This window comes from Billgrantia hypersalina, assembly GCF_052584175.1.
On record NZ_JBMIQI010000019.1, the window covers coordinates 1 to 114,790 of the forward strand.

Annotated in this window: 97 protein-coding genes, 1 pseudogene and 2 CRISPR repeat arrays (1 of these 100 cut by a window edge); of the genes and pseudogenes, 48 read left to right on the plus strand and 50 right to left on the minus strand. The window is 64.4% G+C overall.

From position 1 onward, the window contains the following. Positions 1 to 121 precede the first annotated feature (121 nt). On the minus strand, positions 122 to 1,327 hold the full coding sequence (locus ACOJCM_RS18265; protein ID WP_445213507.1) for an ABC transporter substrate-binding protein: 1,206 nt from the start codon (positions 1,325 to 1,327) through the stop codon (positions 122 to 124). A gap of 183 nt (positions 1,328 to 1,510) precedes the next feature. Between ACOJCM_RS18265 and ACOJCM_RS18270 the strand changes: the two genes are divergently transcribed. Then, on the plus strand, positions 1,511 to 2,272 hold the full coding sequence (locus ACOJCM_RS18270) for a dienelactone hydrolase family protein (RefSeq protein WP_445213508.1): 762 nt from the start codon (positions 1,511 to 1,513) through the stop codon (positions 2,270 to 2,272). Next, a complete protein-coding gene (locus tag ACOJCM_RS18275) occupies positions 2,269 to 3,351 on the plus strand; it encodes a C45 family autoproteolytic acyltransferase/hydolase (RefSeq protein ID WP_445213509.1) in 1,083 nt (360 codons plus the stop codon). Before ACOJCM_RS18270 ends, ACOJCM_RS18275 begins: the two co-directional genes overlap by 4 nt. A gap of 14 nt (positions 3,352 to 3,365) precedes the next feature. Here the strand turns inward: ACOJCM_RS18275 and ACOJCM_RS18280 are convergent, their stop codons facing one another. Further along, complete coding sequence (locus ACOJCM_RS18280; protein WP_445213510.1) at positions 3,366 to 3,611, minus strand: hypothetical protein; 246 nt, start codon at positions 3,609 to 3,611, stop codon at positions 3,366 to 3,368. Between the two features lie 183 nt (positions 3,612 to 3,794). Here ACOJCM_RS18280 and ACOJCM_RS18285 point away from each other — a divergent pair, with 183 nt between their 5' ends. Continuing rightward, positions 3,795 to 4,166 carry a DUF6746 family protein gene (locus ACOJCM_RS18285; RefSeq protein ID WP_445213511.1) on the plus strand — a complete coding sequence of 124 codons (372 nt, stop codon included), beginning with the start codon at positions 3,795 to 3,797 and terminating at the stop codon, positions 4,164 to 4,166. 54 nt (positions 4,167 to 4,220) lie between these two features. Here the strand turns inward: ACOJCM_RS18285 and ACOJCM_RS18290 are convergent, their stop codons facing one another. After that, positions 4,221 to 4,811, minus strand: a complete 591-nt coding sequence (locus ACOJCM_RS18290) for a DUF4202 domain-containing protein (RefSeq protein WP_445213512.1) — start codon at positions 4,809 to 4,811, stop codon at positions 4,221 to 4,223. Between the two features lie 159 nt (positions 4,812 to 4,970). Between ACOJCM_RS18290 and ACOJCM_RS18295 the strand changes: the two genes are divergently transcribed. Beyond that, on the plus strand, positions 4,971 to 5,393 hold the full coding sequence (locus ACOJCM_RS18295) for a DUF6746 family protein (protein ID WP_445213513.1): 423 nt from the start codon (positions 4,971 to 4,973) through the stop codon (positions 5,391 to 5,393). A 60-nt stretch (positions 5,394 to 5,453) separates the two neighbouring features. Here the strand turns inward: ACOJCM_RS18295 and ACOJCM_RS18300 are convergent, their stop codons facing one another. Continuing rightward, entirely contained in the window at positions 5,454 to 6,674 is a 1,221-nt protein-coding gene (locus ACOJCM_RS18300; protein WP_445213514.1) for a YbfB/YjiJ family MFS transporter, read from the minus strand. 92 nt (positions 6,675 to 6,766) lie between these two features. Between ACOJCM_RS18300 and ACOJCM_RS18305 the strand changes: the two genes are divergently transcribed. Further along, complete coding sequence (locus tag ACOJCM_RS18305; RefSeq protein ID WP_445213515.1) at positions 6,767 to 7,768, plus strand: aldo/keto reductase; 1,002 nt, start codon at positions 6,767 to 6,769, stop codon at positions 7,766 to 7,768. Between the two features lie 63 nt (positions 7,769 to 7,831). Then, positions 7,832 to 12,374: a CRISPR direct-repeat array (repeat unit 29 nt; unit sequence CGGTTAATCCCCGCTCCCGCGGGGATCGG). A gap of 81 nt (positions 12,375 to 12,455) precedes the next feature. Then, a CRISPR array of direct repeats spans positions 12,456 to 18,098; the repeat unit is 29 nt; unit sequence CGGTTAATCCCCGCTCCCGCGGGGATCGG. 110 nt (positions 18,099 to 18,208) lie between these two features. On the opposite strand, the gene cas2e is transcribed toward ACOJCM_RS18305, so the two are convergent. The 8 genes from cas2e to cas3 all read right to left on the minus strand — a co-directional run bounded on the left by cas2e (position 18,209) and on the right by cas3 (position 27,395). Next, positions 18,209 to 18,502 carry a type I-E CRISPR-associated endoribonuclease Cas2e gene (gene cas2e, locus ACOJCM_RS18310; RefSeq protein WP_445213516.1) on the minus strand — a complete coding sequence of 98 codons (294 nt, stop codon included), beginning with the start codon at positions 18,500 to 18,502 and terminating at the stop codon, positions 18,209 to 18,211. A 2-nt stretch (positions 18,503 to 18,504) separates the two neighbouring features. Continuing rightward, positions 18,505 to 19,425, minus strand: a complete 921-nt coding sequence (gene cas1e / locus ACOJCM_RS18315; protein WP_445213517.1) for a type I-E CRISPR-associated endonuclease Cas1e — start codon at positions 19,423 to 19,425, stop codon at positions 18,505 to 18,507. A gap of 9 nt (positions 19,426 to 19,434) precedes the next feature. After that, entirely contained in the window at positions 19,435 to 20,133 is a 699-nt protein-coding gene (gene cas6e / locus ACOJCM_RS18320; RefSeq protein WP_445213518.1) for a type I-E CRISPR-associated protein Cas6/Cse3/CasE, read from the minus strand. Beyond that, positions 20,133 to 20,876, minus strand: a complete 744-nt coding sequence (gene cas5e / locus ACOJCM_RS18325) for a type I-E CRISPR-associated protein Cas5/CasD (RefSeq protein WP_445213519.1) — start codon at positions 20,874 to 20,876, stop codon at positions 20,133 to 20,135. Before cas5e ends, cas6e begins: the two co-directional genes overlap by 1 nt. 8 nt (positions 20,877 to 20,884) lie before the next feature. Continuing rightward, complete coding sequence (gene cas7e / locus ACOJCM_RS18330; RefSeq protein ID WP_445213520.1) at positions 20,885 to 21,958, minus strand: type I-E CRISPR-associated protein Cas7/Cse4/CasC; 1,074 nt, start codon at positions 21,956 to 21,958, stop codon at positions 20,885 to 20,887. A gap of 34 nt (positions 21,959 to 21,992) precedes the next feature. Next, on the minus strand, positions 21,993 to 22,664 hold the full coding sequence (casB, locus tag ACOJCM_RS18335; RefSeq protein ID WP_445213521.1) for a type I-E CRISPR-associated protein Cse2/CasB: 672 nt from the start codon (positions 22,662 to 22,664) through the stop codon (positions 21,993 to 21,995). Then, on the minus strand, positions 22,661 to 24,343 hold the full coding sequence (gene casA / locus ACOJCM_RS18340; RefSeq protein WP_445213522.1) for a type I-E CRISPR-associated protein Cse1/CasA: 1,683 nt from the start codon (positions 24,341 to 24,343) through the stop codon (positions 22,661 to 22,663). Before casA ends, casB begins: the two co-directional genes overlap by 4 nt. A gap of 373 nt (positions 24,344 to 24,716) precedes the next feature. Continuing rightward, positions 24,717 to 27,395 carry a CRISPR-associated helicase Cas3' gene (gene cas3 / locus ACOJCM_RS18345; RefSeq protein ID WP_445213523.1) on the minus strand — a complete coding sequence of 893 codons (2,679 nt, stop codon included), beginning with the start codon at positions 27,393 to 27,395 and terminating at the stop codon, positions 24,717 to 24,719. 150 nt (positions 27,396 to 27,545) lie between these two features. On the opposite strand from cas3, the gene ACOJCM_RS18350 reads away from it, so the two are divergent. Beyond that, positions 27,546 to 28,412, plus strand: coding sequence for a WYL domain-containing protein (locus ACOJCM_RS18350; RefSeq protein WP_445213524.1), 867 nt, complete (start codon positions 27,546 to 27,548; stop codon positions 28,410 to 28,412). Between the two features lie 252 nt (positions 28,413 to 28,664). Here the strand turns inward: ACOJCM_RS18350 and ACOJCM_RS18355 are convergent, their stop codons facing one another. After that, a complete protein-coding gene (locus tag ACOJCM_RS18355) occupies positions 28,665 to 29,699 on the minus strand; it encodes a LacI family DNA-binding transcriptional regulator (RefSeq protein WP_445213602.1) in 1,035 nt (344 codons plus the stop codon). Between the two features lie 109 nt (positions 29,700 to 29,808). Here ACOJCM_RS18355 and ACOJCM_RS18360 point away from each other — a divergent pair, with 109 nt between their 5' ends. Genes ACOJCM_RS18360 through ACOJCM_RS18385 form a run of 6 tightly spaced genes read left to right on the plus strand, consistent with a single transcriptional unit; the run spans position 29,809 to position 35,599 of the window. Beyond that, positions 29,809 to 30,813 (plus strand): TRAP transporter substrate-binding protein, encoded by a 1,005-nt coding sequence (locus ACOJCM_RS18360; protein ID WP_445213525.1) that lies wholly within the window; start codon positions 29,809 to 29,811, stop codon positions 30,811 to 30,813. A 3-nt stretch (positions 30,814 to 30,816) separates the two neighbouring features. Further along, a complete protein-coding gene (locus ACOJCM_RS18365) occupies positions 30,817 to 31,314 on the plus strand; it encodes a TRAP transporter small permease (RefSeq protein ID WP_445213526.1) in 498 nt (165 codons plus the stop codon). Next, a complete protein-coding gene (locus ACOJCM_RS18370; RefSeq protein ID WP_445213527.1) occupies positions 31,311 to 32,588 on the plus strand; it encodes a TRAP transporter large permease in 1,278 nt (425 codons plus the stop codon). The genes ACOJCM_RS18365 and ACOJCM_RS18370 overlap by 4 nt, the downstream gene beginning before the upstream one ends. Positions 32,589 to 32,594: 6 nt before the next feature. After that, positions 32,595 to 33,140 (plus strand): VOC family protein, encoded by a 546-nt coding sequence (locus tag ACOJCM_RS18375; protein ID WP_445213528.1) that lies wholly within the window; start codon positions 32,595 to 32,597, stop codon positions 33,138 to 33,140. Then, positions 33,137 to 34,384: a RuBisCO large subunit C-terminal-like domain-containing protein gene (locus ACOJCM_RS18380; protein ID WP_445213529.1), complete on the plus strand. Its 1,248-nt coding sequence runs from the start codon at positions 33,137 to 33,139 to the stop codon at positions 34,382 to 34,384. Before ACOJCM_RS18375 ends, ACOJCM_RS18380 begins: the two co-directional genes overlap by 4 nt. A gap of 3 nt (positions 34,385 to 34,387) precedes the next feature. Then, on the plus strand, positions 34,388 to 35,599 hold the full coding sequence (locus ACOJCM_RS18385; protein WP_445213530.1) for a four-carbon acid sugar kinase family protein: 1,212 nt from the start codon (positions 34,388 to 34,390) through the stop codon (positions 35,597 to 35,599). A gap of 46 nt (positions 35,600 to 35,645) precedes the next feature. Here the strand turns inward: ACOJCM_RS18385 and ACOJCM_RS18390 are convergent, their stop codons facing one another. Both ACOJCM_RS18390 and ACOJCM_RS18395 read right to left on the minus strand, forming a co-directional pair. Continuing rightward, positions 35,646 to 36,242: a malonic semialdehyde reductase gene (locus tag ACOJCM_RS18390; RefSeq protein ID WP_445213531.1), complete on the minus strand. Its 597-nt coding sequence runs from the start codon at positions 36,240 to 36,242 to the stop codon at positions 35,646 to 35,648. Positions 36,243 to 36,320: 78 nt separating this feature from the next. Then, positions 36,321 to 36,806, minus strand: a complete 486-nt coding sequence (locus ACOJCM_RS18395) for a TspO/MBR family protein (protein WP_445213532.1) — start codon at positions 36,804 to 36,806, stop codon at positions 36,321 to 36,323. Between the two features lie 100 nt (positions 36,807 to 36,906). Between ACOJCM_RS18395 and ACOJCM_RS18400 the strand changes: the two genes are divergently transcribed. The 12 genes from ACOJCM_RS18400 (at position 36,907) to ACOJCM_RS18455 (ending at position 50,203) form a co-directional block, all read left to right on the plus strand. Then, a complete protein-coding gene (locus tag ACOJCM_RS18400) occupies positions 36,907 to 37,572 on the plus strand; it encodes a hypothetical protein (RefSeq protein WP_445213533.1) in 666 nt (221 codons plus the stop codon). A 98-nt stretch (positions 37,573 to 37,670) separates the two neighbouring features. Continuing rightward, a complete protein-coding gene (locus ACOJCM_RS18405; protein WP_445213534.1) occupies positions 37,671 to 38,570 on the plus strand; it encodes a metal ABC transporter permease in 900 nt (299 codons plus the stop codon). 139 nt (positions 38,571 to 38,709) lie between these two features. Beyond that, complete coding sequence (locus ACOJCM_RS18410) at positions 38,710 to 38,859, plus strand: hypothetical protein (protein WP_445213535.1); 150 nt, start codon at positions 38,710 to 38,712, stop codon at positions 38,857 to 38,859. Then, on the plus strand, positions 38,859 to 39,593 hold the full coding sequence (locus ACOJCM_RS18415) for a metal ABC transporter ATP-binding protein (RefSeq protein WP_445213536.1): 735 nt from the start codon (positions 38,859 to 38,861) through the stop codon (positions 39,591 to 39,593). Before ACOJCM_RS18410 ends, ACOJCM_RS18415 begins: the two co-directional genes overlap by 1 nt. Next, positions 39,590 to 40,480, plus strand: a complete 891-nt coding sequence (locus ACOJCM_RS18420) for a metal ABC transporter permease (protein ID WP_445213537.1) — start codon at positions 39,590 to 39,592, stop codon at positions 40,478 to 40,480. The genes ACOJCM_RS18415 and ACOJCM_RS18420 overlap by 4 nt, the downstream gene beginning before the upstream one ends. 38 nt (positions 40,481 to 40,518) lie before the next feature. Then, positions 40,519 to 41,583 carry a metal ABC transporter solute-binding protein, Zn/Mn family gene (locus tag ACOJCM_RS18425; RefSeq protein WP_445213538.1) on the plus strand — a complete coding sequence of 355 codons (1,065 nt, stop codon included), beginning with the start codon at positions 40,519 to 40,521 and terminating at the stop codon, positions 41,581 to 41,583. Positions 41,584 to 41,795: 212 nt separating this feature from the next. Beyond that, positions 41,796 to 42,908 (plus strand): SMP-30/gluconolactonase/LRE family protein, encoded by a 1,113-nt coding sequence (locus tag ACOJCM_RS18430; protein WP_445213539.1) that lies wholly within the window; start codon positions 41,796 to 41,798, stop codon positions 42,906 to 42,908. A gap of 344 nt (positions 42,909 to 43,252) precedes the next feature. Then, the gene (locus ACOJCM_RS18435; RefSeq protein ID WP_445213540.1) at positions 43,253 to 44,473 is read left to right on the plus strand and encodes an ABC transporter substrate-binding protein; all 1,221 of its coding nucleotides are present in this window, start codon (positions 43,253 to 43,255) and stop codon (positions 44,471 to 44,473) included. Positions 44,474 to 44,518: 45 nt separating this feature from the next. Next, positions 44,519 to 46,066, plus strand: coding sequence for a fatty acyl-CoA synthetase (locus tag ACOJCM_RS18440; RefSeq protein ID WP_445213541.1), 1,548 nt, complete (start codon positions 44,519 to 44,521; stop codon positions 46,064 to 46,066). A gap of 3 nt (positions 46,067 to 46,069) precedes the next feature. Continuing rightward, positions 46,070 to 47,227: an acyl-CoA dehydrogenase family protein gene (locus ACOJCM_RS18445; protein ID WP_445213542.1), complete on the plus strand. Its 1,158-nt coding sequence runs from the start codon at positions 46,070 to 46,072 to the stop codon at positions 47,225 to 47,227. A 35-nt stretch (positions 47,228 to 47,262) separates the two neighbouring features. Next, entirely contained in the window at positions 47,263 to 48,453 is a 1,191-nt protein-coding gene (gene bktB, locus ACOJCM_RS18450; protein WP_445213543.1) for a beta-ketothiolase BktB, read from the plus strand. Between the two features lie 97 nt (positions 48,454 to 48,550). Next, positions 48,551 to 50,203 (plus strand): fatty acid--CoA ligase, encoded by a 1,653-nt coding sequence (locus ACOJCM_RS18455; RefSeq protein WP_445213544.1) that lies wholly within the window; start codon positions 48,551 to 48,553, stop codon positions 50,201 to 50,203. A gap of 1 nt (position 50,204) precedes the next feature. Here the strand turns inward: ACOJCM_RS18455 and ACOJCM_RS18460 are convergent, their stop codons facing one another. Beyond that, entirely contained in the window at positions 50,205 to 51,221 is a 1,017-nt protein-coding gene (locus tag ACOJCM_RS18460; RefSeq protein ID WP_445213603.1) for an AraC family transcriptional regulator ligand-binding domain-containing protein, read from the minus strand. Between the two features lie 125 nt (positions 51,222 to 51,346). Here ACOJCM_RS18460 and ACOJCM_RS18465 point away from each other — a divergent pair, with 125 nt between their 5' ends. The 6 genes from ACOJCM_RS18465 to ACOJCM_RS18490 all read left to right on the plus strand — a co-directional run bounded on the left by ACOJCM_RS18465 (position 51,347) and on the right by ACOJCM_RS18490 (position 57,969). Next, entirely contained in the window at positions 51,347 to 52,030 is a 684-nt protein-coding gene (locus tag ACOJCM_RS18465) for an ABC transporter ATP-binding protein (protein ID WP_445213545.1), read from the plus strand. Then, entirely contained in the window at positions 52,030 to 54,525 is a 2,496-nt protein-coding gene (locus tag ACOJCM_RS18470) for an FtsX-like permease family protein (protein ID WP_445213546.1), read from the plus strand. Before ACOJCM_RS18465 ends, ACOJCM_RS18470 begins: the two co-directional genes overlap by 1 nt. After that, entirely contained in the window at positions 54,522 to 55,703 is a 1,182-nt protein-coding gene (locus ACOJCM_RS18475; protein WP_445213547.1) for a lipocalin-like domain-containing protein, read from the plus strand. The genes ACOJCM_RS18470 and ACOJCM_RS18475 overlap by 4 nt, the downstream gene beginning before the upstream one ends. Before the next feature lie 18 nt (positions 55,704 to 55,721). Next, positions 55,722 to 56,636 carry a LysR family transcriptional regulator gene (locus ACOJCM_RS18480; protein WP_445213548.1) on the plus strand — a complete coding sequence of 305 codons (915 nt, stop codon included), beginning with the start codon at positions 55,722 to 55,724 and terminating at the stop codon, positions 56,634 to 56,636. Positions 56,637 to 56,718: 82 nt separating this feature from the next. Further along, positions 56,719 to 57,177: a DoxX family protein gene (locus tag ACOJCM_RS18485; RefSeq protein WP_445213549.1), complete on the plus strand. Its 459-nt coding sequence runs from the start codon at positions 56,719 to 56,721 to the stop codon at positions 57,175 to 57,177. Positions 57,178 to 57,228: 51 nt separating this feature from the next. Further along, on the plus strand, positions 57,229 to 57,969 hold the full coding sequence (locus ACOJCM_RS18490; RefSeq protein WP_445213550.1) for a DODA-type extradiol aromatic ring-opening family dioxygenase: 741 nt from the start codon (positions 57,229 to 57,231) through the stop codon (positions 57,967 to 57,969). 19 nt (positions 57,970 to 57,988) lie between these two features. Here the strand turns inward: ACOJCM_RS18490 and gloA are convergent, their stop codons facing one another. Next, positions 57,989 to 58,522 carry a lactoylglutathione lyase gene (gene gloA / locus ACOJCM_RS18495; RefSeq protein ID WP_445213551.1) on the minus strand — a complete coding sequence of 178 codons (534 nt, stop codon included), beginning with the start codon at positions 58,520 to 58,522 and terminating at the stop codon, positions 57,989 to 57,991. Between the two features lie 136 nt (positions 58,523 to 58,658). Here gloA and ACOJCM_RS18500 point away from each other — a divergent pair, with 136 nt between their 5' ends. Beyond that, complete coding sequence (locus tag ACOJCM_RS18500; protein ID WP_445213552.1) at positions 58,659 to 59,189, plus strand: C40 family peptidase; 531 nt, start codon at positions 58,659 to 58,661, stop codon at positions 59,187 to 59,189. 58 nt (positions 59,190 to 59,247) lie between these two features. Then, positions 59,248 to 59,862, plus strand: a complete 615-nt coding sequence (thiE, locus tag ACOJCM_RS18505; RefSeq protein WP_445213553.1) for a thiamine phosphate synthase — start codon at positions 59,248 to 59,250, stop codon at positions 59,860 to 59,862. A 68-nt stretch (positions 59,863 to 59,930) separates the two neighbouring features. On the opposite strand, the gene mntR is transcribed toward thiE, so the two are convergent. Continuing rightward, a complete protein-coding gene (mntR, locus tag ACOJCM_RS18510) occupies positions 59,931 to 60,413 on the minus strand; it encodes a manganese-binding transcriptional regulator MntR (protein ID WP_445213554.1) in 483 nt (160 codons plus the stop codon). Between the two features lie 165 nt (positions 60,414 to 60,578). Between mntR and ACOJCM_RS18515 the strand changes: the two genes are divergently transcribed. From ACOJCM_RS18515 to ACOJCM_RS18525, 3 genes are read left to right on the plus strand one after another with little or no spacing between them, the layout of a single operon-like run. Then, positions 60,579 to 61,484: a metal ABC transporter solute-binding protein, Zn/Mn family gene (locus ACOJCM_RS18515; RefSeq protein WP_445213555.1), complete on the plus strand. Its 906-nt coding sequence runs from the start codon at positions 60,579 to 60,581 to the stop codon at positions 61,482 to 61,484. Further along, positions 61,477 to 62,265 (plus strand): metal ABC transporter ATP-binding protein, encoded by a 789-nt coding sequence (locus ACOJCM_RS18520; RefSeq protein ID WP_445213556.1) that lies wholly within the window; start codon positions 61,477 to 61,479, stop codon positions 62,263 to 62,265. The genes ACOJCM_RS18515 and ACOJCM_RS18520 overlap by 8 nt, the downstream gene beginning before the upstream one ends. A 43-nt stretch (positions 62,266 to 62,308) precedes the next feature. Beyond that, positions 62,309 to 63,187, plus strand: a complete 879-nt coding sequence (locus ACOJCM_RS18525; RefSeq protein ID WP_445213604.1) for a metal ABC transporter permease — start codon at positions 62,309 to 62,311, stop codon at positions 63,185 to 63,187. Positions 63,188 to 63,194: 7 nt separating this feature from the next. On the opposite strand, the gene ACOJCM_RS18530 is transcribed toward ACOJCM_RS18525, so the two are convergent. After that, complete coding sequence (locus tag ACOJCM_RS18530; protein ID WP_445213557.1) at positions 63,195 to 64,070, minus strand: DMT family transporter; 876 nt, start codon at positions 64,068 to 64,070, stop codon at positions 63,195 to 63,197. A 240-nt stretch (positions 64,071 to 64,310) separates the two neighbouring features. Here ACOJCM_RS18530 and ACOJCM_RS18535 point away from each other — a divergent pair, with 240 nt between their 5' ends. The 4 genes from ACOJCM_RS18535 to ACOJCM_RS18550 are packed head-to-tail and all read left to right on the plus strand — an operon-like array spanning position 64,311 to position 69,077. Further along, the gene (locus ACOJCM_RS18535; protein WP_445213558.1) at positions 64,311 to 65,837 is read left to right on the plus strand and encodes an ABC transporter substrate-binding protein; all 1,527 of its coding nucleotides are present in this window, start codon (positions 64,311 to 64,313) and stop codon (positions 65,835 to 65,837) included. Continuing rightward, positions 65,834 to 66,817, plus strand: coding sequence for an ABC transporter permease (locus tag ACOJCM_RS18540; RefSeq protein WP_445213559.1), 984 nt, complete (start codon positions 65,834 to 65,836; stop codon positions 66,815 to 66,817). Before ACOJCM_RS18535 ends, ACOJCM_RS18540 begins: the two co-directional genes overlap by 4 nt. Next, positions 66,814 to 67,641, plus strand: coding sequence for an ABC transporter permease (locus ACOJCM_RS18545; protein WP_445213560.1), 828 nt, complete (start codon positions 66,814 to 66,816; stop codon positions 67,639 to 67,641). The genes ACOJCM_RS18540 and ACOJCM_RS18545 overlap by 4 nt, the downstream gene beginning before the upstream one ends. Beyond that, positions 67,638 to 69,077: an ABC transporter ATP-binding protein gene (locus tag ACOJCM_RS18550; RefSeq protein WP_445213561.1), complete on the plus strand. Its 1,440-nt coding sequence runs from the start codon at positions 67,638 to 67,640 to the stop codon at positions 69,075 to 69,077. Before ACOJCM_RS18545 ends, ACOJCM_RS18550 begins: the two co-directional genes overlap by 4 nt. A 76-nt stretch (positions 69,078 to 69,153) precedes the next feature. Here the strand turns inward: ACOJCM_RS18550 and ACOJCM_RS18555 are convergent, their stop codons facing one another. The 3 genes from ACOJCM_RS18555 to dksA form a co-directional block, all read right to left on the minus strand. Beyond that, positions 69,154 to 70,455 (minus strand): D-alanyl-D-alanine carboxypeptidase, encoded by a 1,302-nt coding sequence (locus ACOJCM_RS18555; protein WP_445213562.1) that lies wholly within the window; start codon positions 70,453 to 70,455, stop codon positions 69,154 to 69,156. Between the two features lie 180 nt (positions 70,456 to 70,635). Next, entirely contained in the window at positions 70,636 to 71,865 is a 1,230-nt protein-coding gene (zigA, locus tag ACOJCM_RS18560; RefSeq protein ID WP_445213563.1) for a zinc metallochaperone GTPase ZigA, read from the minus strand. Beyond that, a complete protein-coding gene (gene dksA, locus ACOJCM_RS18565) occupies positions 71,865 to 72,293 on the minus strand; it encodes an RNA polymerase-binding protein DksA (RefSeq protein WP_445213564.1) in 429 nt (142 codons plus the stop codon). The genes zigA and dksA overlap by 1 nt, the downstream gene beginning before the upstream one ends. 284 nt (positions 72,294 to 72,577) lie before the next feature. Here dksA and ACOJCM_RS18570 point away from each other — a divergent pair, with 284 nt between their 5' ends. Next, complete coding sequence (locus ACOJCM_RS18570; protein WP_445213565.1) at positions 72,578 to 73,096, plus strand: Hcp family type VI secretion system effector; 519 nt, start codon at positions 72,578 to 72,580, stop codon at positions 73,094 to 73,096. Between the two features lie 110 nt (positions 73,097 to 73,206). Here the strand turns inward: ACOJCM_RS18570 and ACOJCM_RS18575 are convergent, their stop codons facing one another. The 5 genes from ACOJCM_RS18575 to ACOJCM_RS18595 form a co-directional block, all read right to left on the minus strand. After that, entirely contained in the window at positions 73,207 to 74,010 is an 804-nt protein-coding gene (locus ACOJCM_RS18575; RefSeq protein WP_445213566.1) for an ABC transporter ATP-binding protein, read from the minus strand. Beyond that, positions 74,007 to 75,161 carry a FecCD family ABC transporter permease gene (locus tag ACOJCM_RS18580; protein WP_445213567.1) on the minus strand — a complete coding sequence of 385 codons (1,155 nt, stop codon included), beginning with the start codon at positions 75,159 to 75,161 and terminating at the stop codon, positions 74,007 to 74,009. The genes ACOJCM_RS18575 and ACOJCM_RS18580 overlap by 4 nt, the downstream gene beginning before the upstream one ends. A 12-nt stretch (positions 75,162 to 75,173) precedes the next feature. Beyond that, positions 75,174 to 76,187 (minus strand): FecCD family ABC transporter permease, encoded by a 1,014-nt coding sequence (locus ACOJCM_RS18585; protein ID WP_445213568.1) that lies wholly within the window; start codon positions 76,185 to 76,187, stop codon positions 75,174 to 75,176. Between the two features lie 8 nt (positions 76,188 to 76,195). Next, the gene (locus ACOJCM_RS18590; RefSeq protein ID WP_445213569.1) at positions 76,196 to 77,128 is read right to left on the minus strand and encodes an ABC transporter substrate-binding protein; all 933 of its coding nucleotides are present in this window, start codon (positions 77,126 to 77,128) and stop codon (positions 76,196 to 76,198) included. 173 nt (positions 77,129 to 77,301) lie between these two features. Then, positions 77,302 to 78,186: an ABC transporter substrate-binding protein gene (locus tag ACOJCM_RS18595; RefSeq protein WP_445213570.1), complete on the minus strand. Its 885-nt coding sequence runs from the start codon at positions 78,184 to 78,186 to the stop codon at positions 77,302 to 77,304. A 338-nt stretch (positions 78,187 to 78,524) separates the two neighbouring features. Between ACOJCM_RS18595 and ACOJCM_RS18600 the strand changes: the two genes are divergently transcribed. The 3 genes from ACOJCM_RS18600 (at position 78,525) to ACOJCM_RS18610 (ending at position 82,078) form a co-directional block, all read left to right on the plus strand. Then, positions 78,525 to 80,591: a TonB-dependent receptor domain-containing protein gene (locus ACOJCM_RS18600; RefSeq protein ID WP_445213571.1), complete on the plus strand. Its 2,067-nt coding sequence runs from the start codon at positions 78,525 to 78,527 to the stop codon at positions 80,589 to 80,591. Positions 80,592 to 80,738: 147 nt separating this feature from the next. Then, positions 80,739 to 81,698 carry a LysR family transcriptional regulator gene (locus ACOJCM_RS18605; protein WP_445213572.1) on the plus strand — a complete coding sequence of 320 codons (960 nt, stop codon included), beginning with the start codon at positions 80,739 to 80,741 and terminating at the stop codon, positions 81,696 to 81,698. A 188-nt stretch (positions 81,699 to 81,886) separates the two neighbouring features. Beyond that, the gene (locus tag ACOJCM_RS18610) at positions 81,887 to 82,078 is read left to right on the plus strand and encodes a DUF2061 domain-containing protein (RefSeq protein ID WP_445213573.1); all 192 of its coding nucleotides are present in this window, start codon (positions 81,887 to 81,889) and stop codon (positions 82,076 to 82,078) included. 3 nt (positions 82,079 to 82,081) lie between these two features. Here ACOJCM_RS18610 and ACOJCM_RS18615 read toward each other — a convergent pair whose 3' ends face one another. From ACOJCM_RS18615 to ACOJCM_RS18645, 7 genes are all read right to left on the minus strand, one after another. Further along, a complete protein-coding gene (locus tag ACOJCM_RS18615; protein WP_445213574.1) occupies positions 82,082 to 82,513 on the minus strand; it encodes a hypothetical protein in 432 nt (143 codons plus the stop codon). Positions 82,514 to 82,544: 31 nt separating this feature from the next. Beyond that, the gene (locus ACOJCM_RS18620) at positions 82,545 to 83,348 is read right to left on the minus strand and encodes a TSUP family transporter (protein ID WP_445213575.1); all 804 of its coding nucleotides are present in this window, start codon (positions 83,346 to 83,348) and stop codon (positions 82,545 to 82,547) included. After that, positions 83,320 to 84,375 (minus strand): ABC transporter ATP-binding protein, encoded by a 1,056-nt coding sequence (locus ACOJCM_RS18625; RefSeq protein WP_445213576.1) that lies wholly within the window; start codon positions 84,373 to 84,375, stop codon positions 83,320 to 83,322. Before ACOJCM_RS18625 ends, ACOJCM_RS18620 begins: the two co-directional genes overlap by 29 nt. Then, positions 84,365 to 85,459, minus strand: coding sequence for an ABC transporter ATP-binding protein (locus tag ACOJCM_RS18630; protein WP_445213577.1), 1,095 nt, complete (start codon positions 85,457 to 85,459; stop codon positions 84,365 to 84,367). The genes ACOJCM_RS18625 and ACOJCM_RS18630 overlap by 11 nt, the downstream gene beginning before the upstream one ends. Then, positions 85,434 to 86,402, minus strand: a complete 969-nt coding sequence (locus ACOJCM_RS18635) for an ABC transporter permease (RefSeq protein WP_445213578.1) — start codon at positions 86,400 to 86,402, stop codon at positions 85,434 to 85,436. The genes ACOJCM_RS18630 and ACOJCM_RS18635 overlap by 26 nt, the downstream gene beginning before the upstream one ends. Then, a complete protein-coding gene (locus ACOJCM_RS18640) occupies positions 86,399 to 87,379 on the minus strand; it encodes an ABC transporter permease (RefSeq protein WP_445213579.1) in 981 nt (326 codons plus the stop codon). Before ACOJCM_RS18640 ends, ACOJCM_RS18635 begins: the two co-directional genes overlap by 4 nt. Positions 87,380 to 87,444: 65 nt before the next feature. Beyond that, complete coding sequence (locus ACOJCM_RS18645; RefSeq protein ID WP_445213580.1) at positions 87,445 to 89,028, minus strand: ABC transporter substrate-binding protein; 1,584 nt, start codon at positions 89,026 to 89,028, stop codon at positions 87,445 to 87,447. 222 nt (positions 89,029 to 89,250) lie between these two features. Between ACOJCM_RS18645 and ACOJCM_RS18650 the strand changes: the two genes are divergently transcribed. The 3 genes from ACOJCM_RS18650 to ACOJCM_RS18660 all read left to right on the plus strand — a co-directional run bounded on the left by ACOJCM_RS18650 (position 89,251) and on the right by ACOJCM_RS18660 (position 92,514). Beyond that, on the plus strand, positions 89,251 to 89,709 hold the full coding sequence (locus tag ACOJCM_RS18650) for a thioesterase family protein (RefSeq protein WP_445213581.1): 459 nt from the start codon (positions 89,251 to 89,253) through the stop codon (positions 89,707 to 89,709). Between the two features lie 127 nt (positions 89,710 to 89,836). Beyond that, complete coding sequence (locus ACOJCM_RS18655; RefSeq protein WP_445213582.1) at positions 89,837 to 91,873, plus strand: oxidoreductase; 2,037 nt, start codon at positions 89,837 to 89,839, stop codon at positions 91,871 to 91,873. Further along, positions 91,873 to 92,514 (plus strand): TetR/AcrR family transcriptional regulator, encoded by a 642-nt coding sequence (locus ACOJCM_RS18660; protein ID WP_445213583.1) that lies wholly within the window; start codon positions 91,873 to 91,875, stop codon positions 92,512 to 92,514. The genes ACOJCM_RS18655 and ACOJCM_RS18660 overlap by 1 nt, the downstream gene beginning before the upstream one ends. A gap of 3 nt (positions 92,515 to 92,517) precedes the next feature. Here the strand turns inward: ACOJCM_RS18660 and ACOJCM_RS18665 are convergent, their stop codons facing one another. The 9 genes and pseudogenes from ACOJCM_RS18665 to ACOJCM_RS18705 form a co-directional block, all read right to left on the minus strand. Beyond that, positions 92,518 to 93,171 (minus strand): prolyl oligopeptidase family serine peptidase, encoded by a 654-nt coding sequence (locus tag ACOJCM_RS18665; protein ID WP_445213605.1) that lies wholly within the window; start codon positions 93,169 to 93,171, stop codon positions 92,518 to 92,520. A gap of 210 nt (positions 93,172 to 93,381) precedes the next feature. Next, positions 93,382 to 94,572 (minus strand): annotated as a pseudogene (locus ACOJCM_RS18670) (prolyl oligopeptidase family protein); the annotation flags it as partial. A 74-nt stretch (positions 94,573 to 94,646) separates the two neighbouring features. Next, entirely contained in the window at positions 94,647 to 95,513 is an 867-nt protein-coding gene (gene purU, locus ACOJCM_RS18675; RefSeq protein ID WP_445213584.1) for a formyltetrahydrofolate deformylase, read from the minus strand. Between the two features lie 164 nt (positions 95,514 to 95,677). Continuing rightward, positions 95,678 to 96,328, minus strand: coding sequence for a sarcosine oxidase subunit gamma (locus ACOJCM_RS18680; protein WP_445213585.1), 651 nt, complete (start codon positions 96,326 to 96,328; stop codon positions 95,678 to 95,680). Then, positions 96,321 to 99,371: a sarcosine oxidase subunit alpha gene (locus ACOJCM_RS18685; protein WP_445213586.1), complete on the minus strand. Its 3,051-nt coding sequence runs from the start codon at positions 99,369 to 99,371 to the stop codon at positions 96,321 to 96,323. The genes ACOJCM_RS18680 and ACOJCM_RS18685 overlap by 8 nt, the downstream gene beginning before the upstream one ends. Continuing rightward, on the minus strand, positions 99,368 to 99,760 hold the full coding sequence (locus ACOJCM_RS18690) for a sarcosine oxidase subunit delta (RefSeq protein WP_445213587.1): 393 nt from the start codon (positions 99,758 to 99,760) through the stop codon (positions 99,368 to 99,370). Before ACOJCM_RS18690 ends, ACOJCM_RS18685 begins: the two co-directional genes overlap by 4 nt. Positions 99,761 to 99,772: 12 nt before the next feature. Then, positions 99,773 to 101,023, minus strand: a complete 1,251-nt coding sequence (locus tag ACOJCM_RS18695) for a sarcosine oxidase subunit beta family protein (protein ID WP_445213588.1) — start codon at positions 101,021 to 101,023, stop codon at positions 99,773 to 99,775. Between the two features lie 49 nt (positions 101,024 to 101,072). After that, positions 101,073 to 102,371 (minus strand): serine hydroxymethyltransferase, encoded by a 1,299-nt coding sequence (gene glyA / locus ACOJCM_RS18700; RefSeq protein ID WP_445213589.1) that lies wholly within the window; start codon positions 102,369 to 102,371, stop codon positions 101,073 to 101,075. A 275-nt stretch (positions 102,372 to 102,646) separates the two neighbouring features. Further along, positions 102,647 to 103,684 carry a GlxA family transcriptional regulator gene (locus tag ACOJCM_RS18705; protein ID WP_445213590.1) on the minus strand — a complete coding sequence of 346 codons (1,038 nt, stop codon included), beginning with the start codon at positions 103,682 to 103,684 and terminating at the stop codon, positions 102,647 to 102,649. A 191-nt stretch (positions 103,685 to 103,875) separates the two neighbouring features. Here ACOJCM_RS18705 and ACOJCM_RS18710 point away from each other — a divergent pair, with 191 nt between their 5' ends. Continuing rightward, positions 103,876 to 104,715, plus strand: a complete 840-nt coding sequence (locus ACOJCM_RS18710) for a LysR family transcriptional regulator (protein WP_445213591.1) — start codon at positions 103,876 to 103,878, stop codon at positions 104,713 to 104,715. 67 nt (positions 104,716 to 104,782) lie between these two features. On the opposite strand, the gene ACOJCM_RS18715 is transcribed toward ACOJCM_RS18710, so the two are convergent. From ACOJCM_RS18715 to amaB, 7 genes are all read right to left on the minus strand, one after another. Next, complete coding sequence (locus ACOJCM_RS18715) at positions 104,783 to 106,513, minus strand: BCCT family transporter (protein ID WP_445213592.1); 1,731 nt, start codon at positions 106,511 to 106,513, stop codon at positions 104,783 to 104,785. 60 nt (positions 106,514 to 106,573) lie between these two features. Beyond that, positions 106,574 to 107,332 (minus strand): creatininase, encoded by a 759-nt coding sequence (locus ACOJCM_RS18720; protein WP_445213593.1) that lies wholly within the window; start codon positions 107,330 to 107,332, stop codon positions 106,574 to 106,576. Between the two features lie 111 nt (positions 107,333 to 107,443). Continuing rightward, positions 107,444 to 108,652 carry a M24 family metallopeptidase gene (locus tag ACOJCM_RS18725; RefSeq protein WP_445213594.1) on the minus strand — a complete coding sequence of 403 codons (1,209 nt, stop codon included), beginning with the start codon at positions 108,650 to 108,652 and terminating at the stop codon, positions 107,444 to 107,446. Positions 108,653 to 108,673: 21 nt separating this feature from the next. Further along, a complete protein-coding gene (locus ACOJCM_RS18730; protein WP_445213595.1) occupies positions 108,674 to 108,985 on the minus strand; it encodes a hypothetical protein in 312 nt (103 codons plus the stop codon). 266 nt (positions 108,986 to 109,251) lie between these two features. After that, positions 109,252 to 110,808 (minus strand): Na+/H+ antiporter NhaC, encoded by a 1,557-nt coding sequence (gene nhaC, locus ACOJCM_RS18735; RefSeq protein WP_445213596.1) that lies wholly within the window; start codon positions 110,806 to 110,808, stop codon positions 109,252 to 109,254. Positions 110,809 to 110,882: 74 nt separating this feature from the next. After that, positions 110,883 to 112,163, minus strand: a complete 1,281-nt coding sequence (amaA, locus tag ACOJCM_RS18740) for an L-pipecolate oxidase (protein WP_445213597.1) — start codon at positions 112,161 to 112,163, stop codon at positions 110,883 to 110,885. Positions 112,164 to 112,304: 141 nt separating this feature from the next. Then, on the minus strand, positions 112,305 to 113,798 hold the full coding sequence (gene amaB, locus ACOJCM_RS18745) for an L-piperidine-6-carboxylate dehydrogenase (protein ID WP_445213598.1): 1,494 nt from the start codon (positions 113,796 to 113,798) through the stop codon (positions 112,305 to 112,307). 120 nt (positions 113,799 to 113,918) lie between these two features. Here amaB and ACOJCM_RS18750 point away from each other — a divergent pair, with 120 nt between their 5' ends. After that, on the plus strand, positions 113,919 to 114,790 hold the 5' portion of the coding sequence (locus ACOJCM_RS18750; protein ID WP_445213599.1) for a LysR substrate-binding domain-containing protein. The gene runs 97 nt beyond the window's last position; 872 of the gene's 969 nt are visible here — the first part of the coding sequence; it begins with the start codon at positions 113,919 to 113,921; the stop codon falls past the right edge of the window.

Genomic DNA, 114,790 nt, shown 5'->3' on the forward strand with positions numbered 1-114,790 from the left:
CCTGAGCCCCGTACAATACAGGACTCAGGCCTTGGGCACCGGCTGAATGAACCGTCCAACTATTGGGGGTCAGTTCAAGTGCCGAGGCCCTCTTGTGTGCCAGGCTAGGTCTGAGCGGGGTTTAGTCCTGGATCAGGCCCTTGCCGACGAAAGAGCCACCTTCGACGGCCATCTCGACCACCACGCCCGGCACATCGCCGTTGTCGTCGAACTCGTGGCTGCCGGAAGCACCTTCGTAGTTGATCTCCTCACCGGCTGCGATCAGCTCCAGGGCCTTCTCCCACTCGCCGGGTAGGATCGTTTCGCCCGGGGCGGAGGCGACGTTGCGCAGCGCCTCGGAGAGACCCTCGCGCTCGGCGCTGCCGTTCTGCTCGATGGCCAACGCCAGCAGGAAGGCGGCGTCGTAGGCCTGGGCGGCAAATACCGCGCTGGGGTCGAAGCCGTCTTGCTCGGCCGCCTCGTTGAAGATATCGGTGCCGGGAAGCTCGGGGCTGCCCGGACGCGTCGCGATCATGCCTTCGAGGGCGTCGGCGCCCACGGCGTCGACCAGCGACGAGCCGACCATGCCGTCGGCGCCGGCGTACTGGTTGAACATGCCGCTCTCATAGGCCTGGCGCAGGATGGTCTGGCCCGAGCCGTCGGCGTAGGCGAGCACTACCAGGGTGTCGGTACCGCTGGCAGAAAGCGAGCCCAGCTCGGAACGGTAATCGGCACGCCCGTCCTCGTGCGCCAGGTTCTCGGCCACGGTGCCGCCGCCCGCCTCGAAGGCCGCAGTGAAGGCATCGGCCAGGCCCTGGCCGTAGTCGTTGTTCACGTAGGTGACGGCCACCTCGTCGAAGCCCTTCTCGAGCATCAGCTTGGCCAGGATCTCGCCCTGGTAGGCATCCGACGGCACGGTGCGGAACACCAGGTCGTTGTCGTCCAGCTCGGTGACCGCTGGCGCGGTGGAAGCCGGCGAAACCATCACCACGCCCCCGGGGATGGCGGCACTGTTGGCCGCCGCCACGGTCGCGCCGGTACACAGCGCGCCGACGATAGCAGTGACTTCCTCGGAATTGACCATGCGGTCCGCCGCGTTGGATGCCGCCGAGGCGTCGCTACAGGTGGTGTCGGCGTTGGGCATGGTCAACTCCTGCCCGCCCAGGATGCCGCCCTGCTCATTGATCTGTTTCACCGCCAGCCGCGCCCCGTCGAAGATAGGGGGTGTCAAACTCTCGATCGGGCCGGTGAAGCCGCCGATGAAGCCGATCTTGACCTCCGCCTGCGCCGCGCCGACGAATGCGATGCTGGAAGCAGCGATTGCCATCGCCAATACGCTCTTTTTCATGATTGTTCTTCTCGCTCTGGTAACTAATGAAGGAAAGACACCCCCATAAATCTGGAAGCCTACGCGGCAAAACACAAGCCCCCCATACTAACGTTTGCTCCATTGCAGGATGCCGCATTCGGGTGCACCTCGCCGACCATTGCCTATACTGAAAAACCTGCCATGTCACCGACAGGAGCCAACATGCCCCCCGCCATCGTTTCTTTCTTACTGCTGGCAGCGCTGGGCACGGCCAGCGCTGCCCATGCCTACACCCCCTCCGGTAGCGATGTGACCTACGAAGTGGGGGAGGACACCTTTGAAGGCTATTACGTCTCCGCCGACGGCGAAGAAACCAGCGGCACGGTACTGATCGTGCATGACTGGGATGGCCTGGGCGACTATGAACGCCAGCGTGCCGATATGCTGGCCGAGCTGGGCTTCGACGCCTTCGCCGTCGACCTGTTCGGCCAGGGCAACCGGCCCGAGAGCATCGAGGATCGCCAGGAGGCAACCCGAGCCCTCTACTCCGACCGCGAACGCATGCGCGAACTGACCCTCGCCGGCCTGGCCGAGGCCCGCGAACAGGGCGCCGCGGAGAGTGTCGTCATCATGGGTTACTGCTTCGGCGGGGCCGTGGCGTTGGAGATCGCCCGCTCCGGCGAAGCCGAGGACGTGGCCGGCTATGCCAGCTTCCACGGCGGCGTGGCCACGCCGGAAGGCCAGGAGTGGCCCGAGGAGGTACCTCCACTACTGATCGCCCATGGCGGGGCCGATGAGAACGTCACCATGGAGGACGTCGCCGCCGTCGTCGAAGAGCTGGAAGCCATCGAGGCCACTTACGAGGTCGAGATCTACTCCGGCGCCCCGCACGGCTTCACCGTCTTCGGTGACGAGCGTTACCAGGAGCGCGCCGACGAAAAGTCCTGGGAAGCCTTCAGGAGCCTTCTCGAGGAAGTGCTATGAGCCGGGAGGTCCGCCCCCTGGCCGTGACCGAACTCGCTGGAAACCGCCACGAGATAGGCGCAGAGCATGGGCGCATCCACCGGGACCTGATCCACAGCGGTATCGAGACCTACGGGCAGCTGTTCCGGGATTTCGTGGGCATCGGATGGCAAGAGGCCCGCGAAGGGGCCTGTCACTTCGAGGCCCAGGTTGCCCGGGGCTTCCCCGAGATTCTCGAAGAAATGCACGGCATCGCGCGAGGCGCCGGGGTCGACTTCATCGACATTCTCACGCTCAACTGCCGCAGCGAGATCGCGCTGACCCAGGCCAGCGGAGGCTGCTCGGCCTTCTCGCTCAAGCGCCGCGGGCAGCAGTGGCTGGCCCAGAACTGGGATTGGCGCAGCGCCCAGCTCGACAATGTGGTGGCGCTGCACATCCGATGCGATGGGTGCCCTGAGCTGGTCAGCATCGGCGAGGCCGGCATGGTCGGCAAGGTGGGCCTGAACGCCTACGGCATCGGCGTTTGCCTCAACGCCATCCGCTCGCAGACCTGCGGTGCGGGGCTGCCCATACACGTTGCCCTGCGCAAGATTCTCGAAAGGCCCGACATGGAGAGCGCGCTCGCCGTGGCCACACACGATAGGGTCTGCTCGCCCGCGCATTTCCTGCTCGCCAGCGCTCGGGTCGGCAAAGAGGGAGGCCAGGCCGTGGGACTCGAGGTCCAGCCCGGCGAGCCGGGGCGCATCGAACCTCGCGACGGCATCGTCACGCATACCAACCACCTCTATGCCGACTCCTCCTGCCCCGTGCGGGATTTCCCGCGCGTCGACTCTCACCCGCGGCTGTGCCGCCTCGACACCCTTCTCCATGACGAACTGCCGGCGGATGCCGACCCTGACGAGGCCAGTCTGTTCGACCTCCTCAGCGACCACCATGGCGCGCCGCTGTCGATCTGCCGACACTTCAACCCCGACCAGCCCGCCGAAGAGCGCATGGAAACCCTGTTCTCGGTCGTAATGAACCTGAGCGAACGGCGCCTGACCCTGCGCCACGGCAAGCCCTGCGAAACCGCGGACAGCCTGGCGATCAGCCTCGCATAAGTCACGCCGCGTCTTCAGAGCAAGCCGGAATCGGGCAGCTCCCCCTTCAAGTAGCGCTCGGAGGTTCGCAGGAACAACCGGCGGAACAGATCGTGAGCGACCTCCTCGCGGCGCAACTGCAGCAGCTCCCGCTCCTCCTCGGAGAGGCTGGGGTTCGGGTTCAGCGACTGGCAGGCCAGGCGCACCGAGCTTGCGGTGGCGTCGCAGACCTGCAGCGTAGGGTTAGCGCCCCGGCGGGGAGAAGGGATGCGGTACGGCATTGGCAACCTCCGTCTATGCACAATGATAACAATTATCATTTAATGCAAAGAACCTAGCCGTCGCCCTGACTTCTGTCAATTTTGCGTGAAGAAAAATCGTTCTCGTTCTCTTCTTGCTTGCTCGTCGATCGCGAGGGTGGTAAACAGCTAATGCATACCATTCTCATTGAAGGAACACGCATCATGAAGAAGCTGCTGCTTCCCGCCCTGATCTCAGGCCTGATGTTCGCCGCCACCGCACAGGTCAACGCTTCCACCGAGCATTTCAAGGGCGAGCCCGCCGAGACACTGAGCCAGGCGGTGACCAACTTCTCCCAATACAACCAGCAGCTGGCCGAGCTGCTTGCCCAGGACGAGCTGAGCCTCGAGGACCTCGGCACCATTCACGAACTGACCTACACCCTGGAAAACGCGCTACAGAAGATCAACGAGGAAGTGGAGAGCATGGCGGTCGACCTGGAAGAGGTTCACCTGGGCTCAGAAACCGGCGACTTCGAGCGCGTTCAGAACCACGGCACAGACTACCTGGACGCCGCCCAGACGCTGGTACCCTGAGGCCAGGCACCCAACGGCACCGGCCGGCCACACCCGGCCGGTGCGGGGCTTCGCTTAACCGGCCAGCGCCTCCTCCACCACGGCCCGCGCCTCGTCGCTCATGGGCAGCTCCAGCGCCAGCTCGCGGGCGCGCGGCGACATCTTCTTCCAGGTCATCTGCACGATGCGCACCAGGTGGTCGTGCTCCACTTGCCGGGAGAAATCGGCGAAGTAGTTCTCGAGGAACACCAGGCAAGCGCAATCCTCCACCGCCTGGGTGCCCGGGTCGCGCCCCAGGCCCTGCTTGCGGATCATCCTCGCCACTTCGGCGGCCTCCTCGGCCGAATAGCCTTGCGCCTCCATCACCCGCGCCGTGGTTTCGCCGGCCCGCTTGCCCTGGTCGCGACGCCAGGTGAGATAGCCCACGCGCCCCTCCGGATATTCGCTGCGCGGTACCAGCCAGCGCTGCAGATGCTGAGAGCGAACGGCAATCTGCACCAGTTCGCTGGGCTTATCGACCACCCGCTCCAACCAGGCGCTCATGCGCCCCGCATGCCACAGCTCCAAGGGGTGGGACTGCCCTTCCACCTCCACCTGGCGGGGGTCCTCGGCATGCAAGGCATCGAGCGCAGCGATAGTGCGCTGAAACGGCATTTGATCTGACATAAGAAATTTCCTGCAAGTCGCTATTGCTACAGCATACCGCATACCGAGTTGGCGCCGATAAACTATCCCTTCTTTAGAAGGCTCGGAAAAGATATTTGTAAGCCTCTGAATTTCAACTAAATTAAGAGAAGCCTATCGAAACGCCAAAGAGGTATCACCATGAAACGTACCGCCCTGGTCGCCTTTCTCGCCATGCTCACGCTCGGTACCGCCCACGCCACGGAACAAGACCTCAGCGTCGACCCCGAGGACGATCTCATCGAAGAGGAGCTCCAGCAAGAACTCGAACAGAGCCAAGGCCAGCCCATCGAAACCCTCAAACAAGCCATGGACGCCCTGGAGCTGCGCAACGACCTGCTCGACGTACTGCTCGACAAGGAAGAGCTGACCGAGGGCGATATCGCCATCATCCAGCAGCTTACCGAAACCATCGAGAGTGCGTTGGCGAAGATCGACGAAGAGCTCGACACCATGCGTGACCACGTACAGGAAGTGAGCGCAGGTGCCGACAACCAGGAGCCGGAGCGCATTCGCGAGAACGGCGAAGCTTACCTGGAGCGGATCAGAACGCTGATGGAGTAATTCAACGGAGCATGCTGGGGGGCAGATTCGGACGGCAACCAGGCCGTAGCAAGGACGCCCTCATTTTGCCGCGGCCACTTTCGCCTCCGCATCCAGCCGTTGCGCGGTCCGATCCACTCGGCGCAACCAGGCAAGCAGCACCGCGCCCAGCGCCACGAAGCCGCCGGCCAGCCACAGCCCAAGGCTGTAGTGCCCCGTCGTCTCGGCGAGCATGCCTGTCAGCGCCGGGGCAATGATCTGCGCCGTGCCGTAGGCCAGGGTCATGCGCCCCATCAGGCGCGCCGGGCTTTGAGGATAGAGCCTGCCGGCCATGGTCAACACCAGGCTCACACAGCCCAGGAAGGTGCCACCGTAGAGCACCGCGCTGAGCAGCACGACGGCCAGGCTCGCAGTCAACGCCGGCAACAGGATGCCCACCACCTGCAGCGCCATGGCGGCGATCAGCGCTCCCAGGTAGCCGATACGACGAGCGACCAGATCCCACAGCATTACCGTCGGCGCGGCCGCCAGCCCCACCAGCGCGAAAGTCCAGTTCCCCGCCCCGGCCAGCAGCGGCTCGCGCTCCACGATGGCGACTATGAACGTGGCACTGATGACATAGCCGTAACCGGCACAGAAGTAGGCGGCCAGCATCAGCCGCATGAATGTACGGGTGGGGGGCGTGGCCTCGCGCGTACTGTTCGCGGTGCCCGCCACCGGTTTCTCCGGCCGCGGCAGCCAGCGCCAGGCCGGCACCAGCACCACGGCGGCCAGGGCGGCGAAACCCCACCACTGGGCCTGCCAATCCAGGGCGAGATGAAGCATCAGCTCTACCGCCAGGGCTGCCACCAGGATGCCAATGCCCAGTCCCGCGAAGTGGATGCCCAGTTCGCCACGTTGCCGGTGGTTGATCAGCCAGTGCAGAATCAGCCCGGAAGCCAACAGCATCGCGCCGCTGCTGGCGAACCCGGCGATGAAACGCATTGCCGCCCAGAGCCAGAAGCTCTCGGCCAAGGCCATGCCGGCGGTGGAGAGCACGGCCAGCAGCAGCGTGAGGCGATAGAGCGTATCCTTGAGCCGGATGCTGTGGATCGACGCGGCCACCAGGGCACCCAGCATATAGCCGGCGTAATTAAGAGCGGCGAGCCATCCGCCCTGGGCATCGCTCAGCCAGGTCTGCTGCTGCATCACCGGCAGCAGCGGGGTATAGGCAAAGCGCGCCACACCGATGCAGAGGATCTGGCTGAACACGCCGGCCAGCAGCACCCGGTAGCGGGGGGAAAGGACGAACGACGTGGCCATGCCTGGCTCCCTAAGCGGCATTGATTCTCTCGGCTCGTACTATAACCTTTAGCCACCTAACCGCCGACCCAGACAGACTAGTGAGGTACCGGATGTCGATCTTTGCCCGCTTGAAGGAAGTGGCCTCGCCGATCATCGGCCTGGGCTGCATGAACCTCTCCCACGGCTACGGCAGCCCCGTGCCCGAACCCGAGGCGCTGCGTGCCCTCGCGGAAGCCTTCGAGATGGGCTACCGGCACTTCGACACCGCTACCCTCTACGGCGCCACCACCAACGAGCAGGTGGTGGGCAAGGCGCTTGCCGGCAAGCGCAACGAGATCCTGCTGGCCAGCAAGTGCGGCATGGCCATCGACCCCGCGCTTGGCAAAAAGGTGATCGACGGGCGCCCCGAGACGATCCGCCGGCAGTGCGAGGCAAGCCTCGAGCGCCTGCGTACCGATCATCTGGATCTTTACTACCTGCATCGCCTGGATCGCCAGGTTCCGATCGAGGAGAGCGTCGGCGCCCTGGGAAGACTGGTGGAAGACGGCAAGGTTCGCGCCATCGGCCTTTCGGAGATTTCCGCCGCCACCTTGCGCCGGGCGCGCACCGAGCACCCCATTGCCGCGGTTCAATCCGAATACTCGCTGTGGACGCGCAACCCCGAGATCGTCCTGCTCGACGCCTGCCGAGAAGCCGACACCGCGCTGGTGGCCTTCAGCCCCCTGGGCCGCGGCTTCCTGGCCGGTGCCGTCACCGACCCGGCAACGCTCGAAGAAGGTGACGTGCGCCGCGGCATGCCGCGCTTCAGCGCCGAGAACCTGCCGCATAACCTGCGCCAGCTGGAAAAGCTCCAGGCCATCGCCCGCGAACTGGGTGCAACCACCGGCCAACTCGCCCTCGCCTGGCTCAAGGCCCAGGGCGACGACGTGATCCCCATCCCCGGCACCCGCTCCGTCGCCCACATGCGCGAGAACCTCACCGCGGACAGCCTGCGCCTGGATGCCGCCACCCTCGAGCGCCTGAACGCTCTGTTGACACCGGACCAAGTGGCCGGCGCCCGCTACGGCGAAGCGCTGCAGGCGGAGATCGATACGGAGGAGTTTGGAGAATAGAGGGCAGCGATGAGAGCTGGGTATAGCTCTACTATTGCGCTGCACCCCTTCTGCTCTTCCCTGCGGTTTATCCCCGCTCCCGCGGGGATCAGCGTCGTATGATCGGGCTGTTGACTGCAACAACGGTGTATCCCCGCTCCCGCGGGGATCGGAGGTCCGCGCACTCGCGGAACATATCCATGAACGGTTTATCCCCGCTCCCGCGGGGATCGGCGCATGTGCTCCAACCACACGCGGGCGCCGTACGGTTTATCCCCGCTCCCGCGGGGATCGGCTCCTCGGGGACAGATGAAGGCCCGCCGTCATCGGTTTATCCCCGCTCCCGCGGGGATCGGTCTCGCCAAAGTTGGTGCCGCTGCAACTGGCGCGGTTTATCCCCGCTCCCGCGGGGATCGGGAAGGGGCAATGATCGGCCTGATGACGCTGGCCGGTTTATCCCCGCTCCCGCGGGGATCGGATATTACGCGTCCCCCTTTATCATCGGTTGCACGGTTTATCCCCGCTCCCGCGGGGATCGGGGCATGTTCAAGGAAGAGATCGCCCCTGGCGCCGGTTTATCCCCGCTCCCGCGGGGATCGGCGTACAGTTATTGACACGAGTCCAAGCGCCGCCGGTTTATCCCCGCTCCCGCGGGGATCGGGCCGCCATGGCGCAGCAGCGCCAGGGGCAGATCGGTTTATCCCCGCTCCCGCGGGGATCGGTCGTCAGGGATGGCGTGAACGCCTGCTTCCCACGGTTTATCCCCGCTCCCGCGGGGATCGGGCAAGACGAACCATGCAAGGACGCTGATAGAGCGGTTAATCCCCGCTCCCGCGGGGATCGGCTCGGCCGGTTCCCCTCCGCTCGCTGCGCTAGCGGTTAATCCCCGCTCCCGCGGGGATCGGCCGCGAGACGAGGCGCTGGCCTACAGCAAGATCGGTTAATCCCCGCTCCCGCGGGGATCGGCTTGTACCAGCCAACCGCCGCCGAGACGCCGCCGGTTAATCCCCGCTCCCGCGGGGATCGGGCTTCTTCACCGCCGTAGGCAATCACAGTGCGCGGTTAATCCCCGCTCCCGCGGGGATCGGGCCGGCGACGAGCCGATCAGCCAGGCCTGGACCGGTTAATCCCCGCTCCCGCGGGGATCGGATGTCGGCGTCGGCGGCACGGTTGACCGCCGCCGGTTAATCCCCGCTCCCGCGGGGATCGGGCATCAGGAACGTGGTAGCGAACGCCATCAATCGGTTAATCCCCGCTCCCGCGGGGATCGGGCCGACGGAGAGCAGGTGCTGGTGGCCTACTCCGGTTAATCCCCGCTCCCGCGGGGATCGGCCATCGGAGCCTTATCGAACCCGTAACAGTTGCGGTTAATCCCCGCTCCCGCGGGGATCGGGCGAGCGTACCGTGCAACTCCAATATCGTGCCCGGTTAATCCCCGCTCCCGCGGGGATCGGGCCATCGTGGCCGACTTGGCCCAGCGCCGCAGCGGTTAATCCCCGCTCCCGCGGGGATCGGCCGCGCTGGTGGATGAGCAGTATATCGAAGGCCGGTTAATCCCCGCTCCCGCGGGGATCGGACCCGTGCGGGATAGCATGGTTAGGCAATCCCCGGTTAATCCCCGCTCCCGCGGGGATCGGTGCGTGGGCATTTCGGCGATGGTCAGGGTGTGCGGTTAATCCCCGCTCCCGCGGGGATCGGTTCGGCTCGGGCACTGGCTCGGGCGGAACGAACGGTTAATCCCCGCTCCCGCGGGGATCGGTTCGGCTCGGGCACTGGCTCGGGCGGAACGAACGGTTAATCCCCGCTCTCGCGGGGATCGGCGGGGCAGTTTGGGGAGGCTTACTTATTTAATCGGTTAATCCCCGCTCCCGCGGGGATCGGTGCTCGCGCCGGGCCTCCTCGGCGGCAATCTGCGGTTAATCCCCGCTCCCGCGGGGATCGGGGCGGCACTGGTCAAGACAGCACCCCCGCCGCCGGTTAATCCCCGCTCCCGCGGGGATCGGTAGCCCGCATCGAACGCGACCGATAACAACGGCGGTTAATCCCCGCTCCCGCGGGGATCGGCCCTGGGGGCGCAGGTGCTTGGCCTGGCGGATCGGTTAATCCCCGCTCCCGCGGGGATCGGTTACCGCCCAATCCTCGACGCGGACAGCAAGCCGGTTAATCCCCGCTCCCGCGGGGATCGGGCGCAGCGAGTGGGAACCGGAGATTAGGGGCCGGTTAATCCCCGCTCCCGCGGGGATCGGTCGACTACTCGAATGCCGTAGACGCCCAGGTGCGGTTAATCCCCGCTCCCGCGGGGATCGGCGTCAAGGCCCCTTTTCATCATATTTCAATGACGGTTAATCCCCGCTCCCGCGGGGATCGGCTCCCTCCTATTTCTTGGCGAGATTCTGACTGCGGTTAATCCCCGCTCCCGCGGGGATCGGCGTCATTTGCCGAGAAAAACCGCTGGATCGAGCGGTTAATCCCCGCTCCCGCGGGGATCGGGGACGGCATCACAGTCAGATAGCGATGGCGGATCGGTTAATCCCCGCTCCCGCGGGGATCGGCTACCAGGACGGCACGATTGCCGGCTCTACGGCGGTTAATCCCCGCTCCCGCGGGGATCGGTACGCCGAAGAGGAGGCAGGTCAATGTGAACTCGGTTAATCCCCGCTCCCGCGGGGATCGGACCATCTCCTGGTTGAACGGCAGGGCCTCCCCCGGTTAATCCCCGCTCCCGCGGGGATCGGCAACTGATGAGGTCGAGGCCTGGCTCAGGTGCCGGTTAATCCCCGCTCCCGCGGGGATCGGTTCCCTGGTTTCTCTATGGATTCCGCCGATCGCGGTTAATCCCCGCTCCCGCGGGGATCGGATAGTAGAGCCCTGTCCATTGACGAATCGACGCGGTTAATCCCCGCTCCCGCGGGGATCGGTCGGAGAAGTCCAATCGGGAGAAGTCTACGTGCGGTTAATCCCCGCTCCCGCGGGGATCGGTGCGGGCTGCCGGCCAGACTGATCTCCTGCACCGGTTAATCCCCGCTCCCGCGGGGATCGGATGTGGACCTGCTGTGGGTCGAAATGCCGAACCGGTTAATCCCCGCTCCCGCGGGGATCGGGGGAAGTCCAGGGGCTCCTGCATCAGCTCCAGCGGTTAATCCCCGCTCCCGCGGGGATCGGACGGCGCCAAGGGAAAGAGCCTGGGCGTACACCGGTTAATCCCCGCTCCCGCGGGGATCGGACGGCAAAGGTCGCGCAAATCGCGCCACACACCGGTTAATCCCCGCTCCCGCGGGGATCGGGTCGGATTGGGGGAGGTGCCCACGAATATCGACGGTTAATCCCCGCTCCCGCGGGGATCGGCGGCGGGCCTTTTTAGTTACACCCCCGGCCCTCGGTTAATCCCCGCTCCCGCGGGGATCGGCTGGTCGGTCTGCTCAGCCAGCCATTCCGCCTCGGTTAATCCCCGCTCCCGCGGGGATCGGTGGAACAGCAGGCCACGCGCCTCATCATCGCTCGGTTAATCCCCGCTCCCGCGGGGATCGGAACGTCAAGCTGCATAAGCGTCAGGGTGAGGCCGGTTAATCCCCGCTCCCGCGGGGATCGGTCACGGCAGAAGTGCCGATGGCTGTTGACTCCCGGTTAATCCCCGCTCCCGCGGGGATCGGCCGACGGCTAAGACGGTGGGGATCGTCAAGCACGGTTAATCCCCGCTCCCGCGGGGATCGGGATCGAGTTCATGGCAGCTCCCTGGCGAAGGCCGGTTAATCCCCGCTCCCGCGGGGATCGGGTCACCCGGATCGAGATCCCCGGCGGCGGTGCCGGTTAATCCCCGCTCCCGCGGGGATCGGCAGAGGTCAGCAAGATTTTCCGGCGTGAGGCGCGGTTAATCCCCGCTCCCGCGGGGATCGGGGTGACATCGTGCGCTCGCTGGAGCATGAGGCCGGTTAATCCCCGCTCCCGCGGGGATCGGTATCTGACAATCTCGGGTCTATATCGCTTTCTCGGTTAATCCCCGCTCCCGCGGGGATCGGGGTAACCCACCGCCATCCCACTCAGGCTCTGGCGGTTAATCCCCGCTCCCGCGGGGATCGGGGTTTCGGCGGCTGTGAGGAAATGGCGGATCACGGTTAATCCCCGCTCCCGCGGGGATCGGGGTCGGCATCTGCTCGAAAACGGCGGCATGGACGGTTAATCCCCGCTCCCGCGGGGATCGGCAGGCCGGATGATCTGCATTACACGACCTCCTCGGTTAATCCCCGCTCCCGCGGGGATCGGGTCTTGCAGCGACAGGACAGAGCCGTTGATGGCGGTTAATCCCCGCTCCCGCGGGGATCGGGCCGGCATCCCCAACCCCGACAACCGTGACAGCGGTTAATCCCCGCTCCCGCGGGGATCGGAAAAATTGGGGGCTTTTGGTTTGCGCCCTTCGCGGTTAATCCCCGCTCCCGCGGGGATCGGGAGCGATATGCACCGAACACCTGGAGAACAGCCGGTTAATCCCCGCTCCCGCGGGGATCGGGGGCGTAGATGACGGCTTTCACGGTCGGCTTCCGGTTAATCCCCGCTCCCGCGGGGATCGGGTCACGGCCTGGCGCTATCGTGTGCATGTTGCCGGTTAATCCCCGCTCCCGCGGGGATCGGTTTTTCTATGTAATTCAGGGTCTATGTAGAGCCGGTTAATCCCCGCTCGGGATGCCGTGGATGACGAGTTCGTGCCAGAACTCGGTTAATCCCCGCTCCCGCGGGGATCGGCCGATAAATCGCCTCGACGTAGGCATCAATCTCGGTTAATCCCCGCTCCCGCGGGGATCGGCACCGAAGCCGGAGGACGTATGAGCTGGATCACGGTTAATCCCCGCTCCCGCGGGGATCGGGGCGGCCTCGGTGGCCGCCATGTTCCTCGAGGCGGTTAATCCCCGCTCCCGCGGGGATCGGCTGTCGAACCCGTCACAGACGGCGCAGGCAGCCGGTTAATCCCCGCTCCCGCGGGGATCGGCGGCAGGGCGTGTTCGAGGTGGAGTAGGTTGCCGGTTAATCCCCGCTCCCGCGGGGATCGGTGCCACGCGAGCAATGGGCCAGGACAAGTCCACGGTTAATCCCCGCTCCCGCGGGGATCGGGCTACGAGGACGGCGTTCTCGATGTCGATAGGCGGTTAATCCCCGCTCCCGCGGGGATCGGCGGCGTCACCTATACCGCCGTAGAGGCGGGCACGGTTAATCCCCGCTCCCGCGGGGATCGGATGATGGTACTAAGAAGTCTGCGAAAGGTCTGCGGTTAATCCCCGCTCCCGCGGGGATCGGATTCTGCCCCCACTTTCCCACAGCATCAGCCACGGTTAATCCCCGCTCCCGCGGGGATCGGGCATCAAGCCAGCGGGCGAACACCACAGCTAGCGGTTAATCCCCGCTCCCGCGGGGATCGGTCGAGAAAGAGCTGAAGCAGATCCGCCAGTTGCGGTTAATCCCCGCTCCCGCGGGGATCGGTTCTACCGAGACTTCGACATCACGATTTCAAACGGTTAATCCCCGCTCCCGCGGGGATCGGCCTTGACTCCATTCCGCCGTGCGATGTACTCGCGGTTAATCCCCGCTCCCGCGGGGATCGGTCTATTTCTTCGATATGTCGCTCTGTGTACTCCGGTTAATCCCCGCTCCCGCGGGGATCGGGTCTTTTCCCGGTTAGCGATAACAACCAGATCCGGTTAATCCCCGCTCCCGCGGGGATCGGGTGATCCAGCAGCCCGTGGTTGCCTGGAACGCCGGTTAATCCCCGCTCCCGCGGGGATCGGATGCATTGGCCCGCTCCCTTGAGGAGCTGGGCCGGTTAATCCCCGCTCCCGCGGGGATCGGCGCTCGCCGCAAGCCAAATACCTCGCCGTGGACGGTTAATCCCCGCTCCCGCGGGGATCGGGCCGCACTGGACCATCCCGACGCCAACGTCTACGGTTAATCCCCGCTCCCGCGGGGATCGGGAGGTATCAGGCTGGTGTGCCATCGGCGCCCCCGGTTAATCCCCGCTCCCGCGGGGATCGGTCTGATAACCCCCGCATCATCGACGGCGATACCGGTTAATCCCCGCTCCCGCGGGGATCGGCGGTTCCGATGGAAGCCATCCACCACCGTCAGCGGTTAATCCCCGCTCCCGCGGGGATCGGGCGTCCAACCAGGTGAACGCCGATACCTGGGTCGGTTAATCCCCGCTCCCGCGGGGATCGGAAGCGCCCCGAGCAGCTGCGCGCCGAGCCGAGCGGTTAATCCCCGCTCCCGCGGGGATCGGATCAGCTACTACGCGCGCACCTCGATGGGCGGCGGTTAATCCCCGCTCCCGCGGGGATCGGTACATCAAGAGCAACGGTGATGAAGGATTCCGCGGTTAATCCCCGCTCCCGCGGGGATCGGCGTCGATGTGCCCGCACCAATCTACTCTCTGGCGGTTAATCCCCGCTCCCGCGGGGATCGGGTTTACCAGTATCGCCGCGCCCGCAGTGGCGCCGGTTAATCCCCGCTCCCGCGGGGATCGGGATAGAGCACAAAAAAACAGAATCAACGTTTGCGGTTAATCCCCGCTCCCGCGGGGATCGGGCGCTCGAAGTGCGGGAAGGCCTGGTCCAGCTCCGGTTAATCCCCGCTCCCGCGGGGATCGGATCCGGATGTACAAGGTGCGCTGCTGGTCGGCCGGTTAATCCCCGCTCCCGCGGGGATCGGCATTGCGCGGCCTCCTCAAGCGGCTTGAGATACGGTTAATCCCCGCTCCCGCGGGGATCGGTGGTAGCGGTGCGAACGCAGGTAGCGGCCCCGCGGTTAATCCCCGCTCCCGCGGGGATCGGGGGCCGAACTCTACCGACGTGCCGACTGCGGACGGTTAATCCCCGCTCCCGCGGGGATCGGGTGTGTTTGTCGGCATCCGCACTGACGAGAGCCGGTTAATCCCCGCTCCCGCGGGGATCGGGCATCTCCGCCCAGGATCGCCAGCAGGCCATCCGGTTAATCCCCGCTCCCGCGGGGATCGGTACGACGACATCGTTCCTGCCTGGCGCAAGGCCGGTTAATCCCCGCTCCCGCGGGGATCGGGGCGCCAAGGCTGCCGCCACTAGCCAGGAGGCCGGTTAATCCCCGCTCCCGCGGGGATCGGGCATGATCAATGGCGGCTGGGATGACTCACAGCGGTTAATCCCCGCTCCCGCGGGGATCGGGCCATGGGCGTGCCGGTGCGCTTCGTCGGCGACGGTTAATCCCCGCTCCCGCGGGGATCGGCGCGCAATACATCGACGGGGTGTGATCATGGCCGGTTAATCCCCGCTCCCGCGGGGATCGGCACAGGAAGGCCTGGGGCATGTGCGTAGCCTCCGGTTAATCCCCGCTCCCGCGGGGATCGGATGGTGGGTTCCTTGGCCTCCTGCTCCAGGGTCGGTTAATCCCCGCTCCCGCGGGGATCGGTAGCCGATCAGCTGGGCCAGCTGTTCCTGATACGGTTAATCCCCGCTCCCGCGGGGATCGGATCAGGCGGCTGGGCAAGGAGCGAGACGAAGCCGGTTAATCCCCGCTCCCGCGGGGATCGGGCCTCGAGTTCCTCGATGCGATCCTGGGCTGTCGGTTAATCCCCGCTCCCGCGGGGATCGGTACATCATGCCGTAGTGGATTGCATATTATACCGGTTAATCCCCGCTCCCGCGGGGATCGGGGCCTCGCTGTCATTGCGCAACGGTGTAATGCCGGTTAATCCCCGCTCCCGCGGGGATCGGGAGCCACACCATAGAGCCGCAGTTCGGGCAATCGGTTAATCCCCGCTCCCGCGGGGATCGGTGGATTGAATACGAATACGACCATCTCGAGCGCGGTTAATCCCCGCTCCCGCGGGGATCGGGGCGTTGCCCTCGGCCATCATCGACATGATGCCGGTTAATCCCCGCTCCCGCGGGGATCGGAGCCAGGATCGCTATGACCCGCTCGCGATGTGCGGTTAATCCCCGCTCCCGCGGGGATCGGGATGGTCCCTGTACGCCAAGGACCAGCGTTTTCGGTTAATCCCCGCTCCCGCGGGGATCGGTTCAGCTCAACGGCGGTGAAGAACACGACATTCGGTTAATCCCCGCTCCCGCGGGGATCGGTCAATAGCGAAGCGTATGCAGGTGTCGTAGACGGGTTAATCCCCGCTCCCGCGGGGATCGGTGGCGGAACGTGGCGGTAGCATCGACGCCGGACGGTTAATCCCCGCTCCCGCGGGGATCGGTATGCGCTCAAAGACGTGATCGGCTACGTGGCCGGTTAATCCCCGCTCCCGCGGGGATCGGGCACCGCGAACGAGGCCGACTCACTGGCGATGCGGTTAATCCCCGCTCCCGCGGGGATCGGGCTGGCCTACCGCGCCAATGCTCAGAAGTGGCGCGGTTAATCCCCGCTCCCGCGGGGATCGGTCCGCTGGCATCCGCTGCGCAAATTCTGCCGCCGGTTAATCCCCGCTCCCGCGGGGATCGGATCGCACTGCCGTTTCAAGGCTGGCGAAGCGGCGGTTAATCCCCGCTCCCGCGGGGATCGGGCCTCTGCCGTTCGGCCCGTCTCGACCATCTCCGGTTAATCCCCGCTCCCGCGGGGATCGGGGGGGAGCTGTGAGGGATACTCGATCATCGGCCGGTTAATCCCCGCTCCCGCGGGGATCGGTCGAGCGCCATACAGGTAAACGAGCCCGTCACCGGTTAATCCCCGCTCCCGCGGGGATCGGGAAGAGCAGGGCAAGCCTGAGACCGAGCTGGACGGTTAATCCCCGCTCCCGCGGGGATCGGTAGAGCGGGGGCTGCCGGCCAGCATCCCGTTCCGGTTAATCCCTGCTCCCGCGGGGATCGGGTTACGCTTGACGGTCTGAGGGAGTGGGTCCACGGTTAATCCCCGCTCCCGCGGGGATCGGGGCATTTTCACGCCGAGCACTGGAAAACATGTCGGTTAATCCCCGCTCCCGCGGGGATCGGTGTAACTGAAAAGGCCCGCCGATGTGGCAGGCCGGTTAATCCCCGCTCCCGCGGGGATCGGCTGCCCGTCATCCTGCCGCACTGTTCGCGTGTCGGTTAATCCCCGCTCCCGCGGGGATCGGCAGAGCTAGCGTCAGACAGCCGCAAAGTATGGCGGTTAATCCCCGCTCCCGCGGGGATCGGGCCGCACAATACATCGACGGAGTGTAACATGGCGGTTAATCCCCGCTCCCGCGGGGATCGGGGCGCTCCTGGCAATCCGACATGGCTCGAGAACGGTTAATCCCCGCTCCCGCGGGGATCGGGTCAGTCGCCGCCTGCTGCCCGACCTGACCGACGGTTAATCCCCGCTCCCGCGGGGATCGGCACTAGACCACTGGACAACCAGAAATCAAATACGGTTAATCCCCGCTCCCGCGGGGATCGGGTCGAACGCAGCTCCAGTTCATAGCGCACCCACGGTTAATCCCCGCTCCCGCGGGGATCGGATTACCACGTTCGGTGTTGTCATTGTTTACCCCGGTTAATCCCCGCTCCCGCGGGGATCGGCCGTAGTTATTCGCATAGCGAATCATTGTAGGCGGTTAATCCCCGCTCCCGCGGGGATCGGGCGCTGGTACTGGATGACGATATGACGACAGCCGGTTAATCCCCGCTCCCGCGGGGATCGGCGGTGCCATGGATTGGAATTCCGTTGAATACACGGTTAATCCCCGCTCCCGCGGGGATCGGCTACAGAAAAACTCTGACCAGGATAGGGATTCCGGTTAATCCCCGCTCCCGCGGGGATCGGGACATGGACGACCACACACTCCAAATCGACATCGGTTAATCCCCGCTCCCGCGGGGATCGGGGCGCCTATATGGCAAATGTAAATGGTAATATCGGTTAATCCCCGCTCCCGCGGGGATCGGAGCTGGGCGTCGCTCTCGTCGGGGAACGCCTGCGGTTAATCCCCGCTCCCGCGGGGATCGGATTGCAAACCCCATCGACCAAATCGACGCAGGCGGTTAATCCCCGCTCCCGCGGGGATCGGAGCGTCAGTTCGTGCCGAACAACCCCCTGATCCGGTTAATCCCCGCTCCCGCGGGGATCGGCATAGGCATTAAAAAACCGCCCTAGAGGCGGCCGGTTAATCCCCGCTCCCGCGGGGATCGGGCTCTCGCCCTGGTCTGGCCGTTCGTGCAGTACGGTTAATCCCCGCTCCCGCGGGGATCGGCAGGCGGTCCGTCGTCGCGCCGAGACCGCTAGCGGTTAATCCCCGCTCCCGCGGGGATCGGAGACTCACAGGCTGACAGGAAGTCGTTAATGCCGGTTAATCCCCGCTCCCGCGGGGATCGGGTCAATGAGGTTCAGGATGCTGCCGGCAAGCACGGTTAATCCCCGCTCCCGCGGGGATCGGACTAATCGTAGACGATTGATCTACAAAAGGAAAATCGCCGGAAGTTTTTCTACCAGCGATTTTGCCTATTTTTTGTACAGCTCAAATTATTAAAGAGCCAGGAAAATCAATTAATTAGTTTCTAGCGGAAGAAAGCGTACCAAGCGCAGTCCGTCATGGTCCCAGGGCTCACGGCGATTCGAGCCGTACGTTTGGAACTCAAAACCTGATTCATGATTACTGGCCCAGGCCATCACGACATTGCCTTCCTCCGCCAGCGCATTGATCTGCTCCCAGATCATCTCGCGGATACGCCTGCTGACATCGCCGACATAGACACCAGCACGGATCTCGAGCAACCACACGGCAAGCCTCCCACGTAGACGGGGCGGTACGGCTTCGGTCACTACGACTAGCATGGCCATATTTAGCCGCTCCTGTGCCCGGCATCGCCCACGGATGCCGGCTCCGGTATAGCCGGTGGCACGGCTTCAGGAGCTGGCGGTGGTGGTTCGATTTCACCTGCAGAGAGCACTTCCTCGATCAACGGGATCAGGTTCTGGAGCAGCTTCGTTTGCCGGAAGGCATCGCGGCAGGCAATACGTACCTCTCGCTCCGGCATAGGCGGGTTTCGTGCCGCAACGCGGAAGGCAGCAGGAACCACGGTTTCGAACTTGACGATATCGGCGATATCGTAGACGAAGCTCTTTGGCTTCCCGGTGTGAAGAAAGCCAATGGCTGGCGCATAACCCGCCGCCAGAATCGCTGCCTCGGTAACCCCGTAGAGACAAGCGGTGGCAGCGGAGAGGCATTGATTGACGGTATCGGAAGCATCCCACTGGCTCGGGTCGTAACGGCGCCCTGTCCATTTGATGCCGTACTGCTTGGCCAAATGTTGGTACGTCTTGCGTACACGGGCGCCTTCGATCCCCCGCAACTGTTCGATACTGCGCCGCTCAGGCGCCGGCTCACCGAAGCGCAGCTCGAACATCTTGCGCACCACCTTGAGCCGCAGTTTCTCCTCCAGGACCAATCTGGCCTGGTAAAGAAGCTTGTCGGATCGGGCACCACCCGGCTGCCCTGCGCTGTAGAGCCGTACGCCAGCGTCCCCAACCCAGATCAGCAGGATGCCTACCGCCGCGGCAAGCTTGATGGCCGCGTGGGAGACTCTGGTGCCAGGCTCGAGTAGCAGGCAGGCAACCGACCCGACCGGTATGTGCATGCGCTCGCCGTTGACATCGTCGATCACCACGAAGGCACCATCGCGCACGTCGATCTGCCCCATGCCGATGAAGATCATCGACATGCGATCCTTCATCGGGATCGGCTTAAGGGGGATAAAGCTCATATCACCCCCTCAAGGTCGACGCAGCATCAGCAATCCACAGCCAAACGCCTTGGCACGGCCAATACCATGGGCCAGTGTTTCGACCAGGCGCTTCGGATCGGTTACCTCCAGAAGCCCTTCATAATCGACGCTGGAAAACCGAATGGCATCGCGCCGACCGGGTTTGTGGAGAGCATGCTGGCGATAGGCGCCCACATTGGGCTTGACCGGTAGCCGAAATCCCCAGGACTCGGCCCGTGAGGCCAACCAGTCGTGAGCGGCATTGTCCATGGCCTCTACGCAGGCTTGACTGGTGCGGGCATCACCCGACTCGAAAGGAAACTTGGCAGCCATCAAGACATCGGCACGCTGTCCCCGTTTGCCCTCTACCGCCTTGGCCACCGTCGGATTGGCACGCAGCCGAAACGCCAACTGCTCGCCTACCTCCAGCGCTGGGGTGAATGGCTTGCTCTGCACGTCGAGCAACCCCGCTACTGCCACAGGTTCACGGTCAGAAAGCATGTAGAACAATGGTAGCCCTTTGGGAGCTTGATCCGGCCCTGAGGGCTCCTCCATTTCCTGGCGGAACAGGAAAGGACGAGCCTCCGAGTGGTCGGGGAAAAGTTGCCAAAGAAGCTGGTGGGCACCGTAAGCACCACCGCCCATGATTTCGAATAGTAATACACGGGAAAGGCCGTTGAGGTCCACACGTACGCGAGAAAGAAACATTAGCTACCCTCCTCGAGACGCACGAATCGGCGATATTCAATACGCGGACCAAACTGCCACCGCCTACGGTTGAGCGGGCTGTCCCAGATATCATTGGATTCCACTCCCTCCTCTTTACCATCAAGCATGGCCGCTTCGCCCTCCCAGCAATAAAGCGACTCACTGGGCAGACGAAGCGCTTGCTGCTCATCGCGAACCAACTTGGGAAATTCGGTATCGAGCGCTTCTTTCAGCCGCTCAACGGTTACACGACGTGGATCCAGCGGGGCTGCCGGCGGACACGCCTTGCGGCCAAGATACAACGGGAAATGCGGCGTCTTGAGGGCTTGCTCCAGCCTCTCCAGTGTCAAGATGGCACCCGGGGCCAGCCAAACGGCAACGGTCCAGAGCCCATCACAGCGGTAGTCACGGCTGGAGAGAATGGTGTTGATGACTTTGCGCGGTGCGTTCAGCTCATCACGGCGTGTGCGGTAGGCAATACCCTTGCGCTCTCCCGGCACCTGAGCCGTGTGGTAATCACGCAGCAGGATACCCGGCGAGCGCTGCTTGACCGCCATCCGCACACTTTCGCGAAGCTCGCTCTGCCTCTCGTCGTCATCACGCCGAATGCCGAGCGCTGCACCAAGCAGGCCCAGGATAGCGCCACGCCCCGGGTGGGTAGCGCTGGGGCGAGTTTCGCCTACTGCGGGTTCGCCCCAGCTGGCTAGCGGCGCGTAGAGCCGGAAAACGAGATATTCCGTCATTACGCACCTCACTGGTCGGCTTTGAGGAAATCAACCAGCACTGCCAGGCTCCCCTGCGCTACCTCACCCTCAAGCAGTGGACCACGATAGTCCGGCTCGGCAGCTACGACAAAGCGTCGATCGGCACCGGCACCATAGGCGGTATCGAAAGCTTTGGCCTGCTTTTCGAGCCGCTCGATGGCTTCTACGGCTTGATCCTGACCGCTAACCGGTCGCAAGAATGCCACCGACAGCGAGCGGGGCTGTTGCTCGCCTTTTTCGGCGAGCAGGTAGCTAGCATGAGCCCGGGAGCCAAAGCTGTTCTGCTTACCCTTGGGCGAGGTTCTTGCCGCAGCTTCGACCAGAGCGGCAATCGCCCTGTCGGCAAGCTCGGTGTCACCCTTCAGGTTTTCCACGAGCTGGTTGCGGTCGAGGCAGACGTAGCTGTAAAACAACCCCGCCCCATAACCGGCCTCGCCGACGTGAGCGGCACCGCGATGCTCATTGCCCGTATTGAGATCGTCCACGGCAGTGAAATAGTCATCCTCGACTTCAGCAGCGTGCACGGTGATGGCATGCGCCACCTGGCAGGCTGCTTCCACATTGAACTCAGGAACCGCTGCCAGCATGCGACCGAATAAAGCAATATCGGCGGCTGTAGGCTTATGGCGCAACAAGTCGAGGTCTTCCTTTTCCGGCGGCCGGTTTTCACTGGAAAGAGTGTCGACCAACGCATCGACTGCGGCCTGTTCTTCGGGGCCGATGTGTACGAGCTGGCTGGTTTCTAGCTCGCCCTTGGCCACTTCACCGAAGACCTTGGCGATGTCAGTTGCCCACTCCTGAGCCTCCTTCTCCTTTACTCCTTTCTCGATCAGCCGCTGTTTAGCCTCGATCCCGATACGCTTGGTGCGGTAGCCACGATGCTGGCCGATGGCTTCTTCAAACAGCGCCGAAGTGCGCCATGCGCGCTTGAGGCTCTGAGAAGAAACGCGAAGGCGCTTGGCGCCACCCATGATGGCAGTCTTGGGACGGCCCAGATCATCACGATTGAGGTTGGCTGGCGGATAGGAGGTCAGCAGGTGCAGTTGGATGAAGTGGCTCATGTGTCAGCTCCCTGTCTCTTGATAGAAAGTTCGGTTAGTCGTTATCGCGCTGGTATTGGAGTTGAGCGCCGAAGTAGTCATTGGCCCACTGAAAGGCCAAGCGTTTCGAAGGTCGGCTAGCAGCCCAACCTTGTGACTCTCGCCACCTTTCAACCCACCAGAGGGCAACGTTATCGGCCAGATAGACCGTACTGACGCCTCTCTTGTCGATCAGCGCCAATGCGCGACGAAGGTGAGTGATCAGTTCCTCCGGCGAGCGACAGGCCAACAGGCGCTGGAAACGCAGTTCGCTCATATGAGGCTTGCCGGTTTCTTTCTTCTGTTTGCCAAGCTGGCTACCCAAAGTGGCCTCGGGGCTTTCGGCCCTTACCTCGGCCAGCACTAGAGCGATGCATGCCCAGGTTTGCAGCCGATGATTGCGTTGCTTCTCACTTTCCTCTGTAAGCGCTGGCAACCGGTGCCACAGAAGCCGAAAACCTTCGGTCAGCATGGCGGCCTCCGCGGTATCGCAACGCCTGAGCGTGGCCCGCACGCCCTTTGGCCACGGTGGTGCATCGCTGAAGGCCTTCAGTTCTGCTGCCGGCAGGGTCAAACGCTGCCACCAGCAACGCACCTGAAAAGCCTCGTCCGCACTAATCGCGAGCAGCCGCTCTTCCGGTACCGGTCGGGCTTCACTTACCGCCTCAGCGGTCGTCGCCTCACTCATGACATCCCCTCCGTTACTTTATTTTTTTGGCCAGCCGTTAGACTGAAGCCTCCCTCTTTTGCAAATTGCTGGATGAACTTGCTCCCCTTGCTTCGCCCAGATAGCCAGGCCAAGAGATTTCGCCGTGCCTGAATAATACGGCGCATATCCAACTCTTCATGGGGGCCGCTGAGAGACAGAAGCTCGAACAGACGAAGCGCTTCTCGCCTCAACTCTCCATACCAACTTTCAGCGACGTGAGAAGGCATGTGGATGTCTTGTCCGTTCTGAAGTGCTTGACGCAGTGCGAATAGATTTCGAAAGAAAGCAGCCTCAGTCGCATCGTACAATTGATCATCGATGCTGCTCATATCGCCCTTGGCATCGGCAGGACGAGAAAACCAGGCACCTTTTATCTGGTTACGCAGCATCCAGGCGACTTGGCGCGCAAGCTCGGTAAAGGCCTGTACCCAGCTCCTGAAGACTTCCTCGTGCTTGGGTGGTATGGCTATCAGTGGCATCTCGACGCCATACCAGCAACGTGGCTTCATATTGTCCATGTCGTAGCCGAAGGCCCAAAGACGTACCTGTTTCAATAGCCGCTCGCCTACGTCACCTTCGCGCTGAGCTTCTTCGCTCGCCGGAGCCTTGCCATGCAAATAATCGTGCACGACTGCGGCTGGCAGTGCTCCGCTCGACTCCGCATCCTGCAGCACCAGATGCGACCAGTGGCGATAGCCTAGCCCACCTGGCTGACCTTTCTGTGAGAGAGGCGGCTCGTTCGGTTTCTTGGGATCCTGCCGGTAGGGTGTCAAAGGGTGCAGCCAAGGACCGTCATAGTTGGCACCATAATTCTTGGCCCGGATCTCCCGAACGAAGCGCGTCGTCTCTCTTCCGCACAAATCACACTGACACGCACCATCCTCGAAGAGCAGGCGGAACCGGCGTGGCATGGCCCAATAGGGATGCAAAGGATGCACTTCGTCCGGCGTCACAACGGCGCCCTTCTTATCGCTCACACGTGTTGGCCCCATCCAGGGAAAGAGCGTGTCGTCCTCGGGCTTGGCTTCGAGGTTGCGCCCACTTGCTCTAGAAATCGAAGCCGTGGGCATGACATTCAGCCAAAGCCGCTGCCAGAGCGTGGCATCCGCCCGCTCGGGCAACACCAGAGTCGTTAGCGGCCCACCACCCCGTAAACCCACGCGGTATCCCGCCCCGCCTGACGGTGCATTGATCTGCAGAGTGAAGAGAGCAAGCGCTGCGCAGTCGGAGCAGACGACTTCTACACGCCCACGCTTAGTGAAATGATCGGTATTGAGCTTGATACCGTTGGCACCGGGGGAGTCGATCAGCAGCCCTGCGACCGGTGAGGGATTGGCCTCCTCAAGTGGATCAAGATCCTGCATGAAGCGCGGCCCATCACCATCCAACTCGAAAGCGGCTACCAGAGGAGAAAAAGCGCTTACCAGCTCCTCGACTGTCGGGGGCTCCAGGTATCGATTCAACCAGTCGTCGTGATTCTTGGGCGGAAGCGCCGTCTGCAATAGTCCGATCAGGAACTGATAGGCCGCGCCTTGAAAGTCGGCTCGAGGCAGCGCCAGATCGAGAATGTCCGGATCAGCGATAGAGGATGGGGATCGATAGGTACCCCTCCCATCGTTGGCTCGCACAAGCAACCAATCTCTTTCGGTTAGGTTCACGCTACCTCCTTCTTGCTGCTAGCCAAATCCAGAGTCTGATAGCGAGCCAGGTCGCCACACGCAGAGTGATACGAACCCAGTCCCACTCCCCCACTTTCCAAAGCCACTCTTCAAGAAATCGACGCATAACCCCACCTCCTGACCCTACCTCTGAGGCCAAGCATATTCCTCACAAGGCAACCGGTCAATGGAATGGAAGTGAGTCGATCCTCAAAACAGATTCTGACCGTGTATTTCAATCTATGGTGATGAGATACTCCGCAACGCTCCCTAGCTTCCTAGGGCTCAACCGTGAGTCGACCCACAAAAAGCTCGGCTCTTAGTGAGTTCCCCGCAGTAGCGGGGCATGGCCACCCTCCACCGAGGGTGGCCTCTACACTTCCGCCGACCGCCCAAACAGGCATCCAAGCACTTGGTCATAGGCCACCTCGGCGTCCTCTTCAGCCAACCAGGGCTGCACGAACCGCAGCGCCTTGTAGCGTTCCTGCAAGGCTTCCCATTGCGCCTGGTATCTGGCCGGCAGCTCCGCCAGTTTCTTGGCTTGGCTCTGGCGCAGCTTGAGCTGGCTGAGCATATCGGCATGGCGCTCGCCCTCGGCCCATAACGTCAGGGCACCCGCGGCATCACACTTGAGCAGCGCCACATTGACAGTAGGCTCATCGATCAACCGAGTGCCGAACTCTTGCTCCTCCTGCCATTTGTGGCGATCCCAGACATATCCCGCCTCCAGTTCCAGCGCGTTGGCGAAGGCCATAGATCCAGCGATTTTCTGGAGTCCCCGCTGCTCAAATCGAGCCTCATGCAAAGCATCCGGCAGTTGGTCGATCAGCGCGCCATAAACGGACTCAATGAGTTCACGCGCCTCTTCCGGCATGCGGATGGCTTTAAGCTGCCGAAGGGCCCGCTGGGTCAGCCATAGCAGAGAGGTGTCTCGATAGACGGCTTGGGTGCCGGGCAGTGCGCGTTTCAACCACTGTTCGTCCGGCTCTTCCGCCCATTCCGGCGCCAGCACTCGCAGCACAGGCGGACGACGCGGGCCTCGCTGGTGACGCTGCAGTCTCCCCGCGCGCTGAATCAGTAGATCAACAGGGGCAAGGTCGCTGACCATCAGATCGACGTCACAGTCGAGCGACTCTTGAAAAACCTGAGAAGTTACAATGATTTGCCCTTCACGAACATCAGATGTAGACACCTTGCCCAAGCGGCCTAGAACATCGGACTCAATGCGCTGACGGTCCAGCATGGCAAAGCGGCTATGGAATAGCAGGCAACGATCTGGCTGTGGGTGGCGTTCCCGAATTGCTTCGTAAGCACGGATGGCGTCATCCACCGTGTTACGCACCCAGGCAATGCACTCCCCTGCCTCAACGGCTTCCATGACGATATCGATCGCCTGCTGCTCCTCGGTCAACCATTCCACGCCGACCTCACGCGCTACCTCGGGACGAGAATCGAGGGAAATTTCACGAACGGCGGAGCCGGAAACTTGGGTCAACAGAGGGAAATCACGGCATGCAAGCGAGCCAGGGGGCAGATTCAACCCCTCCTGCCAAGCCGCTACCAGTGCCTGCCGCATCGCTTGCGGTAGGGTCGCGGTCAGCAAAATCGCGCTACCGCCCTGGCGGGCATGATGACTCAACAGTCGATTGAGCAGCGTCTGCATGTATTGGTCATAGGCATGCACTTCATCGACGACCAGTACCTTGCGTGCCAGCCCGAAGAGCCTCAGTGACTGGTGACGAAACGGCAAGACTCCCATCAATGCCTGATCGATGGTTCCAACCCCAACCTCCGCCAGCAGCGCCTTCTTGCGGGAATCGGCAAGCCAGCGGTTGCATTGAGCAGTGGCAGAAGCTTCGCCAGGACCATAGTCGAGATCCAGCGGCTGCGAGTTGTCGATGGCAGCCGTGAACGACTCGTTCAAACGACTGGCACCATGGGCCAGTACGAACGAAGGATTTGAGTCAGCCGTATAGAAGCGTCGGTGTAAAAGGCCAAGCCGTTCGTACATGGCATTCGAGGTTGCCATGGTGGGCAAGGCAAAATAGAGCCCCTCGGCATGACCGGCAGCCAACAGGCGTTGAGCTAGGATACAGGCAGCTTCCGTCTTTCCGGCCCCTGTGACGTCCTCGAGTATGAAAAGCTGGGGTCCAGACGGCACTGATAGCGACTCAGCCTCTTTCTGCAACGGCGTGGGTATAACTTCGCGACCGTCGAACCAAGCTCCAAGACCGGAGTACGGCAAGGGTATGAGCGGCTGGGTGAATCCCGTCTCTATCAGCGCCGCCTCTGCCTTGGGCAACGCGCAGCGCTCCCAATACTCGGCCAAGGACATCCGATCTTGGCAGTATTCGAAGTGCTCCTGGTTCGAGCCCAGCCAATCGCTAAGTGTCGCCCACCCTGAGATGGTCCAGCTCAACGACAGGAAAGATGTTAGCCACTCTTCCGATAGCAACTGCTCAACGGGCCACTCGACACCCATCAAGTGAGCCCACTCAGCTACGAAGAGTCTTGCGGATTCAACATCACTGGCGTGCTCATCTGAGCCAAAGAAAACCTCCAGACCAAGCTGGTCCGCCTCGACCGGCTGGCCATGATGGCCAAAGAAGGGATTCACCAATGCTTTGATTGCGTTACGACGCTGCTGCCTTTCCCCACGATCAAGAGCGACTTCCGGCCATTGCAACACTCCTTCATCCAGCCAATCGAGCCAGCACTCACGCCAAATCAAGAGACCCAGCCGATCATGGCGTACGGTGTATTCGTACCGCTCAAGGGGCACAACAAGCGCTACCCCCTCGGGTCGCGCCAACATTTGGAAAGTACGGGAAAATTTGCCTAGATCGTGCAAACCGAGGAGAAAAACGAAAAAACGTCGTAACTGCTCAGGCGGCATATCGAGACGAGCAGCCAACAGTTGTGTCAGCGGTCTCTCTGGAGCAAGCAGATGCCAGCCGACGGCAGCCACGTCGAGGCTGTGGTAGGGAAGGAGATGGCAGCTTGCGCCTTGCGAGCCTGGTTTCGCTTTTCCCCAATAGTACCAATAGGTCACCGGCGAACTCCCTTTCGTTTGTTGTTCTCACTGCCCCTCATGTAATCACTTGTTAGGATGAGTAACTAGTGATGTATATCAAACCAGCGTACTAAGCAGCCCGGTCAGTCATTTTCGCTTGAGTGCGCTGAGATCATGGAGAAGCCAACGATGGAAGCGACCTCACTACCCTGGGACACTCAAGCCCGCTATCGCCTGATTGAGATCCTGGCGTTCTGGGAAGGGCGTGTGGCGGCTTCACAGGTCGGGGCAGTATTTGATATCGGCAGGCAGCAATCTCAAAAAATCATTCGGAAATACAGGGAGCTGGCGCCGAACAATCTCATCTATGACGAGTCGAAAAAAGGCTTTATACCCACGGAAGATTTCAGCCCTCTCTTTACCCTGGGTCGGGTCGAAGAGTACCTACATCTTCAAGGAGCGCACCATGAACTGGAGTCGCCATTCGCCGGCTTAAGCCTGGGTGCAGCGAACACCGAATCCCTACCGATGCCCAACCGAAAGATTTCACCTCAAGTAGTAAGGGAAATCGTAAAAGCCGCACGCCAGGGCGCGAGACTCGAGGTGAACTACGCTTCGTTTTCGAACCCCGAGGGCGAGGATCGGGTACTTGTACCGCATACTCTCGTGTTTGCCGCCGGGCGATGGCACGTACGAGCGTTTTGTGAAAAACATCAGCAGTACCGTGATTTCGTGCTGAGTCGATTTCGTGATGTGCCGGAGCCCTGCGGCAGCATGTTGGGAGAGCACGATGGCAAACATGATGCCGAGTGGCATACGCAAGTGGATGTGCGGCTGATTCCTGACCGCCGACTGCCGGAAATCGAGCGCTCTCTGATTGCCAGGGATTACGGGATGGAAAACGGGGAGCTGGCACTGACTTGTCGTGGCCCGCTCGTGCTATACGCCTTGAGGGAGATGGGGCTCAACCCCCAGCACAGCGAAGTCAATCCGCGCGCTCAGCAGGTCGAAATAGCCAACCGTGAGGAACTAACCAGCTGGATACGCTGGGATTGATCTACTCCTTCCCCCTTCTCAGCAAAACGTCACACCCTCAACAAAGCCTCACACCACCTCCGCCACCTCTTCAAACGCCAGCCTCAGTGCTCGTGGGCGCCGGCTATCGGGGTCGCCCACGCCGAGGTTGACCAGTAAGTTGCTCTTGTAGCGGCCGTCGGGGAAGATTCCTCGTCGTCAAGGGCATTCTCGAAGCCGCTCATAGCGGCTGGCATCCAGCTCCAGCATGCGGCCCAAAGCGGCGACTCGGTTTCACTTTAAATGATGTTCAGCAGGCAGGTTCTCAGAGAAGTAAATCTCCATGGCCACCGGGGCCACGTCGGTCTGTTCCTCTGTCGCCGCGGCAATGGCTCGCGAATAGATCAGATCCGGGCTTTGTGTGATGACAGCGTCCATCGTTCCATCGAGCAGCATACTGCGGGTGTCGGGCGTCAAACCATGCCCTATAAAGCAAATATCTGTGTCACGCTGCGATTCGCGTAGTGCCCGCCCGATACCATCCGACGCGCCACCCACATTGTAAATACCCACTATGTCGGGATGTTCTTCCAAAAGTCGGCAAGTATTTTGGTAGTTTTCGTCACGATTATCATGCCCTTCGTGTGGGCCTATTACCGTCAGGTAGGGAAAACTCGCCTCGGTGAGGGCCAGAAACCCCATTTCGCGCTCCATATGCGCACGATAGGCTCGGCTCGCCGCAATAAGCGCCAACTTGCCTGAGGTAACGTGACAGAATCGTCCCATGATCTGGGCGGCGGTGCGTCCCGCGGCGAAATTGTCGATACCGAGATAGAGATGCCGGTTCGAGCTTGGCAGGTCCGAAATGATAGTGATGATGCGTTTTCCCGCCATCACAAGCTCATCGATGGCCTGCCTCACCCGTGGATGATCGATGGCCATGAACACCACTGTATCCGCGCTCCTGCCGTAGCGCCTCAATGCCTGCGCCAACGCATCGGGATTGAAGCTCTCGATGAAGTGGCTCCTGACCTTGACCGGCCCCGGCGAGAGATCCGCCAGTTCGCGCACGCGTGTATTGAGCCCCGTGAGGTAGGGGTTCGTTCCCCTGGGAAGGAGAAAGACTACCTTGGCAAAGCGCGGGCCAAGCCGTTTGCTCAACTCCTCCTCGTCCATGTAGCCGATGTGCACAGCCGCCTCGAGCACTCGGCGAAGCGTCGCTTCCCGCACGCCTGGGCGACGGTTCAGGACCCGATCCACCGTTGCCGTCGAGACTCCTGCCATGGCGGCAATATCCGGTATCAGCGGCCGCTTTCCATCAAAAACCATCAAGAAGTCCTCATTGCCCCTTCGAGGGATCCTGCCCTAGCCTTGAGAATCGTAGGGCACGGACATCATTACCTACAAATAAATAAAAAAACATCATCCGGAGAACGTCATGTTTAACAAGATCTACAAGCTCGGCCGCCTGACGGCTGTAGCGGGTGCGCTGGCCATGAGCGTTGGCACGGCGGCGGCCCAGGAAGTCACCCTGCGCTATGGCCACATGCACACGCCAAACTCGATCGCCGGCATGCAGGCCGAGTGGCTGGCCGAAGCCATCGCGGAGAAGACCAACGGCGAGGTCGCGGTGGATATCTTCCCCAATTCTCAGCTTGGCAAGCTCCAGGAACTGGCCGAAGCGGTGTCGACCGGATCGATCGCCATCTCTCATAACACGGCTGGCGCGATCGGCTCGCTCTACCCTCCCTTCGCGGCATTTGATACCCCCTACCTGTACCGTGACATCGACCACCTGATGGCAGTCATGGATGTAGATTCGCCCGTGATGGAGGAGCTCAACGAGGGCTTGGTGGATGCTTCCGGGGTGCGCTTGCTCTATGCCTTCTACTTCGGCACCCGCCACTTGACGGCCAACCAGGAGGTCAAGACGCCAAGCGATCTCGAAGGCGTCAAGATTCGCTCCATTCCCTTCCCGATCTACATGGCTACCGTCGAAGGGATGGGCGCGGTTCCCGTTCCCGTGGATTGGGCCGAAGTGCCCACGGCACTGGCCACCGGTGTGGTGGAAGGACAGGAGAACCCCGTCAATGTTGTCGTCACGTCGAAGCTGAATGAAGTGCAGAGCCACATGATGATGACCGGCCACATCAGTGCCGCCCAGGTCATCGTCATGAACGACGACACCTGGCAATCGCTGTCGCCCGCACACCAGGAAGCCATCACCGAAGCCGCCGCGGAGGTGCGCGAACGCGCCACGGCCGCCATGCTGGAGGCGGAAGCCGAGGACTTCGCCTCCCTGCGCGAGGCGGGCATGCACATCGTCGGCCCCGAGGATGGTCTGGACATCGAGGCATTCCGCACCCGTGTTCGCGAGCGTATTGCCGAAGAGTTCACCGAGCAGTACGGCGAGCTGTACGAGCAGATCGCAGCCGTTGACTGAACCATGAACGAGCACAATCCCATTGTCGGGCGCACGGTCACTTGGCTGACGCAAGCGTGCCTTTGGGTCGCGATGGCACTGCTGGTTCTCATTGCCGTACTCATCGTGACCCAGGTCGTGGCGCGCAACCTGTTCAGTACTGGCCTGCCCAGGGTTGACGAGGCCGCCCGCTTCGCCGGCATCGCCATGGTGTATCTCGCGGCCCCGTTTCTGCTGCTGCGCGGCCAGCATGTGGCGGTCTCGCTAGTGGTGGAGCTACTGCCAAGGCTTGGGCAGCGGCTGTGCCTGGTAGTGGGCGAACTGGCGACCCTGGGGTTCTGCGTCCTGACCCTTTACGGCTTCTATCGCTTCCTGTTGCGTGCGGGGCGTTTCGCGACACCGGCAATGGGCATGCCGAACCTGTGGTTCTACATGCCCGCGCTAGTGGGGCTGGCCATTCTCGCCGTGGTTTCCGCTTATCGCCTCGGCATCTTGGCGACGGGCCGGGAGGTTCCGGAATGACCCTTACCCTGCTCACGCTCTTCGCCCTGGGCCTGCTCATCGGTGCGCCGGTAGCCGTCAGCCTTGGCTTGTCGGCGGGGCTCGTCATCCTGATTCATGACTTGCCGGTGACGGTACTCGCCCAACGTGCCGTGAACACGCTCGACAGCTCACCGCTGCTGGCGGTACCGCTCTTCATTCTGGCCGCCTCGCTGCTGGGTGCGACGGGAGTGACAACCCACCTGTTCGACCTCATGCGAATGCTGGTGGGGCGAGTGCGCGGTGGCATGGCACACGTCAATGTCCTGGTCAGCCTGATATTTTCCGGCATGTCAGGCGCAGCGTTGGCGGATATCGGCGCGCTCGGCGGCATCCAGATACGCCAGATGGAGCATCAGGGCTACAGCCAACGCTTCGCCTCGGGCGTAACCATTGCCGCGGCTACAATCGGCCCGATCTTTCCTCCCTCCATTCCGCTGATCATCTTTGCCACCGCCGCCGAGGTGTCGACCATTCGCGCCCTGCTGGCAGGCGTGGTGCCCGCTCTGGTGGTGGCCCTGGCACTGATGATCCAGATCGCGGTCATGGCGCGTCGTCACGACATGCCACGCGACGACATACGGCCCACCCTGCCAGCCATTCGGCACAAGGCGTGGATCTCGTTGCCTGCACTGCTCGCGCCCGTGCTGCTGGTTGGCGGCATGATCAGCGGTTTCTTCGGCCCCACCGAAGCGGCCGGGGTGACGGTGGCCTATGCCGTGCTGATCGGGCTGCTGATTTATCGCTCGCTCAGCCTGGAGGGGTTCATCGGCTGCACGCGGGAAACGGTACTGGCCACGGCCAATGTGCTGTTCGTCGTCGCGGCGGCGGCGCTCTTCGCCTGGGTATTGACGATGGATCGTGTGCCGGCACGGGCCGGAGCATGGCTGCTGGAGGTATCGGAAAATCCGCTGGTCCTGCTGCTGATCCTGAACCTGCTGCTGCTGGTGGTCGGCATGTTCCTGGAAGCTATCGTGGCCATCCTGATCATCGCGCCCATCGTCACCCCGGCGCTATTGCAGGCAGGCGTCCCGCCCGAGCAGCTGGGTGTGGTCTTTGTACTCAACCTGATGCTCGGGCTGCTGACACCCCCGGTGGGAATGAGCCTCTACATGGTGTCGATCATTACCAAGATGCCGTTGCAGTCGGTCATTCGCGGCGTCGCTCCTTTCTACCTTTCCCTTTTCGCAGCTCTTGCGCTGGTAACGCTGGTTCCCGGCCTTTCCACCTGGCTGCCCAACCTTGTCTTGAAGTGAGATTCCATGAGCAGACATCTCGGCGCGATTCGCCAATTGGGATACGTGGTAACGGATATCGAGGAAGCGATGGACCATTGGTCCCGGGTCATGGGCGTCGGCCCGTTCTTCTACAATCCGCGCGTTCCGATAGAGAACTATACCTACGAGGGGCAGCGGTACGATGTTCACAACTCGGTCGCCCTGGCCAACTCGGGATTCATCCAGGTCGAGCTGATCCAGACGCGTAACGACGCGCCCTCGATGTACCGCGACTTCCTCCAGGCAGGCCGCACAGGGCTCCAGCATGTGGCCTTCTGGACCGAAGACTACGACACCGACCTGGCCGCCATGGAGAACCAGGGGTTCCGCGTGAAGATGAGTGGCGAAGTCGGCGAGAACGGTCGCTTTGCCTACTTCGATCGTGAATACCACCCCGGCACGGTGATCGAGCTCTCCGAAGTGCGCGGCCCCAAGGGCGATATGTTCCGCCTGATACGCGAGGCCTCGCAGGGCTGGGACGGCAGCGACCCGGTCCGCCCCTTCCCTTCGCTCGGCAGGAGCAGCACATGATTCGTGCCTCCTATCTGGTAGAAACCCCGCTCGACCCTCGTGCGGTAGCGGAAATGATGGCCGGGGAGCAGAGTTCGGGGACGTTCGTGCGCGTCGAAGGCGAGACCGACGCGCTGCGAGCCCGGTTCGGCGCCCGTGTGGTCAATGTCGAGGTGATCGACGAGCAGGACCGGCCCAGCCTGCGCAGCGCCTACCTGGAGCGCAAAGGCACTTCGGGCCCCTGGCGCCGCGTTGCGGTGGAGATCGACTACCCCGAGGAAAACGTCGGTTTCAACTTACCCAACCTGGCGGCGACGGTGGCCGGCAATCTCTTCGATCTGGGGGAGGTGACGGGGCTGCGGCTCACCGGGCTGACCCTGCGTCCCGAGTACCGGGACCGCTATCCCCTCCCCCGCCTGGGCGTGGCCGGCACGCGCGCGGCACTGGGGGTTCAGCAGCGGCCACTGTTCGGCACCATTCTCAAGCCCAATATCGGCCTTTCCCCCGAGGAAACCGCCGATCTGGTCGAGCGACTGTGCGAGGCGGGGGTCGATTTCATCAAGGATGACGAGATCGCCGGCAACCATCCCCACGCCCCCGTTCGCGAGCGAATCAGTGCGGTGATGGCCCGGGTGCGTCGTTGGCGACAGCGCAGCGGACGCGACGTGATGGTGGCTTTCAACATCACCGATGAAGTGGATGCCATGCGTGGCCACGCCGAGCACGTCGAGACGGAAGGCGGCAACTGCGTGATGGCCAGCCTTAACTGGTGCGGCCTTTCAGCGATGCAGAGCCTGCGCGCTTCGACCCCACTGGCCATTCACGGCCACCGCAACGGCTTCGGCGCCTTCGCCCGCCATCCCGCGCTGGGCATCGATTTTTCCGCCTATCAGGTTCTGTACCGGCTGACGGGAATCGACCATATGCACGTCCACGGCATGGGCGGCAAGTTCGCCGACCTGAGCGAGGAAGTGGCCCACGCAGCAAAGCTCTCTCTGCAGCCGCTCGGGCATGCGGACGACCGGGTGATGCCGGTGTTCTCTTCCGGCCAGTGGGCGGGCACCTTGCCAACAACACTGGCGGAAACCGGCAGCGCCGATTTCATGTTCCTGGCCGGTGGCGGCATCCTGGCGCATCCCGATGGCGCCGCCGCAGGGGTCAGGAGCCTGCGCGAAGCCTGGGAGGCCATACAGGCCGGCGAGCCGCTGGAAACCCCGGGGCGCCCAGCGCTGGCTGCCGCACTCGACTTCTTCGGAGCCCGCTAGGCCATGCGCTACGTATTCGTTGCGGATGACTTTACCGGGGCCTCAGATACGCTCGCCACGCTGAGCCGGGCGGGCCTGAAGACACGGCTCTATCTGGCCCCGCCCACCCTGGCAGAAGTGCGCGACCTCGACGCCTTCGGCATCGCGACGGCGGCTCGCAGCATGGAACGGGGCGCCTTGACCGCCACCATGCAGCACATTGCTGAATCGCTGAAGCCGCATGCACCGGAGGTCGTTCATCTCAAGGTCTGCTCAACCTTCGACAGCAGCGTCGAGATCGGCAACATTGCCACTGCCATGAACGTGCTGAGCGAAAGCCTCGCCCCTGCAACTACCGTCGTCCTGGGCGGCCAGCCAAGCCTTGGCCGCTACTGTCTGTTCGGCAATCTGTTTGCCCGGGGGGGCGATGGTAACGTTCACCGAATCGACCGCCACCCCGTCATGCAGGATCATCCCGTAACGCCAATGCATGAAGCGGACTTGCGCCGACATTTTGCCGGCCTTGGGCTGCCGAACCTGGCGCTGCTCGATCTTCTGGCGCTACGCAACGGCGGGTCACTCCCCGGCAACCCGATGCTGTGTGACGTATTGGACGAAAGCGATCAGCGAGCGCTCAAGGATAAACTGGCGGACTCACCGTTTCCCCAGCTCTGGGTCGGGCCCAGCAGCGTGGCCGAGACTTGCTTTCCCGCTGTTTCCCAACCACGGGTACCGGACACCCTGCCCGGTCCCCTGCTGGTGTTCGTCGGTAGCCGTTCGCCCATGACCGCTGCCCAGGTGGCAGCGGCCACCGGGTTTGCCAAGGTCGTCATTCCCGCCGGCTCCCTCGCGCACCGATCCGATGGGCCCTATTGTCAGCTTCGCGAACTCCTGGCCTCGGGCCATCACGTGTTGGCGGTGCTCGATGAGGAATTGGGCCATGGCCTGTCGCCGGCGGGCATGGCACAGCGCTCCGCCGAGTTGCTGGCGCAACTGATGGCCGAGCGCGTAGCCGGCACAATGCTGATCGCTGGCGGCGATACCTCCAGCCTGGCCATCCACGCCCTCGCCCCACGCAGCATCGACTACACGGCCCAGCTGTCGCCGGGGGTCGCCATCTGCACCGCGCACTCAACTGACGGGAAAGGGCTACCCATCATTCTCAAGGGCGGCCAGATGGGCGAAGTAGATTTGTTCGATAAAGTTCGAACCAAGATCCGAAAAGACCCCTCATGATGCAATAATCAACCGGGCCATTAACGAGTAGCGCTCGTTACATCCTTCAAACCACCTCCGCCACCTCTTCAAACGCCAGCCTCGGTGATCGTGGTCGCCGGCTATCGGGGTCGCCCACGCCGAGATTAACCAGGAAGTTGCTCTTGTAGCGGCCGTCGGGAAAGAATTCCTCGTCGACCAGGGCGTTGTCGAAGCCGCTCATGGGGCCGGCATCGAGTCCCAGCATGCGGGCGGCGATGATCAGATAGGCGCCCTGCAGGGTGCCGTTGCGCCAGGCGGTATCGCTGGCCTTCTCGGGGTTTTCGGCGAAGCGCTCGCGGGCGTTGGGGGAGCTGGGGAACACTTTGGGCATGTGCTCGTGGAAGCGGGTGTCGACGGCGACGATCACTGTCACCGGGGCTTCGTGGGCCTTGTCGCGGTTGCCTTCGGAAAGCGCCGGCAGCAGGCGCGACTTGCCTTCTTCGCTGGCGACGAAGACGTAGCGCGCCGGCTGGCAGTTCATCGAGGTGGGGCCCCACTTGAGCAGGTCGTAGAGCTGGCGCAGGGTCTCTTCCCCGATGGGCTCCGGCCGGAAGCTGTAGTGGGTGCGCGCTTCGCGAAAGACGGTATCGAGCGCGAGGTCGTCGAGCGGCTGGGGTGGCATGAAACTCTCCAGGTCGCGGTATTCTTAGACTCTACGCCTTTGCCAGTGGCGCGTCACGGCGGCCGGGCAGGCCCAGCGTTATCCGTTCAGCCATACCAGGGCGGCATTGAGATAACCCGCGAAGCTGACCCAGGCCAGGTAGGGCACGAGCAGCCCGGCAGCGAGCGATGAAACCCGGGCGAAGCGGCGTATCGTCAGCAGGATGAGACCCCATAGCAGGATCAGGTCCACCAGGGCGACGAAGCCCCAATGCAAGCCGAAGAACAGGATCGACCACAGCCCGTTGGCCGCGAGCTGGGCGACGAATGGCCACAGCAACGCGACACGTTCGGCGGCAGGCGCCCGTAGCGTGACCCGCCAGGCGGCAATGGCCATCATCAGGTAGAGCGTCGTCCAGGCTACCGGGAACAGCCAGTCGGGCGGGGTGAGCGGGGGCTTCTCCAGCTCGGCGTACCAGGCGCCGGGCGGCGTCAGCACTCCCGTAATGGCGACAAGGGCGACCAGCAGCAGCCAGCCGAGCAGGATCGCCAGCGATTGGCGGGAGGCGACGGGAACGCCAGGCATGATGTACTCCATTACGACGCGGTACCGCCAGTGTGGGACGCCGCCTCGGTGAATGCTACTTTCATAAGGTCGATCTTGATCACCCGCGAAGGAACTCCTCATGCCCCGTTACCGCTTCCTGCCTTTCATGTGCGCTGCCTTGATGCTCCTTCTCTCTTCGCTGGCCCTGGCGCAATCCCCCGGGAGCGAATACCAGGCCTACGAGGACGCCCTGGCCCGCGGCGAGCGCCAGGCCAACGTGTGGCAGTACGGCTGGGCCGGGGTTTACGCCACCACGCTGGCGGTGAATGCCTATCAGGCCAGCGAAGCGAGCGACCGCGACGACCGTTACGACGCCCGCGTAGGTGTGGTGAAGTCAGCGCTGGCGCTGGGCGGCACCCTGATGGACCGCCAACCGCACCCGGCTGCCTACCGTCGGCTGCGCGAGGGCGATGGCGATATTGAAAGCGCCCGCCGGCTACTCCAGGCGGTAGCCGAAGAGGAGCGCCAGCGTCGCAGCCTCCAGGCACGCCTGGGCTCGCTGGCGGTCAATGCCGCTTCGGGGCTGTTGATCGGCGTAGGCGATGGCCGCGGCCGAGACGGGGCGATCAACTTCGCCACCGGCATGCTGGTCAGCGAACTGCAACTACAGACCCAGCCACGCCAGGCCTCGATGGCCATCAACCGCTTCCAGCCGGCGCGGGTGTCGTTCGGCGATATGCATCTCGAGGGCGAATATGCCTTTCTGGTGACCCCGAACCAAGTCGGCGTGGCACTGCGCTACTGAGCCCGCCACGGCACGTTCTCTTGGGGTTAAACGTCGATCGGCTTGGCCGCCCTGTTTTTGTTATGATATAACATATAAAAATCATATGGCGGCATCCCATGCTCGACACACTGCTCTGGTGGTTCACCTCGCCTTTCGATTACGCCTTCATGCGCCGCGCCCTGGTCGCCTCCGTGGCGCTGTCTTTCTCGGCGCCGATTCTGGGCGTACTGTTGACGCTGCGCGGCATGAGCTTGATGGGTGAGGCGCTGTCGCACGCCATCATGCCGGGCGTGGCCGTCGCCTTCATGCTGGCCGGCTTCTCCCTGCCGTTGATGATGCTTGGCGGCGTGCTGGCGGGGCTGGTGACCGTGGCAATGGCAGGCGGCGTGACCCAGTTCAGTGGGCTCAAGGAAGATGCCGCCATGGCCAGCCTGTTCCTGATCGCCATGGCGGCAGGCGTGACCATCGTCAGCCTGTCCGGCAACGCACTGGATCTTGGGCATGTCTTGTTTGGCACTATTCTGGCGGTCGACAACCGCACGCTGCTGCTCGTGGCCCTGTCCAGCAGTACCATCCTGCTGGGCTTGGCCATTTCCTTTCGCGCCGTGGTGGTGGAGTGCCTCGACCCGCAGTTCCTGACGCTGCAGGGGCGTCATGCCGGCTGGACCCATGCGCTGTTCATGGTCATGGTGGTGATCAGCCTGGTGGCCGGTTTCCAGACGCTGGGCACGCTAATGGCAGCTGGGCTGATGCTGCTGCCTGCCGCCGCGGCACGCTACTGGAGCCAGCGGCTCGAAGGCATGATCGCCATCGCCATTGGTATCGCTCTGGCTGCCAGCGTGACGGGGCTGCTGGCCTCCTATCACGCGGGCTTGCCCTCAGGCCCTGCCATTATCCTGCTGGCGGGGCTGGGGTATGTCGCTTCGGTCGTGCTGGGCCCCTACCGGGGGCTGAGAACGGGGTTTCATGGCACGAAGCGTGTCATGGCGCCTCGCCGTCTCGGCGGGACGCACTGAGCGGTTCCCTTTTGCACCGAATTCTGGATACTGCCGCCCTTGGGTCAGCCGGTTTTCATCCTCACAATGAGGCCAAGGCGACTCCCATTTCGTCGCTCGTTTTGTTATGTTATATCTTAATTGATCGCGAGGGCTTCCCATGGCACACCGCACGCACCGTCATCGCCCCGAAGGGCCGTGCCATTTTTCCTTGATGTCGCTTTCCGCCAAGCGGCGTCTGTTGCTGGTTGCCGCTCCGCTGGGCGTGCTCTGGCTCGCCGTCTCCTGGGCGGCAGGATGGTGGGGCTGATGGCCGCGCAACCCACCTCACGCCTCGAGCTCGTAGACCTGCAGCTGGCCCAGGCCAACCGCACCGTGCTCGAGAACGTCAACGGACGCTTTCGCGACGGTGCGATCACCGCTCTGGTCGGCGCCAACGGTGCCGGCAAGAGCACCCTGATCCAGGGCATCATGGGCATGCTGCGCCCGGTCAAGGGCAAGGTGCGCTGCGCCGTTCCCAAGGAGCGCCGCGCCTGGCTACCCCAGCAGTTGGCCCTTGATCTCACCTTTCCCATGAGCGTCGAGGAGCTGGTGATGACCGGCAGTTGGCCGAGCCACGGCGCACTCACCGGCTATTGTGCCCGCCACTACCGCCGTGGCCGCGAGGTGATGGCCCGCCTGGGCATCTCGCACCTGGCCCACCGCCCATTGGGCGAGCTCTCCGGCGGCCAGCGTCAGCGCGCGCTGATCGGCCGCACGCTGATGCAGGAAGCCGAGTTGCTGCTGCTCGACGAGCCGTTTGCCAACGTCGATGCAGAAACCGTCGAAGTGCTGATGACGGTGCTGCGCGACATGGCGGCGGACGGTGTCACCCTCATCGTGGTACTGCATGACATGGAACAGCTCGCCCGCCTGGCCGAAGAGGTCGTGGTCCTGACGGGAGGACACGCCCGCTGGACCACGGCCCAAGCCGTGCTCCAGAGCCAGCCCAGTGCCGCCGATTCGGCTCGCCTGGCGCTGGGGATACCGGGGGTCAACGCATGATGGAGCTGCTTCACGAGTGGCTGATCGCCCCCTTCGACTACGGTTTCATGCGCCGCGCGGCAGTGGCCGGCCTGGCCCTGTCGCTGGCGGCCCCGCCCATGGGCGTGTTCCTGATGCTGCGCGGCATGAGCCTGATCGGCGACGCCATGGCTCATGCCATCCTGCCCGGCGTGGCGCTGGGCTTCCTGCTCGCCGGCTTCTCGTTGCCGATCATGAGCCTGGGCGGCGTACTCTCGGGGCTGCTGATCGCGGTACTGGCGGGCAGCGTCTCGCAGATGACCGGCCACCGGGAGGATTCGGCCATGGCCAGCTTCTTCCTCATCTCGCTGGCCGCGGGTGTCATGCTGGTTTCGCTGGGTGGTAGCAGCGTCGACCTGACCCACGTGCTGTTCGGCTCGATCCTGGCGGTGAACTCGACCGCCCTGCTGCTGATCGCCGCCATCAGCAGCGTGATCGTGATTACCCTGGCGCTGATCTTCCGGGCGCTGGTGGTGGAATGCCTGGACCCGCTGTTCCTGCGTGGCCAGGGCATGCAGGGCAGCCTGGTACACGGCATCTTTCTCGGCCTGGTGGTGCTCAACCTCACCGCCGGCTTCCAGACCCTCGGCACGCTGATGGCGGTGGGCCTGATGATGCTGCCGGCCACCACCGCGCGCTTCTGGAGCAAGCGCCTTGAGGGCTTGATCAGCATCGCCATCGTGCTGGCCATGGTCGCCAGCCTCGGCGGCCTGCTGCTCTCCTATCACCTCAGCATTCCTTCGGGGCCGGCCATCATCCTGCTGGCGGGCGTGGGCTACGTTCTTTCCGCCCTGTTCGGCCGCCACCATAGCCTGATCGCGAAGATGCGGCGGCACGCCGAGCCGCTCGGCGCCCCCGAACCTCACTGAACATGCATGAAACCACCCGCCTCATGAGGAGACTTGCCATGCGTCATGCCACACCCACCGCGCTGCTGCTGGGCGCTTCGGCCATGCTGGCACTGCCGGCTGCCATTGCCGCCGAGCGCGTTCAGGTCGTTACCAGCTTCAGCATCCTCGCCGACATGGTGCGGAACGTGGGCGGCGAACACGCCGCGGTCACCTCGCTGGTGGGTCCCGACAGCGACACCCACGTCTTCTCGCCGAGCCCACGCGATGCGCGCTCACTGGCCGATGCCGACCTGGTGGTGTTCAACGGCTTGCTGTTCGAAGGCTGGATGGAGCGGTTGATCGATTCCAGCGACTACGACGGACCATTGGTCACCGCCGCTGACGGTATCGACAAGCTCGAGTATCACGGTCACGAGCACGATCATGCCCACGGTCATGACGACGCCCACGGCCATGATGCGCATGGCCACGCTCACGACGAACATGAGCACGACAGTCACGGCCAGGACGACCACGACGAGCATGAGCATGGCGACGACGACCCGCACGGCTGGCAGGATCTGGCCATGGGCAAGGTCTACGTGGGCAATATCCGCGACGGCCTGATCGAGGCGGACCCCGACAATGAAGCCGCCTATCGCGAGAATGCCGAGCGCTATATCAACGAGCTGGAAGCCACCGATGCCGAGATTCGCGAGCTGCTGGGCGAGATCCCCGCTTCCACCAGCGTGATCACCGGCCACGACTCCTTCGGCTACTTCTCGAACGCCTACGGCATCCGCTTTCTCTCGCCGGTCGGCCTCTCCACCGAAGCCGAGCCCAGCGCCGCTGACATGGCACAGCTGATCGACGTGATCCGCGAGCAGAACGTACGCGCCCTGTTCCACGAGAACATGACCAGCCCGGCGGTAATCAACCAGCTCGCCGAGGAGACCGGACTGCCGATCGCCGGCACGCTCTATGCCGACGCCCTCTCCACGGAAGGCGAAGCCAGTACCTACCTCGGCATGATGCGTCACAACGCCCAAGTGCTGCACGACGCCCTGGCCGACGCGGACCATGACGAGCATGAGCACGATGACCACGGGCATGGTCATGACGACCATGGCCACGACCACTAGACGCGTGCCGGCATGACGAAAGGCGCCACCCGCCAGGGGGCGCCTTTTTTCGTTCTTGCCCGCTTGCCGACTTCCCGAGCAAACGCCTCGCAGCGCGACTATGCTGGTTAGCCTCTCATCGCGATCCATGGTCCGAAGCCTCTTCCTTCGGCCACTCTCGGCCCGTAGGGAGCCCTGAACCCTCAAGAACAAGTCCAAGGGGAGGATGAAGCATGCATGACGAAACCCGGCTCGAACCTGTGGCCACGCCGCCCACCCAACTGTCCCGGCGCACCTTCCTGGGGGCAGCGGCTGCCGCAGGTACAGCGGCAATTCTCAAGCCTGAAAACCTGTTCGCCCAGGAGCGTCCCTGGGACGGCTCGCTCGTTTCCTATCCCGACCCAGCCATCGAAATCATCGACGAACGCTTCGGCGCCTACCGCCTCGCCAATGCCGCGGTCGAGCGCCTGGCCACCGGTTTCCGCTGGGCGGAGGGGCCGGTCTATTTCGGTGACGGCGGCTATCTCGTCTGGAGCGATATTCCCAACAATCGGCAGATGCGCTGGCTGGAGGAAACCGGCAAGGTGAGCGTCTTCCGCGAGCCCTCCCACTTTACCAATGGCAATACGCGAGATCGGGAAGGCCGCCTGCTCTCCTGCGAGCACGACACGCGCCGCGTGACGCGCACCGAGCATGACGGCACCATCACTGTGCTGGCCGACACATTCGACGGCAAGCCGTTCAATGCCCCCAACGACATCATCGTCCATCCCGACGGCGGCATCTGGTTCACCGACCCGGGCTACGGCATCCTGATGCACTACGAAGGGCATATCGCCGACTTCGAACTGCCCGAAGCCGTCTATCGCATCGATCCCGCGAGCGGCCGCGTTGAGAAGATGGCCGAAGTCAGGAAACCTAACGGCATCGCCTTCTCGCCCGACTACTCCCGCCTCTACGTATCCGATACGGGTGGCACCCATACGCCGGGGCACCCTCATCAGATCCTGGTATGGGACGTTGAAGACGACGGCACACGGCTGGCCAACGAACGCCAGTTCGCCGAGGTCGGGCCGGGCTTCATCGATGGCATGGCCGCGGATAGGGATGGCAACCTGTGGTGCGGCGCCGTCTTCGGCGGCCTGTTCGATGCCGACGATCATGATGGCGTCCATATCTACGCCGACGACGGCACCCTCATCGGCACGATCCACCTGCCGGAGCCCTGCGCCAACGTCTGTTTCGGCGGCCCCCGACGAAACCGCCTGTTCATGACCGCCAGCCAGTCGCTCTACGCCGTCTATGTCGAGACCCAGGGCGTCGCCGTCTGGGCCGGCAACCCCTGACCCGGCCCTGACGACAATGCCCCATCAGCGGAGGCGGCAACGCCTCCGCACTTGATTGCTTCGCGCTCCCTCGCCTCCCTTTCGCTACGCCTGCCCTTGGCATGGGCCGGAACCCTTGCGTTGCCCGGCCGCCTCAGGCCTGGCACGAAATGCAAAAAAAATGGCGCGATGGGTAAACCTGTCGAACCGCTTTGTTCCTACCATGAACGGGCATGTCAGGGCAGTGAGCGGCTGCACAGGTAGCCCACACCCTCTGCACAAAAGTTCACCTAACCATACACAGACTTATCCACAGACCAACCAAACAACGCCAGTCGCCAACAACAACGAACAAAGGCCACACAATGACAACGACACGCCGTTTCGCTCTGGGTACGCTTGCCGCTTCCGTCCTGCTCGCCGGCCAGGCCGCGCATGCCGAGATCACCGACAACGAGATCCGCATCGGCTACCTCGCCGACATGTCGGGCCCATACCGCGACCCCATCGGACCGAACGGCCTGGAGGCGGTCCGGATGGCCATCGAGGACGTCGGCGGCAGTGTGGCCGGGGCCACCATCGAAGTTTTCAGCGCCGACGACCGCAATAGCCCCGATGTGGGCTCCAGCGTGGTACGTGAGTGGATCGACGAGCGCAACGTCGACATGGTCACCGGCCTGGTGGCCTCATCGGTCACCCTGGCCGCGGTGCGACTGCTGGAAGAGGAGAATCGCCTGGGCCTGGTCAATGGTGCCGTCTCTTCAGGTGTGACCAACGAGAGCTGCTCGCCCAATCACATCCATTGGGTCTACGACACCTGGGCGATGTCCAACGGTACCGCCAAGGCGATCACTCAGGAGGGGCACAAGAACTGGTACCTGCTGAGTGCCGATTACGCCTTCGGTCATGCGCTTGAAGGCGACGTGGAGCGGGTGGTTAACGAGAACGGCGGCAGCGTGGTGGGCAAGGCGCGCCACCCCTTCCCCAGCAGCGACTTCTCCTCCTTCCTGCTGCAGGCCCAGGCCTCCGGCGCCGACGTGATCGCGCTCAACAACGCCGGGTCCGACACCATTAACGCCATTACCACCGCCGGCGAATTCGGCATCACCCAGGCGGGGCAGGTGCTGGCCGGCATGGTGCTGTTCAGCACCGACGTACGCAGCATCGGCCTCGAGGCCGCCCAGGGGCTGCAGTTCACCAAGGCGTGGTACTACGACCTCAACGACGAGACTCGCGCCTGGGCCGAGCGCTTCCGCGAGCGTACCGGCAGCATGCCGACCATGGTTCACGCCGGGCTCTACTCCAGCACGCTGCACTATCTGCACGCCGTCGATGCCGTCGGCACCGACGAGGCCCAGTCCGTACGCCGGCAAATGGCGGATACGCCGATCAATGACATCTTCGCCACCAATGGCTACATCCGTGAGGACGGCCGCATGGTGCATGACATGTACCTGGTTGAGGTGAAGACCCCCGAGGAATCGCAGAACGAGGACGACCTGTTCCGCGTGGTGCGCACCATTCCCGCCGAGGAGGCCTTCCGCCCGCTGTCGGAGAGCCAGTGCCGCTTGGTCCACGACGCCTGACCGTTCAACCGATAGCCGCCCGACAACGACAACAAGAGGATCGTCATGAGCCTTCAGCACAAGATCCAGCAGAACACCATCGGCGCCGCACTCAGTCGCAGCGCACGCAAGCACGGCGACAAGCTGGCACTGGCCTTCGAGGGACGTCGCTGGAATTACACGGAACTGAACCGGGCGGTGAACCGGGTCGCCAACCGCCTGCTCGCAGCAGGCCTGGCCCCGGGAGACCGCCTGGCCGCCTATGGCAAGAACTCCGACGCCTACGTGATTGCCTGGCTGGCCGCCACCCGGGCCGGCCTGGTCCATGTGCCGATCAACTTCGCCCTGGGTGCCGACGAGCTGCGCTACATCCTCGAGCAGTCCGGCGCGAGTGGCCTGCTCAGCGACCTGAGCCTGGCCGACAACGTCGCGAACGCGAGCGACGGGCTTGGCCTTACGCTCGCCGGCACGCTGCATGCAGAAGCACCCAGCGACTTCGACGTGCTCCAGGTAGCGCTCGATGAAGACACCGGCGACGCTAGCGAGCCAGAGGTCGAAATCGAGGGTGCCAGCCTGGCCCAGCTGCTCTACACCTCGGGCACCACGGCAGCGCCCAAGGCGGCGATGATGACCCACCAGGCGCTACTCGCCGAGTACATGGCCTGCATGGTGGAGCTCGACATCAAGGGCGACGAGCCGATGCTCGCCGCCCTGCCCCTCTACCATTCGGCCCAGATGCACGTGTTCCTCATGCCCGGCCTGCTGCTCGGCGCCCCGGTGCACCTGCGCATGGCGCCGCTGCCTGACGATTGCCTGGCGCAGATCGCCGCCGAGGGCATCGTCTCGTTTTTCGCCCCGCCCACGGTGTGGATCAGCCTGCTGCGTCATCCCGACTTCGACGGCTTCGATCTTACGACGCTGAAAAAGGCCTACTACGGCGCCTCGATCATGCCGGTACCAGTGCTCGAGGAGCTGCAGCAGCGCCTTCCCGGCGTGGGGCTCTACAACTGCTACGGCCAGAGCGAGATCGCCCCGCTGGCCACGGTGCTGCGTCCCGAGGAGCATGCCGCTCGCCCGGCCTCGGCGGGCCGCCCCATCCTTACGGTGGAAACGCGCATCGCCGATCTGGAGATGAACGACGTGCCGCCCGGCGAGCACGGCGAGATCGTACATCGCTCGCCGCAGTTGCTCACCGGCTACTGGGACAAGCCCGACATGACCGAGGAGGCCTTTAACGGCGGCTGGTTCCACTCCGGCGACGTGGGCTATTTCGATGAGGCGGGCTACCTCTACGTGGTCGACCGCATCAAGGACGTGATCAACACCGGCGGCGTGGTGGTGGCCAGCCGCGAAGTGGAAGAGGGCCTGTTCAAGCACCCTGCCGTTTCAGAAGTGGCCGTGATCGGCTTGCCCGACGCGAAGTGGATCGAGGCAATCACCGCCGTGGTAGTGCCCAAGGCGGGCATGGAGGTGAGCGAAGCGGAGTTGATCGAGCACGCCAAGGGCTGCATGGCACCTTATAAGGTGCCCAAGCGGATCCTGTTCGCCGAGACCCTGCCCAAGAGCACCGCCGGCAAGATACTCAAGCGCCACCTGCGCAAGGAGCTGGGCTGACCCATGAGCACGCCGCAAGACGACCTGACGCCGCTGTTCCACGACACCATCCGGCGCTTTCTCGAGCAGGAGGTAGTGCCCCACTATGAAGCCTGGGAGGCCGCCGGGGAGATGCCGCGCTCGCTGTGGCAGAAGCTCGGCGAGGCCGGCCTGCTGGGCATCGACCTGCCAGAGGAGATGGGCGGCAGCGGCGCCGACTTCGCCATCGTCCAACTGGCGCTGGAGGAAATCTCGCGGCAGGGCTTCGGTGGCCTGGCCAGCGCCTACAACATCCACGCCAATATCGTCATGCCCTACCTGCTGCACATCGGCACGCCGGCCCAGCGCGAGCGCTGGCTGCCGGCCATGGCGAGCGGCGAGGCGATCGGCGCTATCGCCATGACCGAACCGGGGGCAGGCAGCGACCTGGCGGCGATGAAGACCCGCGCCAGCCGCAGCGTAGGCGGCTGGCGACTCGACGGCAGCAAACTCTTCATCACCAACGGCCAGGTGGCCGATCTGGTGATCGTATGCGCCAAGACCGACCCCGCCGCCGGCGCTCGCGGCGTGTCGTTGTTCCTGGTCGATACCTCGCTTGCCGGCTTTTCACGCGGCCAACCGATCAAGAAGATCGGCCAGCACGCCAGCGATACCGCCGAGCTGTTCTTCGATGACCTGCATCTGCCGGAGGAGGCCCTGCTCGGCGAGGCCGGCAGCGGTTTCGCCTACCTGATGCAGGAACTGCCCCGCGAGCGCCTCGGCGTGGCGGCCCAGGCGCTGGGCGCCATGGAGGGTGCGCTGGCGCTGACCCTCGACTACGTGCGCGAGCGCCGCGCCTTCGGCCGCGCCGTGGGTGATTTTCAGAACACCCGCTTCACCCTGGCCGAGGTGCGCGCGCAGATCGACATGGGCCGCGCCTACTTCGAGCAGTGCGTGGCGAAGTATCGCCGCGGCGAGATGAGCGGCACCGACGCCGCCATCCTCAAGCTGCAGCTCAGCGAGATGCAGTGCCGCACCATCGACGCCTGCCTGCAGCTGTTCGGCGGCTATGGTTATACCCGGGAATACCCGATTTCGCGTTTTTACCTGGATGCCCGCGTGCAGACCCTCTACGCCGGCACCTCGGAAATCATGAAGGAAGTGATCGCCCGCTCGCTGCTCGGCAAGAGCGCGGTGGCCTGAGCGCTTCCCAAGGCAACAGGAAACAGGAGAATCTCATGCGGCTCGATTCCGTGGTCATCCTCGGCAGTGCCCGCACTGCCATCGGCAGCTTCGGCGGCAGCCTGGCCGGGCTCGCCCCGCATGAGCTGGGCACCGTGACCGCCCGCGAGGCGCTGGTACGCGCCGGTGTCGAGGCCGACGAGATCGACCACGCCGTCTACGGCCATATCATCACCACCGGACCGCAGGACGCCTACCTGGCCCGCCACATCGCGCTGGAGGCCGGCGTGCCCGAAGGTGCCGCGGCCTTCAACGTCAATCGCCTGTGCGGCTCAGGCGTGCAAGCCGTGCTCTCCGCCGCCCAGCAGATCGTGCTCGGTGACAGTCGCCTGGCGCTGGCCGGCGGCGCCGAGTCGATGAGCCGCGGCGCCTACCTGCTGCCGCCCCAGGCGCGCAACGGGCTGCGCATGGGTCACGCCAGCGTCACCGACCTGACCCTGGGCGTACTCAGCGACCCCTTCGGCAGCGGCCATATGGGCGTGACCGCCGAGAACATCGCCAAGCGCTGTGGGCTCGGCCGCGAGGCGATCGACCGCTTCGCCCTGGAGAGCCACCAAAAGGCCGCCCGCGCCATCGCCGAGGGCCGCTTCGACGAACAGATCGTGCCGGTCACGGTGCGCGAGGGCAAAGGTGAGCGCCAGTTCGACCGCGACGAGCACGTGCGCGACGGCGTCACCCTGGCGGACCTCGCCCGGCTCAAACCCGCCTTCGCCAAGGAGGGCGTGGTCACCGCCGGCAACGCCTCGGGCATCAACGACGGCGCCGCGACGCTGGTGCTGGCCCACGCCGACGAGGCCAGCCGCCGCGGGCTGACGCCCCGCGCCCGGCTGATTTGCGCCAGCACCGCCGGTGTCGAGCCCAGCCTGATGGGCTTGGGGCCGATTCCCGCCGTGCGACGTTGCCTCGACGAGGCCGGGCTCTCCATCGCCGACATCGACGTGATCGAATCCAACGAGGCCTTCGCCGCACAGGCCATGGCGGTGGCCCGCGAGCTCGATTTTTCTGCCGAGCGGCTCAACCCCAACGGCGGCGCCGTGGCGCTGGGTCATCCCGTCGGCGCCACCGGCGCGATACTGATCATCAAGGCGCTGGCCGAGCTGGAGCGCACCGGCGGCCGCTATGGGCTGATCACGCTCTGTATCGGCGGGGGGCAAGGCATCGCCCTGCTCATGGAGCGTCCCATCTAAGCGACCACACGAAGCACCAGGCTCTGTCCACAGCCTCGACGAGTGCAAGCGGTTCTCGGACAGAGCCCAGGACGGCTACAACGACAAGGAGCCGCACATGAAAACCGTCACGCCGAAGATTTTGCCTGCCACGCCCTCCGCAACCAATCCGCCGTTACTGATCGGCGAGCTGCTCGACTCCGGCGTGCGCATGGCCGGCAGCAACCAGATCGTCTACCGAGACCTGGGCCGCCATGACTACCAGCGCTTTCGTGAGCGTGTCCATCAGCTCGCCCACGTTCTCAGCGCTCAAGGCGTCGAGGCCGGTGACGTGGTGGCGGTGCTCGATTGGGACAGCCATCGCTACCTGGAAGCGTTCTTTGCCATCCCCATGCTCGGCGCGATACTGCATACCGTAAACGTGCGCCTGTCACCGGAGCAGATTCACTACACCATGGATCACGCCGAGGACGACTTCGTACTAGTGCATGAGGACTTCTTGCCTCTGCTCGAGCCGCTTTCCGAACGCCTGCCCCGCATTCGCGGCTACCTGCTGTGCCAGGACGCTCCCGCCGAGGTTCAGAGTTCGCTGAGCCTGGTCGGGGAATACGAGGCGCTATTGGCCGAGCAGCCGGCCCACTATGACTTTCCCACCTTCGACGAGAATGCGGTGGCCACGCTGTTCTATACCACCGGCACCACCGGCAATCCCAAGGGCGTGTTCTTCACCCACCGCCAGCTGGTACTGCACACCCTGGGCGAGGCTAGCACCTTCCAGTCCCCGGGCTTCGAGCTGCTCAACCGCGACAAGGTGTACATGCCCATTACGCCGATGTTTCACGTGCACGCGTGGGGCGTGCCCTACACCGCCACGCTGATGGGCGCCACCCAGGTCTACCCCGGGCGCTACGAACCGGAAATGCTGGTCCGGTTGCTGGTAAGTGAGAAGGTCGACTTCTCTCACTGCGTACCCACGCTGCTCAACATGGTGGTGAGCGCCGAGGCGATCGCTTCGGGCAAGGTCGATCTCACGGGCTGGAAGGTCCTGGTGGGCGGCAGTGCCCTGACCCAGCCGCTGGCGCAGAAGGCCTGGGAGCTCGGTATCGACACGCGCAGTGCCTACGGCATGTCCGAGACCTGCCCGCTGCTCACCGCCGATATCCTGCCACGGGACATCGACGAAGCCGATTTCGCCACTCAACTGCCGTGGCGTTGCAAGGCGGGCTTGCCCGTACCGCTGGTGCGTCTGGAAGTGGTCGACGAGAGCGGCAACGCCCTACCCCGAGATGGCGAGAGCGTCGGCGAGGTGCGTGTGCGCGCTCCCTGGCTCACCCAGGGCTACTACAAGGAGGAGGCCCGCAGCGAGGAGCTGTGGCGCGACGGCTGGCTGCACACCGGCGACGTGGCGGTGTTGGACGAGCGCGGCTTCCTGCACATCCGCGACCGCATCAAGGATGTAATCAAGACCGGCGGCGAGTGGATCTCCTCGCTGGAGCTGGAGAACCTGATCGGCCAATGCCCGGGCATCTCGGAGGTAGCGGTGATCGGTGTGCCCGACGAAAAGTGGGGCGAGCGCCCCGCAGCCCTGGCGGTACCCAGTGACCTCAACGCACCGCCCCAGGCCGAGGAGGTCCAGGCGTTTCTCGAACGCTTCGTCGAAGAGGGCCGCATCAACCGCTGGGCGATTCCTTCCTTCGTGCGCTTCGTCGATGAGATCCCCAAGACCAGCGTGGGCAAACTCGACAAAAAACGCATTCGGCACGAGGTCTGATTCAGGATGCTCGTGTAAGGGGCACGCGCGCCCGCCGGTAGGCGGCGGGCGAGTTGCCGGTCCAGGCCTTGAAGGCGCGGCTGAAGCATGCCAGGTCGCGAAAGCCCAGCTCGTCGGCAATGACCGGCAGCGGCCGTTCGGAGCGGGTCAGTGCCTGAACGGCGAAGTCGCGCCGGAACTCGTCCTTTACCGCCTGGAAGTGCGTGCCCTCGGCCGCCAGCCGCCGCGCCAGGGTGCGCACCGACATGTGCAGTGCCCGGGCCACATCCTCCACCGAGCCCGACGTGGCCAGGTGGCGCGCGAGGTGCTCGCGCACCCGATGCGACACCAGCCGTTCCTCGAAGGAGACGTAGAACCAGTCGGCCGGCGCCCGGCGCAGGAAGGCGCCCAGGTGCTTCTTGGTCTGGCGAATCGGCTGCTCGAGCAGGGCGGCATCGAAGTAGATGGCGGTCTGCGGCCGCTCGAAGCTCCCCTTGCCCGGGTAGAAGTAGAGATAGTCGGCACTGTGGGCCGGCTGCGCATAGGCGCACTCCATCATCAGCGGCGGGATCTTACGCGCGATCATCCACGAGGCGATGCCATGGAAGAGCTTCAGCATCAGCTCGTGAACGAGAATGCGGCTACCCGCCGGCGGCCGATGCTCCACCAGCGCCACCCGCACCAGGCCGTCATGAACGTCGTATTCATAGCCGAAATCGTCCAGCACGATGCGAAAGAACAGCGTAAAGCGGTGCAGCGCCACCTTGAGCGTGGGCGCCTCCAGCACGCTGAGGCACAGCAGTTTCAGCGTGCCTCCGCGTAGGGGACGGGTGAAGAAGCCCGGCGTCTCGTCGTCGCGGTCGTTGACCAGCAGCCGGTAGAGCGTGGCGAACTGCTCCACCGTGACCCGCCCATGGGGTGCCGTGAGCAGGAACGGCGAGATGCCCGCGCGCGCCAGGTAGCCGGGACGCGCCGCATCGGCTTCAGGCACGCCGCGGAACAGCTCGTTGACGAAATGCATGGATACCGTGACGGTCACTTGCCACTCTCTCCCCGATTCCGGCCTGACGACATCGGGCCGTGTGGTCATGGTAAGTTACTCGCTGCCTTGGTTGGATACTCTGCGACCATGGCATGATCGCTGCGCCGTCGACGGGAGCCGCCATGCTCGAATTCCGCCAGGTTCACAAGACCTATGCCACCCCCCAAGGGCCGCTTGCGGTGCTGGCGGGCGTCGACCTGCGCCTGGAGGCTGGTGAGAGCCTGGCGCTGATGGGCGAGTCCGGCAGCGGCAAGTCGACCCTGCTGCACCTGGCCGCGGGGCTCGACCTGCCGGATGCGGGTGGGGTGTTTGTTGCCGGCCGCTCGATTTCCACGCTGGACGAGCCCGACCGCGCCCGCCTGCGCCGCGACACCCTGGGGCTGGTGTTTCAGCAGTTCCACTTGGTGCCGAGCCTGAACGTGCGCGACAACCTGCGCCTGCAGGCACGGCTGGCCGGGCGCGAACGCCCCGAGTGGTCGGCGCACCTCATCGAGCGGCTGGGTCTGGCCGGGCTGGAACGACGCTACCCCGAGCAGCTCTCCGGCGGCCAGCAGCAGCGCCTGGCCATCGGTCGCGCCCTGGCCCCGCGCCCTGCCCTGCTGCTTGCCGACGAGCCCACCGGCAACCTCGACGAGGCGACTGCCGGCGAAGTGCTCGAACTTCTGCTGGACCTGGTGCGCGAGGCCGGCAGCGCCTTGCTGATGGTGACCCATAGCCCGCGAGTCGCGGCGCCGCTGAACCGACGCCTGCGCCTGACCCACGGCCGGCTCGATCCGCCTCCTGAGAGGGAGGCGAGCCACCGCTGATGTTGACCGCGCTGACAACGCTTCTCTCCCACTACAAACGCCACCCTGGCCAGCTCGCCATGCTGCTGCTGGGCCTGTGGGTGGCCGGCGCCCTGTGGAGCGGCGTGCAGGCGATCAACACCTCGGCACGCGACAGCTACGCCCGCGCCGAGGCACTATTCACCACCGGGCTCGACCGCCTGGAGCGCCGCGACGGCGAGCCGTTGTCTCGCGACGACTTCCTGCGCCTGCGCCGCGCCGGGCTACCCGTCTCGCCGCTGCTGCAGGGCGAGATGGAAGCCCCTGACGGCACGACATTGACGGTGATCGGCATCGAGCCTTTCACCCTGCCGGGCGATAACGCCTTTGCCAGCGCCGGCAGCAGTGGGGAGCTCACCGATTTCCTCGCCCCACCGTGGCAGACCCGGGTGGCTCCGGATACCCTGCCTGCCCTGGGCCTGAGCCAACGCGAGGCTGCCGGCGCCGAGCCGCCGCTGGGCGAAGGCAGGCTGCCACCGCTGACCTTGGTACCCTCCCTGCCGCCCGACACCCTGGTGATGGACATCGCCGCCGCGGCGATACTACTCGACGCCGGTCCGCGCCTTTCGCGCCTGGTCACCGACCCCGGTGCGCTGGAAAGTGCCCCGCAGGGGCTCGTGTTGACCCGTTCGACCACGCTGGTCTCGCCCGGCCAGCTCACCGAGAGTTTCCACCTCAACCTTACCGCCATGGCATTGCTGGCGCTGGTGGTGGGGCTGTTCATCGTCCAGGCGGCACTGGGCCTGGCGCTGGAGCAGCGGCTGGGGCTGCTGCGCACGCTGCGCGCACTGGGCGTGTCGGGTCGCGCCCTGGTCGGCCTGCTCGCCCTGGAGCTTGTGCTGCTGGGACTCATCGGCGCCCTGGCCGGCATCGTCAGCGGCGTGTGGCTCGCCCGCCTGCTGCTGCCCGACGTGGCGGCCACCCTGGGCAGCCTCTACGGCGCCGATGTGGCGGTCACGCTCAACCTTCCCTGGCACTACTGGCTCGGCGGGCTCGGCGTCACCCTGGGTGGATTGCTGCTGGCCGGCAGCGGTGTGCTATGGCGCGCGGCACGGCTAAGCGTGCTGGGGTTGGGCCAGGCCCAGGCCTGGCGCCACGGCTTCTACCGACAGCTGCGCGGCATGGTACTGACGGGAGGCATTGTCGCCCTGGCCGGGCTGGCGCTGTGGGCGTGGCTGACGCGCCAGCCCGCGGGTGAGGGGCTCATGGCCGGCTTCGGCCTGATGGCCGCCCTGCTGCTGGCCAGCGCTCTGCTGCTGTCGCCGCTGCTGGCGCTGCTCCTGGCCGGCCTTGGCCGGATGGTGCGGCGGCAGCCACTGGCACAGTGGGCCCTGGCCGACCTTCAACTCCAGCTACCGCGACTGGCGCTGGCCATGATGGCGCTGCTGATTGCGCTGTCCGCCAACCTGGGCGTGAGCAGCATGGTCGGCGGCTTTCGCCTCACCTTTCTCGACTGGCTCGACCAGCGCCTGGTGGCGGATTTCTACCTGCGCCCGCCGCCCGAACAATTCGAGGAAGTGCAGGCCTGGCTGGCCGGGCTCGGCGAGGTCGAAGAGCTGCTGCCCACCCGCCATGCCGAGGCCACACTGGTTGCGATAGAGGACAGCGACGATTCGCGCCCGCTATTTCTGCCGGTCGGCCTTTATGGCATCACTCCCGGCGCGGCGCTGATACCCCGCTGGCCACTGCTCGAGACACAGGCCGGGCGTGACGCCGCCTGGCGTGATTTCGCCGCGGGCGAGGCGTTCGTCAACGAGCAGCTGGCTATCGACCAGGGGCTTGCCCCGGGTGATCGCCTGACGCTGTCGGCCCCGGGCGGTCAGGAGACGCTGACGGTGGCGGCGGTGTACCCCGACTACGGCAACACTCGCGGCGAGGTGCTGCTGGCCACGCCGCAGCTGGCCCAGCGCTTCGCCGCCGCTCCCAGCTCCATCGGCATCCTGCTCGCCCCGGGGGCGGGGGGAGAGACGCTCGCCGAGGCCCTGCAGCGCCGCTTCGATTTCGGCAGCGACGCGTTGATCGACCAGCGCGAGGTGAAGCGCATGTCCATCGACATTTTCGAGCGCACCTTCACCATCACCCGGGCACTCTCCGCACTGACCCTGGCGGTAGCCGCCCTGGCGCTGCTCGCCAGCCTGCTGGCCCAGGCCCGGGACCGCCGCCGTCGGCTGGCGCCGCTGTGGGCGCTGGGTGTGCCCCGAGCGCGGCTGGTCGCGGTGCAGCTGGCCCAGCTCGGCGGCACGGCCTTGTTTGTCGGCGCTCTGGCACTGCCGCTGGGCACCCTGCTGGCGCTGGGGCTGGTGGCGGTGATCAATGTGGCCGCCTTCGGCTGGCGCCTGCCGCTGCACGTCTTCCCCGGCGACATGATGCTGACGCTGGCTACCGCGGTGGGCGTGGCACTGGCCGCTGCCGCTCTGCCGGCCATCCGCCTGTGGCGTACGCCACCCCGCGCCCTGCTGGTGGAGGAGTCGGCATGACACGCATCATTTTCGTCTCGATCCTGCTGCTGGCCGCCGTCTGGCTGGCGGGCTGCGAAGAGCAGTCGCCGCCCGACGAGACGGCCGGTTTCGCCGGGCTGGGAGAAGAAGCCGGTGACTTCGCCCAGGCGCATGACGACATCGCATTGCGCTTCCCCGAGGATCACGCCGCCCACCCGGACTACCGCATCGAGTGGTGGTACCTCACCGCCAATCTGGAAGACGAGCGCGGCGCGCCGCTGGGCCTGCAGTGGACGCTGTTTCGCCAGGCGCTCGTTCCTCCCGAGGAGCGCCCCAAGCCTACCCCCTGGGCTGCCGATCAGCTGTGGATGGCCCACATGGCGGTATCGCAGGGCGACACGCATCGTGTGGCGGAGCGCTTCGCCCGCAGCCATTTACAGGAGGAAAGCGGCCAGGCGGGTACGCGTGCCGAGCCCTTTCGCGCCTGGATCGACCACTGGCAGCTGATCAGCCCCATCGAGACGACAGGCGAAACGACAGGTAAAACGCCGGACGAAACGCAGAAAGACGACACCTTCACCGAGCTCGCCCTGACGGCCCATCAGGATGACGAGCACGGCGGCTTCGGCTTCGACCTGACCCTCAGCGCCGAGGGGCCGCTGGTGCGGCATGGGAGCGCCGGCTTCAGCCAGAAGGCCGCCGACGGCCAGGGCTCGATGTACTACAGCCAGCCGTTCTGGCGCATCGAAGGGGAAGTGACGCTGGATGGCGAAACCCGCACGGTGAGCGGGCGCGGCTGGCTCGATCGCGAATGGAGCAGCCAACTGCTGGGGCCCGACCAGCAGGGCTGGGACTGGTTCTCGCTGCATCTGGAGAGCGGCCACCGGCTGATGGCATTCCAACTGCGCGGCGGCGGCGAGGACGGTGGCGACTACCGCTCGGGCACCTGGATTTCGCCTGACGGCGAACCCTTGGCGCTGGCCCCCGACGAAATTGTCATGGCACCGCTCGAGACACGAGAGGTCGCGGGGCGCCAGGTACCACTGCGCTGGCGTCTGGATGTGCCTCGTGCCGGAGTCGAGTTGATTGTCGAGGCGCCGAATGCCGAGCGCTGGATGACCACTAGCGTACCCTATTGGGAGGGCGAGGTGATCGCCAGGGACGCGGATAGCGGTGACGATAGGGGCATCGGCTATCTGGAGATGACCGGCTACTGAGCGGCGCGAGGAGAGACCATGAACCTGCTGGATGCCATGACCGCCTACGTGCGCGTCGCCGAGCTCGGCAGCTACACCCGGGCGGCGGAGACACTCGACCTATCGCGAACGCGGGTCTCGCGGCTGATCATGGATCTTGAGAGCCACCTGGGCGTGCGCTTGCTGCAGCGCACGACCCGGCGCCTGCACCTCACCGAGGCCGGCGAGAGCTACCTGGCCCGCGCACAGGGCATCCTGCAGGCACTGGAGGAAGCCCAGGCCGAGCTGGGCGCCGGCAGCAGCGAGGTCTGCGGCCGGCTGCGCCTCAACGGCCCCATGTCCTTTGGCACGCGCTTCCTTTCGCCGTTGATCACGCGCTTCATGCTCGAGCACCCTGCGCTGCAGGTGCGTCTCGACCTCAATGACCGCCGCGTGGACCTGCTCGAGGAAGGCTATGACCTGGCAATCCGCATCGGCGAGCTTCCCGATTCCAGCCTGGTGGCCCGCCGCCTGACCCGCTGCCGCCTGCTGCTCTGCGCCTCGCCGGACTACCTGGCGCGCTTCGGCGAGCCGCGTTCGTTGGAAGCCTTGGCCGAGCATCGCTGCCTGCGCTATCGCACGGCGAGCGGCGCCGACTGGCAGCTCGGCGGGCGCCGCCTCGCGGTGCAGGGTCCGCTGGAGAGCAACAACGGCGACGTGCTGACCCATGCCGCCGAGGCCGGGCTGGGCATTGCCCATCAGCCCAGTTTCCTGGTCACCGAGAGCATCCGCCACGGCCGCCTGGTCCCCCTGCTGCTGGACGCAGCGCCGTTTACGCTGGGCATCTACGGTGTCTTTCCCGCGCGGCGCTACCTGCCGGTCAAGGTCGAGCGGCTGCTCGATTTCCTGGCCGAGGCCTGGGGCGATCCGCCCGTCTGGGAGCAGGAAATGGGATTGTTGCCTCTCGAGCAATGAAGTTGTTCACACAGCGATGATTATCCCACGAGAAGGGCGGCGTAGAGTGAAGGCATCCCTGACCCATAACGGAGCCCCGACCATGCAAACGCAAGCCCCTCATTCTCCCAACACACCGTCCCATGCCGTACCGCTCGGTATCTCTTCCGAGCAAAGCGTCCAGGCCCATGCCATCACCCTGCTGCGCGTATCGCTCGGCGTCATGGCGCTGGCCCACGGCCTGCTCAAGGTGTTCGTCTTTAGCGTGCCAGGCACCGTCGGCTACTTCGAGTCGATCGGCCTACCCGGCTTTATCGCCTACCTGACCATCCTGGCCGAGGTCGGTGGCGGCCTGGCCCTGCTACTTGGCGTCTACACTCGCTGGGTGAGCCTGGCATTGATACCGGTGCTGCTCGGTGCTACCTGGGTGCATGCCGGTAACGGCTGGGTCTTCTCCAACCCGGGCGGCGGCTGGGAATACCCCGTGTTCTGGGCCGTCGCGCTGCTGGTGCAAGCAGGGCTGGGCAGCGGTAGTCTCGTTCTCAACCGTCGCTTTGCCTGATTCAACCCGACATGGCGCCGCCCCGCGGCGCCAGCCACCCAGGAGCCTGCCATGCAGCCAAGCCTTTTTATCTCCCACGGCTCACCCATGCTGGCCCTTACGCCGGGGCCGGCGCACGATTTCCTGCGCGAACTCGGCAAGACGCTCTCGCCCAAGGCCATCGTGGTGGTCTCGGCCCACTGGGCCAGCGAGCGGCTGCTGGTAAGCACCAGCGCGCACCCCGAGACCATCCACGATTTCGGCGGTTTTCCCCGCGAACTCTTCGAATGCCAATACCCGTCACCGGGCGAGCCGGAACTGGCCCTGCGCCTGGCCCGTAAGCTCAATGCGGTGCCGGTCGAGCGCGGCCTGGACCATGGCGCCTGGGTGCCGCTGTCGCTGATGTTCCCCGCGGCCGACATACCGGTGGTGTCGCTGTCGCTGCCGGTGACCTGGTCAAGCCAGGCCCTGGTAGAGCTCGGCGAGAAGCTGGCAGCGTTACGGGAAGAAGAAGGCGTGCTGGTGGTCGGCTCGGGCAGCCTGACCCACAACCTGGCCGAGATGCAGGCGCAGGAAGCGCCAATGCCGGCCTGGGTCGGCGAGTTCGCCGACTGGATACACGAGAAGCTGACGGCAAACGAGCGTGCCGCCCTGCTCGAATGGGAAAGCGCACCGCAGGCGCGGCGCAACCACCCCACGCCGGAGCACTTCCAGCCGCTGCTGGTGGCGCTGGGCGCAGGCGGCGAGGCCCGCCGCCTGCATCACAGCGTGGAGCACGGCGTGCTGGCGATGGACGTCTACGCCTTCGCCTGAATGACGCCATACGCCAGGCTCAGTCCCCCAGCGCCGACAGGCGATCGGCCTGGACCACCTCGATCCAGTAGCCGTCCACGTCCTTGACAAAGACCACGTCCTTCATCTTGCCCTGGTCAGAGCGCTTGACGAAGGTGACCTCGTTGGCGTCGAACCAGGCCTCGGCGGCATCGAGGTCCGGCACCGAGAAGCAGATGTGACCGAAGCCCTGGGGCTCGGCGTTGCCGTCGTGGTAGGCGAAGTCGTCCTGGGTTTCGGTGCCCCAATTATGGGTCAGCTCCAGCAGGCCCCGCTGACGGAAGGTCCAGACCGTGCGCTCGCCCTCGTCCTCGGGCGCCTGCTCGCTTCCGTCCAGCTTGGCCAGGAAGTAGAGCGAGAAGCCCAGCTCCTCGAAGTCGAGTCGGCGCAGGACCTGCATGCCGAATACGCGGGTATAGAAGGCCAGCGCCTTCTCGGGATCCTTGACCCGCAGCATGGTGTGATTGAGGCGAAAGCCTGCCGATTCCGATGTCGGCGCCTTCACGCCGGGATGCTGCTCTCCCTTGAAACTCATGGGCTCTCTCCTTTGCAGTGGCATACGGTCGCCAAATGATGCGGATCGCGACGACGTTTTTCCAGGCGCAGGCGCTGCCAGGTTCTCCTGGTTCGCGCTAGAGTAGGGGCAGCTACGACTCATGAAGGACCGCCCAATGTCGACCTCGCTGCTGCCACTCACCGTCGTGCCAGTGCCGTTGCGTGAGGGCACCTGGCGCTTCGTGCGTCTGGTGGCCTGCCTGCTGGCGCTGGTCCTGTTGGCCGGCTGCGCCAGCCGCGAGCTGGCCACCCACGACCCGCGCCACGGCGAGGAGGCGCTTTCCATGGAGCGCACGCTGATCCTGGCCACCGCCAAGAGTGCGCTGGGTACGCCTTACCGCCTGGGCGGCAACACGCCGCAGGGGCTCGATTGTTCGGGGCTGGTGGAAATGGCCTATCGATCGGCAGGCATCCAGGTGCCGCGCACCGCCGACGAGCAGTACCGCTCGCTGCCTGCCGTGAAGCAGGCCCAGCCCGGCGACCTGCTGTTCTTCGGCGACCGACGCAAGGCCACCCATGTCGGCATCTACCGCGGCAACGGCCAGATGATCCATGCCCCCGGGAGGGGGCGCAAGGTTACCAGCGTGCCGCTCGACGTGGACTACTGGCAGGATCGATTCCTGGGGGCTGCCGGCCCAGCGCCCTGACGCCGTTGCCCACGGCAGGTATGATCGAGGCATGCCCATCCCTATTTCGGTGTGACACATGCCACTCGACCTTTCCCTCTATCTGGTAACCGACCCTGAACTCTGTGCCCGCCACGGCCTGGTGGAAACCGTGGTAGCCGCGGTGCGCGGTGGCGTGACGGTCGTTCAGTTGCGCGACAAGCACGCCTCCGACGGCGAGATGATCGACCAGGCGAGGCGTCTCAGGGCGGCGCTGGCCGGCAGCGGCGTGCCGCTGATCGTCAACGATCGCTTGGCGGTGGCGGTGGAAAGCGGCGCCGAGGGCCTGCATATCGGCCAGGATGATGGCGACGTGGCGGTTGCCCGAGCCGAACTCGGCGAAAGCGCCATTCTTGGCCTCTCGGTGCAGAACCACGATCAGCTCGCCCGCCTCGACCCGACCGCCTTGGACTATCTTGGCCTCGGCCCGGTATTCGCCACCACCACCAAGCGCAACCACGCCAAGCCGCTCGGCTTCGACGGCCTGGCTTCGCTGGTGGCGGCCAGCCCCCTGCCGGCCGTGGCCATCGGCGGGCTCAAGGCCGAACATGCCAAGCGCGTGCGGGAAGCCGGTGCGCAGGGGCCGGCGGTAGTCTCGGCGATTTGCGGACAGCCGGACCCGGAAGTCGCCGCACGCGCGTTCTTTACCGGATGACTTGTCTCGGATTGTCGTTGGATAAGGTGACGAGGAGAAACAACGGAATTTCCGTCTGGAGCGGGACTTCAGGCGTCGCGCTGCTCCTGTTCGCGCGTGTAACGCAGCATGATATCCAGAGTTTCCTGGCTGACGTGGTGCTCCATGCCCTCGGCATCGATACGCGCGGTACGGTCGCTGACCCCGAGGGCCCGCAGGAACTGCAGCACGATGGCGTGACGCTGGTTGGACATCGCCGCCATCTCCTCCCCTTTATCGGTCAGGAACAGCGAGCGGTAGGGCTTGCTGGAAACCAGCCCCAGCGCCTTGAGCCGGGTCACCGTCTTCGAGACCGTGGCCTGGCTGACTCCCATGCGGGCGGCGATATCGGTCGATCGCGCCTCACCCTGGTGCTCCAGCAGATCGGCGATCAGCTCCACGTAGTCTTCGAGTAACTCGGTTTCATGTGCGTTGCGCACGGCAGCGTACTGCTGCGCATGCTGGTCGCTGGGCGGCAGGGCATCCGCCTTGCTCAGGCGATCCGGCGTCACGTCGTTCGGGGAGTCGGTCATCGCGCCAATATAGCTAAACACTCGATAGCGCAGCAACTGGGCATCGATAGAGATTTCCTACTACCCTACAAGTTAACCTTGGCTAAAATAGTAGCCATGTACTCAGAAACTGAATGTAACGAAACAACCCTCTTTCAACGGCTCGCCACCAGAGGAGAGTGACCGATGCCGGTTTTCAAGGGACTCATCACCATCCTCGTACTCGCCCTGTCGAGCACGAGCCATGCCGAGGAGGCGCCGCTCAAGGTGGCGGTCACCTTCTCCGTGCTCGCCGATCTGGTCGGCGAGGTCGCAGGCGACGAGGCCGAAGTGGACGTGCTGACGCCGGCTGGGGCGGAAGTGCATGAGTGGGAGCTGATACCGAGCAACTTCATCGCGCTCGAGAGGGCCGACATCGTGTTCTACAACGGTTACGGCCTCGAACAGTGGATCGGCCAGGTCGAGGCCACGGCGAGCGAAGGCGCGCGGATGGTCGCCCTGGCCGAGGAGAGCGGCTATGCCACCCAACCGATCGCCACCGGCGACTTCGCCGGCGAGGTCGACCCGCACATGTGGATGGACCCGCGTGCCGCCGCCGAGTACGCCCGGGTGGCGGCCGAGACCCTCGCCGAGGCCCGGCCCGACGCTGCCGAAGCCTTCATGACCCGCGCCGAGGCGCTGGGGGAATCGCTGAACGCCCTGCATGACGAGCTCATGGAAAGCCTGGCCGGCCTGCCGGAGGAACAGCGCCTGCTGATTACCAGCGAGGCGGCCTTTGTCTATTTTGCCGACGCCTTCGGCTTCGAGCACGACGGCATCTGGGGCACCAATGCCGAGGAGGAGGGTTCGCCGCGCCAGATCATGCGCATCCTCGACCTGATCGAGGAGCGGCAGCCGGCCGCCATCTTCTGGGAGAGCACCATTTCCGATCGCCACGTGCGCAGCGTCGCCGACGAGAGCCGGGTCGAGATCGCCGGTCCGCTCTATGTCGATTCGCTCAGCGAGCCGGACGGCGAGGCACCGGATTACGCCACCATGCTGCGTCACAACGTCCGGGTGCTGCGTGACACCCTCGGAGGCGACCATGACTGAGCAGCTTCCTGCCCTCCAGGCTTCCCGGCTATGGGCAGCCTACCACCAGCAGTCCGTACTGGAGGACATCAACCTGACGCTGCCCCAAGGGCAGTGGACGGCGATTGTCGGCCCCAACGGCGCCGGCAAGTCGAGCCTGCTCAACCTGGTGATCGGTAGCCTGGCACCGCTGCGCGGCGACCTGCGGGTACTCGGCGAGAGCGCCGCTTCGCAGCGCAGGGCCGGCAGCATCGCCTACATGGCCCAGCAGGAACGCATGGAGTGGGATTTCCCCATTTCCGTGCGCGACACGGTACTGACCGGCCGCTATGGCCTGATGCGCCACGATCCGCTGTGGCAGCGCCTGCTGCCCCGGCGCTGGGCCAACCCCAGCCATCGCCGGGCCGTGGAGGCCGCCCTGGAAGCCGTCGACATGGCCGACCATGCCGCCCGCCCCATCGGTGAACTCTCGGGTGGCCAGAAGAAGCGGGTAATGCTGGCCCGCGCCTTGGCCCAGCAGGCCCGTATCCTGCTGCTCGACGAGCCGCTGGCGGGGGTCGACCCGCCCAGCGAGGCACTGATCCTCAAGACGCTAGAACGCGAACGCAGCGCGGGACGCACGGTCATCATGGTGACACACGACATGCCGAGCGCACGGCGCTACGCCGACAACGTACTGCTGATCAACCGTACCCTGATCGGCATGGGCACCCCCGACGAGATGCTCAGCGATACCATGCTGGCTCGCCTGGCGGTCGGAGCCCCTGCCCCCCTGCCTGGAGGCGTTTGTGTTGCCGCTTGAGACCCTGGCCCTGGGCGTGATCGACGGCCTGACTGCCCTGCTGATGACGGCAGTCAACCTGCTCCCCGAAAGCCTCGCCGCTCCTTTCGAGTATCGCTTCATGCAGCGCGCCCTGCTCACCTCGGTGCTGGTGGGGGCCATTTGCGGACTGCTCTCCTGCTATGTGGTACTCAAGCGCTGGTCGCTGCTCGGCGACGCCATTTCCCATGCGGTGCTGCCCGGCGTGGCCATCGCCTACCTGCTCGGCTGGCCCTTCTTCATCGGCGCCTTCGTCACCGGGGCGCTGACGTCGCTGGGCATCGGCGCCATCGAGCGGCATACCCGCATCAAGTCGGATGCCGCCATGGGGCTGATGTTCACCGCCGCCTTCGCGCTCGGCATCGTGATCATCAGCAAGATCGCCACCAGCACCCACCTGCTGCACATCCTGTTCGGCAACGTGCTGGGCGTGCAGACTTCGGCGCTGATATTGACGCTGCTGGCCAGCCTCGTGGCCCTCCTGGGGATCTGGCTGGCCTACCGCCCGCTTCTGCTCTATACCTTCGACCCGCAGCAGGCCCAGGCCCTGGGCTTCAACACCAGCGCGATCCACTACGGTCTGATCCTGCTGTTGACGCTGACTATCGTCGCCAGCCTGGAAACGGTCGGCATCATCCTGGTGGTGGCGATGCTGATCACCCCGGGCGCCACGGCCCACCTGCTCACCGACCGCTTCCCCACCATGCTGGCCATCTCGGTCACTATCGGCGTGGTTTCCGCCGTGGTGGGGCTGATGCTCTCGGTATCGCTGGACGTCGCTTCGGGCGGCGCCATCGTGCTGGTGGCCTCGGGCCTGTTCCTCGTCGCGCTGCTGGCGGCTCCCAAGCATGGCCTGGTGGCCCGTCACTGGCGGCGCTGGCAGCTCAACCGCGCTCAGGCATGACGCACGACTACGAGGTCGGGCGGCGCTTCAGGGTGGTGCGGCGATCATGATAGGCAATGGCCAGGCCGCTGCCGATGATCAGGGCACTGCCGACGAAGACCCACACGTCGGGAATCTCGCCCCAGAACCACCAGCCCAGCAGCACCGCCCAGAGCATGGCGGAGTAGTCGAAGGGCGCGGCAATGGCCGCCGGCGCGAAGCGAAAGGCCATGGTGATGCAGGCCGTGGCTCCCACCCCGATCACACCGGCCCCGACGAACCCCAGCCAATGCCAGGGATGGGGATCTTGCCATACCCAAGGCAGGGCGACCCCGGTGATGACCAGCGGCACCAGCGTCATGTAGAACACCATTGCCCAGAGATGCTCGGTGGCGCCGTAGCGCCGCGCGGTGATCATCATCAACGCATAGAACAGCGCCGCGCCGATGAGGGCCAGCGAGCCCAGCTGGAAGGCGTCACCTCCCGGGCGCACCACGATCAGCACCCCCACGAAGCCGAACAGCGAGGCGACCAGCACGGGCGGGTCGATGCGCTCGCCCAACAGCGGCACGGAGAGCAGGGTGACGAACAGCGGCGCGACGAAGGCGATCGCCGTGGCCTCGGCCAGCGGCAGCAGGGTCAGCCCGAACACGAAGCAGAACATGGTGCCGGCGTAGATCAAGCCGCGCACGAGGTGCACGAAGGGACGCCGGGTGCGCAGCTTGCGCAGGCCGCCGCCATAGTGCGCCAGCAGCGCGATCAGCGGCAGCGAGACCAGGGTTCGGAAGAAGATGATCTGCAGCGGGGAGTGCACCTCGCCCAGCCACTTGGCAATGGCGTCGCCGATGGCCAGGCAGAGCACGCCGGCACACATGAACAAAATGCCCTTCAATGAAGGCGACATGACACCCTCCCCTTCGCTTCGCCCCGGCTGACAAAAAACCACCCCGCCGACCTGAGACGGGCGGCGGGGCTTATCGATTAACCTAACGGCTGAAACGGGCGACGGCAAGTGACGTGCCCCCGTATGGCGCATTCAGCGCTGCGAGGGTCGATGCCGGAAAGGGTCGGGTGCTGTTCTCGATCAAAAAAGATATGTTATAACGTGTCATCTATGACCCCCACGACGCAAGGAAGACTCGCCATGCCCCAGCCCCCTCGCTCTTTGCTCCTCAGCCTGGCTCTGCTGCCCCTGGCCGCTTCCGCCGATCGCCCGCTTTCCGTGGTTGCCCCGTGGGAGATCACCGGCGCCGACCCCTCCACTTCGGGCTATGTCTACGCCCGCATGCGCGTTGCCGAGACGTTGGTCGATACCGACACCGACGGCCAGCCCGCGCCGGGACTGGCAACGTCCTGGCAAGCCAGTGAGGATGGCTTGACCTGGCGCTTTATCCTGCGGGACGACGTCACCTTTCATGACGGCAGCCCGCTGACGGCGGAAGCGGCGGTGGCAAGTCTCGAGCACGCATTGGGCAAACCGGGCATTCTCGATTCTGCGCCCATCACGACCGTCGAGGCCGAGGGCAACGAGGTGGTGTTCCGACTCGAGAGCCCCTTTGCGCCGCTGCCGGCCCTGCTGGCCCACTCCACCACCCTGCTCCTCGCCCCGAGTTCCTTCGGAGACGAGGGTCGTGTCACCCAAGTGATCGGCACCGGCCCTTACCGGGTGGAAACGGCGGCACCACCCCAGCGGCTCGATGTCGAACGCTTCGACGACTACTGGGGCGAGGCGCCTGACATCGCCAATGCCACTTACCTGGCGGTAGGACGCGGCGAAACCCGCGCCATGATGGCCGAGAGTGGCGACGCCGACGTGGTGTTCACCCTCGACCCGGCAAGCCAGGCTCGGCTGATGCGAAACGACCGCCTCGCGCTGCATGCCGAGCCGCTGCCGCGCACCATCATCTTCAAGGTCAACGCCGCCCACCCTTTCCTCGAGGACGAGCGTGCCCGCCAGGCGCTGAGCCTGGCCATCGATCGCGAGGGCATCGCCGCCGGCCTGCTACGCAACCCCGAGGCCGCCGCAGCCGAGCTGTTTCCGGCAAGCCTCGGCCCCTGGCACCTCGGCCTCGATGCGAGCCGCGCGCAGGATGTGGAGCAATCCCGCGAGCTGCTCGCCGAACTGGGCTGGGAAGCGGGGAAGGACGGCATGCTCGAGCGTGACGGCAAACCCTTCCAGCTGACCCTGCGTACCTTCTCCGACCGCCCCGAGCTGCCGCTGGTGGCCACCGCCCTGCAAGACCAGTGGCGCGAGATCGGCGTCGCGCTGGAAGTGGCCGTGGGCAACGCCAGCGAGATCCCCTCCGGCCACCGCGACGGTAGCCTGGAACTGGGCCTGATGGCACGCAACTACGGCCTGGTGCCCGACCCCCTCGGCACCCTGCTCGACGACTTCGGTACCGACCCCGACACCATGGGCGGCGACTGGGGCGCCATGGGCTGGCACGACGCCGATCTGGCCGCCTGGCTCGACACCCTGCGCCAGGAAGCCGATGTCGAAGCCCGCGCCGAACTGGCCGAACGCGTGGCGCTGCGCCTGAACGAGGCCATGCCGGTCGTGCCCGTGGCCTGGTACCAGCAGACCGCCGCGGTCAACGCCGAACTGGAAGGCTTCTCCATCGACCCGCTGGAGCGCAGCTACCGCATCGACGAGCTGAGGTGGCGCGAATGAGCCTCGCACTGGCACCACGAGCGGCCCCGCGCTGGACGTCAGGCCTGGGCGGCCTGCTGCTGCAGCGCCTGTTCCAGGCCGGGCTGGTGGCATGGGTGGTCGGCACCCTGACCTTCGTGTTGACCCGTTCGCTGCCCGGCGACATGGCCTACCGCATTGCCGCCGGACGCTACGGCCATGACATGGTCAATTCCAGTGCCGCCGAGGCGGTGCGTGCCGAGCTGGCGCTGGACCAGCCGGCACTCCGTGCCTACTTCGGCTGGCTGTGGGACCTGCTGCAGTTCGACCTGGGGCGCTCGCTGGTCAGCGGCGAACCGGTGGCAGCCGAGCTGTGGCATCAACTCGGCCACTCACTGGGCCTGGCGGCAATGGCCGTGCTGCTCTCCCTGTTGCTGGGTCCGCCGCTAGGGCTGATCGCCGGGCTCAAGCCCAATGGCACGCTTGATCGCATCAGCGAAGTGGTGGCCAGCGTGCTGCGCGCCCTGCCGCCCTTCGCCGTTGGGCTGGTGCTGATACTGATCTTCTCGGTGTCGCTGGGCTGGCTGCCCGCCGCCGGCCATGGCCGCAGCGCGCACGGCGTGCTGCCGGCGCTGACCCTGGCGCTGGCATTGGCCGCCATCTCCAGCCGGGTGGCGCGTAACGCCATGGCCGATGTGTCGCAGTCGGCCTACTACGTATTCTCGCGTACCAAGGGGCTTAACGAGCGCCTGAGCTTTCTCCGCCACGGCCTGCGCAACGCCGCGGTGCCGGTCGTCGCCTACCTGGGCGTGCAGTTCGTCTATCTGATCGAGGGTGTTGTGGTGGTCGAGACCCTGTTCGCCTGGCCCGGTATCGGACACGCCCTAGTGCACGCCATCGTCGCCCGCGACGTACCGATGATCCAGGGCACTGCCCTGCTCATGGGATTGATGTTCGTCGCGCTCAATACCGTGGTGGATCTGCTCTGCCATTGGCTCGACCCCCGGAGGCGCAACGCATGAGCACGTTACGTCTTCGCTCCTCTCGCCGGTTGCCGTTGCCTGTGTTCAACCGACGCCAGCAACTCGGCGCCACGCTGCTCGCCCTGCTGCTCGCCTTCGCCTGGCTGGTGCCCTGGCTCTCTGATGCCGACCCGGCGCGCCAGCAGCTCACGCGCATAATGCAACTGCCGTCACTGGCCGAACCGCTGGGTACCGATCACCTGGGACGTAGCCTGCTGGCGCGGCTGGCTTCCGCCGTGCGCCTATCGCTGGGCATGGCGCTGCTCAGCGTGGCCAGCGCCGCCTTACCAGGCGTCATTCTCGGCGTGGTGGCCGGTTGGCGCGGCGGCTGGCTCGACCGTGTGCTGGGTAGCCTGGCCGATGCCTGCCTGGCGCTGCCCGGCCTGCTGCTGGTGCTGCTGCTGGTGGCCATCGCCCCGGGAAATTTCTGGGCACTCTATGTGGGTATCTCGCTGGTGCTGTGGATCGAGTACTTTCGCGTGGTACGCGCCCGTACCCGGGTGCTGGCGTCCTCACCGCAATTGGAGGCCAGCCGGCTGCTCGGCTTCGGCCCCCTCACCCTGTTCCGCCGCCACCTGTGGCCGGAGCTCGCACCGCAGGTGCTGACCCTGGCCGCCTTCGGCGCTGCCAGTGCCATTCTCGCCATGGCGGCGCTGGGCTTCGTCAGCGTCGGCCTGCGCCCGCCCACTGCTGAGCTGGGGCTGATGATGATCGAGCTGCTGCCCTACTACCACGAGGCGCCCTGGGCCATGGCCCAGCCGATCGTCGTGCTGTTCGTGCTGGTGTTGAGCCTTAATCTTCTGGCGGGGAGGGACCCCAGATGAGCGAATACTTGCTGCGTGTCGACAACCTGGAAATCGCAGGCGATGGCGTGGCCATTGCTCCCTTCAGCTGTGCCCTGGCAGCGGGCGAGCGCCTGACCCTGCTCGGCGAGACCGGCTCGGGCAAAAGCCTGATCGCCCAGGCGATCATGGGCACGCTGCCGCGGGGTCTTGCCGCCCAGGGACGGCTCGACATCGATGGCGAGCGCTTCGATGCCGCCAGCGGCACGTCGCGCCGCGCCCTGTGGGGCCGCCGCCTGGCGCTGCTGCCTCAGGAACCCTGGCACGCGCTGGACCCGACCATGCGTGCCGTGTCCCAGGTCGCCGAAAGTCATCGCCACGTGGCCGGACGGAACCGGCAAGCAGCGCATCGGGCCGCTTGGCGTGATCTGACCGAGCTGGGCCTGGCCGAGGCGGGCAACAAGCTGCCTGGCGAACTCTCCGGCGGCATGGCGCAACGCGTCGCCTTTGCCGCGGCCAGTGCAGGCGGGGCGCCCATCGTGATTGCCGACGAGCCCACCAAAGGGCTCGACGCACCGCGCCGCGACGCCGTGGTCGAGCTGCTGGCGCGCACCCCCGAGCGCGGCGGCGCCCTGCTCACCATCACCCACGATATCGACGTCGCTCGTCGACTTGGCGGCGAGGTGGTCATTCTGCGTCAGGGCCAGGTAGTCGAGCGCGGCCCGGCCCAGCAAGTCCTGACTCACCCCACAACTGAGTACGGCCGGAAGCTACTGGATGCCGAGCCCAGCCGTTGGCCGCCCCCCGCGCCGCTCGGCCACGTACGCCAGCCTCCCGTCGTGGCCGCTACCGGCCTGGCCAAGGTTCGCGGCGGACGCGAGCTGTTCCGCGACCTTTCGCTCACGGTCAGCCCTGGCGAAATTGTCGGTGTCGTCGGTCCTTCCGGCTGCGGCAAGAGCACCCTGGGCGACATGCTGCTCGGCGTGACGCGTGCCGACGGCGGCGAGATTCAGCGCGCCGACGGCCACCGCTTCGGCTTCCAGAAGCTGTATCAGGATCCGCCGGCAGCCTTCTCGCCCCACTGGCGGCTCTCACGCCTGCTCGACGACCTGATACGGCGGCATCGCCTTGAGCGAGGTTCAATCGCACCGCTGATGGCACGCCTGGGGCTCGACGAGGGACTACTGGCGCGGCGCCCCGGCGAAATCTCCGGCGGCGAGCTGCAGCGTTTTGCCATACTGCGCGTGCTGCTGCTCGAGCCCTGCTTTCTGTTCGCCGACGAGCCCACCTCACGGCTCGACCCCATCACCCAGCGTCAAACGCTGGCACTGCTGGTGGAGCTGGCCCGCGAGCGTCGCTGCGGCATGATGCTGGTGAGCCATGACCCGGCGCTGATCAAGCGACTCTGCGACACGTGCATTTCCCTGGGCGAAACCGCGAGTTCGGCAGAGCGTATACATGAGCCGGCCATGGCCTGAACGTCATGCCTGACGCTTGGCCAAACGAGTGACGCCCCGCATGGGCGGGGCGTCAGTGTCGGCAGGCGGGGCCGGTTCAGTTGTGAGCCACCACCATGCAGTCCATGCCTTGGGCGCGCAGGCTGTCGCAGGCGGAGTGGGCGTCGTTTTCCTGCAGGTCGACCAGCCGGGCGCGGAAGACGCGACGCTCGTCGTCCGACTCCGCCACCGAGACACGTACGTCGTTCAGCAGGCTGGCCAGCTGGTCGGCCGCCCGAGCCGCCAGGCTGCGCGCCTGATCGGCGTCGTTGAAGGCACCGACCTGCACGGCCCAACTGCCGCCGGGGGAGCGAGGCGAATCGGCCTGGGCGATCAGGGCCCGGATCGGATCGTCGGCGGAGCCCATCTCGACGCCCATCTCGGACTGGAAGGAGAACCGCTGCCCCACTTCACTCACGCTTTCGGGGGATTCGTTGACGTTCGCCTCGGCCATCATCGAAGCGGAAGCCGGCGGGCTTTCCGGCAACTCCATGCGATCGCCCAGCACGTCGGCGCTGGCGATCCAGTCGCCCCGCTGAAGCATCGAGAGCCGGGCGAAACCACGGTCGAGCAGGTCAGCCATGTGGGTGTCGCGTGAAGCGGCGGTGAAACCGCCCATGACCACCGAGACGATGCGGCGGTTATCCCGAATCGCCGAGGTCGCCACGTTGAAGCCTGAAGCGCGAATGAAACCGGTCTTGAGACCGTCGGCCCCGGGATAGTTGCGCACCAGTCGGTTGTGGCTGGTATGCGTGGTTCCACGGTAGGTGAAGCTCTGGGTGGAGAAGTAGTGATAGTACTGCGGGAAGTCCTGCATCACGCGGATCGACAGGGTGGCCATGTCGCGTGCCGTGGTGACCTGTGCGCTATCCGGCAGGCCCGAGGCATTGCGGAACACGGTGCTGGGCATGCCCAGCTCATTGGCGCGCTGGGTCATCATGCGACCGAAGTTGGCTTCCGTACCGCCAAGCGCTTCAGCAACCACCACGGCCACGTCATTGGCGGAGCGCACCACCAGCGCCTTGATGGCATCCTCCACGGTGATGGTACTACCCGCCGCGAGCCAGAGCTTAGACGCCGGCATGGAGGCGGCATGGGACGACACCGATAGCGGCTGGTTGAGATGCATGCTGCCATTCTCGATGGCCTCGAACAGCATGTAGAGCGTCATCATCTTGGTCAGCGACGCGGGGTAGCGGGTGGCATCGGGATTATCCGCATGCAGCACATCACCGCTCTCGACATCGATGACGATGGCCGCATAGCGGGGATTGGCCTGCACCGCACCGATCGTCAGCAGCTGTAGGCAAAGCAAAAAAAAGACGGCCACACCGAGATCGCGTCGGTTGTAGGAGCGCATGACGAACACCTCTGGTTCCCTTGTGATTCCCTGTGGTCCGATTCTGAAGCGGACCTTGCCCCAGTATGGCCATTAACGCAGCGCTTGACAGCTGGAATAACGGGTTTTTTTGCATATATACCGGCTGCTTCCATTCGACTTTGGTTTATTAAGCCTTCCAAGTGCAGCGCCAGGCTCCCTTTACTGGCCGGGAAACTCCCAGGCAGGAAAGGGGTCAGGCAAGCCGGCCCATGCCTGATGGCCATTCGCTATCTCGGCATCGCCCAGGAGACATTCATCCAGTGCCTGGCGAATCCTGGCCTCGTCGAGATCCTGCCCGATGAAGACCAGCTCTTGGCGCATATCGCCGAACGGCTCCTCCCACTGCTCCATGATATAGCCGCGGCTCTCCGGATCACTGGGCCAGCGCGACTCGTCCACTGCCTTCCAGAACATACCGGCGAAGCCATAGTGGGCGATGCCACCCGCCTGACTCCACTGTCCGGCGAACTCCGGCCGTGTTGCCAGCCAGAAGAACCCCTTCGAGCGCAGCAGCTTGCCGCCGAACCAGTCTCCGTGCAACAGCTCATGAAACTTCTGGGGATGGAAGGGGCGCCTGGCACGGTAGACGAAGCTTGTAATACCGTACTCCTGGGTTTCGGGCACGTGCTCGCCACGCAGCTCCTTGAGCCAACCGGGAGCGAATCGGGCTTTCTCGAAGCTGAAGAGGCCGGTGTTCAGCACCTTGTCGAGCGGCACCTGGCCATGGGCCATCGCAATCAGTTCAGCATCAGGATTGAGCGTACGCAGCACGGCTTTCACCTCGGCCAATTGCGCCTCGTCGATCAGGTCGGTCTTGCTGATTAGAAGCACGTCGCAAAACTCGATCTGGTCGACCAGCAGATCGGCCACATTGCGCAGATCATCCTCGTCGAGGCTCTCGCCGGCTTCGGCCAGTGATTTCGCCTCGTGGTACGCCTCGAGGAAATTTGCCCCATCGACCACCGTGACCAAGGTGTCCAACCGAGCAACGCTGGAGAGACTCTTTCCCTCCTCATCCTCGAAGGTAAAAGTTTCCGCTACGGGGAGCGGCTCGGAGATGCCGGTGGATTCAATCACCAGGTAATCGAAGCGTCCTTCCCGGGCCAGCCGGCTCACTTCCACCAGTAGGTCTTCGCGCAAAGTGCAGCAGATACAGCCGTTGCTCATCTCTACCAGGCGTTCCTTCGCCCGGTTGAAAGCCACCTCACCCTCCTCGATGCCTGGACCGCCGCGCACCAAAGCGGCATCGATGTTTACTTCGCTCATGTCGTTGACGATCACCGCCACGCGGCGGTTTTCCCGGTTGGCCAGGATATGGTTGAGCAGGGTGGTCTTACCGGCGCCGAGAAAGCCGGAAAGGACGGTAACGGGCAATAGGGCTTGGCTCATCACTGGTCTCCTCGCGATTTGCTGAAATGAAGTTCGCGCTTCTCCTGTCGCTCCTTAGCTTCCAGGCACAGCTCAGCCGTAGGCCGCAGCAACAGGCGGGGTACGCCAATGGGCTGGCTGGTCTCGGCGCAGTAGCCATAGTCGCCTTCCTCGATACGTCGCAGCGCCCGACGGATCTTGTCCAACAGTCGCGTCTCGCGGTCGGCCTGTCGCAACAACAAGCGCAGCTCCTCCTCTACCGCAGCGCGATCGAGCTCGTCGCCGCTGCGCTCATTATCGGCAATGGCCTTGCGAACCTCTTCCAGATGTCCTTCCACCTCGGACTTTTCGGCCAGGAGCCGACACCGGAAGTAATCGAGCTGGGCGGCGTTCATGTACGCTTCCTCCGGCATTGCCAGGAGCTGCTTCACCTCAGGATCGACATTCATGAGAATTTCTCCCGAAAAAATATGTTATAACATAACAAACAAGATGATGCGCAACCCTCTCTGTTTACGGACCTAACGGACCGATTATGTTGCCAGGCAACTTTTTGCCCAGGCTGGGCAACTTCTTGCTTCTTTAGGCAAAAAGTTGCCTAAGAGTTGTTAGGACCTCAAGACACGATACGATTAGGAAATTGTTTTAAATCTCTTTTTCAGGAAATGGCACAAACTATGCTTTTGGCGAAACGTCCATCGGACATACCATTCACATCGTCAAGGAGCAGACCATGCCGACTCCCTGCTATATCAGCATCGAAGGCCAGACCCAGGGCAACATCACCGCGGGTGCCTTCACCCCGGATTCCGTGGGTAACATCTACGTGGAAGGCCACGAGGACGAGATGCTGGTCCAGGAGTTCAAGCACGTCGTGACCGTGCCCACCGACCCGCAGTCCGGTCAGCCCTCCGGCCAGCGCGCCCACAAGCCGTTCGTTTTCACCGTGGCCCTGAACAAGGCCGTGCCGCTGATGTACAACGCCCTGGCCTCCGGCGAAATGCTGCCCAACGTCGAACTTAAGTGGTACCGCACTTCCGTCGAGGGCAAGCAGGAGCACTTCTTCACCACCACCCTGACCGACGCCACCATCGTCGACATCAACCTGCGCATGCCGCATGCCCAGGATTCCACCAAGGCCGAGTTCACGCAGCTGATGGACGTCTCCCTGGCCTACCGCAAGATCGACTGGGAGCACACCGTCGCCGGCACCTCCGGTTCCGACGATTGGCGCGCCCCGCTCGAGTCCTGATCGGCTCGCCCCGCCCGCTGCGGGACAGGGATTGAAACGAAGACGCCAGCGCTCGATGCGGAGCGCTGGCGTTTTGCGTCAGGCCAATGTCGTCTCGTCCTGATGACCTGTCAGGCCTCGGTGCGCTTTACGGCCCGTCTTACGTTGGCCAGCAACAAGCTGCCCGTATCAGGGTCGGTGATCAACGTACAGTCGATACCGTAAAGCTGGCGCACCAGGTCGGTGGTGACGACCTCGCTGGGCGGACCGGCGGCGACGAGTTGGCCGCTGCGTAGCGCCAGCAAGTGATCGGCGTAGCGACAGGCGCTGGCCAGATCATGGAGCACCAGTACGACGGTGCGACCGCTGGCGGCGAGCCTTCGCACGAGTTCGAAGACTTCGATCTGGTGGCCCAGGTCCAGGGCCGAGGTAGGTTCGTCGAGCAGCAACAGCGGCGTTTGCTGGGCAATGGTCATGGCAATCCAGGCACGCTGGCGCTGCCCGCCCGAAAGGGTGTCGAGCGGCCGTTCCGCCAGTTCCATCACGTCGGCCGCCGCGAGCGCCTCGCGCACCACCCGCTGATCCTCCGCCGACCACTGGCGTATCCAGCCCTGGTGCGGCTGGCGGCCGAAACGCACCAGCTCGGCTACGGTAAGCCCTTCCGGGGCAATGGCCTCCTGCGGCAGCAGCGCCAGGCGACGCGCCAGCTCGCGCGCGGGTAGCCGCTGGATGTCCTGGCCATCCAGCAATACCGAGCCCTGGCTGGGCGCATGCAGCCGCGAGAGTCCCGCCAATAGCGTGGACTTTCCGCAGCCATTGGGGCCGACGATGGCCGTGACCTGACCCGCCGGCAAGGTGAATGCCAGGCGGTCGATGACGGTCGCGCGGCCATGGCACAGCGTCAGGCCGCGAGTGGCGAGTTCGTGTCGGGTCATGCCAGGTTCCTTGAAGCCGGTCGCAGGAGTATCCACAGCAGCCAGGGGCCGCCCACCACGGCGGTGACGATGCCCACCGGAATCTCGATGGGAGCGAGCAGTACCCTTCCCGCCAGATCGGCCAGCACCATGACCAGCGCGCCTGCCAGTGCCGAAGCGACGACCGGCACGCTCCGCGGCGAGGAGAGGGAGCGAGCGATCTCGGGGCCAATCAGGCCCACCAGCCCCACCGGGCCGGCCACGGCCACCGCCAAGCCGGTCAGCAGTACCGAAAGCATCAGCACCTGCCAGCGTCTGCGTAACACGCGCTCCCCAAGCGTGGTGGCCACGGCGTCGGAGAAGCGCATCAGGGAAAGCGAGCGGGCCAGCCAGAGGGCCGCGGCGAGGCCGAACATCAAGCCGATGGCCAGCAGCCATACGGCATCGGCCGGTCGGGCGTTGAGGGAACCTACGGTCCAGGGATAGGCGGCGTTGGCCGTGTCGATGTGCACCTTGGCCAGCAACAGCTGGGTAACGGCGCCGAACACCGCCCCCACTCCGATACCGGCAACGATGAAGCGGTAGCCGCGGGTGCCGCCACCGGCGGCCAAGCCGAAGGTCAGCGCGGCGGCGGTAGCGGCCCCCACCAGGGCCATGGCGGGCGGCGCCAGGGAGACGCCCAAGCCGATCACCGAGGCCACGGCGAAGGCCGTCGCACCGTTGTCGATGCCAATGATCCCGGGCGTGGCCAGGCGGTTGCGGGCCAGGGTCTGCATCAGGCAGCCCGCCGATCCGAAGGCGGCACCGGTCAGCCAGGCAGCGGCCAGGCGCGGCAGGCGCAGTTCCTGCACCAGGAAAACGCCTATCGGGTCACCACGCCCCACCAGGGCCGGCAGTACCGCCTGGAGCGGCAGGATGCTGCTGCCCAGGGCCAGATAGGCAAGCGATGCCGCCACCAGGCCGATCAGGAGAATCGACGCGGCCGCGAGGCCACGCCGATCGATCAACAGGCTGTACGGCTCGCTGTGGCCCGAGGTGCGCCAGGCCAGGCGCCAATGTCCCTCGGGCGCGGTCACGGCCGAAGCCCCGCCGCACGCTGCGTCAGCGCGCCGCTGCCGGGCCTGGCTTTCGACTGGCGTATCGCAGCGCATGGCGACTCTTCCTTCCTTCATGGTTTCATGCGCCTATAGGGTCGGCATGCGGCGGGACCGCACCACCGCGACCAGCACCGGTGCGCCACACAGCGCCGTGAGCACCCCCAAAGGCAGCTCCGAGGGTGCCACCACCAGGCGCGACACGATGTCGGCACCGATCACCATCAGCGGACCCAGCGGCAGACATAGCCACAGGGTGCGGCGTATGTCGGGGCCGGCCAGCGCGCGAGCCGCAAACGGAACCACCAGCCCGACGAAGGCGATAGGGCCAGCGGTGGCGGTAGCGGCGCCCACCAGCAGGGCCACGACAACAATCACCAGCAGCCGGATCAGGCTCGGGCGATGCCCCAGGCCGCTGGCGACACGTTCGCCCAGCGCCAGCGCGGCCAAGGGACGCGCCACGGCCAGAATCAACCCGGCAGCCAGCAACAGGCTGGGCAGGATGGCGACGAGATGCTCGAGGCGGCGCCCGGCCAGGCTGCCGACGACCCAGAAGCGGATCTCGTCGGCGGCGCGTTGATCGAACAGCAGCAGCAGCGACGTGAGCGAGAGCAGCAACCCTGTGAGCGCCGCACCTGCCAACACCAGGCGAACCGGATCGTTGCCTGCGCCGCTCACCCGGGCCACTCCGAGCACGCAGAGACAGCCCGCCATGGCGCCGAGTTGCGCCACGCCGACGCGCAGCGTGGTGGCCGTGGCGCCCAGCACCAGCGCCAGCGCAACGGCGAAAGCGGCACCGGCGCTGACGCCGAGCAGCCCCGGCTCGGCCAGTGGGTTGCGCGTCACGGCCTGCAGCAAGGCTCCCGCCACGCCCAGTGCAGCGCCCACGACCAGCCCGACCAAGGTGCGGGGCAAGCGCAGCGAACCGAGAACGAACCTGGCCTCCGCGTCTCCCTGCCCCATTAAAACGGCCCATGCCCGAGTGGGGCCGACGTCGCCGGCACCCAGCAGCAGGCTGGCCACGCAGACCAGTAACAGTAACAGCAGCAGGCCCGCCAGCCTCGTGGTGAGGTGGCGGGCCGGGGAAGTGCCCGAATGAGCCATCGCCTCCATCAGGGCGACAACGCGGCGCCGAGCTCGTCGAGAATGGCCTGGGCGGCCAGCGGACCGCTGGCGCTTGTCCACAGCTGGCCATCGACGGGCACCACCCGGTCGCGAGCCACAACGTCAAGCCGGGCAAAGGCGGGCGATGCCTTGGCGGCCTCCAGCGCTTCGCGCCCCTCTTCGTTGAGAGTCGCCAGGAACATCCAGTCGGCTTCGAGACGGGAAAGATTCTCGAGGCTGAGGGTATCGCTATGGGGCTTGCCCTCACGTACCAGGCCGGCATCGTGAACCGCCACGCCGGCGGCACGCAGCAATCCCGAAACGAACAGCTGCTCGGACATGACCATCGGCCCTTGCGGCATCCAGCGCACCAGCACCGCAGTGGGGGCCTCGTCGTCGAGTTGCTCGGCCAGTTCGGCGGCGCGGGAATCCACCGCTTCCAAAGCGGCTTCTCCCTCCTTCTGGCGGCCCAGCGCCTGGGCAAAGAGGCGCGTCTCGTCACGCCAGGCCTCGGGCTGTAGCCCCTCGGTCAGCGGCACCACGGTCGGGGCGATGCGCGAGAGCAGCCGATACTGGGCCTCGGGCAGCTGCGGCGGCGCCAGGATCAGGTCCGGCTCGAGTGCCAGCACGGCCTCGAGGTTGATCTCGCGCACCACACCGACAATGGCGGGGCGTTGGTCGCCAAGATGGGCCTCGATATAGCGGGCCACACCGTCACCGCCACGGGTGGTCACGGCGCCAAGAGGCGTGACGCCGACAGCCAGGGCGGTATCGAGGGCGCCTTCGTGAAGACTTACGACGCGCTCAGGGGCACTGGGCACTTCCACGTCGCCAAAGGCGGTCGCCACGGTGGCCGCCTGGGCCGGTATGGCCGTTAAGGCGAGCAGCGCCGCCAGGCCGATGCCAAGCTGGCGAAAGGATTGGGAAACAAGCAGGAACATGGGCTCTCCTGGACCGAGCGGGCACCACCGTTAATCGCAGTGCCGAACTAATGAATGATAATGAATATCAGAGACGATTGCAGCACCCTCCCTGTTCGCAACGTCTCGTTCGACAACTCGCAACCTCGCCAGACCCGGCGCCACCCTCCTGGCGAGACATCGCCAAGGGGCGCTCAAGGGTTGCCGAGTGCCGCCACCACCTCTTCCACCTGGGCTCGCACGCTTCGAAGCCCGGCGCCTGAGAGATACCAGAGCCCGGGCGACAGCGATTCGACGACGATGTCGGCACCGCCCTCGGCGGCAAGCGCCTCCTTGAGCTCGGCGAGGTTCAGCGGCGCCTGGCCGATGGCCGCGCTGCGGCCGACCACCAGCACGGCGTCCGGGCTCATGCGCACCATGGTGTCAGGCGTCATCGGCACGAAGGTGCGTCCGCCCCGTTCGGTGGCATCCACGTCATCCGGCACGGCCGGCGTTTCCAACCGGAGCAGCTCGCTCACGACCGGCTCCTGGCGCAGGGCGTAGTTGCCGTCGTTATGAGTCACCACCACCACCTTGGCATTGGCGGGCAGCACTTCGCGCGCTGCCTCGATGTCGGCACCGAGCTCATCGAGGGCTGCCTCGGCTTGGGTCTCGGCATCGTATCGCCTGGCAAGTCGTCGCACCTTGTCGCCGAAGGCTTCGAAGAAAGCCCCCTCGCTCAAGGTGACATCCATGACCTCGCCGATCTCGGCGAGTGCCAGGCCGGCCACGCCCTGTCGCCCGGTGACCAGGATCAGGTCCGGCGCGATTTCTGCCATCGCCTCGGCGTTCGGCTCCTTGAGGCTACCCACGTCCGGCCGGTCGTTCAGCAGATGGGCCACGTAGGACGGGGCAGCCTGGTGCGGCAAACCGACGAGATATTCCTCCAGGCCCAGCGCTTCCAGCGTATCCGCGCTCCCCCAATCGAAGCTGACCACGAATGGTTTGCCACCGGCCGCGGCTTCGTCCGCTTGTGTCGACAGCGGCAAAGCCAGCATGGCCATGGACAGTGCCGTCACCCACCCTTTGTAACTGTTCATCTCGCCCCCAAAACTAATGAGAATCAATCACAATAAACGGCGAATCTACCACGCTCCCCGCTACGCCTGTCGCAACGATAAGTTCCATGTTTCGAAACGCTCGCGGGGGCTGGCGCCTCCTTGAGCTGAAACGTTGCAGATTCAGCAACGCATCATTCCAGAAATCATAATTCACAAAGAAAATGCAAATCTTTATCATTTATTCAAAGGGAACAACGTTTTTACGAAAAGAGCGATACCGCGCCGGCCCTCCAGCGTGACGCATCGCCTCGACATCAAGCCCTCCTATCGACACATGGGCCAGTGTGCCCGGGCTTTTCAGCAAGGAGTCAAGGACCATGCATACCTCTCCCACCCTGCCGTTCATGCGCACCGCACTGTCACGGGCGCTGGGCGTCGCCGCGGCCTGCGCCAGTGCCGGTGCGCTGGCGCAGGATTCGAACCAACTGGAAACGGTCGTGGTCACGGCCGCGGGCTATGAGCAGGTGCTATCCGATGCCCCTGCGAGCATCTCGGTGATCAGTGGGGAGGAACTGAACAAGCGCTCCTACTCCAGCATTGTCGATGCCATGGATAACATCCCCGGGGTTTATGTCACCGGGGGGGGCGACTCGCAGGACATCAGCATCCGCGGGATGGATGACAGCTACACGCTCTATCTGGTCGATGGCCGCCCCATCTCCGCGGGTCGTTCGGTCAATACCAACGGCACCGATGGCGGCAAGCAGATCGGACTACCCCCGATTTCCATGATCGAGCGCGTCGAAGTGATCCGTGGGCCGATGTCGTCCCTCTACGGCTCGAGCGCCATGGGCGGGGTCGTCAATATCATTACCAAGAAGGCGACCGGCGAGTGGTCGGGCTCGGTGACAACCGAATACACCCACTCGCTGAACGACATCAACAATGACGGCCAGCAGGTCAGCTTCGCGACCAGCGGCCCTCTCATTCAAGGCCTGCTGGGACTCCAGGTACACGGCAGCTGGATCGGCCAGGAAGAGAGCGACTACATGGGTGGGGACGACAATGCGGAAAGCACCCCGGACAGCGAAACCCGCCAGGGGGGCGTGAAGCTTTATCTCACTCCCAACGAGGAAAACGAATTTACCCTCGGCTACACCTCGTCCACGAAGGAATACACCCACAACCCCGGCGTGAGCATTCCGCTGGTCGACGCCCGAGGCAATCCCGCCGTCTCGAGCACGACACGCTACGACAAGGACACCTATACCCTGGCCCATCGAGGGACGTACGGCAGCCTGATCGTGGACAGCTACGTTCAGCAGGACATTTCCGAGCGCGTCCAGGCAGATGAAAAGCAAGAGGAAATGACCACCTACAACACTCAGGCCACCTACTTCTGGGGCAACCACGTGCTCACCTTCGGCGGGCAATACAAGCAGGAAGAACTGGTCGACGAGACCAATGGCTTGTGGACCGCAGGCGTACCGGGAGCCGAACGTAGCGTCGATCGCTGGCTGGGCGCCGTCTTCGCCGAAGTGGAGTGGCACGTCACCGACAGGCTCAATCTCACCACAGGCGTGCGCTACGACGACGACGAGCTGTTCGGCGGCCATCTCTCGCCGCGCGTATATGCCAACTACCACCTCGACCCGCAGTGGACTTTGAAAGGCGGTGTCTCTACCGGCTACAAGCAGCCCAGCCTGTCGGATGCCAGTGAAGGCTTCGGTCGCGGTACGGGAGGGCCCAACTCGCCAGCGCCGCATCCGCGAGCCTTGATCGTCGGCAACGAGGGGCTGGATCCGGAAACCAGCACCAACTACGAGCTGGGCCTGGTATTCAACAGCGCCGCGCGTGACGTCACCGCCAGCGCCACGCTCTTCCATACCCAGTTCGACGACAAGATTGCCGAAGAGCCCTTGTGCGAACCGGGCGGGAATCCCAACGACCCGTCCACCTGGCAATGTCCTTATGCAGGCAACGATTACCTGTTCATCCGTACCCGGACGAACATCGACGAAGCCGAGATGCAAGGGGTGGAGCTGACCCTCGATTATGACATCACCCCGACGGTGCGGCTCAGCTCCAGCTATACCTTTACCGACTCCGAGCAGAAGACCGGCGAGTTCGAGGGCGAACCGCTCAACAAGATTCCCGAGCACATGGTCAACCTGGCGTTCGACTGGCAGACCACCGAACGCCTGAACCTTTGGCTGCAGGGTAACTACCGCAGCCAAACCAGCGACTTTCTCAGCCGCACCGCCATGGAGGACGGCACGCCAGGCTACGGCCTGATCGACGCCGGGCTGGTCTATGCCCTGAACGACAGGGCCCGGGTAAAAGCCGGCCTCTACAACATTGCCGATAAGGAGATCACCAACGACGAATACGGCGTGGTACTGGATGGCCGTCAGGTCAACCTGGGGCTGACCGTCGACTTCTGAAGGCGAGCCAGAGCATTGCCCCTGTTTCGATGCTTCGCCCCGACCTGGCCGGGGCTTTTTTATTCGACGCCTCCCGGCAAAGAGCAATGATTTTCATTTGATCCGCTTGCTGGCACAATGCTCGAACCCTTCTTTCACGGTGCCATCATGCACGACTTCGACGAACTGGCTGCTTTCGATGCCGTCATGACCCTGGGCAGCCTGACACTCGGTGCCCGCAAACTGGGTTTGGCCAAATCGACGCTGAGCCGTCGAATTTCCCAGCTCGAACGCCAGGTGGGCCAGCCCCTGCTGCGCCGACAATCCAACCGGCTGCTGCCGACCGAAGCCGGACAGATGTTCCATGCTTACTGCCGCCAGATGCTCGAACTCGCCGAGAAGAGCCGGCAAGCCCTCGAGGAACTGAGCGAGGAAGTCAGCGGGGAAGTGCAGGTCGCCACGCACAACGCCCTGGCACGCAGTTGGCTCGCCCCGCGGTTGGCCGGGTTCATGGATCGGCATTCCAACGTTCGCCTGACATTGCAGACCTGCACGACACCGCCCCTGTCGGCAGAAAGCCAGTCTGTGACGCTCTGGCTGGGAGAGGTTTCGGGCAGTGATCTATGCCAGGAAATCCTGGGCTGGCTCGACCGCGGCCTGTACGGTCATCCCGACTATCTGGACCGCCACGGCTATCCTCGACATCCTCGGGAATTGGCCCAGCACGCCTGGATCGACCTGCTTGGCGAAACCGAGCAGGGGCTGACACTCACCCATTCCCAGAAGGGCGAGTACCGCTTTCAGCCGCCGGAGTCGCGCTTTCGTGTCGACCAGCACACCCTGCATGGCGATGCCATCGCCCACGGACACGGGCTGGGCATCATGCCCGACTGGATGGTGGCCGCTCGCGAGCGCGCCCATCCTGGTTCGCTGGTACGCTGCCTGCCGGAGTGGGGTGTGCCGCCGGAGCCGGTGACGCTGCTGTATCCCTATGGTTCCCGCCCACGCCGCTTGAACGCTCTGCTCGCCTTTCTGCGCCAGGAAACGCCCCAGGAGTGGCTTGCGAACCCGAAGAGCCCGAACCCCACACGCGGCGAGTCTCGCCGTACCGTAGCGCACCATGCATAGCCCGCAGCCAGCCTTCAGCGAGAGCAACGACATATGTTGCCTTTCGCCCCGGCCCCGCCTGGATTGCCGGTTTGCTAGCGCAGCGTATGATTGCCCATCGCTATCGAATCCATCCGAAATATTCGCTTACGCTATCGTCGCGTCGCGCTTATCCTGCGGCAATGATGCAAAAACGCGGAGCCGACGCCATGAAGAAGACAATGACCTTTGCCATCGTGCACTTCTGCGTGGCCTTTGGCGTGACCTACCTATTGACCGGTAGCTGGGTGCTTGGCGGCATGATCGCGCTGATCGAACCTGCCGTTAACACCGTCGCCTACTTCCTTCACGAGAAGGCGTGGGGCTACGTCGATCGCCAGCGTGCAGCCCTGCCGAGCTGACGATCAGGGATTCCTGTCGACTCTCAACAGTACCGAGTAGCGATAGTCCTGCTCCATGGAGCCGAAGGAGGCGAGATTCGCATGCGGCGTGGTAACTCGCAGATACCAGGTGCCAGCGTCCAGGCGACGCTCGATCCTGAAGTTGCTGTGCTGGCCACTGGTCCAGTCGCGTGCCACCAGCCGGCCCTCGGCATCGAGCAGTTGGCCAGCCGGCGAGATCATGCCTCCCTCACCGGGAAAAGTCTGACTCTCGATCACTACATTGGCAGGCTCCGCCAGGGTGAAGGTGAAGTGACGATGCCCTGCCGTCAGTACCTCGTGTCGTCGGCCTGGCTCCAGTTCGGTCGCGCTGTGCAGCGGGTCGCCCGTGCTCGCACAGCCAGTCAGCAGTAGCAGCAAGAGAAGCAAAGACAGGGAGGGCACCACGCGGTTCATGTCAGACTCCTTTCCTATTGGCCGGCTCCTCTCAGCCTAACCCCAACAGGCGCTCCGCGCCCAGCCAGATCAGCCGCAGCGCCAGCAGGGTCAGCGTCCACTTGAAGAAGAAGTCGAAGCGACGGTCGGTCACCCGATTCAACAGGCGCAGCCCCAACCAGGTGCCCACGAAACCCGCCGCCACCATCATCAGCATCAGCCCCAGCCAGTCGCGAAAGACGAAGCCGGCGAAGCCGAAGATGAACGCCTTGGTCAGGTGCTGCAGCGTCATGCAGGTAGCGAAGGTGGCCACCCGCGGCAGTCGCTCGCGAATCCCCAGCTTGACGAACGAGGCCACCATCGGGCCGCTGGCGCCCACCAGGCTGGAGAGCAGGGTCGTGGCGGCACCGGCGATGACGGTACCGGTGCGGCCCACCGCCCGCTGGGGCAGCCCGGGTCCCCAGCAGGAGTAGAGCACGAAGGCGGCGATGCACAGCTCGAGCACACCCGACGGCAGGCGGATCAGCAACCAGGCCGCCACTACGGCACCCACGACGACCCCGGGGAGGAAGGCCACAACAATGTCGCGGCGGATATGGCGCCACGTCATCGCCGCCCGCCCCCCGTTGGAGCCGAGCTGCACCATGCCGTGCACGGGAATCAGCGCCGTGGCCGGCATGACCTGGGCCATGGCGATGATCAGCAGCGTGCCCCCACCGATGCCGGCCGCCGCGGAGAGCGCCGAGGTCAGGGCCGAAAGCAGCACCAGGCTCAGGTTGATCGCGGCGGGCAGCGGTGAAAGCAGCTCCAGCATCAGGCCAGGCGCCTCACGGCAGCCTGCCCTCATCGACGCCATGGCACGCCACCTCGCTGCCGTCGTGGCGAGCGATCAACCGCGGCACTTCGGCCTTGCAGCGGTCGTTGGCATGCGGGCAGCGCGGGTGGAAGGCGCAGCCCGAAGGTGGATGCACCGGATTTGGTACCTCGCCCTGGATCGTGGTGCGCTCCTTGCCCACGCCCTCCAGTGACGGCACCGCATCGAGCAGCATCTTCGAGTACGGATGATGCGGATTCTCGAAGAGCTGCTCGGCCGGGGCGATCTCGGCAATCCGACCCAGGTACATCACGGCGATGCGGTCCGACATGTGCTTGACCACGGCCATGTCGTGGCTGATGAACAGGTACGTCAGCTCGTACTCGTCCTGCAGGTCGCTCATCAGGTTGAGAATCTGCGCCTGCACCGAGACGTCCAGCGCCGAGGTCGGCTCGTCGCAGATCATGAATTCCGGCTCGTTAGCCAGCGCCCGCGCGATCGAGATGCGCTGACGCTGGCCGCCGGAGAACTCGTGCGGGTAGCGGTTGGCGTCCATGGCCGACATGCCCACCTGCTCGAGCAGCTCGCCTACACGTCGCCTACGGTCGGTTGCGCTCATCTCGGGGCGGAAGAAGCGCAGCGGCTCGCCGATGATGGTACCCACCCGCCATAGCGGATTGAGGCTGGCGTAAGGGTCCTGGAAGATCATCTGGAAGCGCTTGCGCACGTTGGCGGCCTGTCGCCCGGTGCGGCTCACCAGGTCGCTGATGTCCTCGCCGTCGAACACCAGCTTGCCGCGGGTGAGGCCGTAGAGCCCCACCACCAGCCTCGCCACCGTGGACTTGCCGCAGCCGGATTCGCCTACCAGCGAGAGCGTCTCGCCGCGGCGAATGGAGAAGCCCACGCCATCCACCGCCTTGAGTGTGAGTCGCTCGCTGCGCTCGATCACCCGGTTGAGCCACGGCTTGGAGACATCGAAGTAGCGCGCCAGGTCATGCGCTTCCAGCAGGATGTCGCCCTGCGCCGCCGTGGCCGGGCCTGTCGATTTCACAGCCGTTTCAGCGCACATGGAGCACCTCCTCTCCTTCGTTGTCTCGACGCGGCGGTAGCGGATCCACCGGGTCGTGCAGCCAGCAGGCGGCCAGGCTGCCACCCGCCGGCATCAGGTCAGGCCGTTCGGCACGGCAACGCTCCTGGGCGTGGGGGCAGCGCGGGTTGAAGGCACAGCCTGCGGGAATCGCCGCCAGCCGCGGCATGGAGCCCTCGATCTGGTAGAGCCGCTCGAGGCGCTTCTCGATGCTCGGGATCGATGCCATCAGGCCCTTGGTGTAGGGGTGCTGCGGATGGCGCACCACCTCGTCGACAGGACCGATCTCGATCAATCTACCGGCATACATCACGGCCACCCGATCGGCCGTCTCGGCGATGACGCCCATGTCGTGGGTCACCAGCATCACCGCGGTGCCATGGTCGGCGCAGAGCCGCTTGAGCAGGGCAAGTATCTGCGCCTGTACCGAAACATCGAGCGCCGTGGTGGGCTCGTCGGCAATGATGAACTCGGGCCGCGCCGCCAGGGCCAGGGCGATCACCACGCGCTGGCGCATGCCGCCGGAGAACTGGTGCGGGTAACTGTCAAGCCGGTTCTCGGGGGCGGGTATGCCCACCTCACGCAGCAGCTTGAGCGCTTCCTCGCGGGCCTCGCGCTCGCCCATCGGCAGGTGGGCGCGGATCGTCTCGATCAGCTGATCCCCCACCGAGAACAGCGGGTTGAGGCTGGTCAGCGGGTCCTGGAAGATCATGCCGATATGACGGCCACGCAGCGGCACGAACTCGTCTTCGGGCAGGTCGTCGATGCGCCTGCCCGAGAGACGGACTTCACCTTCCGCAATGCGCCCGGGCGGCTCCAGCAGCCGAATCACGGCGTTGCCGGTCATCGACTTGCCGGCGCCGGACTCGCCCACCACGCCCAGCACCTCGCCGGGGGCGATATCGAAGGAGACGTCGTCCAGCGCCACGAGGGTGCCGTGGCGGGTGGGAAATTCCACCCGCAGATGGCGCACCGAGAGCACCGGCTCCTGCGCCGCGGCATCAGCAGCCTGGCTGACGCCTGGGCTTACGGAACCCTTGTTAACGGAGCTTGGGGTTGAGGACATCACGCAACCAGTCTCCCAGCAGATTGACGGAGAGCGCCAGCAGCAGCAGCGCCACCCCGGGGAAGAGCAGGATCCACCACTCTCCCGAGAACATGTAGTCCTGGCCCACCCGGATAAGGGTGCCCAGGCTCGGCTGGGTGGCCGGCATACCGACCCCCAGGAACGACAGCGTGGCCTCGGCGATGATCGCCAGGGCCAGGCCGATGGTGCCGATTACCAGCACCGGACGCAGCACATTGGGCAGGATATGCTGGAACAGGATCTTGCGCGCCGGCAGGCCGATGACCCGCGCCGCCTGCACGTACTCCTTGCTCTTCTCCACCATGGTGGCACCGCGTACGGCACGGGCATACTGCACCCAATCGGAAAGCCCGATGGCGATGATCAGCACGATGATGGCCACCTCGGCATGCATCGAGCGCGGCAGGAAGCCGCGGATCACGCCGAAGATCAGCAGCGCCATGAGGATCGACGGGAAGGTGAGCTGCACGTCGGCGATCCGCATGATCAGTGCGTCGCGCCAGCCGCCGCGGAAGCCCGCCAAGAGCCCCAGGGCGGTGCCCAACACCAGGGCGAAGATCACCGCGGCGAAGCCCACCAGCAGCGAGATACGCGAGCCGTAGAGAATCGCCGAGAAGACGTCGCGCCCCTGGCTGTCGCTACCCAGCAGGTAGAAGTTGCCGGTAAAGTCCGACGTGGTCAGCGGCGGCGCAAAGGCGTCGATCAGCTCCAGCTCGCGCGGGTCGAACGGATTCTGCGGCGCGATCCAGGGCGCGAACAGCGCCGCCGCGAACATGACCAGCGTCACCAGGGTGGCAAGTATCACCACCGGCTGGCGCTTCCACGAGTAGACCACGTCGCTTTCGAGGAAGGTGCGCCACTTGCTCGGCTTGGGCGGCACGACGCGCGCCGCATCGTCACGGGTCTGGATGTCCTGGCTCATTTACCACCTCCCTGAGCGCGCAGCCGCGGGTCGACGGCGTAGTAGAGCAGATCCACCACCAGGTTGATGACCACGAACACCAGCGCGATCATCATCAGATAGGCGGCCATCACCGGCACGTCGACGAAGCGCACCGCGGTGATGAACAGCGCACCCACACCCGGCCACTGGAACACCGTCTCGGTGATGATGGCGAAGGCGATGATGGTGCCGAGCTGCAGGCCGATGATGGTGATGACCGGGATCATGGTGTTCTTGAGCGCATGACGAAGATGAACCACCCGCTTCGACAACCCCCGCGCCCGGGCAAACTTGATGTAGTCGGTGCTCAACACCTCGAGCATCTCGGCACGCACCAGGCGCATGATCAGGGTGAGCTGGAACAGCCCCAGGGTGATCGACGGTAGAATCAGCGAACGCAGGCCGCTCGCCGTCAACAGGCCGGTGGTCCACCAGTCCCCGAGCCGCACCGTCTCGCCGCGACCGAAGGCCGGCAGCACGCCCAGCTCCACGGCGAAGATATAGATCAACAGCACACCGATCAGGAAGGTGGGCAGCGACACGCCGATCAGCGAGGCGGTCATGATGAAGTTGGCCAGCCAGCTGCGCCGGCGCAGCGCGGTGTAGATGCCCAGCACGATCCCCATGACCACGGCGAAGATCGCCGAGATGGTAGCCAGCTCCAGGGTGGCTGGCAGCCGCTCGAGAATCAGGTCGGTCACGGGACGCGCCGAACGATAGGAGATGCCGAACTCGAACTGTGCGGCATTGACGATGAATTTCCAGAACTGCACCACCACCGGCTGGTCGAGGCCCAATTGGGCGCGCAGGGCGGCGCGATCGGCCGCGGTGGCCTCCTGCCCCAGCATGTTGAGCACCGGGTCGCCGACGTAGTGGAACAGCGAGAACGAAATGAGCGCGACCACGAACATCACGAAGATGGCCTGGAGTACACGCTGGATCAGAAACGCTAGCATGGGATCACCAAATACGACGATGCCCCCGGCCGCTTGTGACGGCCAGGGGTCGTGCCTCGTAAGACTTACTGATTGAAGCGCAGATACTTGAAGTGCGGCGTGTTCTCGCTTTGTACCTTGAAGTCGATATCGTCACGCATCGACCAGGTCAGCATCTGGTGGTGGATTGGGATGTAGAGGATCTCGTCGTGCACGATGTCCCAGGCTTCCGCGATCATCTCGTTGCGCGCTTCCTCGTCGATCTCCTGGCCCATGGCCACGGTCAGCTCGTCCACGCGCTCGTCGGAGTAACCGGTGAAGTTCCAGCTGCCGCGGTCACCCTCCTTGGTATGGTAGAGGTAGTTGAAGATGTATTCGGAGTCCATGGTGGGCACGCCCCAGCCCAGCAGGTAGAAATCGTACTCCTCGCGGGCCAGTTCGGCGAAGTGCACAGAGCGAGTCTGTGCCGCCAGGTCGACGGTGATGCCGATGCGCGCCAGCATGCTGACCACCGCCTGGCAGATCTGCTCGTCGTTGACGTAGCGGTCGTTGGGGCAGTTCAGGGTGACGCGGAAGCCGTCGCCGTAGCCGGCCTCCTCCATCAGCTGCTGGGCGCGGTCGATATCCGACTCCGGAACCTCGTCCATCTCCTCCGTGTAGCCGTTGACGAACGGCGGCGCGATCATGCCAGCCGGCTCGGAGTTGCCACGCATCACTGCGCGCTGGATGGTGTTGGCATCCACCGCCAGGTTCATCGCCTCGCGTACGCGGCGATCGGCGAAGGGGTTGTCGTCGGTGTCGGCGGTACGCAACTCGGCCGAGCCCATGTCCATGCCCAGGAAGATGGTACGGTTTTCGGCACCCTGCTCGTTCTTGATCCCGTCGGCATTGGCCAGGCGCTCGATGTCCTGCACCGGGGTCTCCTGGAGAAAGTCGACCTCGCCGGAGAGCAGCGCCGCCACGCGGGTGGAAGCCGACTCGATGGGGGTGAAGACCAGGCGGGTGATCTCCAAGGGATAGTGGTCGATACCCCAGTAGTCGTCGTTGCGCACGAATACGGTACGCACGTCGGGCTCGCGGCTCTCGACGCGGAACGGCCCGGTGCCGTTGGCGTTGCGCACCGCAAAGGTCTCTTCGCCGGCGGCGTAGTTCTGGGGCTCCTCGACACCGTGCTCCTCGGCCCACTCGCGGCTCATGATGAACAGGTTGGTGAAGTTGTTCGGCAGCAGCGGGTTGGGCTCGCTGGTCTCGACCTCGACGGTGTGGTCATCGACTGCACGTACTTCGGAAATCGAGGTGAGCAGGCCGCGCATGTCGGAGTGCTCGTGCCGCGCACGGTTGATGGAGAAGACCACGTCCTCGGCGGTCAGCGACTGGCCTTCATGGAAGGTCACGCCCTCGCGGATCTTGAAGACCCAGACGGTGGGCTCGTCCTCCTTTACGTGCCACTCGGTGGCCAGGCCGGGCTGGTACTCGACGTCCATGTCCTGGTAGACGAGGGTATCGAATATCTGGTGATTGACCGAGTGGGTCGGCCCCTCGTTCTGGGAGTGGGGGTCCATGGTCAGGCTGTCCGCGGAGCGGGTCCAGCGCAGGGTTTCGGCATTCGCGGCGGTGGCCAGCATGGCGCCGACGACGGCGGTGGCCAGAAGGGTCTTCTTGGGTAGCATCTTGTTATGTCCTCAATCAAGCGTTTGATGGGCATGCGCCCTGGTAGAGGGTTCTCCCATACCTTAGCCAAGAAAGCCAGAATTACCTTAGGAAAGCTTTTCAGCGCTATTTCGACTGTGGTTAGTTGCATTTCCGGCCTTGCGCTACTTCCCTGGCAAACTGCTCGGCCAAGTACGCGTCTTAGGTTACAAAAGGAAACAATACAGAGCGAGGAGAGGTTGATGAAACTGCTGACGACCCGGGTCGCCCCGGAGTGGGTCGATTACAACGGCCATATGAACGATGCCGAATATGCCCGGGTGTTCTCGCTGGCGGTGGACACGCTGATGGAACGGATCGGCCTCGATGCCGTAGGGCGCGAACGCCTGGGCCATACTCTGTTCACGCTGGAAACCCACCTCTGCTACCGGCGCGAGGCCCACCAGGAGCAGGCGCTGGGCGTCGAGGCCCTGCTGCTCGACCGCGATGCCAAGCGCCTGCATGTGTTCTTCACGATGACCGACGAAGCCGGCGAGACGCTCGCCACCAGTGAGCAGATGCTGATGGGAGTCGACGCGCAGAGCCGTCGACCCGCCCCCTTCCCGCCTGCCGTGCTCGGAGCCATCGACGGCCTGCCTCATGCAGAAAGCGATGCCTGGCCGGCAGCCGCCGGGCGGCGCATCGGCATTCCGAGGCGTTGAGGCAAAGCCCCGCCAGTCTCAACGCAGTAGCGGCCTCAAGCGCTTTAACACCGATGAACTTTAAATTGACACAACTGTACATTCCCCTCTATTGTCGTGAGACATACAACAATAGAGAGGCCTGGCCATGGCCAACGACCCGCTGCTGCAGCCTTTCCAGCTCAAGCACCTGACCCTCCGAAACCGGCTCATGATGACGTCGCATGAGCCCGCCTATCCTGAGGACGGCATGCCCAAGGCGCTCTATCGCGCCTACCATGTGGAGCGGGCCAAGGCCGGCCTGGGCCTGACCATGACCGCGGGATCCGCGGCGGTGGCGAAGGACAGCCCTCCCGTGTTCAACAACATCCTCGCGTACAAGGACGAGGTGGTGCCGTGGATGAAGGAACTCACCGACGCCTGCCACGAGCACGGCACCGCGGTGATGATTCAGTTGACTCACCTGGGCCGGCGCACCCGCTGGGACAAGGGCGACTGGCTGCCTGCGGTCTCTCCTTCCCACCGTCGTGAGCCGTCCCACCGCGCCTTTCCCAAGCAGGTCGAGGATTGGGATATCGAGCGCCTGATCCGAGACTACGCCGATGCCGCCGAACGCATGCATGCCGCCGGCCTCGACGGCATCGAGCTGCAGGCCTACGGTCACCTGATGGATCAGTTCTGGTCGCCGCTGACCAATACCCTCGAGGCGCCCTACGGCGGCGATCTCGACAACCGGCTGCGCTTCACCTTCGACGTGCTGCGCGCCATTCGTCAGCGGGTCGGCGAGAATTTCATCGTCGGCGTGCGTTACACCGGCGACGAGATGCTGCCGGGCGGGCTGACGGCAGAAGACGGCATGACGATCTCACACCGCCTGAAGGACAGCGGCCTGCTCGATTTCCTCAATGTGGTGCGCGGTCATATCGACACCGACCCGGGCCTCACCGACGTGATTCCCATCCAGGGCATGCCCAGCGCTCCGCACCTCGACTTCGCTGGCGAAATCAAACGTCAGGTAGACTTCCCCACCTTTCATGGCGCCAAGATTCAGGACGTCGCCACCGCCCGCCATGCCATCGCCTCGGGCAAGGTCGACATGATCGGTATGACCCGCGCCCATATGGCCGACCCGCACATCGTGCGCAAGATCGTGGAGGGCCGCGAGGAGGAGATCCGCCCCTGCGTCGGGGCCAACTACTGCCTCGATCGTATCTACCAGGGCGGCGCCGCCTACTGCATCCACAACGCCGCCACCGGGCGCGAAACCACCATGCCCCACACAATCTCCGAGGCGACAAACAAGCGCCGGGTGGTGATCGTCGGCGCCGGGCCGGCGGGGTTGGAAGCCGCCCGCGTCGCCGGTGAGCGGGGCCACGATGTGCTGGTGCTGGAAGCCGCCAGCGATGCCGGCGGCCAGGTGCGCCTCACGGCACAGAGTGAGCGCCGCCGAGAAATGATGGGCATCATCGATTGGCGTCTGGCGCAATGCGAGGCGTTGGGCGTCGAGATTCGCTACAACGTCTGGGCCGAAGCCGATGACGTGCTCGCCGAGAAGCCGGACGTGGTGATCGTGGCCACTGGCGGCTACCCCATGGAAGACCAGCCCGAGGTCGGCAGCGAGCTGGTGGTCAACACCTGGGACATCCTCTCCGGGCACGTGGCGCCGGGCAGCCGAGTGCTATTGTTCGACGATGCCGGCGATCATGCCGCCATGCAGGCGGCGGAGATCATCGCCGCCACGGGTGCCGAGCTCGAGATCATGACCCCCGACCGTACCTTCTCGGCGGAAATCATGGCCATGAACCTGGTGCCCTACATGCGCACCCTGCAGCGACCCAACGTCATTTTTACCCCCACCTATCGGCTGAAAGCCGCGAAACGGGATGGCAACGAACTGCTCGCCACGATCACCAGCGACTACATGGACCTGGACCATGAGCGGCGTATCGACCAAGTGGTGGTCAACTACGGCATCACGCCGATGGCCGACATCTACTTCGAGCTCAAGCCACACGCCCGCAACGGCGGCGAGGTAGACTACGACGACCTGATCGCCGGCCGACCCCAAGCGGTCGTGCGCAACCCGGGCGGCAGCTTCCAACTGTTCCGCATCGGCGATGCCGTCGAGTCGCGCAATACCCATGCGGCGATCTACGATGCCCTGCGGCTAGTAAAGGATATCTAATGCCCACCGCCCCTGACCGCGGTACCAAGTGGAAAGGCTCCCGCAATGCCTGGCTCGACGCCGCCTTCGAGCTGCTGCTCGACTCCGGCGTCGACAGCGTGCGGATACTCCCCTTGGCCAAGCGGCTCAAGGTGTCGCGCACCAGCTTCTACTGGTTCTTCAAGGATCGCGAGGCGCTGCTCGACGCCCTGGTCGAGCGCTGGCGGGAGAAGAACACCCAGGGGCTGGTGCGCCAGACCGAGGCCTACGCCGAGAGCATTACCGAGGCGATCCTCAACGTCTTCGACTGTTGGCTCGACCCCGGGCTCTTCGACTCCCAACTGGAGTTCGCCATGCGTAGCTGGGCCTTGCAGTCGGCGGAAGTCGCAAGGGAAATCGACCGTGCGGACGAAATCCGTATCGAGGCGCTGACGCGTATGTTCGAGCGCTACGGCCATGACCCGCTGGCGGCCAATGTACGCGGCCGCACCATCTACCTCACCCAGATCGGCTACATCTCGATGAAGACCCAGGAAAGCCTCGAGGTCCGCATGAAGCGCATCCCCGCCTACGTCGAGATCTTTACCGGACAGCCGCCCCAGGCCCGGGAGCTGAAGCGCTTCCAGGCCCGGCACGGCTATGCGTTGGAAACGGTGACCTGAGGATTATTCCTCGTCGATCAACCGCTGCGCGAGAAACGTGAACGCCAACGCCTGCATGTGGGCGCGCTGGCGGTTGTCCGCCGCGCCGCCGTGGCCGCCTTCGATGTTCTCGTAGTAGAGCGCCGGATGCCCCTGCTCATGCAGGCGTGCCATCATCTTGCGGGCGTGGCCGGGATGGACGCGGTCGTCGCGGGTGCTGGTCATCAATAGCGTCGGCGGGTACTCGGTCTCGGGATCGAGGTTGTGGTACGGCGAATACTCGCGCAGGAAACGCCAGTCGTCGCTTTCCGGGTCGCCGTACTCGGCCATCCACGAGGCGCCGGCCAGCAGCAGGTGATAGCGGCGCATGTCGAGCAGCGGCACCTGGCACACCACGGCACCGAGCAGCTGCGGATAGCGGGTGAGCATATTGCCCACCAGCAGGCCGCCATTGGAGCCGCCCTGGATGCCCAGCCGCTGCGGCGAGGTGACGCCGCGCTCGATCAGGTCTTCCGCCACGGCGGCGAAGTCCTCGAAGGCCTTGTGGCGCTTCTCGCGCAGCGCGGCCTGGTGCCAGCGCGGGCCGTACTCGCCACCCCCGCGAATGTTGGCCACCACGTAGACGCCACCCTGGCTGAGCCAGGCCCGCCCCACGCCGGGGCTGTAGCCGGGTAGCATGGGCACCTCGAAGCCACCATAGCCGTAGAGCAGGGTCGGGTGCTCGCCGTTCGGCTCGAGATCGCGCCGGGCCACCTGGAAGTAAGGGATCGGCGTACCGTCCTGGCTGGTGGCGAAATGCTGGGTCACTTCCAGGCCTTCGGCGTCGAACAGCGCCGGGGCCTGCTTGAGCGTCTCCAACGCCTCGCCGACCCGGCCATGCAGCAGCGTGGTCGGCGTCAGGTAGTCGCTGACGATGACGAAAACGTCATCGCTCTCCTCGTCGTCCACCGCGCTCACGCTGACGCTGCCCAGCGCCGGTACACCGGGCAGCGGCTCCGGTTGCCACTTTTCCTTCTCCGGTGTCAGCACGTAAAGCCGGTGCTTGACGTCATCGAGCACGTTGAGGATCAGGTGGCGGCGGGTCCAGGTGACGTCGGAGAGCGAGGTGCGCTCGGTCGGGGTGAAGAGCACGCGCAGGTTCCCCTCGCCGCGCATGAAGGCGTCGAAGTCGGCGATCAGCAGCGCGCCGGCGGGGTGGGTAATGCCCGCGACCTCCCAGGGCTCGCGAAGCTCGACCAGCAGCCACTCGCGATGCACCTGCTTGTGGGCCGAGTTGGGCACCTCGATGCGGCGCAGGCTGCCGTCGGCCTGGCGCAGGTAGAGCTCGTTGTCGTAGAAGGCCCGTGCACGGCTGACGAAGTCACGCTCGAAGCCTGGCGTCGAGTCGTGCCCGGCCCCCACCGCCATGTCGTCGGGCTCCCCCTCGAACACCGTCTCGGCGTCGGCCATCGGCGTGCCCCGCCGCCACTGCTTGACGATGCGCGGGTAGCCGGAGCTCGTCATCGAGCCTTCGCCAAAATCGGTCTGTACGAAGACCGTGTCGCGATCGACCCAGCCCAGGCCGCCCTTGGCCTCGGGGCGGAAGAAGCCATTCTCGACCCAGCGCTTCTCGACCAAGTCGAACTCGCGGGTGACGTCGGCGTCGGCACCACCGCGGGAAAGCGAGATCAGGCAGTGGCGCCAGGGCTCACCGGGCGAGGCCGGGCGCAGGCATTGGGCGCCGTGCCACACCCAGTTCTCGCCCTCCTCGGCGTTGAGCGCGTCGAGGTCGATCAGTACCTCCCACTCGGGCCGCGCCTTGCGGTACTCCTCGAGCGTGGTGCGCCGCCACAGCCCGCGCGGGTGGTCGCGGTCCTACCAGAAGTTGTAGAAGTACTCGCCGCGCTTGACCACGAAAGGGATGCGATCGTCGGCCTCGAGGATCGCCTGCAGGTCGCCGCGCAGCTCGGCGAAGCCGGGCGTGTCGGCCAGTTCGGCCTGGCTCTCGGCGTTGCGCGCTTGCACCCAGGCCAAGGCGCGCTCGTCCTCGACCTCTTCCAGCCAAAGATGGGGGTCTTGTTCGTCGTGCGGGGCAGCCATGCGGGCCTCCTGGTGGGCGTGGTTTGCCCACCAAGCTAGCCTGCCCCGGCCGTCGACTCAACGACTCTGGTGTCTCATCGCTCGAACACCACTGTGCGGCTACCATTCAGAAAAACACGCCGGTCCACGTGTAGGGCCACCGCCCGGGCCAGGGTCAGGCACTCGATGTCGCGCCCTTTGGCGATCAAGTCCTCAGGGTAGTCGGCATGGCTGACCGGCTCGACCCCCTGGGTGATGATCGGCCCTTCGTCGAGATCGTCGTTGATGTAGTGGGCCGTGGCGCCGACCAGCTTGACCCCCTTCTCGTAGGCCTGGTGGTAAGGGCGTGCGCCCTTGAAGCCGGGCAGCAGCGAGTGGTGGATGTTGATCGCCCGGCCGGCGAGCCTGGCGCTCAACTCAGTCGACAATACCTGCATGTAGCGCGCCAGGATGACGAGCTCGGCGCCACTCCCCTCGATCACATCCCATACCTGCGACTCCTGTTCGCGCTTGGTGTCGGCGGTGATCGGGAAGTGGTGATAGGGAATGCCGTGCCACTCCGCCAGCGACGCCAGGTCGGGGTGGTTGGAGACGATGGCGCGTATGTCGATCGGCAACTGGCCGGTGCGATAGCGGTAGAGCAGGTCGTTGAGGCAGTGGTCGGCCTTGGACACCATGATCACTACCGGCAGGCGCCGCTCGGGGGGTGTCAGCTCGAAGGCCATCTCGAACTCGGCGGCGCGCTCGGCGAAGCCGGCCTGGAAGGTCTCGGCATCGAAACCGGGCTCCTCGGGGCGGAACTCGGTGCGAATGAAGAAGCGACCGCTCAGGCGGTCATCAAACGATTGCTGCTCGGTAATGTAGCAGCGCCGCTCCTTGAGGAAGCGGGTCACCACGTCGACGGTGCCCAGGCGACTGGGGCACTGCGCGGCCATGATCCAGATGTCGGAACTACGACTCATATGCAAATTCTCCTATCGTCAGAAGCCCCGAATTATCGCTAGCCGGGGCTTTCCGGCGACAGGTCTCCGCGGGGGCGCTATGAATACATCCCTGTACGCAACCGATTCCATCCGTGGAATCGGACCCCCGCTGCGACCTGTCCCCGGTGCCCCTCGACGATGGCTCAACGCTCCACGCCGATTCCGTACTCCGCGCCGGCATCCAGCAACCAGCGGTAGAGGTAGTCGGCGAAGCTTCTTCGCACCACCAGTTCCCAGCGGCTCTCCGTGGCGCGGCGCAAAATCAGGCTGCTCTTGGCGAACACCGTGGTGACGCCCTTGCCTACCGGGAAGGCCTCGGGATGGACGTCGTAGGGCGTCGACTTCATCAGCAACTCGCGGGCCTGCTCGCCCTCGAGCTCGAGCAGGGTCTGTCCGCCGCCGACGTTGACGATGGCGTAGTGGGCATCCCCCAGGGCCTCGCGCAGGCGCTGCTCCAGGGCAAACTCCTCGCCACCGGGCACGATTACGAGCCACTCGTCCGGCGACAGCCACTGGATCGAGCGTTCGCCGCCCTCGTCGCGGCTCAGCGTGTTGGGGCGTGCCGGCAGCGCCAGGCCGAGCACCTGGCGCACCGCCTCGTCGAGCACGATGGCGCCACCGCGCAGGATCAGATGGCCGAGCATCGCCCGTTCGCGCAGCACGACACGGCTATTGGCGCCGATGCTCGGCCGGCCGCTGTCATGGTAGGACCAGGCCAGCGGGGATTCGGCCGGGATATCGGTCTCGGGGCGTACGTCGTAGACGTTGGCCCAGGTCGCAGTGGATTCAGACATGCTGGCGCTCCCCCTTGCGGTCGTAGAAGATCGTGCCGACGATTTCCGCGGCGTGTGTCTTGCCGTCGGCCATGGGCAGGTAGACGGTCTCGCCCATGCGCTGGTGCCCCCCCTTGACCACTGCCAGAGCGAAGCCGCTGCCCAGCGTCGGGCTGTAGTAGCTCGAGGTCACGTGACCCACCATGGGCATGGGAATGGGGTGGTCCGGATCGAAGACGATCTGGGCGCCCTCTTCCAGCACCACGGTGGGGTCCTTCGGCTTCAAACCCACCAGTTGCTTGCGATCCGTGCGGCGGGTGTCGGAGCGCGACAGCGCCCGCTTGCCGATCCACGAGAACGGCTTGTCGTAGCCGACGGCCCACTGCATGCCCAGGTCCTCGGGGGTGACCGAGCCGTCGCTGTCCTGGCCGGCGATGATGAAGCCCTTCTCGGCCCGCAGCACGTGCATCGTTTCCGTGCCGTAGGGCGTCAGGCCATACTTGTCGCCGTGCTCGAACAGGGTCTTCCAGACGTGCATGGCATAGTTGGCCTGGACGTTGATCTCGTAGGCGAGCTCGCCGGTGAAGGAGATACGGAAGACCCGTGCCGGTACGCCGGCCACCTGACCCTCGCGCCAGTCCATGAACTTGAAGCTGTCGCGGTCGAGGTCGATGTCGGTGATTTCGGCCAGCAGGTGGCGCGCCTCGGGGCCCGTTACCGTCATGGTCGCCCAGTGGTCGGTTACCGAGGTGAAATAGACCTTGAGCTCCGGCCACTCGGTCTGGTGCCACAGCTCCAGCCACTCCATGACGCCTGCGGCACCACCAGTGGTGGTTGTCATCAGGAAGTGGTTCTCGCCCAGGCAGCTGGTGGTACCGTCGTCCATCAGCATGCCGTCGTCCTTGCACATCAGGCCGTAGCGGGCACGCCCCACCTCGAGCTTCAACCACTTGTTGGTATAGATGCGGTTGAGGAACTCGCGGGCGTCCGGGCCCTGGATGTCGATCTTGCCCAGGGTCGAGGCGTCGAGGATGCCAACCTTCTCGCGCACCGCCAGGCACTCGCGGGCCACCGCCTCGTGCAGGGTCTCCTTCTTGCCGTTGACGGTCTGCGGAAAGTACCAGGGGCGCTTCCACTGGCCGACATCCTCGAACTCGGCGCCGTGCTCCACGTGCCACTGATGCAGCGCGGTGTAGCGCTCGGGGTCGAACAGCTCGCGACAGTGGCGGCCGACGATGGCGCCGAAGGTCACCGGGGTGTAGTTGGGGCGGAACACCGTGGTGCCTACTTCGGGGATCGTCTTGCCCAGGCAGCGGGCGGCGATGGCCATGCCGTTGATGTTGCCGAGCTTGCCCTGGTCGGTGCCGAAGCCCATGGCGGTATAGCGCTTGACGTGCTCGATGGATTCGAAGCCTTCCCGCGTGGCGATCTCGATGGCCGCCGCGGTGACGTCGTTCTGCAGGTCGACGAACTGCTTGGGTGCGCGCAGCGTCGGCTTCTCGTGGGGCACCTGGTAGAGGGCACAGGCGGCGCCTTCACGGCGGGCGTCGACCTGCGGCAACTCGATCGCCCTGGCAGCCATGCCGAGGGTCTCGAGGGCCTGCGCGGCCATGGCCACGCCGTCGGCCATGCCTTGGGCCAGGTCGTGGATGCCTCGGGCGCTACCGGCGGCATGAACGCCCTTCACCAGGCCCGGCACGAAGCCGAGAATCGCCTCGTTCCAGGTCGGACGCGCCCCGGTGTGGGAGGCCAGGTGAATGACCGGGCTGTAGCCGCCGGAACTGGCGATGGTATCGCAATCCAGCGTCTCGGCCTTGCCGACCACCTTGAACGCCTCTGTATCGATGGCGGCGACCCGGGCGCCGTTGACACGATTGCTTCCCTTGGCCTCGAGCACCGCCGAACCTTCGATGATTCGGATGCCGCGAGCGCGGGCCTGCGACACCAGCTCACCGTCTGGCGCCTGGCGCGCGTCGACGATAGCGACCACCTCGCGGCCGGCATCGTCCCAGTCGAGGGCAGCACGGTAGGCATGGTCGTTGGTGACGGAGAGTACGAGCCTGTTCCCCGGCACCACGCCGTAGCGGCGGATGTAGGACGAGACCGCGCCGGCCAGCAAGTTGCCCGGCACGTCGTTGTTGGCGTATACCAGCGGGCGCTCGTGGGCGCCGGTCGCCAGCAGCACCTGACCGGCACGCACGCGATGCATCCGCGAGCGGCTGGGACGGTAACCGCTCTTCACCGGAGCGGTCTCGCCCAGATGCTCGGTGCGCCGCTCGTGCAGTGTCACGAAGTGGTGATCGTGATAGCCATTGGCGGTAGTACGGGGCAGCAACGTGACGTTGGCCAACCCGGCGAGTTCTTCGAGCACTTGCGCCACCCACTGGGGAGCGGGCTGGTGGTCGAGCAGTTCGCGACTGTCGAGCAGCGAACCGCCCATCTCCTCTTGCTCGTCGCATAGGATCACCCGGGCGCCGCTGCGCGCCGCCGCCAGCGCTGCCGTCAGGCCGGCCGGGCCGGCACCGACGACCAGCAGATCGCAATGCTGATGCAGGTGATCATAGTTGTCGGGATCGGGCTCCATGGGGCTGCGGCCCAGCCCCGCACCCTTGCGGATGTACTTTTCGTAGGTCATCCACATGGAGGCCGGCGCCATGAAGGTCTTGTAGTAGAAGCCCGGCGGCATGAAATTGCCGCCCAGCTTGCTGACAAGCCCCATCAGGTCGCGCTGCACGCTGGGCCAGCCGTTGGTGCTGCGCGCCACGAGACCTTCGAACAGTGCCTGCTGGGTGGCGCGCACGTTGGGCACCTGAGCCGCCTCGGTGCTGCCCAGCTGGACCAGCGCATTGGGCTCCTCGGCGCCGGCGGCGACGATGCCGCGCGGGCGCGAGTACTTGAAGCTGCGATTGACGACGTCCACGCCGTTAGCCAGCAGCGCCGAGGCCAGCGTATCGCCGGCATGGCCCTGATAGCGCTGGCCGTTGAAGGTGAAGCTCAGCTTGCGCGAGCGATCGATGCGCCCGCCCTCTTTGAGACGGTTCGGCTGATTCAAGGACTGGCTCATGCCTGCTCTCCTTTGACCGATGCCACGGCGGCCTTGCTGGCGCCCACGGTCTGCTGGCCGCCGGCGGCGACCTGCACGTTGCCCTGTTTTTCGAGACGCTCCAGGCTTTCGGCCGTTACCGTCGGCCGTTCGCCCATCTTGTAGGTCTCGTAAATCTCGTAGGTCACGGTGTTGCGCGTGACGTTGAAGAACTTGCGGCAGCCGACTGCGTGCACCCACAGCTCATGGTGAACGCCGCGCGGGTTGTCGCGGAAGAACAGGTAGTCGCCCCACTCCTCGTCGCTGCAGGCCTCGGGGTCCTTCGGCCGCTCGATATGCGCCTGGCCCTTGGGGTGGAACTCCTCTTCCTCGCGGAGCTCCTCGCAGTGGGGGCAGTAGATATGGAACATGGAAATGCCTCCTTAGTGTGCGACCCCGGCCGCACCGTGTTCGTCGACGAGAGCGCCGCTATGGAAGCGGTCGATGCTGAACGGCGCAGCGATCGGATGGGCCTGGTTCTTTGCCAGGGTCCAGGCGAACACGTGGCCCGAGCCCGGCGTGGCCTTGAAGCCGCCGGTGCCCCAGCCGCAGTTGAAGAACAACCCCTTCACCGGCGTGGCGGAGAGGATCGGGCAGGCGTCCGGGCAGGTGTCGACGATGCCGCCCCACTGCCGGTTCATGCGTACCCGCGAGAAGATCGGGAACATCTCGACGATGGCCTGCAGCGTATGCTCCACGGTGGGGTAGCTGCCACGCTGCCCGTAGCCGTTGTAGCCGTCGATGCCGGCGCCGATCACCAGGTCGCCCTTGTCGGTCTGGCTGATGTAGCCGTGCACGTGGTTGGACATCACTACGGTGTCGAGCACGGGCTTGAGCGGCTCGGAGACCAGCGCCTGCAGCGGATGGGACTCCAGCGGCAGGCGGAAACCGGCCATCTTGGCCAGCACGCCGGAGTTGCCTGCCGCCACGCAGCCGACGGTCTTGGCCTCGATGTCGCCCCGGTTGGTGTGCACCCCAAAGACTCTGCCGTCACGGATCTTGAAGCCGGTGACCTCGGTGTTCTGCAGCAGATCCACACCCAGCGCATCGGCAGCGCGGGCAAAGCCCCAGGCCACGGCGTCGTGACGCGCCACGCCGGCTCGCGGCTGCCAGGAGGCGCCGAGGATCGGGTAGCGAGCGTTCTTCGAGCAATCCATGATCGGCACGATCTCCTGGATCTGCTCGGGCGTGAGCACCTCGCTGTCGATGCCGTTGAGGCGGTTGGCGTTGACCCGACGCTGGACGTCGCGCATGTCCTGGAGGGTGTGGGCCAGGTTCATCACGCCGCGCTGGGAGAACATCACGTTGTAGTTGAGGTCCTGCGACAGCCCTTCCCACAGCTTCATCGAATGCTCGTAGAGGGCCGCCGCCTCGTCCCACAGGTAGTTGGAGCGCACGATGGTGGTGTTGCGCGCGGTATTGCCACCGCCCAGCCAGCCCTTCTCGACCACGGCCACGTTCTTGATGCCGTGCTCCTTGGCCAGGTAGTAGGCGGTCGCCAGACCGTGACCGCCACCGCCGACGATGATCACGTCGTACTGCTTCTTCGGAGTGGGGTTGCGCCACTGGCGCTCCCAGTTCTCGTGGTGGCTGAGGGCGTGCTTGGCCAGCCCGAAACCTGAATAGCGTTGCATCTTCTCTCTCCTCGACCGGCCCCGCTGGGCAGGGCCGGCACTGGCGGGTTCAGGCGGTGGCGGCTTCTTTTGCGGCTGCCGGAGCGGCGGCGTAGACCGGATGCCGTTCACAGAGCTCGGCGACCTTCTCGCGCACCTCGGCTTCCACGGCATCGGTGCTGCCTTGCTCGGCCAGCACGTCGAGGATGTCGCAGATCCAGCCGGCGAGAGCCTGGCAGTCTTCCACCGAGAAGCCGCGTGAGGTCACCGCCGGAGTGCCGATGCGCAGGCCCGAGGTGACGAAGGGGCTTTGCGGGTCGTTGGGCACGGCGTTCTTGTTGACCGTGATATGCGCGCGGCCCAGCGCGGCGTCGGCGTCCTTGCCGGTCACGCCCTGGCGGATCAGCGAGACCAGGAACAGGTGGTCATCGGTGCCGCCGGAGACGACGTCGTAGCCGCGCTCAACGAACACCTGGGCCATGCCACGGGCGTTGTCGATTACCCGCTGCTGGTACTGCACGAAGGCCTGGCTCATGGCCTCCTTGAAGGCCACCGCCTTGGCCGCGATCACGTGCATCAGCGGGCCGCCCTGCTGGCCGGGGAAGACTGCGCCGTTGAGCTTCTTGTAGAGCTCCGGGTCGCCATGAGCGGAGAGGATCAGGCCGCCGCGCGGGCCGCGCAGGGTCTTGTGCGTGGTCGTGGTGACCACGTGGGCATGCGGGATCGGGCTCGGGTAGAGTCCGGCAGCGACCAGCCCCGCAATGTGGGCCATGTCGACCATGAACCAGGCGCCAACCTCGTCGGCAATGGCGCGGAACCGGCGCCAGTCCACCACGCGCGAGTAGGCGGAAAATCCGGCGATGATCAGCTTGGGCTTGTGGCTGCGTGCCAGGCGTTCGACCTCGGCGTAGTCGATCTCGCCGGTGTCGGCGTTAAGGCCGTACTGCACGGCGTGGTAGTGCTTGCCAGAGAAGTTGGGCGCGGCGCCATGGGTCAGGTGGCCGCCGTGGGCCAGGCTCATGCCGAGCACGGTATCGCCCGGCTTGACCAGGGCCATGAAGGCGGCGGCATTGGCCTGGGCGCCGGAGTGGGGCTGTACGTTGGCGTAGTCGGCGCTGAACAGGTCGCAGGCGCGCTCGATGGCGAGCTTCTCGACCACGTCGACGTGTTCGCAGCCGCCATAGTAGCGCTTGCCCGGGTAGCCCTCGGCGTACTTGTTGGTCAGCTGGGTGCCCTGAGCCTCCATCACCGCGCGGCTGGCGTAGTTCTCCGAGGCAATCAGCTCGACGTGCGCCTCCTGGCGCGCCATTTCATCGGCGATGGCGGTAGCGATCTGGGTATCGAATGAGGCGAGACCGGCTTGGTTCATGACTGACTCCTGTTGTTATGCCCCGTTGAATCTATCGGCAGCCCGCTGGGGGAAGAAATTTGAAATCCTTATGTCCGGATAAGCGTCGCGCAGTGCGATCGACTCACCCTGGAATTATTAGCGGAGCCAGCAGATCAAAGATTGAACAAATGCGACAGCTTTGCTGAATGACAGGCACGGAAGGACGCGGTGTTCGACCTTTGGGGGACACCTCCCCGGGCGCTGCTTCGATGCGCCCAGGTCGCTTGTGATACGGGAGCTAGCGCCTATCGGGCTCAGCCCGCAGGACGGGATTCGATATGCAGGAAGAACGGGTCGACCCGGTCGCTTCCCGGCTCCTCGGCACGCTTGCGCATCTCCGACGGCGGCATGCCAAAGGCGTTGCGGAAGTGGCGCGAAAAATGCGCCGTATCCGCGAAGCCACAGCGCTCGCCGATCTCGGTGACGCTCTTGCCGGTGTAGTGCAGTAGCCACAGCCCGTAGCGCAGGCGCAGGTCGCGGGCGAACTTCTGCGGCCCGACCCCCAGCGTCTCGCGGAAGCGGCGCTCCAGGTTCCGTCTTGACGTGCCGACCCGCTCCGCCAGCGCTTCCATGGCGATCGGCTCACCCAGGTGCTGCTCGAGCACGGCGATGGAACGGCGCACCAGGCGATCCTCGATCTTGCCGAACACCACCGGTTGGGGTTGGGGGTGCGCCCCGGCGCGGGCTTCCTCGAGCAGCATGATGCGCAGGCTCTTCATCGCCCAGGCCTTGCCCAGGTGCCGCTCGACCAGGTAGGCCGCCAGGTCTGCCCCCGCCGAGCCGCCGGCACAGGTGAGCCGGTCGCCATCGTCGACGAACAGCCGGTCGGCCACCGGCTCGATGGTCGGGAAGCGCTGGATCATGTCGCGGTGGTGGTACCAGCTGACGCAACAGCGCCGTCCATTCATCAGGCCAGCCTGGATCAGGGCGAAGGCACCCGTGCATAGCCCGACCAACGGCACCTGAGCGCTCGCCGCCCGTCGCAGGTAGGCCAGCGCCGTGGTATCGGCCCGGTCGGCGTCGTCCAGCACGCCGCCGATCACCACGATGTAGTCGAAGCTCGCCGGATCGCGAAAGGGCTCACAGGGGGTGATGGAAGCCCCACAGCTGGAAGCCGCCGGCTCACCCATGCTGGTCATGAAGGTCCAGTGGCAGCGCAGCTGGCGCGAGCGGTCGCCCTCGTCGGCGGCCAGACGCAGGCAGTCGACGAAGGCAGCGAACGGCAGCAGGGTGAAGCGATGCAGCAGGACGAAGCCGACCGAGAGGGGTTCGCCCCTGATAGGAAGATTCATGGCGGCTCCTGCGTCATCATGACGGTTGTTGCGAAAGAACCAGGCAGGCTGGGTATCTCTCGGATCGACTCTATCCGATTCTACAGGACAGACAAGATGCCATCCGGTGTGCAAGGATCTTGTGCACCAGGTGGTGCAAGCCGCCCCTATATTAGCTTGACAAGATAATGACCAATATACCGACAGACCTTTTGAGAACTTTCGTTACCATAAAGGACCTGGGAGGCTTCACCAGTGCCGGGGAGCTGCTGGGTCGCTCACAACCAGCGATCAGCCTGCAGGTCAAGAAGCTGGAAGAGATCCTTGGCACCAAGATCTTCTTGCGTGGCTCTAGCCTCGAGTTGACCGAAGACGGCGAATACCTCTACGAAGCCGCTCGCCAGATGCTGGAGATCAATGACCAGATCATCGCCAAGGTCCGGGGAGACAATATTTCCGGCAAGGTCAGGCTCGGCATTCCCAACGACTTCGAACTGGCGTTTCTTCCCAAGGCCCTGAGGAACCTTTCGCGCGTTTATCCCAACATTTTCGTCGAGGTCGACTGCGAGATCAGCAAACTGATCCTTCAGCGCTACCAGAAGGGACATTACGACATCGCGCTGGCCATGGAGCACAACAAGGAGGACGAGGACAGAGACCCACGCGACTACCGGCTGGAAAGCCTAGAGTGGGTCTACAAGGACAGTCGGCTCATCAATGGTTATGATGAACCCATTCCGCTGATTGCCTACCCGCTGGGTTGCGTCTATCGCTCCCTCATGGAAGAAGCCCTTCAATCACAGCGACACCCTTTTCGCTTCATGTACACCAGCACCAGCCTGCTGGGAATATTCTCGGCAGTAGAAGAAGGCCTGGGCATCACGGCGATGGCCAGATCGGTGATCCCCGAGCATTTGAAACACACCGCCAGCTCCACGCATCTCCCCGAACTGGGCAAGGTATGTATCGGCTTGTACTACAAGGAACGCGAGCTCAACGTCGCTTCTCGCCACGTGCTCGATTTCCTTCGCTCCGGCATTGCCAACATATAGCCTAAGTCGAATAGAAACATGCCTGGCAACCATATCGTGGCTGCCAGGCTGATCATCGTGGAGAAACTTACCGAGGGCCTAACCCACGTGCCTCGAACGGCCCATGCGTGGTATGCACTTCACCATCGTCGTTTATTTCCAGCCTTACACTTGGGTCCGGATCATTCACCACCTTCTCGAGCTGCTGAACCGATCTGTCACGACTGAGGAGCCGCCTAATCGTATTGACGATCATCAGCAAGATAACGATGGAGAAAGGGAAAGCGCCAATGATGGTGCCGGTCTGGACCGTATCGACGACAGCACTACCGCCAAGCGTCAGTAGTACAGTCGCCACCGTGGCGATACTGATGACCAGGACCACGCGGAACCATGCCCCTGCCCTTTTCGGCGCTGACACGAAATCCGCCAGTGCGTATGTGCCGGCATCCAGCGAGGTGACGTAGTAGGTCGCTACCAGCACCGTGGCCACCACCAGTAGCAGGCTGCCAACCAGGGGAATGGATTCCAGCATGGCAAACAGGCCACTGGAGATGTTCTCGTTGACCGCAGCGGATATTCCACGCCCTGACCGATTATCGTAGTAGATCGCAGCAGACCCCAGCACGCCAATCCACACCATTACGATGAGTGAGGGAATAACGGTAACGCCGATGACAAACTCACGGAGTGTCCGGCCACGCGAGATACGGGCAATGAATCCAGCCACGAAAGGTGAGAAGGCGATGACCCAGCACCAAATGAATACGGTCCACCAGCCATTCCAGCTATCCTGCCAGGAAGAGAGCGGCTCGGCGGTGCTTGGGGCATCCGTCCAGAAGCTCATGGAGATGAAGTTATTGAAGAAAGCGCCAAAACTTTCGGTGATATTGGAAATAATGTACAGCGTGGGCCCGAACACGAAGACGGCAACTACGAGAACGACACTCAGCACCGAGTTGGTTTCACTGATCATCCGCATCCCCCGACTGATGCCAAAGAAGGCGGAAATGGCCGCAGCCGTGCCCAGCCCAACAATGACGAAAATCCAGACACCCGGCCCCGAGGACAGCCCGGCGAAGGATGCTAGGCCCGACGAGAATTGCATCGCCGCGAAGCCGAACGATGTAGATAGGCCCAGTATCGTCGCCATGATAGCCAAGAGTTCGACAACCACACCCGCACTACCGCGCGCCCACGGCGGCAACATATCCACCGTTGCCTCACGGAAAGTTAGGGTCTTGCCCAGGTTGTGATGCGAGTAGGCCAGGCAGACAGCCACCACACAGTACATGGCCCAAGCGGTAAAGCCCCAGTGGAAGTAGGCCCAGGCGAGCCCTCCCCCCGCGACATTGCCCTCCAGCGCCTGGATCACCGGGCTTTCGTCGCGAAGCATGATTGGCTGTGCCACCGACCAGAAAATCAGCCCTATACCTTGTCCGCAGGCGAAGAGCATCGAGTACCAGGCAAAGTTGCTGTACTCGGGTTTCGCACCAGGGCCACCCAGCCGCACCCGTTTGCCAAGCTTGCTGAAAGCGAGCCAGGCGCATACTGCTACGGCAAAGAGTGAATAAAGTATGAATAGCCAAGTAAAGCCACCGGTGACGAAAGTTCGCATATCGTAAATTACTGCAGCTACGCTATCCGGTCTGCTCAGCACGAGGACAATGAGCGCAACGATCGCCAACGGAGGCGTAAACTGTATGACCAATCTGCCCATGGGGGGAAGGTCCCGCCCCGTAAAACGAGGGATTTCTACGGGCTCGAGAGACACTTTCTTCTCCCTTCCCCTTCCGTAATCGTTATTGCTGTTTGACATACTCGTCTCCATACTGTTTTTGTAATTGCCAGGCACACTATACGGTCATGGCGGGAAGCTTTATCTCAAATACCTGACGATTCCCAAGACGCATTCATCGAGGATCATCTGCCCTTTTTCCGCTGTCGCCTTAAGCGGAGAAGAGAGGGTGCCGGAAGACGCAACCCAGGAGGGATCCGGAGGAAAGACATCGTAAGGAGGAAATGATGCCGGCTGCACATCTACTGCCTTGGTCATGTCGACTAGCTCCGGATGAAGCTTCAACATGATCGAAGTCTCAAGAACGCCCCCATGCTCAACGGCCCATCCCGTGAAGCCATCTGGAAATACTTTTTCGATGGTTTCTTCACTGATGAAATCCCAATAGGACAGCAAATATACCTTGACGGCAATATTCTGTGTCAGGCAATTCTTGACCAACTTGTCGGCTGCCTCACAGAGATACGCCGAGTTCTCAAAATGGCCATTTATTAAAATAAACTCTCGATTCCCATGGTTCACGTAAGCCTCTAATACATCATAAACATAGTGCTCCAAGGAACTGCCGGATACGCAAGTGGTGCCAGGAAAGAAATTACCGCCGCCTGATTTTACTTGCGACTTGTATCCGTAGCTGATAGCCGGTGCAACGAGCATGTTGCCAGCTTGTTCAGCCACCCTTTCAGCAATGTGGCTTGGAATCAACACATCCGGGTTGAGCGACATATGCGGACCATGCTGTTCAATGGCCCCCACAGGAAGGATGATCTTGCATTTACCTTTCTCGGTGCGCTCCTTGTAGGAAACCCAGCTCATGTTCTCAATCTTGACATCTTTCATCTCGATTACCCCGAAGCAAAAATTCTGCAACGCCGCGGACAATTACTAACCAGTAAGCGGTAACAGCATCAAACAACAAAGGGGAGCTTCGCTCCCCTTTATTCTTCCCAATTACTTGATGATATTATGCTCCGGCCCATACGGGAATCCGGTGATATTCTCGGCACCGTGATCATTGACCACCAGAATATCGTGCTCACGATAGCCGCCGGCTCCCGGGCGCCCTTCCGGCACCATGATCATCGGTTCCATGGAGACGACCATGTTGGGTTCGAGCACGGTCTCGATGTCTTCGCGCAGCTCGAGCCCCGCCTCGCGGCCGTAGTAGTGGCTCAGGGTACCGAAGGAGTGACCATAGCCAAAGGTGCGGTACTGCAGCAGGTCGTGCTTGGCGAAGATCTCGTTGAGCTCATGTGCAATGTCGCAGCAGCGCACTCCGGGTTTGATCAGCTCCTGGCCGCGGCGATGCACCTCGCAGTTCACTTCCCAGAGCCTCAGATGCTCGTCAGAGGCGTGGCCGAGGAATAGGGTACGCTCCAGCGCGGTGTAGTAGCCCGAGATCATGGGGAAGGTGTTCAGGCTGAGGATGTCTCCAGGCTGTACGCGTCGGCTGGTCACCGGGTTGTGGGCGCCGTCGGTGTTGATGCCGGACTGGAACCAGACCCAGGTGTCCATCAACTCGCTGTGGGGGTAGGTCTTGGCGATCTCACGCACCATGGCGGCCTGCCCGGCCAGGGACACTTCGTACTCAGGCACACCGGCATGAATGGCATCGCGCACGGCCACCCCACCCACATCGGCAATTCGCGCGCCCTGGCGGATCAGCGCAATCTCCTCGGCCGACTTGATCATCCGCATCTTCATGGTCGGCGCACCGATATCGACCAGCTCCACCTCGCCAAGCGCCGACAGCAGTTTCTGCTGGTTTTGCAAGGTCAGGTGGTCGAACTCGACGCCCACCCGGCGCTTGCCTTCGCAGAGCTGCTTCACTGCCTTGAAGAAGTTGTCCTTCTGCCAATCGGTATAGACAATATTGTCGCCCAGGCGATTGCGCCGATAGGGCTGGCCACCATCGATATTGGCGGTAACGGTGGTAAAGCGATCCTGAGTCACGACCAGGCCGTAATCACGCCCGAACTTGCAATAAACGAAGTCACTGAAGTAATTGATATTGTGGTACGAGGTCAGCACGACGGCATCGACATCATTGGCTGCCATATACTCCCGCAACCGGGCGAGACGACTCTGCATCTCGGCATCGGAAAACGTCGGCACGACCTTCTCGCCGTTGGGGATTTCGATCAGCGATGGAAGTTTCATCTTGTTTTCTCCTTCGTCTCTTCATGCGACACGCGTCGCAGGTTGGGCACCGACTTTTACTGTCACGCCAGTTTCATTGGCGACGTCAATTTCGTTGAACTGCATGATGGAAAGTCGGTATCTATTTTCCAGTATCTTCACCAGACACATGATGTGGTTGAATTCGTCATCCTCGGCCATGAAGTCGATACCGAACATGTGGATGCCGAGACAGGCTACTTCGTAGGTCTTATCCACGCGCAGGAAGGCAGCGACATTTCGCTTCAGTTCACCGACGTCTTGTAACACCATCGAGTCGGAACCCACTCTCAACACCAGCCGCCAATGTTTCATTTCTGCGTTCTCCAGCCGTCTGGAATGACTATGGCCAGCACGGGTCGGCAACACCAATGACTAGTGCAAATAGGCGCATTGGCGACAGCAATGCGAGAAAGATGAAGTGACTGACAGTATGGGAGCGAGAGGGAGGGTAAGGCTTCAAAGCGTCTTCGGTATCGCGTTGCCGCTGGGCAATATGAGAAGACACCCTGCCGGGAATATCCGGCAGGGTGTCTTCGCTGTTTCGTGCTTGCTGTGACGCCCTGTGCTGTGGCGGTAGCCTAGCGGCCCAGCGCAGTGGACGGCGCCGGGTCCGAATCCGGCTGCTGGGCCGAGACGGCGGCATCGGCGGCGGCGCCAAGATCTTCTCGCGTGGCGATATGCTCTTGCTGTTCCTGCCAGAGGCGCTGCTCGGCCTCGCTGGCCTTGGGTGAGAACAGCCCGAACTGGGCGTAGAAGATACCGATCAGCGGTGAAATCCAGCAGGCAAAGGCCAATGGGATGTAGAGCAGGTTTTCCACGTTACCCTCGACGATGCCGAGCCCCAACGCGCTGATGACAAAGGCACCGCCGGCATTCCAGGGCACCAGCGGCGACATCAGCGTACCGCCCTCCTCGATCGCCCGGGACAGGTTCAGCGTCGAATAGCCCAGGCCACGATACGTCGGCGCATACATACGGCCAGGCAGAGCGATGGAAAGATAGGGGTCGCCGGCGACCAGGTTGGTGGAAAGCGAGGTCAGCATGGCCGAGGTCTGCACGCTACGGAAGCTTCTCACCTTGGCCATGATCGCCTTGATGATGGTCTCCAGGCAGCCGGTCTTCTCCAGTGCGCCGCCGAAGCCCAGTGCAATCAGGATCAGCGAGATGGTCCACATCATCGACTGGATGCCGCCGCGGTTGAGCAGGCTGTCCATGGCTTCGACGCCGGTCTCGATGGTGTAGCCGTAGTTGGCGTAGGTCACCACCTCATGCAGGCCAACTCCCTGCACCAGCATGGCGGTCACCGCACCGGCCAGTACGCCGGCAAATAGTGAGGGAATGGGCGGCATGCGCTTCACGGCCAGCACGATCACCAGCAGGGCGGGAAGCAGCAGCCAGGGGGAGATCGTGAAGTTCTCGTTCAGCGACGACGTGATGACGTTGATTTTCTCGAAGGAGGCCGCCTGATCGTCAATCAGCGTGAAGCCCGCCACGAGATAGATGGCCAGCGCGATCAGCATTGCCGGCACCGTGGTCGGCATGAGGTTCTTGATATGGGAAAACACGTCCGTGCCCGTCACGGCCGGGGCCAGGTTGGTCGTATCGGACAGCGGCGAGACCTTGTCGCCGAAGAAAGCGCCCGAGACCACGGCGCCCGCGGTCCAGTACATCGGGATGTCGAACCCGGCGCCGATGCCCATCAGCGCCAGGCCCACCGTGCCGACGGTGCCCCAGGAAGTGCCCAGCGACACGGAGACGACCGAGCAAAGCAGCATGGCAGCGGCCAGGAAGAATGCCGGCGATAGCAGGGTCAGGCCGTAGTAGATGAGGCTCGGCACGGTACCGCTGGCGATCCATACGCCGATGATCATGCCGACGCAGATCAGCACCGAGACCGAGGGCAAGGAGATGTGGATAACGTGGAAGATACCCTCTTCAATGCGTTTCCAACGAAAGCCGAGCTTGAGCCCCACCAGGGAGGTGATGGCTAGGCCGATGGCCAACGGGATATGTGGCGTGAAGTCGCCGAAATAGAAGATCTGCACGCCGATGGCGATAAGCGTCAGTACGACAGGTGTCAGAGCGAGAAGAAGGCTCGGCTTGGAATATGGCTTGGATACGTCTGGGTCAGTCATGTTGTTGTCCTCAGCGCTGCATTGGCTTTGTTGCTGTTATTGGCTCGGGGATCAGTGCGTCGATGACGTTGATGTCAGATCAGCACCCGCAGGCACTGGCCCGTGTGGTAAAGGGTGAAGCCTCCTTCGTAGGACGAACTCCACAGGGGTCTGGCCTGGATGGGCCTGGGCGAGCGAATCGGCAGCGGCAGCAGGCTGTCGTCGCCGTGGGTCAGGTAACGGGCAAACCCCTTGCCCACGACCGTACCGGTGGTGATGCCACGCCCGTTGTAGCCGGTAGCGCCCAGGATGCCGGGTGCCGGTTCGATCAGGCGCAGCGTATGGTCGGGCGTAAAGGCGATACGCCCCGTCCAGGTGCACTCCCAGTCGATTCGGCCAAGTTGAGGGAAGTAGTGACGCTGGATGCGATCCGCCCAGCAGCGCACATAGGCCTGCGGCCGTCCGTCGCCGCGCCCCAGGCTGCCCAGGATCAAGCGGCCGTCGGCGTCGCGCCGCATGCTGCTCAATACCATACGCGTGTCCCAGGCCCCCTGCCGCTCGGGCAGAATGTCGCCGGCGCTCTCCTCCGACAGCGGAGTGGAGGCTACCTGGAAGAAGTGACCAGGAAAGAAATGCTCCCGGACCTGGTTCCAGTCCTCCTCGGTGTAGGCGTTGGTGGCCAACACCAAGCGCGGCGCCACGACGCTGCCCTGCGGCGTCGTGACCCGCCACTCTTTCCCCTCGCGCGCCACGCCCAGCGCGGGGCTGCGAGCAAAGAGCAGCGCACCGGCACCGGCGGCCGCCCGGGCCAGGCCACGGGTATAGGCGGCGGGATTGATCGTTCCCGCTCGGCGATCCAGCAGCGCACTTCGTATCTGCTGCGTGCCCACCTTCTGCCAGCATGCTTCGTCCTGAAGAAGCTCTACCGGTGCGCCGCGCTGCTGAAGCTGATCGGCACGCCGCGCCAGCTCTTGCTCACCCTTGGCATTGTGGGCCAGATGCAGGGTGCCGCTGCGGGTGGCCTCGCAGTCGATGCCGTGGCGCTCGATGAGGGCAAAGACCTCGGCAGGTGCAGCCCCGAGGATGGCATTGGCTCGCTCGCCATCCTTCTCGCCCAGGGCCTTGCAGATGTCGTCCGGCGGGATCCATAGCCCGGCGTTGACCAGGCCGACATTACGGCCCGAGCCGCCACTGGGAACCTCACCGGCCTCGACCAGCGTCACCGCCGTACCCGCCTCGGCGAGGTGCAGCGCCGTGCTAAGCCCGGTGATCCCCCCACCGACCACCACCACCTCGGCGCTCTGGGCACCTTCGAGGGCAGGCAGATCCAGCCCAGGCTCGGGCGACGTGTCGTGCCAGAGGCATTGCGCTTTCATGCCATCCTCCCTTCTGCATTACGCGCTACTTGGGCGCCCTTGCCGCCCATCGCTATCGCCGCGACCGGAAAAAGCTCCGACCATAGCGGCGATCCTGCTTTTGTTTCGAAGCTTGGCGACAACGGATCATGGCATGGCACGTCAGTCGAACTGGATGCCCTGCGCCAGCGGCAGCTCCCGCGAGTAGTTGACGGTATTGGTCTGACGGCGCATGTAGCTCTTCCAGACGTCTGAGCCCGACTCTCGGCCGCCACCGGTTTCCTTCTCGCCGCCAAAGGCGCCGCCGATTTCGGCACCGCTGGGACCGATGTTGACGTTGGCGATACCGCAGTCGCTTCCGGTATCCGAAACGAAGGCCTCGGCCTCGCGAACGTCAGTAGTGAAGATGCAGGAAGAGAGACCCTGTGGCACGTCATTCTGCAGCGCCAAGGCCTCGCTGAAGTCGCGGTAGGTCATGACGTAGAGGATCGGCGCGAATGTCTCGTGCCTGACCAGCTCGTCCTGCCGCTCGACCTCGACGATGGCGGGTGTCACGTAGTAGCCGTGGGGATACTCGTCGGCCAGGCAACGCTCGCCGCCGTAGACCTTGGCACCCTGCTCGCGCGCCTGGCCGAGTACGGACTCCATCTGGTCGAAGGCCTGGGCATCGATCAGCGGGCCGACAAGGTTGCCTGCCATGGGGTCGCCGATGCTGACGTTGGCATAGGCCTTTTTCACCCGCTCGAGCACCTCGTCACGTACGGATTCGTGCACGATCAGGCGGCGCAAGGTGGTGCAGCGCTGGCCAGCGGTGCCCACCGCCGAGAACAGGATGGCGCGTACCGCCATGTCCAGATCGGCGCTGGGGGCGAGGATCATGGCATTGTTGCCCCCAAGTTCGAGGATGCTGCGACCGAACCGGGCAGCGACACGCGGGGCGACCTCACGGCCCATGCGGGTGCTGCCGGTGGCGCTGATCAGAGGCACGCGGGGGTCGTCGGTCAGCACCTCGCCGGCCTCGCGCTCACCGATGACGACCTGGCTGAGGTCCCGGGGGGCATCGTCGCCGAACTCCTGCATGGCACGTTCGAGCAGTGCCTGACAGGCCAGAGCACACAGCGGCGTTTTCTCGGAGGGTTTCCACAGCAGGCTGTTGCCGCAGACCAGCGCCAGGGCAGCGTTCCAGGCCCACGGCGCCACCGGGAAGTTGAAGGCGGTGATCAGGCCGATCGGCCCCAGTGGATGCCAGCTTTCACGCATATGGTGGCCGGGACGCTCGGAGGCAATGGTCAGGCCGTAGAGCTGGCGAGACTGACCGACGGCGAGATCGCAGATGTCGATCATCTCCTGCACTTCTCCCAGGCCTTCCTGATAGATCTTGCCGCACTCCAGGGTCACCAGCGTGCCGAGGTCCTCCTTGTGACGACGCAGTTGCTCGCCGAACAGGCGCACCAGCTCGCCACGACGCGGCGCCGGAACCTGGCGCCAGGCCTCGAAGGCCGCCTGGGCACGATCGATGCGCGCCTTGACCTCGTCGGCACTCTCCAGGCGAACCCGGCCGATCTCACTGCCATCGGTGGGCGTGGCCACGGTATAGTCACCGCCGTGGTACAGGGATTCGGCCACACCCAGTCGCTGCATGATAGTATCGATCATTCTTCCTCCTACTGCCCCGTCAGGTTATTTTTGAACACCCGCAGTATTGCCGCGGCGCTTGACCCGCCTCAAACGACGTTTTATACGGAATTCATTCCTTTTTTTCCTGATCGGATCGATATGAACCGCCGTTACATGCCCACCCTGACCGCCATGCAGTGCTTCGAGGCCTCGGTACGCCACCTCAGCTTCACGCGCGCTGCCGAAGAACTGAACCTGACCCAGAGCGCCGTCAGCAAGCAGGTGGCACAGCTCGAATCGGTGCTCGAGCACCCCTTGTTCCGACGCGTACGCAAGCGCCTGCAGGTCACTCCCGAGGGTTCGCTGTACCTGACCGAAGTGCGCAAGATTCTTGCTCAGGTCGAAATGTCTACGCGCTACATGCAGTCCTATGGCGGCCAGAGCGAGGTGCTCAATATCACCACGCTGCCTACCTTCGGAGCCCGCTGGCTGATTCCCCGATTGAAGGGCTTTCGCTTCTGTCATCCCGACGTCTACCTGAACATCAGCAACCGCGTGGAACCCTTCGATCTCGAAGCGCAGCACGTCGACGTGGCTTTCTTCTTTGGCCACGGGGCCTGGCCGAAAGCCGAGTGCATCAAGCTGCTCGACGAGGAGGTTGTGGCGGTCTGTTCGCCCTCGGTGCTGCCGGCCGGGGAGATCGACGACCCCCTCGCCCTGACCGACCTGGTATTGCTGCAGAGCGCCACCCGGCCCGAAGCCTGGCACGACTGGTTCGCCGCCCAAGGCCTCTACACCGAGCACAGCTATCACGGCCCGCGCTTCGACACCTATTCCATGACACTGCGTGCCGCCAGGGCGGGCTGCGGCGTGGCGCTGGTGCCGCGCTTTCTGGCCGAGGAGGAGCTGACAGCTGGGCAACTGGTTGTTCCTTGGTCGTTCTCGTTGACCAGCCGCGACGCCTACTACCTGGCCTACCCCGAATACAAGGCAGAGCTGGTCAAGGTGAAGGGCTTCGTCGACTGGATACT

Coding starts and splice junctions, on each gene's coding strand:
- ACOJCM_RS18265 (WP_445213507.1), bottom strand. CDS start 1,327: ATGAAAAAGAGCGTATTGGCGATGGCAATCGCTGCTTCCAGCATCGCA.
- ACOJCM_RS18270 (WP_445213508.1), top strand. CDS start 1,511: ATGCCCCCCGCCATCGTTTCTTTCTTACTGCTGGCAGCGCTGGGCACG.
- ACOJCM_RS18275 (WP_445213509.1), top strand. CDS start 2,269: ATGAGCCGGGAGGTCCGCCCCCTGGCCGTGACCGAACTCGCTGGAAAC.
- ACOJCM_RS18280 (WP_445213510.1), bottom strand. CDS start 3,611: ATGCCGTACCGCATCCCTTCTCCCCGCCGGGGCGCTAACCCTACGCTG.
- ACOJCM_RS18285 (WP_445213511.1), top strand. CDS start 3,795: ATGAAGAAGCTGCTGCTTCCCGCCCTGATCTCAGGCCTGATGTTCGCC.
- ACOJCM_RS18290 (WP_445213512.1), bottom strand. CDS start 4,811: ATGTCAGATCAAATGCCGTTTCAGCGCACTATCGCTGCGCTCGATGCC.
- ACOJCM_RS18295 (WP_445213513.1), top strand. CDS start 4,971: ATGAAACGTACCGCCCTGGTCGCCTTTCTCGCCATGCTCACGCTCGGT.
- ACOJCM_RS18300 (WP_445213514.1), bottom strand. CDS start 6,674: ATGGCCACGTCGTTCGTCCTTTCCCCCCGCTACCGGGTGCTGCTGGCC.
- ACOJCM_RS18305 (WP_445213515.1), top strand. CDS start 6,767: ATGTCGATCTTTGCCCGCTTGAAGGAAGTGGCCTCGCCGATCATCGGC.
- cas2e (WP_445213516.1), bottom strand. CDS start 18,502: ATGGCCATGCTAGTCGTAGTGACCGAAGCCGTACCGCCCCGTCTACGT.
- cas1e (WP_445213517.1), bottom strand. CDS start 19,425: ATGAGCTTTATCCCCCTTAAGCCGATCCCGATGAAGGATCGCATGTCG.
- cas6e (WP_445213518.1), bottom strand. CDS start 20,133: ATGTTTCTTTCTCGCGTACGTGTGGACCTCAACGGCCTTTCCCGTGTA.
- cas5e (WP_445213519.1), bottom strand. CDS start 20,876: ATGACGGAATATCTCGTTTTCCGGCTCTACGCGCCGCTAGCCAGCTGG.
- cas7e (WP_445213520.1), bottom strand. CDS start 21,958: ATGAGCCACTTCATCCAACTGCACCTGCTGACCTCCTATCCGCCAGCC.
- casB (WP_445213521.1), bottom strand. CDS start 22,664: ATGAGTGAGGCGACGACCGCTGAGGCGGTAAGTGAAGCCCGACCGGTA.
- ACOJCM_RS18350 (WP_445213524.1), top strand. CDS start 27,546: ATGGAAGCGACCTCACTACCCTGGGACACTCAAGCCCGCTATCGCCTG.
- ACOJCM_RS18355 (WP_445213602.1), bottom strand. CDS start 29,699: ATGGTTTTTGATGGAAAGCGGCCGCTGATACCGGATATTGCCGCCATG.
- ACOJCM_RS18360 (WP_445213525.1), top strand. CDS start 29,809: ATGTTTAACAAGATCTACAAGCTCGGCCGCCTGACGGCTGTAGCGGGT.
- ACOJCM_RS18365 (WP_445213526.1), top strand. CDS start 30,817: ATGAACGAGCACAATCCCATTGTCGGGCGCACGGTCACTTGGCTGACG.
- ACOJCM_RS18370 (WP_445213527.1), top strand. CDS start 31,311: ATGACCCTTACCCTGCTCACGCTCTTCGCCCTGGGCCTGCTCATCGGT.
- ACOJCM_RS18375 (WP_445213528.1), top strand. CDS start 32,595: ATGAGCAGACATCTCGGCGCGATTCGCCAATTGGGATACGTGGTAACG.
- ACOJCM_RS18380 (WP_445213529.1), top strand. CDS start 33,137: ATGATTCGTGCCTCCTATCTGGTAGAAACCCCGCTCGACCCTCGTGCG.
- ACOJCM_RS18385 (WP_445213530.1), top strand. CDS start 34,388: ATGCGCTACGTATTCGTTGCGGATGACTTTACCGGGGCCTCAGATACG.
- ACOJCM_RS18390 (WP_445213531.1), bottom strand. CDS start 36,242: ATGCCACCCCAGCCGCTCGACGACCTCGCGCTCGATACCGTCTTTCGC.
- ACOJCM_RS18395 (WP_445213532.1), bottom strand. CDS start 36,806: ATGCCTGGCGTTCCCGTCGCCTCCCGCCAATCGCTGGCGATCCTGCTC.
- ACOJCM_RS18400 (WP_445213533.1), top strand. CDS start 36,907: ATGCCCCGTTACCGCTTCCTGCCTTTCATGTGCGCTGCCTTGATGCTC.
- ACOJCM_RS18405 (WP_445213534.1), top strand. CDS start 37,671: ATGCTCGACACACTGCTCTGGTGGTTCACCTCGCCTTTCGATTACGCC.
- ACOJCM_RS18410 (WP_445213535.1), top strand. CDS start 38,710: ATGGCACACCGCACGCACCGTCATCGCCCCGAAGGGCCGTGCCATTTT.
- ACOJCM_RS18415 (WP_445213536.1), top strand. CDS start 38,859: ATGGCCGCGCAACCCACCTCACGCCTCGAGCTCGTAGACCTGCAGCTG.
- ACOJCM_RS18420 (WP_445213537.1), top strand. CDS start 39,590: ATGATGGAGCTGCTTCACGAGTGGCTGATCGCCCCCTTCGACTACGGT.
- ACOJCM_RS18425 (WP_445213538.1), top strand. CDS start 40,519: ATGCGTCATGCCACACCCACCGCGCTGCTGCTGGGCGCTTCGGCCATG.
- ACOJCM_RS18430 (WP_445213539.1), top strand. CDS start 41,796: ATGCATGACGAAACCCGGCTCGAACCTGTGGCCACGCCGCCCACCCAA.
- ACOJCM_RS18435 (WP_445213540.1), top strand. CDS start 43,253: ATGACAACGACACGCCGTTTCGCTCTGGGTACGCTTGCCGCTTCCGTC.
- ACOJCM_RS18440 (WP_445213541.1), top strand. CDS start 44,519: ATGAGCCTTCAGCACAAGATCCAGCAGAACACCATCGGCGCCGCACTC.
- ACOJCM_RS18445 (WP_445213542.1), top strand. CDS start 46,070: ATGAGCACGCCGCAAGACGACCTGACGCCGCTGTTCCACGACACCATC.
- bktB (WP_445213543.1), top strand. CDS start 47,263: ATGCGGCTCGATTCCGTGGTCATCCTCGGCAGTGCCCGCACTGCCATC.
- ACOJCM_RS18455 (WP_445213544.1), top strand. CDS start 48,551: ATGAAAACCGTCACGCCGAAGATTTTGCCTGCCACGCCCTCCGCAACC.
- ACOJCM_RS18465 (WP_445213545.1), top strand. CDS start 51,347: ATGCTCGAATTCCGCCAGGTTCACAAGACCTATGCCACCCCCCAAGGG.
- ACOJCM_RS18470 (WP_445213546.1), top strand. CDS start 52,030: ATGTTGACCGCGCTGACAACGCTTCTCTCCCACTACAAACGCCACCCT.
- ACOJCM_RS18475 (WP_445213547.1), top strand. CDS start 54,522: ATGACACGCATCATTTTCGTCTCGATCCTGCTGCTGGCCGCCGTCTGG.
- ACOJCM_RS18480 (WP_445213548.1), top strand. CDS start 55,722: ATGAACCTGCTGGATGCCATGACCGCCTACGTGCGCGTCGCCGAGCTC.
- ACOJCM_RS18485 (WP_445213549.1), top strand. CDS start 56,719: ATGCAAACGCAAGCCCCTCATTCTCCCAACACACCGTCCCATGCCGTA.
- ACOJCM_RS18490 (WP_445213550.1), top strand. CDS start 57,229: ATGCAGCCAAGCCTTTTTATCTCCCACGGCTCACCCATGCTGGCCCTT.
- gloA (WP_445213551.1), bottom strand. CDS start 58,522: ATGAGTTTCAAGGGAGAGCAGCATCCCGGCGTGAAGGCGCCGACATCG.
- ACOJCM_RS18500 (WP_445213552.1), top strand. CDS start 58,659: ATGTCGACCTCGCTGCTGCCACTCACCGTCGTGCCAGTGCCGTTGCGT.
- thiE (WP_445213553.1), top strand. CDS start 59,248: ATGCCACTCGACCTTTCCCTCTATCTGGTAACCGACCCTGAACTCTGT.
- mntR (WP_445213554.1), bottom strand. CDS start 60,413: ATGACCGACTCCCCGAACGACGTGACGCCGGATCGCCTGAGCAAGGCG.
- ACOJCM_RS18515 (WP_445213555.1), top strand. CDS start 60,579: ATGCCGGTTTTCAAGGGACTCATCACCATCCTCGTACTCGCCCTGTCG.
- ACOJCM_RS18520 (WP_445213556.1), top strand. CDS start 61,477: ATGACTGAGCAGCTTCCTGCCCTCCAGGCTTCCCGGCTATGGGCAGCC.
- ACOJCM_RS18525 (WP_445213604.1), top strand. CDS start 62,309: ATGACGGCAGTCAACCTGCTCCCCGAAAGCCTCGCCGCTCCTTTCGAG.
- ACOJCM_RS18530 (WP_445213557.1), bottom strand. CDS start 64,070: ATGTCGCCTTCATTGAAGGGCATTTTGTTCATGTGTGCCGGCGTGCTC.
- ACOJCM_RS18535 (WP_445213558.1), top strand. CDS start 64,311: ATGCCCCAGCCCCCTCGCTCTTTGCTCCTCAGCCTGGCTCTGCTGCCC.
- ACOJCM_RS18540 (WP_445213559.1), top strand. CDS start 65,834: ATGAGCCTCGCACTGGCACCACGAGCGGCCCCGCGCTGGACGTCAGGC.
- ACOJCM_RS18545 (WP_445213560.1), top strand. CDS start 66,814: ATGAGCACGTTACGTCTTCGCTCCTCTCGCCGGTTGCCGTTGCCTGTG.
- ACOJCM_RS18550 (WP_445213561.1), top strand. CDS start 67,638: ATGAGCGAATACTTGCTGCGTGTCGACAACCTGGAAATCGCAGGCGAT.
- ACOJCM_RS18555 (WP_445213562.1), bottom strand. CDS start 70,455: ATGCGCTCCTACAACCGACGCGATCTCGGTGTGGCCGTCTTTTTTTTG.
- zigA (WP_445213563.1), bottom strand. CDS start 71,865: ATGAGCCAAGCCCTATTGCCCGTTACCGTCCTTTCCGGCTTTCTCGGC.
- dksA (WP_445213564.1), bottom strand. CDS start 72,293: ATGAATGTCGATCCTGAGGTGAAGCAGCTCCTGGCAATGCCGGAGGAA.
- ACOJCM_RS18570 (WP_445213565.1), top strand. CDS start 72,578: ATGCCGACTCCCTGCTATATCAGCATCGAAGGCCAGACCCAGGGCAAC.
- ACOJCM_RS18575 (WP_445213566.1), bottom strand. CDS start 74,010: ATGACCCGACACGAACTCGCCACTCGCGGCCTGACGCTGTGCCATGGC.
- ACOJCM_RS18580 (WP_445213567.1), bottom strand. CDS start 75,161: ATGAAGGAAGGAAGAGTCGCCATGCGCTGCGATACGCCAGTCGAAAGC.
- ACOJCM_RS18585 (WP_445213568.1), bottom strand. CDS start 76,187: ATGGCTCATTCGGGCACTTCCCCGGCCCGCCACCTCACCACGAGGCTG.
- ACOJCM_RS18590 (WP_445213569.1), bottom strand. CDS start 77,128: ATGTTCCTGCTTGTTTCCCAATCCTTTCGCCAGCTTGGCATCGGCCTG.
- ACOJCM_RS18595 (WP_445213570.1), bottom strand. CDS start 78,186: ATGAACAGTTACAAAGGGTGGGTGACGGCACTGTCCATGGCCATGCTG.
- ACOJCM_RS18600 (WP_445213571.1), top strand. CDS start 78,525: ATGCATACCTCTCCCACCCTGCCGTTCATGCGCACCGCACTGTCACGG.
- ACOJCM_RS18605 (WP_445213572.1), top strand. CDS start 80,739: ATGCACGACTTCGACGAACTGGCTGCTTTCGATGCCGTCATGACCCTG.
- ACOJCM_RS18610 (WP_445213573.1), top strand. CDS start 81,887: ATGAAGAAGACAATGACCTTTGCCATCGTGCACTTCTGCGTGGCCTTT.
- ACOJCM_RS18615 (WP_445213574.1), bottom strand. CDS start 82,513: ATGAACCGCGTGGTGCCCTCCCTGTCTTTGCTTCTCTTGCTGCTACTG.
- ACOJCM_RS18620 (WP_445213575.1), bottom strand. CDS start 83,348: ATGGCGTCGATGAGGGCAGGCTGCCGTGAGGCGCCTGGCCTGATGCTG.
- ACOJCM_RS18625 (WP_445213576.1), bottom strand. CDS start 84,375: ATGTGCGCTGAAACGGCTGTGAAATCGACAGGCCCGGCCACGGCGGCG.
- ACOJCM_RS18630 (WP_445213577.1), bottom strand. CDS start 85,459: ATGTCCTCAACCCCAAGCTCCGTTAACAAGGGTTCCGTAAGCCCAGGC.
- ACOJCM_RS18635 (WP_445213578.1), bottom strand. CDS start 86,402: ATGAGCCAGGACATCCAGACCCGTGACGATGCGGCGCGCGTCGTGCCG.
- ACOJCM_RS18640 (WP_445213579.1), bottom strand. CDS start 87,379: ATGCTAGCGTTTCTGATCCAGCGTGTACTCCAGGCCATCTTCGTGATG.
- ACOJCM_RS18645 (WP_445213580.1), bottom strand. CDS start 89,028: ATGCTACCCAAGAAGACCCTTCTGGCCACCGCCGTCGTCGGCGCCATG.
- ACOJCM_RS18650 (WP_445213581.1), top strand. CDS start 89,251: ATGAAACTGCTGACGACCCGGGTCGCCCCGGAGTGGGTCGATTACAAC.
- ACOJCM_RS18655 (WP_445213582.1), top strand. CDS start 89,837: ATGGCCAACGACCCGCTGCTGCAGCCTTTCCAGCTCAAGCACCTGACC.
- ACOJCM_RS18660 (WP_445213583.1), top strand. CDS start 91,873: ATGCCCACCGCCCCTGACCGCGGTACCAAGTGGAAAGGCTCCCGCAAT.
- ACOJCM_RS18665 (WP_445213605.1), bottom strand. CDS start 93,171: ATGCTACCCGGCTACAGCCCCGGCGTGGGGCGGGCCTGGCTCAGCCAG.
- purU (WP_445213584.1), bottom strand. CDS start 95,513: ATGAGTCGTAGTTCCGACATCTGGATCATGGCCGCGCAGTGCCCCAGT.
- ACOJCM_RS18680 (WP_445213585.1), bottom strand. CDS start 96,328: ATGTCTGAATCCACTGCGACCTGGGCCAACGTCTACGACGTACGCCCC.
- ACOJCM_RS18685 (WP_445213586.1), bottom strand. CDS start 99,371: ATGAGCCAGTCCTTGAATCAGCCGAACCGTCTCAAAGAGGGCGGGCGC.
- ACOJCM_RS18690 (WP_445213587.1), bottom strand. CDS start 99,760: ATGTTCCATATCTACTGCCCCCACTGCGAGGAGCTCCGCGAGGAAGAG.
- ACOJCM_RS18695 (WP_445213588.1), bottom strand. CDS start 101,023: ATGCAACGCTATTCAGGTTTCGGGCTGGCCAAGCACGCCCTCAGCCAC.
- glyA (WP_445213589.1), bottom strand. CDS start 102,371: ATGAACCAAGCCGGTCTCGCCTCATTCGATACCCAGATCGCTACCGCC.
- ACOJCM_RS18705 (WP_445213590.1), bottom strand. CDS start 103,684: ATGAATCTTCCTATCAGGGGCGAACCCCTCTCGGTCGGCTTCGTCCTG.
- ACOJCM_RS18715 (WP_445213592.1), bottom strand. CDS start 106,513: ATGTCAAACAGCAATAACGATTACGGAAGGGGAAGGGAGAAGAAAGTG.
- ACOJCM_RS18720 (WP_445213593.1), bottom strand. CDS start 107,332: ATGAAAGATGTCAAGATTGAGAACATGAGCTGGGTTTCCTACAAGGAG.
- ACOJCM_RS18725 (WP_445213594.1), bottom strand. CDS start 108,652: ATGAAACTTCCATCGCTGATCGAAATCCCCAACGGCGAGAAGGTCGTG.
- ACOJCM_RS18730 (WP_445213595.1), bottom strand. CDS start 108,985: ATGAAACATTGGCGGCTGGTGTTGAGAGTGGGTTCCGACTCGATGGTG.
- nhaC (WP_445213596.1), bottom strand. CDS start 110,808: ATGACTGACCCAGACGTATCCAAGCCATATTCCAAGCCGAGCCTTCTT.
- amaA (WP_445213597.1), bottom strand. CDS start 112,163: ATGAAAGCGCAATGCCTCTGGCACGACACGTCGCCCGAGCCTGGGCTG.
- amaB (WP_445213598.1), bottom strand. CDS start 113,798: ATGATCGATACTATCATGCAGCGACTGGGTGTGGCCGAATCCCTGTAC.